Origin of the sequence: Mesorhizobium sp. BH1-1-5 (assembly GCF_020165615.1) — a bacterium.
GTDB lineage: Bacteria > Pseudomonadota > Alphaproteobacteria > Rhizobiales > Rhizobiaceae > Mesorhizobium.
The window spans coordinates 1-112875 of record NZ_JAIUIM010000006.1 but is presented as its reverse complement, the minus strand read 5'-3'; the positions used below and the strand labels follow the sequence as shown (position 1 = coordinate 112875).

The window sequence follows — 112875 nt, the reverse complement described above, 5'->3', positions numbered from 1 at the left end:
CGGTCGGGAAGCCCTGCAATGGCGAAAGGCCTGGATAGCGCAGCGCATTGCCCGTCAGCTCATCAAGCACGGGATGTTCGCGGATGCGGCCGGCATGATGCGCGCTGTCAAGACGCACAAGGAGCTCGGCCGGAGATGGAAAGCGCTGCAATATCGAGCCAGGATCGGTATCGGGCAATTGGCGAAGAGCAGGCCCTCCTTACCAGATCCGGCGGCGCCTCGGCGCACATTGATCATCAGCGTCGACCCGGCCTACCCGCCCGTCTCCGGCGCCGACCTCAGGACCTTCGGCAATGCGGCGGCGGCGGCGGAATTCGGACCCGTCTGCCTTGCCTCTGTGCGGCCTCCGGCAGGCCCGGAACGCCCGCACGGCATCCGCATGGCCTGCCTGACCACGGGCTCGGACAAGCGCTCGCGTTCACTGGGCTGGGGCAGGATCAAGGGCGAGGTCCGGATTCCGCGACTTGCGTTGGCGCGCCTCGAGGCCCTGGTGCGCGCGTTCCGCCCGGACACGATCGTGGTCGAAAGCATTCCATTGTTCAAACTGTTGCGGCCTTTGCGGCCGCTGACCGGACAGCTCATTCTCGACATGCAAAATGTCGAGTCCGATCTTGCCGTCCAGATGCTGCCTGGCAACGACCGGCTTGCCATCTCGCCGGACATAAGACGGCTGGAACGGAAGGCAGCTGAAATCGCCGACCGCATCTGGGTCTGTTCGAGGACGGACCGGGAGCGGTTCAAGACCATCGCTGCGAATACGGTGCGGGTCGATGTGGTGCCGAATGGCATTCCACGGGCCGAAGCTCTGCCCCGGACGCTTCCGGCGTCGCCCGGTCTGTCCGATGGATTTCCGGTGATCCTCTTTGTCGGCCATCTCGGCTACGGACCGAATGTCGACGCGGCCGAGCGGCTGGCCGGCGCCATCCTGCCGCGCATCCGGCACGCCCTGCCGAGGGCAAGGCTGATCCTGGCCGGGCGGTCGCCCAATGCGGCCGCGCGCGCCCTGCCGACGCGTGACGGCGTCACATTGGTTGCCGATCCGCACGATGTGGGCCTCCTGTTGTCGGCCGCCCATCTCTGCATCGTCCCACTGCGGATGGGGGGAGGCACGCGCGTCAAGATCCTCGAGGCGATGGCTTACGGCGTCCCGGTGATCGCGACACCGCTGGCGGCGGAGGGGCTCGACCTCACCGACGGCCAGGACTTGCTTTTGTCCGATACCGACGAGGGCCTTGCGGAACTTGCCATCGAACTTTGCTCCGATCCCGACCGCATGGCCGGCTTGCGCGCCTGCGCCCATGACACGGTCTGGTCCCGGTTCGGGCCGCAAGCGATCCGTGACGCGGTGCGCCATGGCCTGGGGCTGGACGCTACCGGCCGATGACGCCAGAGCTAGCCCGCGGCAATCAGCGTTCGTGAAACTTTCCAGACAAACGGCGTAACCGCGTCGACAGGAACCTCTTAAAGCCCAATGGCAAATAAGGCCGCCCCGTTGGCGGGCCGGCGCGGAGAGACAGGCGTTGCCGCACCAATTCGGCGAGACGGTTTTCTGGCCGGCTGGCGGTGAGTTCCAATTGTCTTGTCAGACGTTCCGGCAGCGGTTTCGAGCGCCAATCGAAATAGGCCTCATATGCTTGCGGCGTCTCGGCCAGATAGCGGAGATAAGCGGCGAGCTCGGCCGACGTACCGAAGGACGCGGCGTCGATATAGGAGCCGTCCGGGACGAACGCCGCGGCGTTGGGCGCGCCGAGATAGACGGGCACCGTGCCGGCGGCGAGCGGATCGAACATCTTCTCGGTGACGTAGTCCGGCGCGATGGAGTTCTCCAGCGCAAGGCAGAAAGGGTATCGGCCTATGGTTTCGAGCTTGGTCTGACGGCCGAGGTCGGGGCTCGCGATTTCGCGGTTGGGCCGATATCGGCCGTAGCAATCGACCGCGATGTGCCGGGACAGTTCGGTAATGAATGTGTCGCGACCGCTCTTGTTGAAGCTCGACGACTGGAAATGCACCGCCGGCGCGCTCTCGTACTTGAGCGGCATCGGCGCACGCCGCGCCGCTTCCCACCAGTCCGCATCCGGCAGATAAGGCGTCCAGATGTCCGTTCCCGTTTCATAGGTCATGGTGATGTCGAAGTGCCGCATGAAAGCCGCATCGGCCATCATAGGATAGTTGACGACGCTCTCCATCGACCAGGCGACCCAGAGCTGGCCGGGATATTTGCGAGCGTCGCCGATCTCGCGATAATTCGGCAGATGGAAAACCACCGCATCGGCCTCGGCAAGCCGGCGCCGGTCGTTGGTCCATTCGACTGGAACGGCGCATTGCGCTATGGCCGCGATGTCGACGGGTCGATTGAACCAGCGCGTCCAGAAGAGGATCAGCGGAGCATTTGACGGCATCGGGTCCTTCGGATCAGGCGACGCGCCGTCTTACGCCTTTCCCCGCAATTGCGAAAGAACAGCGCCTTTGCCGGGTTCAGTCGTGCAGGTCCCGTGAAATCGCCGGCCCGATCGTGAAGCCGGAAAATGTCACCTCAAAACCTTCGCGCTGCGGCGAGCAGCACATCATGCCGACATCGACCGATTTCGAGATCGGAAAGTAGGCCAGCCGCACCGGCTTCCAGTGGCCATCCGAGGCGTCCAGATACTGGATGCGGATCGCCTCGGCGTGACGGGTCAGGCGGATCCTGACGCCGTCCTTGCCGGCGGCGATGGCGACCAGCGACCAGTCGGAGGTGTCGTTGGTGACGACGACGGAGAAGTAAGCCAGGCCGTCGGTGTATTCGATGCCGGCCTTGATCCAGTGCGTTTCGCTGAGGCGAAGCATCAGCCCGGCCTGATCGTAGAGCACCTTGTAGTCGCCCTTGACGGTGACCTCGGCGCTGAAGTCACCTTCGACGGGACGGTAGAGGAAATGGCCGTTGTCGCGCCAGAAACCATAGAAGGTCTCGCGCCAAAAATCGGTCTCCTTGCCCGTCCGACAGGTGAGCGCGCCGTCGCCGACCGTGTGGTGCGGCGGCGGGTTGAGCCATATCATGTCGGCCACGCTCATCGATCTCCCCCGAACTTGATCAGCCGGCGAATGTATAGGCGGTCTTCACCGTGGTGTAGAACTCCATGGCGTAGCGGCCCTGCTCGCGCGGACCGTAGCTCGAGCCCTTGCGGCCACCGAACGGCACATGAAAATCGACGCCCGCAGTCGGCAGGTTGACCATGACCATGCCGGCTTCGGAATTGCGCTTGAAATGCGTCGCATGCTTCAGGCTGGTCGTGCAGATGCCGGAGGTGAGGCCGAACGGCGTGTCGTTGGCGACGCTGAGCGCCTCGTCATAGTCCTTGACGCGGATGACGTTGGCGACCGGGCCAAAGATCTCCTCGCGCGAAATGCGCATCGCATTGTTCGAGCCGACAAACAACGCCGGCTGCAGATAGAAGCCTGGCGTGCCGCGCTCCAGCCGGTCGCCGCCGAAGGCGAGCTCGGCGCCCTCCTGGCGGCCGATGGCGATATAGTCCTCGTCCTGCTTGAGCTGCGTCTGGTCGACGACCGGGCCGATCTGGGTCTTGGCGTCGAGCGCGTCGCCGATGACGAGCTTGTCCAGGCGCTCCTTCATGGCGTCGACGAAACGGTCGTGGATGCCGTCGGTGACGATGAGACGCGAGGACGCGGTGCAGCGCTGTCCGGTCGAGAAATAGGCGCCGTTGACGGCGCAATCGACGGCGACGGCCAGATCGGCGTCATCGAGCACGACGAGCGGGTTCTTGCCGCCCATTTCGAGCTGGAACTTGCGCATGTGCTCGACGCTGGCGGCGGCGACGCGCTTGCCCGTGCCGACCGAACCGGTGAAGGAGATGGCGTTGACGTCGGGGCTGTCGAGCATCGCCTGGCCGACCACCGAGCCCTTGCCCATGACGAGGTTGAGCACGCCCTTGGGCAGGCCGGCGCGGTGCAGGATATCGACGATGGTCCAGGCGCTTTCGGGAACGAGCTCGGCCGGCTTGAAGACGATGGTGTTGCCGTAAGCGAGCGCCGGCGCGATCTTCCAGGCGGGGATGGCGATCGGGAAATTCCACGGCGTGATGATGCCGACGACGCCGACGCCCTCGCGGGTCATCTCGACGCCGACGCCCGGCCGAACGCTCGGCACCATCTCGCCCGACAGGCGCAGCGTCTCGCCGGCGAAGAAATCGAAGAGCTGCGCGGCGCGGATCGTCTCGCCGACGCCCTCGGCCAGCGTCTTGCCTTCCTCGCGGGCGAGCGAGCGGCCGATCTCGTCCTTGCGCGCCATGATCTCGTCGGAGGTTTTCTTCAGCACCGCGTGGCGGGCCAGCGGCCCGGAGCGCGACCAGGCCGGAAAGGCCGCCTTGGCCGCCGCGATGGCCTGCTTGGCCTGCTCCGGCCCGGCCGAAGCATATTCGCCGACGACATCGTTGGTGTTCGACGGGTTGATGTTGCGCGAGCCGGCCTCGCCAAGCCACTCGCCATCGATCAGGTTCTTGCGGTGCACGGTCATCTTGGTTCCTTGAATTTTGGTCGCGGCGGCCATCGGCCGGGTCAATTGTCAGACAAATGATATAGTCATTGTCCGGGAGGAGGTCTACCCGCGATCTTAAACCTAGAGCGTTCACCGTTTCAGGGAAACGGCGAACCGCTCTATCTCCTTGTTTGACGCAATTCCGGACGGAAAACCGCCCACACTTTTCCTGGAATTGCTCTGAAGCCGGATCGCGTCAGGTCGAGAACGACCAGAACAGGCAGGCGAGCGTGACCGCGCCGAAGACGACGAAGAACAGGCTTCTGAGCAGGATATTGCGGCGAAGATCGTTCATGGTGAGGTGTGCCGCCACGATCGCCGCGACGAACAGGAAACGCCAGTTGAAAAGCGCCCAAAGCACCTCATGCTGGCCGAAGGCCCATCTGGCGAGCAGCGAGCCGACGATGGTCGAAAACAGCATGAGCGTCGCCCAGAAGATCGCGTCGGCGGCATGGGTCAGCACGATGCCGGCGGCGCGGATCGGCAGGATCATCATCAGCGTCGCGCCAAAGAAATACACGGCGGCGATCGCCAGGAAGGAGCCGGCGTCGGCGATGCCGTCGAGACGCTTCACGCCATACGCGCCATAGGGATAACCGTGCCTCGCCACGGCCAGTGACAGCGCCATCAGCAAGGCGCTCAAAACCGTGACCAGTGCGAATGTGCCGAGAGCCTTGCTCATGCGATTTCCTGTCGAGACGAATCAACAGGGACGATTTTAGCCTACGGTCCTCCGGCCTGCATCGACGCCCTAGCCGATCCGGTTTCCGCTCTTCGGATCGAAGAGATGCAGCGCCGCCGGATCGGCGGCGAGGCGGATGGTGTCGCCCGGCCTCACGTCACTGCGGCCCATGACGAAGACGCAGATCTGCTGGTTGGCCAGCCTGACATAGAACTGCGTCGACAGGCCGAGCGGCTCGACCACCTCGACCTTGGCCTTGAGCGCGCCATCGTCGACCAGCTTGATGTGCTCGGGCCTAAGACCGATGGTCAGCGCATCGCCATCGCTCAGTGGCAGGCCATCCGGCAATCGCAGCTTCTGGCCGTCGGCGAGCACGGCGTCGACCTTGCCGCCCTTGGCCACCTTAGCCGGCAAGAAATTCATGCCTGGCGAGCCGATGAAGCCGGCGACGAAGGTGTTGGCCGGCCGGTCGTAGAGTTCGAGCGGACGGCCGACCTGCTGCACGTAACCGTCATGCATGACGACGATGCGGTCGGCCATGGTCATCGCCTCGACCTGGTCGTGGGTGACATAGACCGAAGTGGTCTTGAGCTGCTGGTGCAGCGCCTTGATCTCGGCGCGCATATGGACGCGCAATTTGGCGTCGAGGTTGGAGAGCGGCTCGTCGAACAGGAACACCTTCGGGTCGCGCACGATGGCGCGGCCCATGGCGACGCGCTGGCGCTGGCCACCGGAAAGCTGGCGCGGCAGGCGGCCGAGATAGGGGTCGAGGCCGAGCCGCTTGGCGGCGGCGCCCACCCTGTCGTCGATCGCCGTCTTCTCGGCCTTCTTCAACAGCAGGCTGAAGCCCATGTTCGAGGAGACATCCATATGCGGGTAGAGCGCATAGGACTGGAACACCATGGCGATGTCGCGGTCCTTCGGCGCGACGTCGTTGACCAGGCGCTCGCCGATATGGATCTCGCCGCCGGTGACCTCTTCGAGGCCGGCGATCATGCGCAAGAGCGTGGACTTGCCGCAGCCCGAAGGGCCGACCAGCACGACGAATTCGCCGTCGGCGATTTCCAGATCGACGCCGTGCAGGATGCGCAGCGCGCCGTAATCCTTCTCGACGTTTTGCAGCGTGACGGAAGCCATCTTTTATCCTTTGACCGCGCCGGCGGTGAGGCCGGTGACGAGATAGCGTTGCAGGAAGGCGAAGAAGACGCAGACCGGGATCAGTGCCAGGATGGACGCTGCCATCATCTGCCCCCAGTCGACGGCGAACTTGCCAATGAAAGTGAGCAGGCCGACGGCAAAGGTCTTCTGCTCGTCGCTGGAGATCAGCATCAGCGCGAACAGCAATTCGCTCCAGGCGGCGGTGAAGACGAAGCCTAGCGTCGCGCCCATGCCGGGCAAGGTCAGCGGCACGATCACTCGACGCATCGCCTGCGCCCGCGTGCAGCCGTCGATCATCGCCGCCTCCTCCAGGTCCTTCGGGATGCCGTCGAAGAAGGACTGCATGAGAAAGGTGGCGAAGGCGGTGTTGAAGGCGGTGTAGATGATGATCAGCCCGATCAGGCTGTTGGTCAGGCCGAGATCGCCCATGATGCGGTAGATCGGCGGGATGACCATGACCAGCGGGAAGGTCTGGGTCAGCAGCAACAGGATCGCCAGCGTCGCCTTGCCGCGAAAGGTGAAGCGCGACATGGCGTAGCCGGCGAGCGTGGCGATGATCGTGACGAACGCCGCCGTCGACACCGAGACGATGACGCTGTTGAGGAAATAGCGCGGAAAGTCGGAGGCTTCGAGCACCGTGGCAAAATTCTTGAGCGTCGTCTGCGACGGCCAGAAGGTGATGCCTTCGGAGTAGAGGAGGCGCTCGGGCGTCACCGAGATCTTCAGGGTCCAGAAGATCGGGAACAGCGCGAAGATCACGTAAGCGGCTATTGCCGCGTAGAGGCCGATGCCGCCGAAAATGCGCGAGGAGTTGGAGCGACCGGCGATCATCAGACGTGCCTCACCAGCGTGCGGCGGATGGCGATCAGCCCGATGGCATAGGCGATGAGCAGCACCAGAAGCAGCACCGCCACCGCCGACGCATAGCCTTTGTCCAGCGATTTGAAGGCACTGACATAGATGTAGACCGGCACCGTGCTGGTCGAGCCGGCCGGCCCGCCCTCGGTCATGACGAAGATCAGGTCGGCGAAAGTGGCGATCCAGATGGTGCGCAGCATGACCGTGATGACAATGGTCGGTGCCAGGAAGGGCAGCGTCACCTTGGTGAAGCGCTGCCAGGGCGAGGCGCCGTCGATGGCCGCCGCCTCATGCAGTTCGGACGGGATCGACTTCAGCGCGGCGAGCAGCGTGATGGCGAAGAAGGGGATGCCGAACCAGATGTTGGCGACGATCGGTCCCCACATTGCGGTGGCGGGATCGGAAAGCACATTGGTCGGCTCAGCCTTCAGGCCCAGCGCGAACAGCCAGTGCGGCAGCGGCCCGATGATCGGGTTGAACAGCCAGGCCCAGGTGAGACCCGAGAGGAAGGACGGCACCGCCCAGGGCAGGAACACCACCGCCTGCACGACCTTGCGGCCGTAGAACGGCTTGTCGAGAAGCAGCGCAAGGCCGAGGCCAAGGAAGAACTGAAAGAACAGGCTGGCGACCGTCCACCACAGCGTGTTGATCAGCGCCTGGCCGAGCACCTGGTCCGAAAACATCGCCTGGTACTGGGCAAGGCCGACATATTGCGACTTGAAGGCCGAGAATTTGCGGAAGGAATAGCTGATGCCGATGATCAGCGGCACCAGAAGCACCAGGACCAGCAGGACGATAGCCGGCGAAAGATAGAGCCATGGCTCGATCGCGGCCTTTGTCAGCCGCTGCTTGCGCGGCCGGGCGACGGATCGGACTTCGGACACTGCGTAGGTCATACGGTGCTCGCGTTGGAGGGTTGGTGCCGGGGACGGCAGCCTCCTTCTCCCCGCTCACGGGGAGAGGATGCCGGCAGGCAGATGAGGGGCAGCGCTATGCTCGCAGAACTTGGCGCTGCCCCTCATCCGGGCATTTCCGTGCATGTCGTTGTCCCAAAACCGCTTCGCACTTTTGGCGACATGCATCGCGTGACACCTTCTCGCCGTCAAACGGGGAGAAGGAAAGAAGGTCACTTCTTGTTCTTGGCCAGCCAGTCCTGCTGTTCCTTGGTCAGGAACGCCGCCCATTCGTCGGCCACCTGCTTGGCCGGCTTCTGGCCGAGCAGAACTTCCTGGAAATTCTTGATCGCCACCTGGTCGACGAAGTTGCCGAGGTTTTCGAGATGGGTCGGCGGCGTCACCATTTCATATTTGGAGCTGTCGCTGAGCTCGGTGAACCAGCCCTTGAACTGCTCGGTCTTGAAATGGGCGTCCTGGTCTGCGCCGTTGTGGATCGGCACGACGCCGACTTCCTTGGCCCATTCCAGATTGTCCTTCGGCGACAGCAGCGTCGCCATCAGCTTCCAGGCCTCGTCCTTGTGCTGGGAGTTGGCGAACATCGCCCAGCCGGCATAGCCCAGCGTCGGATAGGATTTGCCACTCGGGCCGACCGGCAACGGCGCCACGGCGAAGTCGTCGGCGCTCATCTTGTCGGCGATGCCGAGCAGCGCGTCCGGATCCTGGTTGAGCATGGCGCAGGTGCCGGAATAGAAGCCGGTCACCGTTTCGTTGAAGCCCCAGCTCACGGCGTCCTTCGGCGCCAGGCCGTTCTTGTACATGTCGGCCAGCATCTGCAGGCCCTTGACCGAGCCTTCGTCGTTGATGGTCGAGGTGCCGTCTTCGTTGAAATAGCCACCCTTGCCGGCGGCGATGTTCATGAACATGTGCATGCCGTTGAAGGCGCCGGGCCCGCCGCGCAGGCAGTAGCCGTATTTGCCGGGAATGGCCGAGATCTTCTTGGAATCCGCGACAAACTCATCGAGGGTCGCCGGCGGGCCGTCGAGGCCGGCTTCCTTGAACAGCCTCTTGTTCCAGAACAGCGCGTTCACGTAGTAGCCGTAGGGGATCATGAACTGCGTGTTGTTGACGGTCGAGCCGAACTGCTTGGCGCGGTCGCCGAGCGTCTTGGCGTCGTCCCATTTGGCCATGAAGGGACCGAGATCCTCGAGCTGACCATTGTTGGCGTAGAGGCCCATCCAGCGTTCCGGCATCTCGACGACGTCGGGCGTGTCGCCGGCCTGCACCATGGTGAGGAACTTCTCGAAGGCCTGACCCCAGGGCAGCGAGACCACCTCCACCTTGATGCCCGGATTGGCGGTCTCGAATTCCGCGATCTGCTTCTTCAGGAATTCGGTGCGCGGCGGGCTGGTGATGACCTCGACCAGCTTGATGGTGGTGTCGGCCAGCGCGCCGCTGGCGGAAATCGCCAGGCCGGCGACGGCGGCGAGCATGAAGGTCAGTCTTTTCATGTTCAGGACTCCCATTTTCGATCCGTTATTTTTTTGACTTGTCGAAGGCCTGGGCTATGTCGGCCCAGAGGTCCTCGACATTTTCCAATCCGACATTGAAGCGGATGGTTCGGGGGCTGACGCCGAAGCGCGCCATCGAATTGATGCCCGGCGTCTGCTCGAGCGAGGCTTTTGCCGGCACGACCAGGCTTTCATGGCCGCCCCAGCTGACGCCGATGCGGAAGAATTTCAGTGCATCGACGAAAGCCGGAATGTCGACATCCTCGGTGACCTCGAAGGAGAACAGCCCGGCATAGCCGGCTAAAGTCTTCTTGCCGGGGTGGTTGGAATAGGCGGGGTGGTTGACCCGCTCGACCTTGCCATGCGCCTTGAGCCGCTCGGCGATGATGAGCCCGCTCTTCATGTGATGCGGCAGGCGCAGCGGTAGCGTGCGCAGGCCGCGCAGCAAGAGCCAGCCTTCGAAGGGCGACAGCTTGCCGCCAAGCTGGGAATAGGTCTGCTCGTTGATGTGCTTGATGTGGGCAGCCGAGCCCGCCACCACGCCAGCGACGGTGTCGCTGTGGCCGCTCAGATATTTGGAAGCCGAATGCAGCACTAGGTCGACGCCGTGCGAGATCGGCTTCTGGAAGACGGGGGTGGCCCAGGAATTGTCGATGGTGGTGACGATGCCCTGTTCCTTCGCCAGCCGCGTCAGATGCTCCAGGTCCTGCAACTCGAACATCATCGAGGTCGGGCTTTCGAGGTAGAGCAGCTTGGCGCCGGGAAGTGCCGCGGCGACCGCATCAGGATCGGCGCCGTCGACATAGTCGACCTTGATGTGCAACCGCGGGAACAGGCGCTCGAACAGCCGATAGGCGTCGCCATAGCAGTTGCGCACGGCGACCATGCGCTCGCCGGCGCCGACGAAGGCGAGCACGGTGGCGCTGATCGCCGCCATGCCGCTGGAGAAGCCGCGCGCGGCTTCGGCGCCTTCGAGCGCCGCCACACGCTTTTCGAATTCCATCACCGTCGGATTGTCGCCGCGCGAATAGATCGGCTGCTTTCTTCTGCCGGCAAAAGTGTCGGCCATGTCGGCGTAGTTGGTGAAGGTGAACAGCGACGTCTGGTAGATCGGCGGCACCACCGCGCCGCCGGGAAACGGCTCGTCATGCGCCAGAAGCGTCGCCGCCTCGCCGAGATAGTCGCTGGCCAGGGAGGCCGGATCGAAAGTGTTTGGCTGCTCGTTCATCTGCGGTCCGAAAGTTTGAGGTTGGCGGCACCGCGCTTCAGATCGTCCTCGACGGTGGCGATCAGCTTCAGCGCCTCGGCGCGAGCGCCGTCGGGGTCACGTGCTGCGATGCGGTCGAAGATGGTGCGGTGGTAGGGGAAGCTGGCGTGGCCGAAATCGCGCACGCCGAGCGGATGTTCCCAGAAGCGGTGGAACATCTCGTACATGGCGGCGATGATCTGCTCGAACAGCGGGTTGCCCGAGGCCCGGAAGACCGCCTGGTGGAATTCCCAATCCTCGTCCGAGGACATGCCGGCGCGGGTCCGGAAGGCCTCTTCCATGATGTCGAGCTTGCGCTCGATCTGGGCGATCTCGGCCTTGCCGGCACGAATGGCGCAAAGGGCCGCGGCCTCCGCCTCCAGCGCGCGGCGGATCTCCAGCGTGGACATCAGCCCGGCGAAGTCGTTGCCGCCGGCCAATGTCAGCGGCATGTGCAGCATGTCGGGCGAGACGGCGGCCTTGAGATAGGTGCCCGAGCCCTGCCGCCGCTCGACGAGGCCGAGCCCCTCCCAGCGGGTCAGGGCCTCGCGAACCGTGTTGCGGCTGACCTTGAGACGTTCGGCGAGGATGCGCTCGGTCGGCAGTTTTTCACCGGGGCCCAAGGCCTCTTGCCGAACGAACCCCGCCAACGCCTTCAGCACCGCGTCATCGCGGGCCGTCGTCTGGATGGGGGGCAGGAAATCGGTCACGCCGGTCGCGCCTAAAGTGGTTCAATGGTCCAACCAATTTCTGCACAGCACAGGGGACGTGTCAACAGTCGAAACGAGGCGGAGCCGAACTGCGTGGACAACTGCCATCCGGCTCTGTCGTTTCAGGCGCGGATGCGCGCCGGCGTGGCTGCGCCCTCCTGGCGCCAGCGCGCGAACATTTCCTCGCGCACCCGCCTCGAACTAGAAAGCCGCTGCTTTGCCTCCGCCAGGACAGAAGGCGAAGCCTCGGCGGGCGTGCCGGAGCGGAAGGGAGGCGCCGGCGCATATTCGAGCGAGAGCTGCACGATTTCCGCTTCGGCCTGGCCGAGCAGCCTTGCGACGAGCGCCAGGCCGAAATCGATGCCCGAGGTGACGCCGCCGGCGGTGATCAGCTTGCCATCCTCGACGACCCGCGCATCGACAGGGATCGCGCCGAACTCCTCCAAAAAATCATGCGCATACCAGTGCGTGGTCGCCCGCTTGCCCTTGAGCAGCCCGGCCGCGCCGAGCACCAAGGCGCCGCTGCACACCGAGGTGATGTAGCGTGCCTGTGCCGCACGCTCCCAGACGAAGTCGAGAACCGCCTTGTCCTCCAGCAGCGCGTTGACGCCGCCACCGCCTGGAATGCACAGCACGTCGAGAGGCGGACAATCGTCGAAGGTCGCTGTCGGCGTGAGGGAAAGACGCGTCGACGACGTCACCGGATTGCGATCCTTCCAGATCAATTCCACCTCGGCGCCCTTGACCGTTGCCATGACCTCATAAGGCCCGGTGAGGTCGAGCTGCTGGACGTTGGGAAATACGAGGATGCCGAAACGAAGCGACATGGGAATCTCCTTGGGTTGACTTCTGGCAGCCTACGCCATCATGCTTTGGCACGATTGCCATTCAGCCCTCGTTTCAGGCCAAACCCATGCGCCGTATCGAAATCCTCGCTTATCCCGACATCCAGCTCCTCGATGTCAGCGGACCGCTTCAGGTGTTCGCCAGCGCCAACGACTTCAGGACGCAGGCTGGCGAAGCGCCGGCCTATGAGGTCGTGGTCGTCGCCGCTTCGCCGCGTGTCAGGACATCGTCGGGTCTCGTGCTGGAGGCAGCAGCGCTGCCGGCGCACGGGCTCGCTATCGACACGCTGATCGTGCCTGGCGGATGGGGCGTCAACGCGGCCTGTGAAGACCCTGAGCTGGCGCAGTGGATCGTCGGCCGCTCGCGCGATGCCACGCGCACTGCCTCCGTCTGCAGCGGCGCCATGCTGCTGGCGCAGGCCGGCCTGCTCGACGGCCGCCGTGCGGTTACCCATTGGGGACGCTGCACGGAGTTCGCCAAGCGCTTCCCAGCGGTCCGGCTCGAACCCGACCCGATCTTCATTCGCGACGGCAATGTGTGGACCTCCGCGGGTGTGACGGCGGGCATCGACCTTGCTTTCCTTCGTCGAGGCCGACCTTGGCCGGCGCATGGCGCTGGCGGTGGCGCGCGAGCTGGTCGTCTTCCTGAAACGCCCCGGCGGCCAGGCGCAGTTCAGCCAGACCCTCAAGCTGCAGGAAGGCGACGGGCGCTTCGATCGGCTGCATGGCTGGATCCTGGACAATCTGAGCGGCGACCTTTCGCTGGAGCACTTGGCCGAGCACGCCAATATGAGCCGGCGCAGTTTCTCGCGGCACTATCAGGAGGCAACAGGGCGCACGCCTGCCCGCGCCATCGAGGAGATCCGGATCGAGGCGGCGCGGCGGATGCTGGAACGGGGGCAGACGGTCCGCCAGACGGCGCGACGCTGCGGCTTCGGCTCCGAGGAAACGATGCGGCGCGGCTTTCTACGCGTGCTCGGCACCAACCCGCGCGACTACCGCGAGCGCTTCTGATCCACAGACAGGTCGCCAATCGGGCGATCCGGCGCCGCCGGCATGCGATCGTTTGGACCCGTGTGCCGGGGCACTGATTCAGCGTGGGTAGTCGCCCAGACGGGACGCGAAGCGCTCCACCATCGCAAGGCCTGCCGCGCCCGGCCGCATCGCCGGCGCGCGGTCGTCTATCGCGATGCCGGCGCGGGCGCCGAACAGGCGCTTGCCGTAGCAGACCAGGTTCTCGATGCCCTGCATGACGAAGACGGCCGCCGGCAACATCTCCGCATAGGCTGCCTCGGCTTCATCCTCCCGGCCTGCATGGAACGCCTCATAGGCGCGAACGGCGAGATCGACGCAGTCGGGCGCCAGGATCATGCCGCGGCAGCCGATGCGGAGATTGTCGATCAGTTCCAGCCCGCCTCGCCCATTGAAAACCGGCACGCAGCCTTCCGTGTGCTCGATCAGGCCTGCAATGTCGACGACAGGGCCTTCGCCCTTGACCAGCCGGATGTTGGGGTGAAGCGAGACGAGGTCGCGTATCTCCTCCGACGTCAGGCCGCGACCGAAAAAGGCTGGCGCATTCTGGATTGCCACCGGCAGGTCCGTCGCCTCGGCGACACGGCCGAAGAAGCGGATATATTCGGGCGCGCCATAGGTTCCGGCCGGCGGCGGCTGCAGGATCACCCAATCCGCTCCGACGCTTTCGGCATGACGAAGCTGCGCCACCTGCTCGGCGACGGAGGAACCGGAGATGGTGAAGGCGAGCGGCACCTTGCCGGCGCAATCCTGCGCCGTCCAGTCCATCACCGTGCGGCGCTCAACCTCGGTCAATTTGGCGACTTCGGAGGCAAGGCCGAGCGCCGCCATGCCATGCACGCCGCAGGCCAGGCAGATCTCGACCTGCCTGCGCATGGCCGCGCGGTCGAGCTTTTCGTGGCCGTCGAACAGCGCGTAGAGAATGGCGTGGATGCCATGGATTTGATCCGGCGCGAATTTGGCCATCCGGCTCACCTTCAATGGCTTTCGCGCGGAATGGCGTGACCGCGGCTGCCGACGAGGAAATCGAGGTCGGCGCCACGGTCGGCCTGCAGGACATGATCGGCATAGAGGCCCTGATAGCCGCCGCGCATCGCCGGTTCAGGCGGCCGCCAGGATTGCCGCCGCCCCGCCAGTTCCTGTTCGGAGACATCGAGATGCAGCCTGCGTGCCTCGACGTCGAGCTCGATGACGTCGCCGCTTCTGACCAAGGCCAGCGGACCGCCGACAGCGGCTTCGGGAGCCGCATGCAGCACCACCGTGCCGAAAGCGGTGCCGGACATGCGGGCGTCGGAAATGCGGACCATGTCGCGGACGCCCTTTTGCAAGAGCTTCTGCGGCAAGGCCATGTTGCCGACCTCGGCCATGCCGGGATAACCCTTCGGACCGCAATTCTTCAGCACCATGACCGAGGTCTCGTCGATATCGAGCTCCGGGTCGTCGATGCGCGCCTTGTAGTCGTCGATATCCTCGAAAACGACGGCGCGGCCGCGATGCCTCATCAAGGCCGGCGAGGCGGCCGACGGTTTGATGATGGCGCCCGCCGGCGCCAGATTGCCGCGCAGCACCGCGATGCCGCCATGCGGCGTGAGCGCCTTGTCGCGCGGGCGGATCACCTCCGGATTGTAATTCCGGGCATCGGCTATGTTGTCGCGCACGCTTTTGCCGGTGACCGTCAGCGTATCGAGATCGAGCAGGTCGGCGATCTCCTTCATCACCGCCGGTATGCCGCCGGCATAGCAGAAATCCTCCATCAGGAAGCGGCCCGACGGCATCAGGTCGAGGATGGTCGGGACGTCGCGGCCATATCTGTCCCAATCGTCGAGGTTGAGTTCGGTGCCGACCCGGCCGGCGATGGCAAGCAGATGCACGACGGCGTTGGTCGAGCCGCCAATCGCGCCATTGACGCGTATGGCATTGGCTAAGGCCTGCTTGTTGAGGATCGCCGACGGCCGCAGATCCTCGTTGACCATCTCGACGATGCGCCGCCCCGTCATGCGGGCGATGCGGCTGCGGCGCGCGTCGACCGCCGGATAGGCCGCGTTGCCGGGCAGCGCCAGGCCAAGCGCCTCGACCATCGAAGCCATGGTCGAGGCCGTGCCCATGGTCATGCAATGGCCGGGCGAGCGCGACATGGCGCTCTCGGCGCTGGCGAAGTCCTGCGCGCTCATCACGCCGGCCCGCACATCCTCGGAGAATTTCCACACGTCGGTGCCGGAACCGATCTCACGGCCCTGGAACCGGCCGTTGAGCATCGGCCCGCCGGAGATGACGATGGCGGGCAGGTCGCAGGAGGCTGCGCCCATCACCAGCGACGGCGTGGTCTTGTCGCAACCCGCCATCAGCACGACGCCATCCATCGGATTGCCGCGGATCGCCTCCTCGACATCCATCGAGGCGAGGTTGCGGAACAGCATCGCCGTCGGCCGCAGATTGGATTCGCCGCAGGAGAATACCGGAAACTCCAGCGGCAGGCCGCCGGCTTCCAGAACACCAGCCTTGATGTGCTCGACCAGGCCGCGAAAATGCACATGGCAAGGCGTGAATTCGGAAAAGGTGTTGCAGATGCCGATCACCGGCCGGCCGTCGAACGCATCGTCGGGCAGGCCGTTGTTCTTCATCCAGCTGCGATGGATGAAGGCGTCCTTGCCGGACCCGCCGAACCAGTGCTGCGATCGTCTCTTGGTCATGTTCGGTCCTCGGCGATGCTCAGGCTGGATGCTGAAGCTGGCTCAGCCCGCCGTCGACGACGAGGCAGGCCGCGTTCATGAACGGGCACTCGTCGGAAATCATGAACAGCGCGGCGAGCGCGATCTCGCGTGCCGTGGCGATGCGGCCGCCGGGGTGCAGCGCCATCGTCCTGGCCCGCGCCGCGACCGGATCCGGGAAACTGTTCCAGTAATCGACGGCCTTCTGCGTTTCGACATAACCCGGCGCCAGCGCGTTCACGCGCACACCTTGCCCGGCATATTCGAGCGCCAGCGATCTGGTCAGGCCGAGCAGCGCGTGCTTGGCGACGGGATAGGGGAAGGTGTGCGGGATGATGGTGAAGCTGTGCGTCGAGGCGATATTGAGGATCGCACCGCCGCCGCTTGCCAGCATGCCCGGCAACACCGCCTTGCTGCAATTCCACGCGCCTTTGACGTTGACGTCGAAATTGCGGTTCCACTCCTCTTCGCTCGCGTCGAGCGGCGTCGAGAAGACATTCATCCCCGCATTGTTGATCAGCGCGTTGACCGGCCCGATTTCCTCGCTCGCGCGGCCGACGGCCGCCGCGATCGCAGCGGCATCGGTTATGTCGGCCTCGCAATGCCCGAGACGGCCGGGAGGCGCCGACAGGCCGGACGCGGCATTCCGCAACAGCCCGCCATCGCGATCGATCATGAACACGCCCGCTCCCTCGGCCAGGCAGGCTTCGGCGATGGCGAGGCCGATGCCCTGGGCGGCGCCGGTGAGAAAAATGCGTTTGCCTGAAAGGCGCTCAGTCATCGTCGTCACTCCAGTCGAAGACGGCCATGGCGATCCCCGCCCGTCAAGGTCCAGCCGGGAACGAGCCTGTTCAGCCCCATCGGTCCGACATCGGCATGCCGGTTCAGCGCCGCCCCAATGCCGAGGAGCGCAGATTGTCGAGCAGGACCGCCAGAAGCAGGATCACGCCGCGCACGATGTATTGGTAGAAGGCCGGGATATTGAGCAGGTTCATCGCATTCTCGGCGATACCCATGATCAGCACGCCGACGATGACGCCCGACATCGTAGCCCTGCCGCCGGCGAGCGAGACGCCGCCGAGCACGCATGCCGAGATCACCGACAGCTCCAATCCTACCGCTGCATTCGGCTGGCCGGAGGTGATGCGCGAGGCAAGCAGGATCCCGGCGATGCCGCAGACCACGCCCTGCAGCGTGAAGATCCAGATGCGCGTCCTGTCGACATTGACGCCGGCAAGACGCGAGGCCTCCGGATTGCCGCCGATGGCCAGCGTGTTCTTGCCGAAAACGGTGCTGTTCAACACAAAGCCGAAAATGGCGAAGAGCACCGCCAGCACCCAGATCGGCGTCGGGATGCCGAGCAGCTTCGACAGGGCAAGCTGGTAGAAATCCGGGCTATTGATGCCGACGGCGCGGCCGTCCGACGAGATCAACGCGAAACCGCGCACGATCTGCATTGTGGCCAAGGTGGTGATCAGGGCGTTGATGCGGAATTTGGCGATGACGACGCCGTTGACCCAGCCGACGACAGCGCCGCAGGCGATTGCCGCGAGAAGGCCAAGCAGGATCGAGCCGGTGGCGTTCGAGGCCATCACCGCGACCATGCCGGCAAAGGCGACGATGGAGCCGACCGACAGGTCGAAGTCTCGCGCCGCGAGGCAGAACATCATCGTGCAGGCGACAATGCCGACGGTGACCACGGACTGCAGCAGGCCGAGCATGTTGCGGTCGGTGAGGAAGTTCGGCACGAGCAGCGACACCAGCGCGAAAGCGACGATGAAGATGACGACGAGGCCTTGTTCGCCGAGCAGGACCTTCTTCAACTGATCGGTCATTGCAAATCCTCAGGATGCGATCGCGTCGGGGGTTTTCTTGTCGGGAAGCGCTGCTGCCAGGATCGCCTTTTCGGCGAACTGATCGCGCGCGAGCTCGGCGCTGATGCGCCCGCCGCACATCACCAGGATGCGGTCGCAGATGCCCATCACTTCCGGCAGCTCGGAGGAGACGACGACGATGGCCATGCCGTCCTCGGCGAGCTGGTAGAGCAGCTCGTAGATTTCCGATTTGGCGCCGACGTCGATGCCGCGCGTCGGCTCGTCGACGATCAGCACGCGTATGCCCTGCTCGGACAGCCAGCGGCCGAGGATGACCTTCTGCTGGTTGCCGCCGGAGAGGTTGACGATGTCCTGCTTGCGCGAAGGCGTGCGTACCTTGAGCTTCTTGATGAAGGTTTCGGCCGTCGCGATCTCGCTGGCTCTTCTGAGCACGCCGAAGCGCGTGTGATGGCGCCTGGAAGAGATGTTGATGTTCTCCTCGATCGAGCGGCCCTGGATGACGCCGTCATGCTTGCGGTCCTCCGAGCAGAGCACGATGCCGGCGCGGATCGCGTCATGCGGGCTGGCGGCGGCAATCGCCTTACCGTCGACCGTGATCGTGCCGCCCGAACGCGGATCGGCGCCGAAGACAAGCCGCATCAGCTCCGAGCGTCCGGCGCCGATCAGGCCGAAGAAGCCGACGATCTCGCCGGCGCGGGCTTCGAAGCTCGCCGGCGTCCGCAGCCTGGCGCCGCTCAAACCATCGACCTTCAACCGGACCTCGCCGGTCTTGCGCGGGCGAAAACCCCAGATGTCGGAAATCTCACGGCCGACCATTTCGGCGACGACCTGATCGCGCGTCACACCTTTGAGCGATGCGTGATGCGCGGCGAGCTTGCCATCGCGCAGCACCGTCAGGCTGTCACAGAGCCGGAACACCTCGTCGAGGCGATGCGAGACATAGATGATGACCTTGCCTTCGCCGCGCAGCCGGTCGATCAGCTTAAACAGGATCTCGCTTTCGCGCGAGGACAGCGACGAGGTCGGCTCGTCGAGCGCGATGACGCGGGCGTCGAGCATCACCGCCTTGGCGATCTCGACCATCTGGCGTTCGCCGATCGACAGCGTCTTGACCTTGCGACGCATGTCGATGTCGATGCCGGCCGCTTTCAGCTTGGCGCCGACATCGTCGAGCATGCGGCGGCGAGCGATGACGCCGGCGCTTGCCGGAAAGCGGCCGAGGCTCAGGTTTTCGGCGACGGTCAGCTCGGGGACCAGCTGCAATTCCTGATGGATGACGATGACGCCGTTGTCGAAGGCGTTCCTGGTCGAGGCATAGGCCTGGACCTTGCCGTCGATGCTTATTTCGCCGGCATCGGCATGCTGGTCGCCGGACAGGATCTTGATGAGGGTGGATTTGCCGGCGCCGTTCTCGCCCATCAGCCCGTGCACGGCGCCCTTCTCGACGCCGAACGACACATCCGACAAGGCTTTGACGCCTGGATAAGTCTTGGTGATGTTGGTGAATTCGAGAAAGGACACCAGCCTCGATCCTTCTTGAGCATGCCAAACAGGCGGCGGCGTCAACGCCGCCGCCTGTTTGTACAGGGAGGACTATTCGATGCCGAGGTCCTTGCGCACCTTCTGATAGTCGTCGCGCTTAGCCAGCGCGCCGGCGGTCAGCGTCAGCTTCGCCGGTTCCTTGTTGTTGGCGATCCAGTCATACATGTTGAGCGCCGTCTCGTAGCCGTGACGCTTGGGCGAGATGATCACCGTGCCGACGAAGCCGGTCGCGGCCGGCTTCTTGAACTCGTTGATCGCCGATTCCGCGCCGCCGATGCCGACCCCGATCATGCCGTCGGCCGGAATGCCGACGCTCTCGGAAGCGCGCACGGCGCCCAGCACCGCCTCGTCATTGAGGCCGAAGGCAATCCACTTCTTGATATCGGCATGGGCATTGAGCACCACGGTCGCGGCATTGAGCGCGGCTTCCGTGTCGGTCTTGGCCTGCGGTGCGTCGAAGATGTTTTCCGCCTTGAAGCCGGCGGCCTTCAGCACCGAGATTGCGCCCTCGACGCGGTCGACGGCGGTCGGCAGCTGGTCGTAGGAAACGCGGATCGCGCCGACCTCGTCCATCTTCCAGCCGCGTGCCTTCATCTCGTCGAGGATGGCCTGACCGACCGCCTCGCCGATCTTGGTGGCGGAGATGCCCATATGCGGCACGTCTTCCAGCGGCTTGCCGTCGGCGCCGACGAGACGGTCATCCACCGTCATCAGCTTCAGATTGTTGGCGGCCGCCTTGGCGACGATGCCGGGGCCGAGCTTCACATCCGGCGTGCAGACGACAAAGCCTTGCGCTCCTTGGGCGCCGAGATTGTCGATCGCCGACATCAGCTTCTCGCCGTCCTCGGCGCCGATCTTGACGAGGGTGAAACCCTTTTCCTTGGCAGCCTGGTCCGCGAATTTCCATTCGTCCTGGAACCAGGGCTCCTCGGGCTGTTTGACGATGAAGCCGATCTTGGTGTCCTGCGCATAGGCAGACGCGATTGTCGTGACCGACAAGACGGCGAGAGCGCCCGCGACGAGCGCGGTTTTCAAAAGTCGCATGTTTACCTCCCAGCGAACGGCCGGGCGCCGAGCCCGGGTCTCTCGTCTCTAATCAATTTCATCATACACGTCAATTGATCTGGTATGATAAATGATCTAAATAGTGTGAGCAGTAACGCTGGCGCAAATCACCGGTATCCGCTAAGGCCGGGCCGGGCGCGCGCAAACCAGGGTTCGCTGCCTTGGAGGAGGGGCTGAGGTGAACGAGACACCGAAGAAGGCTGACGAGGCGACGGACGAGCGCGAGACGGTGCGTCGCCCGCGCGTCATGCCGGATGTGACGAAGGCGCTCGCCTCCGACATCTTCTCCGGCCGCTATCCGGCCGGGTCGTCACTGCCGACCGAGAACGACCTTGGCGTCGAATATGGCGTCAGCCGCACCGTGATCCGCGAGGCGCTGAAAGTGCTGGCGGCCAAGGGCCTGGTGCTGTCCAGGCCGCGCATCGGCACGGTGGTCTGCGACCAGGACAACTGGAACATCATCGATCCGCAAGTGCTCGCCTGGCATGCGCCGCACGCCCTGGACGACAAGCTGTTCGACGCGATCCTCGAAACCCGTCGCGCCATCGAGCCGCTCGTCGCCGAGCTCGCCGCCGCGCGCGCCACGCTGCAGGAGATCGCCGACCTGGAAGCGGCATGGCGCGGTATGGCCGGCGCCGGCGAGGACCTCGTCACCTTCTCGCGCAGCGACATCGCCTTCCACCAGATCCTCTATGCCGCCAGCCACAACCCGATCTTCCGGCAGATCGGCAATCTGATCGACACCGGACTGAAATTCTCGCTGGAGGCGACGGCGACCATTTCGCTCGACCGGCGCATGGAAGCAGTGGCGGCGCACCGTGAAGTGGTGGAGGCGCTGCGCATGCGCGACACCGAAGCGGCGCGCGGCGCGGCAAACAGAATCCTCGACCTGGCGGCGCGCGACCTCGTCAGCGCCAAGAAACTCAAGAACAACTGAGACCGGCCGACCGCATGAAAATCACCGCTTTGACCACCTACATCGTTCCGCCGCGCTGGCTCTTCCTCAAGATCGAGACCGATGCCGGCATCAGCGGCTGGGGCGAGCCGGTCGTCGAAGGCAGAGCGCTGACGGTCGAAGCGGCGGTCAAGGAACTGGCCGATTATCTGATCGGCAAGGATCCGCGTCTGATCGAGGATCATTGGACGGTCATGCATCGCGGCGGCTTCTATCGCGGCGGGCCGATCCTGATGAGCGCGATCGCCGGCATCGACCAGGCGCTGTGGGACATCAAGGGCAAGGCGCTCGGCGTTCCCGTGCATGAACTGCTTGGCGGCAAGCTGCGCGAGACGATCAAGGTCTATTCCTGGATCGGCGGCGACCGGCCGGCGGAAGTCGCGGCCGGCGCCAGGGATATGGTTTCGCGCGGCTTCCTGGCGCTCAAGATGAACGGCACCGAGGAACTGCAGATCGTCGACAGCCATGACAGGATCGATGCCGCGGTCGAGCGGGTCGCCATGGTGCGGGAGGCGGTGGGCCCGAATATCGGCATCGCGGTGGATTTCCATGGCCGCGTGCACCGGCCGATGGCGCGCATCCTGGTCAAGGAGTTGGAACCCTACCGGCTGATGTTCATCGAGGAGCCGGTGCTCTCCGAAAACCGAGAGGCGCTGAAGGAGATCGCCGCGCTCGGCTCGACGCCGATCGCGCTCGGCGAGCGGCTCTACAGCCGCTGGGACTTCAAGCCGGTGTTCGAGGAAGCTGTCGTCGACATCATCCAGCCCGACCTGTCGCATGCCGGCGGTATCACCGAATGCCGCAAGATCGCGGCGATGGCGGAAGCCTATGACGTGGCGGTGGCGCCGCACTGTCCGCTCGGTCCGATCGCGCTGGCCGCGTGCCTGCAACTCGATGCCGTGAGCTACAATTGCTTCATCCAGGAACAGAGCCTGGGCATCCACTACAATGCCGCCAACGACCTGCTCGATTACGCCGCCAACAAGGATGTGTTCCGCTATGAGGATGGCTATGTCGCAATTCCCGACGGACCCGGCCTGGGCGTCGAGATCGACGAGGATTATGTGAAGGAGCGCGCCAGGGAAGGGCATCGCTGGCGCAACCCGGTCTGGCGCCACCAGGACGGCTCATTTGCCGAATGGTAACAGGCGCCAAGTGGTAAGCCGGCGAATTTTTCGCCACGCGATAGTTTATAGGGCCACCGCCGCGGGTGCGATCGCTGCGAGGCCGGCTTCGGTCAGCGCGTAGATGCCGCGCTCGGCCCGAGCGAACCAGCCGTAGTAATTATGTTGCAGGATGCTCGCCGCGCGCGGCGACAGGATCTTGAGGTCGCGCGGCCGCTTCGGGCCGTCGGCCATGGCCGCGGCGCAGGCAAGCGCCTCCTGGCGGTAGGCGGTCATGATCGGCTTCTTGCGCGTGCTGCCGCCGACGGACGGATCGCCCTTGCGGCGGTGATGCTCCTCGACCAGGCGCGAGCGCCGCCTGGGATCGCGGCGCGGCGGCAGGGCGGCGGGACTGAGCAGCAGCTCCACCTCGCCTTTCTTGCCGACGCCCAACAGGCCGAAGCCGAGACGGCGGCAGAGCGCGCGGAAGCGGCGGTCGTGCTCCCGACCCTTGCCGCGCGCCGACATATAGGCGGCCAGCCAGACCTCGTCACAGGCCGCCGCGCGGTCGACGGCCTGCAGGACGAGCTCGAGGTTGAATTGCAGCTTCAGCTCGCAGATGACGACCACCGGCGGTTCGCCGGCGCGCACACCGACCACATCGCAGCCGCCGATCTCGCCCTTGACGGCGAAATCCATGTTCTCGAGGAATCGCTTCACCGGCTCGTAGAGGGACGTTTCCTGCATCCGACAGGCATAGCCGATTCGCGGCCGGTCGGCCCAGCGGCGCCATTGCGGTCGCGGGCACCGATGTCAGGCGCGGTGCAGGTAGTCCTCGATCGATTGCGGCTTCATCTCGATCGAAAAGCCGGGTGCTGCCGGCGGCATATAGGCAGCGTCGCTTATTACGCAGGGTTCGATGAAATGCTCGTGCAGGTGGTCGACATATTCGATGACGCGGCCGTCCTTGCTGCCGGATACGGCGACATAGTCGATCATCGACAGATGCTGGACATATTCGCACAGGCCCACGCCGCCGGCATGCGGCCAGACCGGCAGGCCGAACTTGGCCGCGATCAGAAGCACCGCGAGCACTTCGTTCAGCCCGCCCATGCGACAGGAATCGATCTGCACGACGTCGATCGCGCCGCCGGCGATGAACTGCTTGAACATGATGCGGTTCTGGCACATCTCGCCGGTGGCGACCTTGATCGGCGCGACCGCCTTGCGGATCTTGGCGTGGCCGGCGACGTCGTCGGGGCTGGTCGGCTCCTCGATGAAGAAGGGCTTGGCGAAGGCAAGGTCCTTCAGCCAGTCGATCGCCTGGTCGACTTCCCAGACCTGGTTGGCGTCGATCATCAAATAGCGGTCCGGGCCGATGACCTCGCGCGCAATCCTAAGGCGGCGGATATCGTCTTCGCGGTCGCGGCCAACCTTCAGCTTGATGTGGTTGAAGCCGTCGTCGACCGCTTCCTGGCAAAGGCGCCGCAATTTGTCGTCGGGATAGCCAAGCCAGCCGGCCGAGGTGGTGTAGCAGGCATAGCCTTCGCGCTCGAGCGTGGCGATGCGCTCGGCCTTGCCGGCCTTCGCCTTCTTCAGGATCGCCAGCGCCTCGGCCGGCGTGATGGCGTCGGTGAGGTAGCGGAAGTCGACGATGCGCACGATCTCTTCCGGGCTCATCTCGGCGACCAGGCGCCAGACCGGTTTGCCGGCGTCCTTGGCCCAGAGATCCCAGACCGCGTTGACCACGGCGCCGACCGCAAGATGCATGGCGCCCTTGTCCGGGCCGATCCAGCGCAGCTGGCTGTCGCCGGTGACGTGATGCCAGAAGCGGCCGGGGTCCTCCTTCACCCAATCGAGATCGAGCCCGACGACGAGGTGGCGCAGCGCTTCGATCGCCGCGCAGCAGATCTCGTTGCCGCGGCCGATGGTGAAGGTGAGACCGTGGCCTTTCAGCGAGGGAATGTCGGTGTCGAGGATGACATAGGCGGCCGAATAATCCGGGTCCGGATTCATCGCGTCCGAGCCGTCGAGGCTTTGCGACGTCGGGAAACGCAGGTCGAAGGTTCTGAGGTCCGTGATTTTCGTCATTGCCTGCCTCTTAGCTGACCGCCCTTTATCTCATGCTGACGGCCGAAACCGCCTCAGATCGACCAGCCGCCGTCGATATTATAGGCCTGCCCGGTCGTGTAGGTGGCGCCGGCCAGATAGACGGCGAGATCGGCGATCTCTTCCGGCGTGCCGATCCTGCCCATCGGCTGGCGGGCGATGAAGGCCGCGCGGGCGGCCTCATAGTCGCCTTGCGCCTGCATGCGGCCCTGAAGCGAGGGGCTCTCGACGGTGCCCGGGCAAATGGCGTTGCAGCGTATGCCTTTGGCGACATAGTCGGCGGCAATCGACTTGGTCAGGCCGATAACCGCCGCCTTGGTCACGCCATAAGCAAAACGGTTCGGCACGCCCTTCGGGGCGCCCGCCACCGACGCCATGTTGATGATCGAGCCGTCGCCGCGCTCCAGCATGCCGGGCAGCACGGCGCGGATGGTGCGGATCATGGCGCGCACATTGAGATTGATGGCGAAGTCGAGATCCTCGTCCTTCATCTCCAGGATCGAGCCGGCATGGACGAAGCCTGCGCAGTTGAACAGCGCGTCGACGCGGCCGATCTCGGCGAAGGCGGCCTTCACCGCCTCGTCGTTCAGCACATCGAGTTTTCGCGTCTTGATGTCGGGTGTCTTCGCGAGATCGGCCAACGCCGCCTCGTTGATATCGGTGGCGTGGACGACGGCGCCAGCCTTGGCGAAAGCCAGCGCGCTTGCCCGCCCTATGCCTTGCGCGGCCGCCGTGACGACCACGACCTTGCCTGTGATGTCAGCCATTCTTCTGTCTCCGTCTTTCAGCCGGGCCGTCGCTCGACGATGTAAATGTGATCCGCGGCCAGCACGACCTCGTCGCGCTGGTTCAAAACTTCGACGCGCTCGATGACGCGGCCGGCATTTGGCCGTTTCGGGTCGTCTTCCCTGGTCGCGATCGTGGTGCGCGTGCGGATCGTGTCGCCGATGAAGACCGGCTTGATGAAGCGCAGCCGGTCGTAGCCATAGGAGAAGGCGGCGGGATTGATGACGCTCGCCGTCAAGCCGACGCCGACCGAGAAGACCAGCGTGCCATGCGCGATGCGCTGGCCGAAGGGCGTGGTCTTCATGAACTCGGCGTCCATATGATGCGGGAAGAAATCGCCGGTGTGGCCTGCATGGACGACGAAGTCCGTCTCGGTGATGGTGCGGCCGCTGGTGAGGCGCGACGAACCGATCTCGTAGTCCTCGAAATAGGTGGTCTGTTCCATATCCTGCCTACGGCTTTGCGGCCAGCGGCGTTGCCGGCGCGGCGCTCGATTTATAGGCGGCCTCGACCAGCGCCATGGTGTGCCAGGCGTCCTCGACGGAACTGACGAGTTCCGCATCTTCGCCGGACGCGAAACGCTGGACATTGGCCATGCGACCGACAAAGGCATCGGGGAACCATTCGCCAGCGAGGGGCACGCTGACCCAGTCCGACCCGCCCTTGGGATGGATTTCCAGGATGTCCGGCTCGCCGCGCGGATAGTCGAGGTTGAGCCCGAGCTTGACATAGGCAGCGCCCTCGGTGCCGCAGATGCGGAACTCGCAGGCCTGGTAGCGGCGCCCGAATTTGTGGTCGTGGTTGATCGAAAGCCCGCAACGCACCGTGTCGCCATAGTCGAGGATGGCGCTGGTGCGGGTCTGCGCGACCTTGTGATTGGGATGGCCGAGCGTCTTGGCGTGCACGCCCAGCGGATTGCCGAGAAGCTGGCGGATCAGGTCGAGATAGTGGATCGAATGCATGGCGATCTCGACGCGCGGCGCCTTGAGCAGGAACTCCCACAGCTGCCAGGGCGTGTCGAGCGCCAGCAGCGCGTCGAAATCGACGACCTCGCCCAGCCAGCCCTTGGCAATAGCATCCTTCAGCGCCAGCATCATCGGCGCGAAGCGGAGCTGGAAGTTCACGGCGGCCTTCAGTTGCTTGGCGCGGCAGATTTCGAGGATTTCCGTCGCCTCGCCGAGATAATTGCCCATAGGCTTCTGGATCAGCGCGACCGCGCCATCCGGCAGAGCCTTCAGCACCTCGGCGTGACGGCCGGGCGGCGTCGCAAGGTCGAAGATCGCGTCCTTCACCGCGGCCGCTTCCTCAACCGAACGGAACGCCGTCACGCCCCATGTCTCGGCGAGTTTTTGCGCCTTGGCCTGATCCGGATCGTAAAGACCGGCAACTGGAAAACCGCCCTTGCGGTAGGCGGGAAAATGCGCATCGCCGACGATCGAGCCGGCGCCGAAGGTGACGATCGGGCGCGGCTTCGAAGGTTTTGGCCAGGACTGCGCCAGCGATGCCGGATCGAAGGCATCAGTCATGATGGAAGACCTCGTCCATCGTCGCCCACCATTCGCCTTCCTTGCGGGTCGGCAGCGGCTCTTGGCAGGGCATGCAGACCGCCCACCATTCCTGGGTCTTCGGGTCGGCCGCCATCTTGGCCATGTCGGCTGCGTAGTCGGTGCCGTGATATTCGAAATAGGAAAAGAGCAGGTTCTCCGGCCGCTTCAGGTAGATCGAATAGTTCTTGATGTTGCAGGCCGAGATCATGGCGAGAACGTCCGGCCATACATCCGCATGAAGCCGGACATATTCCTCGACCTTCTCGGGTTTCAGCCCGAGCACCATTCCCATGCGCTGCATATCCGCCTCCCTATTTCGCGATCGCCGTCGTGAATTCGGCGATGCTTCTTGCCTTGACCGCATCCCAGTCCCAGTCGATGCCGATGCCGGGCTCGCTGGGCGCCAGCGCATGGCCATCCTCGATGCGCATCTTCTTACCAGTAAGCTCGTCGAGCTGCGGAATATACTCGACATATTTGCCGTTCTGGATGGCGCAGGTGAGGCTGACATGCAGTTCCATAAGGAAATGCGGGCAGACCGGCATGTCGAAGGCTTCAGCCGCATGCGCGACTTTCAGCCAGGGCGTGATGCCGCCGATGCGGCCGACATCGACCTGGATGATGTTGCAGCAGCCCTTTTGCATATACTCGCGGAAATGCCTGATCGAATAGAGCGACTCGCCAACGGCGATCGGCGTCGCGGTCGAATTCGACAGCCGCACATGGCCGTCGATGTCGTCGGCCGGCAATGGCTCCTCGATCCAGGCGAGGTCGAGCTCGCGCAGCCGCTCGGCGCGGCGGATCGCCTCGTCGACGGAAAAGCCCTGGTTGCAGTCGGTCATGATCTCGTAGCCGTCGCCGACCGCCTTGCGCACCGCCGACAGCCGCGCGACGTCCTCGGAGCCGTGCGGCTTGCCGATCTTGACCTTGGAACCGGTGAACCCTTTGGCCTTCGCGGCAAGCGCGTCATCGACCAGCGCCTGCGTCTCGATATGCAGCCAGCCGCCCTCGGTGGTGTAGAGCGGGCAGCGGTCCTTGGCGCCGCCGGCGAGCTTCCAGAGCGGCAGGTTCTGCTTTCTCGCCCGCAGATCCCACAGCGCCGTGTCGATCGCGGCCAGCGCGATCGCGGTGATGGCGCCGATAGTGGTGGCGTGGGTGGCGAATTCGAGGTCATGCCAGATCGCCTCGATCTGGTCGGCGTCGCGGCCGATCAGGCGCGGCGCGAGATGGTCGGCCAGAAGCCGCATCACCGACGAGCCGCCGGTGCCGATCGTATAGCTGTAGCCGGTGCCCGACGCGCCGTCGGAATCGGTGATGGTGACGATCGGGGTTTCCTGGCTGACGAAGCTCTGGATCGCGTCCGTGCGCTTGACCTTCGGCACGAGGTCGACCATGCGCAGTTCGATTTTCTCGATTTTTGCCATGTCAGTTCCTCAGCGATTTGCCGGTTTCGGCGGAGAACAGATGCGCGCGGCTCAGGTCGAAGCTCATGCCGATCCGGTCGCCGGCTTTCAGCGGCTTCGGATTGAGCATGCGCGACACCCAGTCGGTGCCGTTGAACTCGGCGAAGACCAGCGTTTCGTTGCCGAGCGGCTCGGTGATGCTGACCGGCAGCTCGACGCGGTGGACTTCCGTCTCGCCGCCGGAGCTCAGGCCGTGCCCGGTGGGATAGAAATCATCGGGACGGATGCCGAACACGACCTTGTCGCCGGCAGCCGTCTTCGACTTGAACTGTCCGGGCAGCGGCAGGCTGTCGCCGCCGCTGAAGACCAGCCTGCCGTCGCTCAACGTCGCCTCATGCAGGTTCATCGGCGGCGAGCCGATGAAGCCCGCGACGAAGTGTGTCGCCGGGCGGCTGAACACCTCGTCCGGCGTGCCGACCTGCTCGATATGGCCTGAGCGCATGATGACGATGCGGTCGGCGAGCGTCATCGCCTCGACCTGGTCGTGGGTGACGTAGATGACCGTCGACTTCACCTTGGCATGCAGCTTCTTGATCTCGGTGCGCATCTGCGTGCGCAGCTTGGCGTCGAGGTTGGACAGCGGCTCGTCGAACAGGAAGACATCCGGATCGCGCACGATGGCGCGGCCCATGGCGACGCGCTGGCGCTGGCCGCCGGAGAGCTGCGAGGGACGGCGCTCCAGCAGTTCGTCGAGGCCGAGGATGGCTGAGGCCTCAGCGACACGCCGGTCCATATCGCCCTTGGCGACGCCCGCGATCTTCAGCGAGAAGCCGAGATTCTCGCGCACCGTCATATGCGGGTAGAGCGCGTAGGACTGGAACACCATGGAGATGTTGCGCGAGCGCGGCGGCAGGTCGTTGACCATGCGGCCGCCGATATCGATGTTGCCGCCAGTGATATCCTCCAGCCCAGCGATCATGCGCAGCGTCGTCGACTTGCCGCAGCCGGACGGACCGACCAGCGCGATAAACTCGCGGTCGGCGATCTCGAGATCGATGCCGTGCACGATCTCCATATTGCCGTAGCGCTTGGAGAGCTTTTTCAGCGAAACCGTTGCCATGAAGTCAACCTTTCACCGCGCCGGAGGTGAGACCGCCGACGAGGTGTTTCTGGACGATGTAGGTGAGGGTCAGCGCCGGGATGATCATCACCACGGCCAGCGCGCACATGCCGCGCCAGTCGATGGTGAACTCGGCCGTGTAGTCGAGCAGCCCGACGGGCAGCGTCTTGGAATTGACGGAGCGGGTAAGCTGCGAGGCCAGCGCGAACTCGTTCCAGCAGGTGAGGAAGGCGAAGATCGCGGCCGATGCGATGCCGGGCCGCGCCAGCGGGAATTCGACCTGCCAGAAGGCCTGCCAGCGGGTGCAGCCGTCGATCTGCGCGGCTTCGGCCAAGTCCTTCGGCACCTGGCGGAAGAAGCCATCGATCAACCAGATGGTGAAGGGCACGTTGAGCGCGACATAGGCCAGGATCATGCCGATATGGGTGTCGATGATGCCCAGCCGCACATAGAGGAAGAACAAAGGCAGCGAGAGCGCGATGCCGGGCACGGTGCGCGTCAGCATCAGGCCGAGGAACATGCCCGATTTGCCGCGGAAGCGGTAACGGGCGAAGGCGTAGCCGCCGGCCATGCCGATGGCCACCGCGATCACCGTCGACGTGACCGAGATGATCAGCGAATTGCGGAAATAGTCGAGCACCGGAATGCCGCCTTTGCCGATACCGCTGAACATGGCGATGTAGGCGTCGAAGGACAGTTCCTGCGGGATCCAGACCGGCGGCTTGGCCATGATCTCGACCGTTGGCCGCAGCGAGGACAGCACGATCCAGATGCCCGGCAGGCAGATGAGGAGCATGGCAAGAAACAGGCCGACGCGATGCGCGACGGTCAGCGCGCGGCGGGTGAGGCGGGCGGAGGCGTTCTCGTCCATTGTCACCACTCCGCGCCGATCTGCGCGCGCGCCGCGGCGAGCTTGTTGTAGAAATAGACGGTGAAGGCGATCGACAACAGGATCGAGAAATAGGCCATGGCATTGGCGAGACCCATGCGGGCGTCGCTGTAGGCGGTGCGCCCGACCAGCGTCCACAAAAGCTCCGTGCGGCCGGCGGGGCCGCCATCGGTCATGATCTTGACGATGTCATAGGCACGCGCGACATCGAGCGAGCGGATGGTCATGGCGATGTAGGCGAAAGGCATGACGAAGGGCCAGACCACGTAGCGGAAGGTCTGCCAGGGCGTGCAGCCATCGACACGCGCCGCCTCTATCGGCTCCTTGGGCATGGCGAGCAGCCCGGCCAGGATCAGGATGGCGAAGATCGAGGTCGACGACCAGATCTCGGCGATCGAGATGGCGATGAAGGCGAGATGGCCCTCGATCAGCCACGGGATGGCATCCTGCGTGAGCCCTAGCGACTGCAGCGCATTGTTCACCAAGCCGATATTGTCGTTGAACATGAACTTGAACTGGAAGCCGACCAGGATCGGCGAGAACATCATCGGAAACATCATCAGCGTGCGCAGGATGCGCTGGCCGCGTGTCGCCTTCTCGACCAGCATCGCCAGGCCGAGGCCGAGCAGCATTTCGAGGTTGAGCGCGATGGTGAGCAACAAAACGGTACGGCCGAAGGCCCACCAGAAATCGGCATTGGACAGGATCGAGAGATAGTTCCTGAAGCCGACGAAGACGAAGAACGTCTCGGGCCGGGTCAGCCGGAACGGGGTGAAACTGGAATAGAGCGACAGGATCAACGGCAGCACCACGACCGCCGCCAGCACGATGATGGCCGGAAGCAGCAGCAGGAACGGCGCGGATGGCTTGAAGCCCTTCATCAGGATCCTGTGAGGTTTTTTCATTCAACTTCGGGCCGCCCACCGGCGAGGCCCCGACCGGAAACGGAAAGTCCGAACCGGCGACATACATCACCTCCCCCATTCGCGATGGGGGAGGTGATGTTGGCAGCAATGCTTACAACTTGCCGGCGTCCTGAAGGATCTGCGTCGCCTTGGCGGCCGCCTCGTCCAGGGCCTGCTTGGTCGTCTTGTCGCCAAGGATCGCCGCCTGCAGCTCGGGGTAGACGGCGTTGGATATCTCGATCCATTCAGGCGTCTGCGGCACGGCGAAGGCGTGCTTGGCTTCCTCCTGGAAGGCAGCGAGAACCTCCTTCTTGTACGGATCGTTCTCGGCCTGCTTCAGGTCCCAGTCCCAGACCGCGGTGCGGGTCGGCAGCGGGCCGGCGGCGGCTTCGAGCTTCTGGCTGTCCTCATTGGTCAGCCACCACACCAGCGAAGCGGCGGCTTCCTTGTTGGCGCAGTTCTCGGTCACCGAGAAGCCGTGGAAGCCCGACCAGCCGGTGCGCTTGCCGGAGGATCCCTTCGGCGCGACCTTGACGCCGACATTGCCGGCGACCTTCGAGGACTTCGGATCGTTGAAGAAACCGGCCCAGCCCGGCCAGTCGAGGTTGATCGCCACGGTGCCGGAGGCAAAGCCCTGGCCAAGATCGTCCCAGAGGTAGTTGGTGGTGCCGGCCGGCACGGCCTTGGCCTTGTAGAGGTTGACGAACCAGTCGAGCGCGCGGATGCCAGCCTCGGAGTTGAAGACGGGCTTGCCGTCCTTGTCGAGATATTCGCCGCCCTCGGCGACCACCATCTCGTAGAAGCGGCCGTTGATCGCCTCTTCCTTGCCGGCGAACTGGGTGCCGTAGAAATTGGGCGGGTTGGCGAAGAACTCGGCCTGGTCGGTGACCTCTTTCCAGGTGTCCGGCGGCGCAAGGTCGTAGCCGTATTTGGCCTTGAACTTAGTCTTGTTGTCGGCGTTCTCGTAGAGGCTCTTCTGGTAGTAGAGCGCCGAGACGTCGAACTGCGCGCGCGGCAGCATCTCAAGCTTGCCATCGATGGTCGCGGCCTTGATCGTCGAGGGCACGAAAGCGTCGATCTCTTCCTTCGGCAGGAGCTTGCTGAGATCGGTGTAGAGACCGGTATATTGCGGCGCGAAGGACGAATGGTTCCAGCCGACGCACCAGTTGGTGCTGCCCGAGGCGATGTCGGACTTCAATTCCTTGTCGATGTCGAAGCCGTTCTTCTTGGTCAGGATGTTGACCTTGGCGCCGGTCGCCTTCTCCCATTCGGGAATGCGCTCGTAGAGCTTCTCATATTGCTGGCCGCCGATCAGCTTCACGTCGATCGTCACGCCCGGAAATTTGCCAGGCAGATCGGCCGAAAACGCAGCATTGCTCAGCATCAGTCCGGCCAAAGCCGTCGAAGCGGCCAGAAGCAGTCTCGTCATGTTCTCCTCCCATGAGCCTGTGGCGACGGCCCCGCAGGATACGGAACCGCGCCGATCAGGTTTCATTCATATGCAAATAGCATTTTCATTCCCGGGTCAAGGCGATTATGCTTTCAGCCGAATGAAGTTCATGCATATATGCAGATCGAAATTCACTGGAGGGGCAGATGGCAGAGGAAGAAGATGGGGACCGCTACCGCGCGCCGGCGCTCGACAAGGGCCTCGACATTCTCGAGCTCTTGTCCAGCGTCGATGGCGGGCTGACGCAGGCGGAGATCGCCAAGCGGCTCGACCGCAGCCCGAACGAGTTCTACCGGATGCTCGATCGGCTGGTGCGGCGCGGCTATGTCACCAAGATCGACGGCGACCGCTATTCGCTGACGCTCAAGCTGTTCGGTCTCGCGCAATTGCATGCGCCGGTGCGACGGCTGGTTTCCTACGCAACGCCGATCATGCGGGAACTGGCCGAAACCTCATGGCAGGCCAACCAATTGGTGGTGTTCGACCGCGGCGCCGCCGTGGTCATCGCGCAGCAGGAAGCGCCGCGCTACTGGGGCATCTCGATCCGCGTCGGCTCGCATATCAGCCTGTTCGACACCGGGTCCGGCCATGTGCTGCTCGCCTTCCGCTCGCTGGAAGAGCGCAAGATGATGATTGCCGAGCATCTGCAGAGCACCGAACAGTTCAACCTGACGCCGGAGTTCTTCGCCCGGCTCGACCAGGTGCGGGATCGCGGTTACGAGATGATGGCGTCGCTGCAGACCGCCGGCGTCTACAATCTCTCGACGCCGGTGCTAGGCCCGGACGGCAGGGCTATCGCGGCGCTGACCATCCCCTATATCACGCTCGTCAACGCGCCCACGGCGCCGGACATCACGCTGACGATCAGGCATCTGCAAGGCGCCGCCTCCAGGCTGTCGCAGCTTGCCGGATCCGATGTTCCGCAATCGCAGTAATTTCTTATTTGAATAATGGATTTTTAGGCGGGATATTGTCTGGCACAACGGGAGGAGACGCTGCCATGATCATCGACACGCACCTGCATCTCATCGACCAGAGCGCGCTTCGCTATCCGTGGCTGGCCGGCGCGCCGGCGCTGAACCGCGATTTCTCCTATGAGGAATATGCCGCCGACGCCCGGCGCTCAGGCATTGAAGCGGTGCTGCATATGGAAGTCGATGTCGACCCCGCCGACATCGCCGCCGAGACCGACTATGTGAAGTCGGTCGCCGGCCGGGCTGGAAGCCTCCTCAAGGGCGCGATCGCTTCCTGCCGGCCGGAGGAGGCCGGTTTCGAGGCCTATCTGGAAACGGTCAAGGCCGACCCGTTCGTCAAGGGTTTCCGCCGCGTGCTGCATGTCGTGCCCGACGATCTGTCGGAAGGGGCGTTGTTTCGCCAGAACATCAAGCGGCTGGCCGGCACCGGCCTGACCTTCGACCTGGTGGTGTTGCCGCACCAGATCCCGAAGGCGATGGCGCTTGCCGACCTTGCGCCCGACGTCCAGTTCGTCCTCGACCATTGCGGCGTGCCCGATATCAAGGGCAATGCCGAGCATCCGTGGCGCGAGCATATGGAAGCCATCGCCAGGCGGCCCAACGTCACGGCCAAGATCTCCGGTGTCGTCGCCTATGCCGATCCGGCGACCTGGACGGTCGAGACGCTCAAGCCCTATGTCGAGCACACGATAAGCTCGTTCGGCTGGGACCGGGTGATCTGGGGCAGCGACTGGCCGGTCTGCACGCTGGGCGGCGGGCTGACGACCTGGATCGCCGCGACGCACGCGCTGCTCGCCGGCGCGAGCGAGTCGGAGCGGACGCGCCTGCTTTCGGGCAATGCGCGCCGGCTTTGGCGGCTTGGATAGTCGCTCGATCTAGATCGTCGTCCGGACGTGGCGCTCGCGGCCGTAGAGCGACACCAGCAGCAGGATGACAAGGCCGAGCGCGGCCTGCACCGTCGACGGCCGGAAGCCTAGCCCGATCAGCAGCGTGTTGATTTCGGTCAGCACCAGAACGCCGGCGATGGTGCCGAGATAGCTGCCGCGGCCGCCGACAAGCGCTGCGCCGCCGACCACGACGGCGGCGATCGTCTGGAAGAGATAGGGCTGGCCGACATCGCCATAGGCCGAGCCGGTGAAGCCGAGCAAAAGCACCCCCGCGACCGCGGCGAAGAAGGCGCTCGCCGCGTAGGTGACGATCCACATGCGGAGAGGATCGATCAGTGCCAGCGGCGCCGCCTCAGGATTACTGCCGACCGCATAGAGGCGGCGCCCATAGGGCGTGCGGGTAAGCACCAGCACGATCAACGCGGTCAGCATCACGAGGCAGGGCACCAGCAGGGGCATGGGCAAGGGACCGACCGAGCCGCCGATCGAGACGAAGCTGGAGACGGCCTCCGGCGCCGACCCGGACGGGAAGCCGCCGGTCCACAGCAGCACGGCGCCCTGGACGATCATGCCGATGCCGAGCGTCACGATGAGCGGATGGATGTTGAGCCCGCGCGAGATCAGACCGTTGAGCGCGCCGATCGCGATGGCAAGGATGCCGACGAGAACGCAGACAAGTGTGAAGTTCCAGCCCTGGCCGTAAAGCTGCGCCGCCACGACATTGGCGAAGCCGATGACGAAGGGAATGGAAAGGTCGATGCCGCCGAGGATGACGACCAGCGTCTGGCCGATCGAGGCGACCGCCAGCAGCGAGGCGATGACCAGCAGCGCGCGGATGGCAAAGGGTGCCGAATAGCCCGGGATGAGCAGCGTGCCGACGATCTGCAACAGCAACGCCATCGCGAAGGCGCCGGCGATGCGGGCATTGGTGGACTGGAACCAGTTGCTTGTCATCCCGGTCAGCCTTTCCGCCTCGACAGCCGTTCCTGCACCGCCGTCAGCACCACGGCGATAACGAGGATCAGGCCATACGCGATCTGCAGCACGTAGGTTGAGACGTTGAAGGTGGTGAGCAGGCTCTGCAGCAGGAAGATATCGATGGCGCCGATCGCGGCGCCGCCTAGCCCGCCGCGCCCGCCAGCGAGGCTGACGCCGCCGAGCGCTACGGCGGCAATCGCAATCAGCGTGTAGGTCGGACCGATATTGGGGTCGGCCGAACCGATCAGCGAGGTGAGCATCAGCCCGGCGCCGGCGGCGAAGATCCCGGTCAGGACATAGGCAATCAGCCGCACCTTGGTCACCGGCACGCCAGCCGTGTAGGCGGCGCGGTCGTCGCTGCCGACGGCCATCAGCAGGTCGTAATAGGGTGTGCGGCGTATGAGCAGCCAGCAGAGGCCGATCAGCGCCAGCGGCACGATCGAGAGCGGCCCCGCCATGGCCTTCAGCCAGTCCGGCGCCGGACCGATCGGGGCCGGCAGGATGGTGAGCGTGACGCCGGTGAGGATCAGATAGGTGCCGAGCGTCGCCACGATCGGCTGGATGCGAACGATCGTGGCAAGCACGCCGTTGGCGGCGCCGACCGCCGCACCTACCAGCAGTGCGGCCGGAACGATGACCAGCGGCGACGAGATGCCAAGATTGAGGAACAGCAGTTGGATGACCAGGGCGTTGACGAAGCCCATCAGCGGACCGACGGAGATGTCGATGCCGCCGCGTCCCGCCAGGATGACCGGCGCCGAGGCGACGGCCGCGCCGATCAGGGGTGCGGCCAGCCCGAGCAGCGTGCCCCAGGACGAGGGCTGAAAGCGCGCCGGATTGAGCGCGACGTTGAGCACGAGCAGGACGACCAGCATCACCACGGCAAAGCCGACGCCGCGCAATTTGCGAAGGACCGGGCTCATGCGGCGCGTCCGAACATGGCCGCGATCACCGTGTCGGTGGTCATCTGCGCGCCCGAGAACTCAGCCGACACGCGCTGCTCGCGGAACACCAGCACCCGGTGGCAGAGAAGCAGTATCTCCTCGATCTCGCTGGACAGGATCACCAGGGCCATGCCCTCGGCGGCGAGGTCGCGGAAGACGTCGTAGAGCACGTGCCGGGTCGCGACGTCGACACCGCGCGTCGGATCGTTGAGCAGGAGAAAATTCGGCTCCAGCGCAAGGGCCCGTGCGAGCAGCACCTTCTGCTGATTGCCGCCGGACAATGTCGTTATGGCCGCGTCGGGACGCGGCGCGACGATACTGAGCCTTTGCCGGTAAGCCTCGTAGCGACGACGCCGCGCAGCGAAGCTCAAGAGGCCAAAACGGCGGTCATTCGACACGGTGGAGATGGCGAAATTGTCGAGCACCGACTGCGTCGGGAAAATGCCTGTCGAGCGACGGTCGCGCGGCAGATAGGCGATGCCGCCGGCGACGGCCTTGCGGAAGCTGGTGATCGATCCTGCCTTGCCGTCGACGGCGATCTCGCCCGCGACCGGCCGCTCCAGCCCGGCCAGAGCGCGCAGGAAGCGTTCCTGGCCATGGCCGTCGAGGCCGGCAAGACCGACGATCTCGCCTGGCGCGATGGCCTGGCTGATCGGATCGACGCCGGGCGCGATGACAAGCTCACGCACACGAAGGGCCTTTGCCTCAGCCATGCGCCAGCTCCGCTGCCGTCTGCGGCGCCATCGCCGCCAGAAGCTCGACCGGGGTCGATACGCCGCGCTCTTCTGTCTTAACGACGCGGCCGGCGCGCAGGATCGATATGCGGTCGGACAAAGCCATCACCTCGTCCATGCGGTGCGTGATGAACAGGATCAGCGTGCCCGACCCGGCCATGGCGCGCATCAGCGCGAACACCGACTCGCGGTCGGCGAAATCGAGCGCCGCCGTCACCTCGTCGAGGATCAGGACACGCGGGTTGCGGATGACGGCGCGGGCGAGCACGACAAGCTGCCTTGCGGCAAGCGGCAGCTCGCCGCATGGCCGGTCGAGATCGATCGGCGTCACCGCGAAGCGGCCGAGCGCCGCCTGCGCCCGGGCCTGTCGCTCGCCGCGCGGGACGCCTCGGCGCCAAAGCCCGTCGAGGCCAAGCAGGATGTTGTCGGCCACCGAGCGGTCGGGCGCGACCAGCACCTCCTGGAAAACCGTGGCGAAGCCGGCGGCCTGAAAGGCGGCGGGCTGCGCGCCGGGGAACGCCTTGCCGTCGAGCAGGATTGCGCCGCCATCCGGCTGCACGATGCCGGACAACAGCTTCACCAGCGTGCTCTTGCCCGAGCCGTTCTCGCCGAGGATCGTATGGATCGTGCCGGGACGGAAGGCGATTGATCCCTCGGCCAGCGCGACGGTTTCGCCATAGCGTTTGGAGACGCCTTGGACTTCGAGCATGTGTCTTTCCAAAAAGAGAGAAGCCGGCGCTCTCAAGGAGAGCCGGCTTCACGTGACATCACTTGGCGCAGGCGTCCGGCACCTTGGAATAGTCCCAGCCCTTGGTCGGCGCGGGATTGGCGAAATAGGCGTCGAGCACGTCCTCGGGCATCGGGTCCGTCGGCGGCACCGGGAAGACCGAAACGGCGTCCGGCGTCATGCAGTCCTTGTACCACTTGTCGAGCTCGGCGGCATGCACCGGCGGGATCGGGATCAGCAGCGTGTTGAGCTTCGGCTTCTGGCCGTCGAGCATGCGCTCGCCGACGCGAAACAGCGTCTGCGCCGTCCAGCCCGGCAGCACCGCATGACCCTCGAAGCGGTATTTGTCGGGATTGGCTTTCCAGTAGCCGAGCGCATCGCCGGTGATCGAGCCGGTGATCAGCGGCGCCGGCCGACCGGCTTGGGCGAAGGCCTCGGCGACGACGCGGCTTTCGCTGCCGGTGGTCCACACCGCGTCGATCGGCGCCGGATTGGTGGCGATGGCCTGCAGCACCACCGTCTTGGTGACGTTGGCCGTCCAGTTGCCGTTGACCGTGCGCGCGACCTTGAGGCCCTTGTTCTCGGCCAGCGCCTTGTCGGCTCCCTGCTTCTCCTGGACCACGATCGGATGGCCGGCGATGCCTTCGACCACCAGCACGCTGGCGTCGGGCTTGGCCTTGCCGATCGCCGTCATCATGTCATAGCCCCAGCGGGCATAGTTGGAATCGACATTGATGGCGTTGGGGCTGGTGATCGAGCCGGCCGCCGTGATGAAGGGAATGCCCGCCTTGGCCGCTGCATCCACGGCGTCGTCGAGCGCCGTCGCCGAGCCTGGGATCGAGGTGATGATCGAGCACTTCTTGTCGATGAAGGCGCGGATCTGGTTGATCTGCTGACTCGGGTCGTTGTTCGAATCCGAGACCTCGAAGCTCGACACCGTGCCGTCTGCGATGAGCCCGTCGACCAGCCGCTTCAGCTCCTTGGTGACCGACACGCGCCACGGATTGCCCTGGTAGCTCTCCGAGTGGCACCACTTCCACGGCTTGGGCGGCGGCGTGAAATTCTCCCAGGCCGAGGGCAGAACTTTCTGCGGGGCGCCGTCATACTGCGCCTTGAGATCGGCGGGCAGGCCGTCAATCACCGACTTCACGTCGGCGGCATGGGCCGCGAGCGGGATCGAGACTATGGCAGTTGCGGCGAGCATGCCGCGTATCAGGCTGGTCATTTTTTCCTCCCTTGGTGCACTGGAACTAACCGGCGATGGCCGGCGCGAAACTCTCCCGGAACAGGCGATTGATGTCGGCGACGACGCGGCGGGCGCCCTGCCGGCCGGCAAGACCTTCATTGATGCGGTCCGAGGCCCGCTGCTGGAACGCCATGTAGCCGTCATGGCGCGGGCGGACCCAGGCGCCTTCCAGCGTCGCGCGCGTGTCGCGATAGAAGTCGCCGGTCGCGGCGTTGACGGCATCGTCCTCCCAGGCCGCGGCATGGCCGGGTTGGCCGCCGGCAGTGGCGTAGGACCCGCGCTGCACGTCGCCGCTGGCGATCCAGTAGGCGAAGTCGATCGCCGCCTCGCGCGCGGCGGAAAAGGCGGAGACGGCGATGCCAGTGCCGCCGAGCGCGGAGCCGACCGGACCGTTGCCGCCGGCGACCGGCATGTCGGCGAAGGCGAGGCGATGCGGCCGGAAGCCCGCTACCGCGTAAGGAACATAACCGTAGATCAGCGGCGCGCAGGCGATGCGCGAACCGGGCTCGGCCATTTTTTCGAAGACGGCGATCGGGTCCATCGTCAGGCATGCGGGATCGACGAGCGCCGCGATCTCGCGCAGCATCTCGAAGGCGGTTTCGCCGGTCTCGCCGTCGGCAAGGTCGGCCGAGCCGTCGACCGTGCAGGGCCGGCCGAGATCGGCCGCCAAAGTGTAGAAACACATCAGCGAATGCGGGGGCCGGAGCGGCAGGAGCACGCGCCCCTGCTCGGCGAGCGCCAGCACTTCCGTCCAGATCGCCGGCGCGGTCCCGATCAGGTCGGGCCGCCAGGCCTGCACCTGGGTCGCGGCATCGATCGGGAAAGCCCATTGCCGGCCCTGCCAGGTGTAGCTCGGATAGGATCGGCCGACGCTTCCCCTGGCCAGCGCCTCGCGTTCCGCTTCGCGTCCCGGCACATCGAGCGGCGCCAGGCATTTCTCGGCAGTGATCTGACCGACATGTGGATGGTCGATGACTATCAGATCATAGGCGCGGGCGAGTTCTTCCACCGGGAAGGACTCGAAGTCCTGCAGCGAGCGCTTTTCCCATTCGATCGAGACGCCGGTCTTTTGCTGCCAAAGCGCCGAGCACGCCACCATCGGGTCGTAGCCGCGCGGATGGCTCCAGGTCATGCCCTTCAACGAAACGCCGCTCACAGGCCGAACTCCGCGCGGATCTTTTCGCTGTGCTCGCCGATGCGCGGGGCGGCGCGGTCGACCTTGGCGCGCGCGCCGTCGACGCGCAGCGGCGTGCGGGTGGTGAGGATCGAGACATTGTCCTCGCGCGTCACGGTCTGCAGCATGTCGAGCGTCTTGAAGCCGTCGCTTTGCATCAGTTCCGGCCAGGTCAGCACCTTGGCGCACCAGACATCTGCTGGCTCGAGTATGGCCAGCCATTCGTCGATGGTCTTTTCGGCGATGCGCCTGGCGATGATCGCCTTGATCTCATCGCGGGCGGTGAACCAGGTCGCGGGCTTGTCGCGGAACGGATCGAGCCCGGGCAATTCGAGCAGATCGGCAATCTTCGGGATCGGCGTCATGGCGATCGCCAGATAGCCGTCCTTGGCCGGATAGACGCCGTAAGGCGCCGAGAGATAGGCATGCGCGCTGCGGAAGGACGAACGCTTCGGCAGGCGGCGGCCGTCGTTGAGATGCGTGGTCAGCACCTCGAACTGGAAATCGATCAGCGCCTCGAGCAGGCTGGTCTCGACGTGACCGCCCTCGCCGGTGATGCCGCGCCGCACCAGCTTGGCGAGGATGCCTTGGGCGCAGGCCGCGCCCGCCAGCATGTCGGCGATGGCCAGGCCGAACGGCACCGGCCCCTGCTCCTCGTCGCCGTTCAGCCACATCACGCCCGAACGAGCCTGGGCGAGCAGGTCCTGCCCCGGGCGCTTCACCCAGGGACCGTCCTCGCCATAGCCGCTGATCGAGGCGTAGACGAGCCGGGGGTTGATCGTCCTCACATGCTCATAGTCGAGGCCGAGCCGCTCGATGACACCCGGCCGAAAATTCTGGATGAGCACATCGGCCCTGGCGATCAGCGTCCGCAGCATGGCGAGATCGGCCTCGTTCTTGAGGTCGACGGCCAGGCTCTCCTTGCCGCGGTTGATGGCGTGGAAAATGGTGGAATCGCCGCCGATCTCGGTGTCGCTGAGATAAAGCCGGCGCGACAGGTCGCCGCCGTCGGGCCGCTCGATCTTGATGACGCGCGCACCGAGGTCGAGCAGGCGCAGCGAGCAGTAAGGTCCCGACAGGAACTGGCTCATGTCGACGACGACGAGGCCGGTCAGCGGAAGTTCGGTGTCAGCGGCCACGGTTCACTTCTCTGTCTTGCCGACGAAATCGGCCGGGTTCTTGTATTTCACCGTCTGCAGATGCTCGCAGTAGAGCACCAGCTCTCCTTCACCCTTGAAGACTTCGTAGCTGGCGCGGATCAGGCCCATGTCCTGGTAGCGCGGCTTTTTGTCGAGGTTGGTGCGGATCGAATAGATGGTGTCGCCGATGAAGACCGGCTTGATGAAGCGCAGCTTATCGTAGCCGTAGGAAAAGGCGTTGATGCAGTTGGTGGCGACGAGGCCGAGCCCGGCCGAGAAGACGAAGGCGCCGGCCACCAGCCGCCGACCGAAGATGCCTTCCTTCCCGGCGAACATCTGGTCCTGCACGTAGGGATGGATATCCAGCACCAGCGTATTGAACATATGGCTTTCGCCCTCGGCGATGGTGCGGCGGAGCGAGCGGATTTTGTGGCCGGGCTGCCAGTCCTCGTAGAACCAGTTTTCCGAATTCCAGACCGGGATTTCGGCATGCGCCTCAGGCATGTCGGCCGGATGCGTCGAGGCGACACCGACGGTCGGCGAGAATGCGCTCATGATCCTCTCCGGGAGCTTCCGGCGCGGCCTGCAGAGCGGTTCCGGGCACGATGCCGAATGGCGAGATGCATGATCGCTTTCCTCCCGTGAGTTTTCTTTTGTGAATAATATTTTCACATATGGGATTGCCTTGCAAGCGATGATCGGCGAAATTTTTGGAAAGCCGGCACGGGCGGACGAGCCCCCGGCCGTGAGCAGGAAGTCGCGGGCAAGCCCACGAATGCCTGCTCAGGGATTGTTGTTTTTCGCAGGGTTCTCTTCGCAAAACCGTGGGACACTTTGCGGAACCTGCTAGGAGGAAGATCGATGCAAAGCGCCTGTCTTGTCTTTGTCGGCAGCCTCAACCGCGAGGCGCCCTATTTCCAGGGCGCGCGCGGCATCGGCCTCGGCGTCTATGCCTTCGACGAGGCGACGCTTGCCGTGCAGAAACTCGCCGAGACCAACGATGTCGACAATCCGACCTTCCTGTCGGTGACGCCGGATGGCTCCCGCATCTATGCCAATTCGGAAGTCTTTGCCTGGCGCGAGGGAACGGTCTCGGCCTATCGCTTCGAGCGCGCCACCAACTCACTCGCCTATATCAACAAGCAGCCGTCGCTTGGCAGCATCACGGCGCACAACACGATCACGCGCGACGGCAGCAAGCTTCTGGTCGCGAATTACGGCATGGGCAGCGGCGGCCCCGACAAGGCGGTCGCCGTGTTCGGCTTTGCGGCCGACGGTGGCCTGACCGCGCCGCTGGCGAGCGTGGCGCATTCCGGCACCGGCCCCAATGCCGAGCGGCAGGAGCGGCCGCATGCCCACAGCGTCACCGAAACCATCCAGGGCGGCGTCGCCATCGTCGCCGATCTCGGCATCGACCAGTTGGTTTCCTACCGGATCGAGCCGGACGGCGCGCTGGTGAAGCTCGCTTCCTCGGCGCTAGCGCCCGGCGCCGGGCCGCGTCATGTGGCGCTGCACCCGAACGGCCGCTTCGTCTTCGTCATGAACGAGTTGGACTCGACGGTCGTCTCCTTGGCGCTCGACCCATCCTCGGGGCGGCTCGAGACAATCGACACCAAGCCGGCGGTTCCCGGAGAGGCTCGCGCGCATAATCACTGCGCCGACATCCAGATCTCGCCCGATGGGCGCTTCCTCTACGGCTCCAACAGAGGCCATGACAGCGTCGCCATCTTCGCCGTAGACCAGCAATCGGGGAAACTGGAGCTCGTCGACTTCGCGCCTTGCGGTGGCGCGACACCGCGCAACCTCGCGCTGACGCCGTCGGGCAAGCATCTGTTTTCGGCCAACCAGAACGCCGACCGCATCTCGATCTTCGCCCGCGACGGGCAGAGCGGCCGGCTGACCGACACCGGCCACGCCATCGAGATCGGAACGCCGATGTGCGTGCGGATCACGCAGGACCCGCTTCAATCTTAGCGACGGGCTTTTCTCACTGGCTGACCCGGGCGAACGAGCCGGCATAGGTCTGGCCGGCAAGCGCATAGGTAACGCTGAGCGTTCCCGGCGACGGCATCGTGGCGGTGATATCCGCGCCGTTCGGCAGGCGTCCGAGCTTCAACGTGGCACCGGAAATCCTGCCAGAGCCATCGGCGACGCCCGGCTTATTGTCGGCCAGGTCGCCCCATGCATAGCTGGCCGTCACTTGCCCGCCCGAGGACACGGTCAGGACCGCCAGCTTGCCGTCATACATGCCGTTGAGCTGCCCTGCCCATATGCCGGAGAATGCGGCATATTTGGCCGGAACGCCCTTGCCGGGCGGAACGACCGCCACCGTCTGGTCCAGCATAGCCGAATTCGACGAGGCCGGAGCGGGAGCGGCGGCTGGAGCGGGTTGCGGGTGGGCAACAAGCCGTGTGTCTGGGGTCGATTGGCAGGCAAGAAGCGCGAATGCCGAAAACCCAAGCATCGCGAGGAGACTGTTTGATCGCGCACCCAGTCCGGATCGAACCCGTCTCCGCACCTGATTCCCATCCAGAATCGGAATATTCATAAGCATCCCTCTGACAGGAAGCCCTTAGCCTAGTTGCCGCCACCGGCATAGGGCTTTCCTCGGGCGCTTTCCTTTGCACCCGGCGCGAACAATCGAACGAGCAAGTTGTCGTCGCCAAACCCGCCGGATTTCGAGACGATCGCCGTTCCGTCCCACGTGCCCGCGACCATCCGGCTCATCGCAACGCCCGGCTCGTACAGTCCCTCGCAAAGAAGATGGGAGGCGGCGCAAATGCGGAGCAGCAACCGCAAGGTCCATCCGCCCGTCACCAGCACGGCTCGCGGACGCGGCGCGGTGGCCACGAGCCGCGCGAGCGAACGCTCGATCATGGCGCGCGCTTCAGGAACCGAGACCGCATTCGAGGGAGAAACCAGCATGACTGGCGGCTCGGGCTGCATAGTGCTGCCGTCCATCATGAGCGACCGCAACCCCGGAACAGCCGCGATCTGACGCAGGGTCACCGGATGGTTCGTTCCGCAAATCGCCAGATCGAGCGTCGGCGGCGACAGGCTGGCAGATGCGCGCCCGGCAAGCACCGATGCCAGCCCTCCGGCGCCGATATAGAGATCGTCGTCGCCTTCCCCGAACGCCGCGACGGCATCCGCAAGCTCCGCGTCGCTGGAAGCGTCGGCGACGACAAATCCGCCCGGCACAGCATCTTTGCCCAGCATCGCCGCCGGGATGCCATGGCTTGACAGTGCATCGACCAAGGCCGGCCCGACCTGCAACTTGCCGTCCTGCGAGATCACAAGCTGCCGCCCGTCGACCGTCACCCTGCCCATCGCCGGAAAAGCAGGGGCAAAAAGCGCCCGCCGGAACCGCCCGGCGCGAAAGACGGCGACTGCCTCCGCGATCGGGTGGCCGCGCATGACGCTGTCGATCTTCTTGAATGAGAGCACGCCCCGCTCGCGGCCGGCAAAAATCTCGGCGACGCGCCCGCAAGCCGTTGTCTCGTCGAGATCACGCGTGTCGAGGTCGATCGCATTGCCGCCGGAAATGGCGGGCGGCCGATCGAGCCAGACTTGGATCGGGTTTTCGGGCGTGGCGAAATAGCCGGCCGTGTCGAGCGCGCCGGTAATGTCGTCGGCGACGATCAGGACATCCTGCTTGCCAGCGCCGCGCCCGGTCGGGCCAAGCTTCACGCAGCCTTCTCCGCGGTGAGCGACAAGGCGTAGTCGATCGCCTCGATGAGGCTGCTTTCCCGGGCGATGCCGCGGCCGGCTATGTCGAAGGCGGTGCCGTGATCTACGGAGGTTCGCACGATCGGCAGGCCGAGCGTGATGTTGACCCCGCTCAGGCCAAGCCATTCGCCGGTCCGCGGGTCGATCTGGAAGCCGAGCAGCTTCACCGGGATATGGCCCTGGTCGTGATACATGGCCACGACCGCGTCATAGGCGCCGCCGCGCATCTTGACGAAGACGGTGTCGCCCGGGACGGGTCCATGGATATCGTGGCCGCGCGCCCTGTAATCAGCGACGATCGGCTCCGTGACGCGGATATCGTGGGTGCCGAAAATGCCGCCTTCGCCGGCATGCGGATTGAGCGCGGCGATCGCGACGCGGGGGGCGGCGATCCCCAGATGCCTCAAGGCTTCGATCGTCAGGTCGAGAACCCGGCGCATGCGTGGCTCCGTCGCCCGCTTCGGCACATCCTCCAGGGCAATGTGCGTCGTGACATGGCTGACGCGGAAGGCTCCGTGCGCGAGCATCATCGCGCTGTCGCGCGCCCCGGTCAGCGCCGCCAGCAGTTCGGTGTGACCGGGGAACCGATGACCCGCCAGGTGCAGCGATTCCTTGTTGAGCGGCGCGGTGACGATGGCCGAGGCCTCGCCCGCCATCGTGCGGCGCACGCCCTCGGCCACGGCCTCGTAGGCCTGCCTGCCGCCTTCCGCGGAGACCTGGCCGATTGCGACAGCGGAACCCTCGATCGGCCAGATGCCGAGCGGCTCGTCAGCTTGCGCGACGGCGGGCAACGGCAGACCGAGCGACCGCGCCGCCTCGCCCAGCACCGACAGCGACCCGATTATGCGCAGCCGAAACGCGCCGGTTTCGAGTTGCGGCGCGAAATGCCGGCCGGCCTTGAGCGCGATCTCTGGCCCGACGCCCGCCGGATCGCCGACGGTGATGGCAATCGTTGCGGTCATTCAGCTCTCTCCAGGGGCCGTGCGGGCGTTGAAGACACAATCACGCCAAAGGCCGCCCGCCGTCGACCGGAATGACAACACCCGTCGCGAAGCGAAGCTGCGCCGCGGCCGCCAGGACCGCCTCGGCGACATCGTCGGGCGTGCCCAATCGCCCGAGCGGCGTCCGGCTCGCCTGTTCATCGCGCCAGGATTCGTCGCGGCCTTTGATGAAATCGGTGTCGACGACGCCGGGCGAGACCGACACGACCCTGATTTTCGGCGCGAGCGCGCGCGCCAGCGACTTGGTCAGGTTGTCGACCGCGGCCTTGGACGCGCAATAGGCGATGTTGCTGCCCATGGCGGTTACGCCCGCGATCGACGAGATGTTGACGACGACGCCGTCGCCAGTGCGGTCGAGCAATGGTCGCATCGCCCTTGTCGTGGCGATGACGCCACGCACGTTGACGCTGAGGATGCGGTCGATCAACGCGTCGTCCAGGCTGTCGAGGTCCGGATGCGGGACGAAGCGGGTTATACCGGCGCAATTGACCAGGATATCCAGCCGCCCGAACCTCTTGTCGATCTGGCCGGCCAGCCGCGCCAGGCAACCGCTCTCGGTGACGGCCGCCTCCGCGGCCATGTGATCGCCGGGCGCCAGCGTCGAGACCAGCGCTTCGGCCGCCTGGCGCGAGCTGTTGTAGCCGATGACGACCGAGGTCCCTTCCTGCGCCAGCCTGGATACGATCCGCGCCCCGATACCGCCGGTCCCTCCGGTCACCAGGGCGACCTTGTCTTGCAGCATTGCCGCCATGGCCGTCTCCGTGTCAGACGCCGGTGCGTCGCTTGTGGGCGACCAGCGCCATGAGATTGCGGTCGCGCCAGGTGCTGCGTTCGCCAAGCTGGGATAGCTCTAGCTTTTCGCGACGCTCGGCTTCGGCCTTGGCGATAAGCGCTTCGGACCACGGCGCCGGATCGCGCCTTGCCAGCGCGATCGCGTGGTAGAGCGGTCCCAGGCGTCGCGCATAATCCGCGATGCCGCCCGGCGCGTTGAGGTCGATCGTCTCGAACGGTCCCATGAAGGACCAGCGGTAGCCGAGCCCGTGCGACACGGTCAGGTCGATGTCGGCGGCACTTGCGACGCCTTCCTCCAACAAGGCCCAGGCCTCGTTGAGCAAGGCCCCCTGCAGCCGGTTGAGGACAAAACCGTCGACCTCCTTGCGCACGACGATGGCGGCCTGGCCCGCCTGTTCCATCTGCGCCCGCAGCCAGGGCAGGACGTCGGCGTCCGTCCAAGGCGCCGGAACAAGCTCGACCAGCGGGATAAGGTGCGGAGGGTTGACGGGATGCGCCACGAGGAAGCGGGCCCGATTGATGCATTGTTCCGTGAAGGCCGAGGCGGGAATGCCCGAGCTCGAACTGCCCACGACCGCGTTCGGCCGCATGGCCCGGTCGATCTCGAGGCAGACGGCCTGCTTGACGTTGCGCCGTTCGAGCACGGATTCCTGGATATAGTCGGCGTCGGCGACCGCGGCCTCCAGCGTGTCGGCCACGCACAGCCGCCGCATGACGGGATCGATGGCTTCGACCAGCCCGGCCTCCTGCATGTCGGCAAGACTGGCGCGGATCCTGTCGATCACCGCAGCACGGATCTCGGCGCTGCCATCGTAGATGACCACGTCATGCCCCGCCCGGGCGAAGACGATCGCCCAGCCGCGGCCGACAAGCCCTGCCCCGACGATAGCGACCTTGCGGATTGCCTCCATTACTGCACCCGCGATTTCTCGCCGTCCGCGAGGCAAATTTCGGTGATGCGCAGCCCATCCTTGGTGATGCGCGACGGGAAACGGTCCTTCAGCCGCTCTTCATGGATGGGAATGACGCGGCGCGCCTCGTAGTTCACCTGCTTCATCATCTCTTCTGTCGCCAGCACGAGATTGGTCTGGCTGCCGACCGCAAGCCCCACCGGGACATAAAGCGTCTCGACATCGACGGCCGCGCCCGAGCCCTCGATATTGTCGAAGACATAGACCAGATCGCCCGCCAGCACCCAGGTGTCTTCCTTGCCGTTGCGCACGGTGACCCACATCGAGCCATAGGTGTGGCTGTCGAAGGCGGGATTGAGGTCTACATTCGGCAGCACGTCCTGCCTGGCGCCATCGAGCGTCACCAGCCGCTTCTGGCGGGCAAGATCGACGCCGCGCACGATATCGCCCGGGTCGACGGCGACGTTCATCCAGCGCATGCGGTCAGGCAGCGACATCGCCCAGACCCATTTCGCGATCTCCTTCTCCTGGATGTAGAAGGTCGCCTTGGGGAAGTCCTCGACATTGCCGAAATGGTCGAAATGGGCGTGGGTGATGAAGACCGTGTCGACATCCTTCGGCGCCAGGCCGATTTCGCCGAGGACGATCTCGGGCGAGCGCCAGTTCTCGACGCCGAACTTGTCGCCGAGATGCTTGCCGTAGTCCTTGTTGTTGTAGCCGACATCGACCATGGCGACGTGGCCGTTGCCCTTGATCAGCGCATAGCAATAGGGAAGCTTGACGTAGCCCTGGTTGTGGGCGCCGTAGAGCACGCCGCTCTTGTGGTAGTTGGTGACGTAGCTGTACTCAAGCACCCAGATCGAATATTGGCCCATCGTTTCCTCCCTGATGTCGCCAGCGCTGCGCGCAACTGCAGCAGGCATGATTGAAATCGACCGGCGTCATGGCGGCGCGCGGTTCCGACGCCGCCTGCAGCCAGGCATAGGCGTGCTTGATCCTGTCTCCTGCACGGTCGAGGTGCTGCTGCCAGTCGCGGCGCAGCCGGGCCAGACCGAAATCGTCGAGCACTTCGCCGAGCGTGGCGTGGGCGGTCTCCAGGCGGGCGAGGTGGCCCTCCAGGCCGCCCGGCGCCTGCAGGGCGCCCAGGCGCTGCTCGACCTCCGCCCAGCGCTCGCGTGCCGCCGGGATATCCGGCAGGTCGAGCACATCGCGGCGGCCGCCGGCCTCGGCCAGGACCAGCAGGCCGGCGACCTGCCCGATCAGCCGGCGCAGCCCGTCATAGATGGGGCGGGCGGCGACCACATAGCGGACGACGGCCTCGTTGGCCGCAGGATCGTTCTCGATCGCCTGCTTGGTTTCGCCGCTTTCGGCATCCGACGGCGGCGCCGCGATCAGCTCGCAGTCGTAGCGGTGGATGGTGACGGCGCGCTCGAAGAAACGCTTGGCGGACATGTCAGCCATGATGCCTCCGGCGCGTCGTCGCCCGCTCGATCACGGAACCTGGCGGTATCATCTGCACCACCGGCTCCTTGCCGGCATTCGTGCCAAGCTCCCTGGCCAGCGAGACCGTCGCCTCCAGCATCTTTTCGATGGGCTGCTGGACGGTCGTCAGCCCGTGCGAGGGCCAATGAGCCATCTCGATGTCATCGAAGCCGACGATCGAGATGTCTTCGGGCACGCCGAGGCCAAGCTCCCGCCGCACCCCGTCGAGGAAGCCGATGGCGAGAATGTCGTTGGCGCAGAACACGCCGTCTGGCATCTCCTTGAGATCGCGCAGCTTGCGAGCGGCCTCATAGCCGGCGTGGTAGCTGAACTGCCCCGCCTCGATGACGACGGGCGCGGCAAGCCCCCGTTCGACCGCGCGCTCGCTGAAGCCGCGGTGACGGGCGACATTGGTCGAGGCGTCAGCCAGCGCGGCGATGTAGGCCAGGCGCCGGTGACCGGTGTCGACCAGATAATCGGCAATGCTGCGGCCGCCGAGGATGTTGTCGCAGGAGATGCCGAAGGCGTGGTCGTCAGCCGACAGCCGGTTGAAGAAGATCACCGGCGTGCCGGCCTTGCGGCATTCCTGCGCGGCTTCCGAGGACAAGGTCGCCGCGAGGATGATGGCGAGGTCGGGCTGGTAGTTGAGGAGCAAGCGCAGCGCCTGGTCGACCTCGCCCGACTGGTCGGCCGCGACCAGCATCACGTTCATGTCGATGGCGCGCAGCTCGGTGGTGAGCCGGGTCAGCACTTCCGGATAGAACGGGTTGGTGATGTCGGCGACGACCACGCCGACGATGCGCGTCTTCTTGGTGATGAGGCTGCGCGCGAAGGGGTTTGGCGAATAGCCGATCTCCCGCGCGCGGTTCAGCACCACGTCCCGGGTGTCCTTGGCGATTACGGCATCGGCGTGGAAAGCCCTGGAGACGGTCGAAACAGACATGCCCAGATCGCGCGCCAGATCCTTTACGGTCACGCGGGGCTTGCTGTTCTTGTTGCGGGCGACGATCGACATGAAAACTCCGTTGGCGCGCTGCCTTAGGCCTCGTTGCGACCCCCGTAGCGGCGGACCCGGATGTTGGCCTGCTCCGCATGCCCGTAGAAACCCTCGAGGGCACACAGGCGCGAACAGTATTCGCCGATCATGGCGCTCGCTTCGTCGGTCAAGACGCGCTGATAGGTGCAGGTCTTGATGAACTTGCCAACCCACAAACCGCCGGTGTAGCGGGCCGCCTTCCTGGTCGGCAGCGTATGGTTGGTGCCGATGACCTTGTCGCCATAGGCGACATTGGTGCGCGGCCCCAGGAACAGCGCGCCGTAGTTGCGCATGTTGTTCAGGAAGTAGTCGGGATCGCGCGTCATCACCTGCACGTGCTCGGAGGCGATCCGGTCGGCTTCCGCGACCATCTCCTCGTAGGAATCGCACACGATCACCTCGCCATAGTCGGCCCAGGCCTTGGCGGCGATCTCGGCCGTCGGCAGCACCTTCAGCTGGCGCTCGATCTCCGCCATGGTGTCGCGCGCCAGCTTTTCCGAATTGGTCAGAAGCACCGCCGGGCTCGTCGGGCCGTGCTCGGCCTGGCCGAGCAGGTCGGTCGCGCAGATCTCGCCATCGACGCTGTCGTCGGCGATCACCAGCGTCTCGGTCGGGCCGGCGAACAGGTCGATGCCAATGCGGCCGTAGAGCTGGCGCTTGGCCTCGGCGACGAAGGCGTTGCCGGGACCGACAAGCATGTCGACACGGCCGATGGTCTCGGTGCCGAGCGCCATGGCGCCGACGGCCTGGATGCCGCCCAGAACGTAGATCTCGTCGGCGCCGCCCATGTGCATGGCGGCGACGATGGCCGGATGTGGCCCGCCCTGGAACGGCGGCGCGCAGGCGATGATCTTCTTCACGCCAGCGACCCTTGCGGTGACCACGCTCATATGCGCGGAAGCGACCATCGGATATTTGCCGCCCGGCACGTAGCAGCCGACCGTCTCGACGGGGATGTTCTTATGGCCAAGCACGACACCCGGCAGGGTTTCGACCTCGAGATCCTGCAGGCAGGCGCGCTGCTTCTCGGCGAAATTGCGGACCTGCGCCTGGGCGAAGCGGATGTCCTCCAGATCCCTCGCCGAGACTTTGGAGATGGCCTCTTGTATATCGCTGTCGCTCAGCCGGAAGCTCTGCGGCGACCATTTGTCGAAACGCTCCGACAGTTCCCGGACGGCGGCGTCGCCCCGTTTCTCGATATCGGCGAGGATCGTCTCGACGGTCGTGCGAACAACCGCGTCGCCCTGGGCGACAGCCTCGGGATCCCTGCCCCGCTTCAGAAAGGTCGGCATTTTCTCATCCTTGTCTTGGGTGGGATGGACGGCAGGATGCCGTCCATCTGTCGCATTGCGATCGTCAGGGCTTAACCGTCGGCTCGATCTTGGTGAGCTTGTATTCGTCGGCCGGGGCCTTGCAGGACGAGCAGTTGATGCCGGGCGCGTCGGGCGCCTGCTTCACATCGGCCGGCAGCGGCTGGATCGTCGCACCCGGCGTCGGCTTGCCTTCCAGCGCCGACTGCAGCGACAGTTCCGGCAGGAGCTCTGGATTGAAGACCTCGGTGACGAAGGAAGAGGGCACCTTGTCGGACGGAAAGACGTTGCAGCCATCGGCGAAAGTATCGCCCTTGCAGGGCTTGACCTGATCGGCCGGCACCCACGGCAGCGGGTACTCGATGTTCATCGGCTTCAGCTCGCGCTTCTTGGTCAGGATCTCCATCATCAGCTTGAAGGCATAGCCGGAGGTCGCGGGCGGCGAGCCGGCCGAGACGCCCTTGAGGCCCATGCCCTGCATCTTCGGATCGGCCAGACCAAGGCGGAAGCCGTCGGAGTTCTCGCCGGTCATCGGCACGAGCTTGTTGCCCTTGTCGAGCTGCGCCTGGATCGCGCCGTATTCGCCGGCCTGGGCCCAGATGCCGTCGACGTCCGGATGCGCGGCGAGCGCCTTGGCCGTCTCCTGCTGCGTGGTGCGGTCGTCCCAGTAGGAATAGTATTCCGCGACAACCTTGATGCCGGGATATTGCTTGAAGATGTGCATGGCGCCGTCGGTGTGACGCTTGTCGACCGAGTTGCCCGGAACGCCGCGGCTCAAGAAGATGTTGCCTTTGCCGCCGAGGATGTTGACCAGCGCCTGGGCAGAGTTCTCGCCGAAACCAGCGGTGATGTAGCTGACATTGTAGGCGCAGGGCTCGGTCACCGTCGCGTCGTACATGAAGAAGAGCACGCCCTTCTGGCAGCCGCGATGGATGGTGCGGTTCAGCGCCGTCGACGAGATCGGGAAGCTGATGATGCCGTCGGCGCCATCCTGGATCATGCTTTCATAGGCGGAGATCTGCGCCTGCGGATCGGTGCCGGAGATGACCTCCTTCAGCTCCACCGTCTTGTCGTAGGGCGGCGTCTGCGCCAGCGCCTTGACGATGTTGGCGGCCTCCGACTGCCACGAGTTGCCGCTGTAGCTCAGCGACAGATAGACCTTGAGCTTCTTGTCCTGCGCTTCGGCATGGTCGACGACCGTCGCCACGCCCGCGGTTGTGGCAAGCGTCAGCGACGCGGCCAGTCCCAGTCTTTTCAACAGCTTCATTTCCATTAACCTCCCTTTGGAATTTGGCCCTTTCAGGTGCCGGACCAGAGCTTGTGAGAACGTTCTCACAATTGGACAAAAAGCATTGGCATGCGGGCGCATGGTCATTTCCTTCGCGTCAGCATCCGATTTCCGATGTGGGTCAGGAACTCGCCCCGCAGCAGCAGCAGCGCCCCGACGATGATCGCGCCCTCGATGATGGTGCGCCATCCTTCACTCAGCCCGATGGCCGAGATCATCGTGCCGAGCGTCGTGAGAAGGATCGCGCCGCCGACCGTCCCGATGAAGGTTCCGCTGCCGCCGAGGATCGAGGAGCCGCCGATCACGACGGCGGCGATCGACGGCAGCATGTAGCTGTCGCCCATCCTGAGCGTCGCGCCGTTCGAGTAGCCGACCAGCATCATGCCGACGAAGCCGGCGCAGGCGGCGCTGATGGCATAGGGAACGAGCTCGAGCCGGTTGACGCTGACGCCGGCGATGAGCGCGGCGTTCCTGTTGGTGCCGAGCGCGCGCAGCCGGCGGCCGAGCGCGGTGAAGTTCTGCAACAGCCAGCCGAGCACGATGAAGGCGAGGGTGAAGTAGATGACCACCGGCACGCCGAGGAACCACGCCTTCATCAGCCACAGGAGAGCCGATGGCGAACCGCCGCGCGGCGTGCCGCTGGTATAGCCGAGCGCCACTGAGGCGACGACGATCGACGTCGCCATCGTCATGATGAAGGGCGGCACCTTGAGCCAGACGATACCGATGCCGCTGACCGCGCCGACCATGGCGCAGATGACCAGGATGGCGGGCAGCATGTACCAGATGCCGGCGTCGCCCGTGCCGATCCAGGTCGTCGTCAGCACGCCGCCGAGCGTGATCAGGGCGGGGATGGAGAGATCCAGTCCGCCGATCAGAATAACGAGGCCTTGGCCGAAGGACAGGATGATCAGGAACGAGGCGAGGATCAGCACCGTGAGCACCTGGCTCCAGGAGCCGAGCGCTGGGCTGATGAATCGGGAGCACACCACGAGCACGATGCTCAGGCCGAACACGACAAGCGTGTTCACCGTTTCCCGGTCGAGCTTCTGCCTGCCGCGCTGGTCGGAGGAGGCGTCGAAAGGCATCGCTATGTCCTTGTGCGCGTTCACCGGGCTTCGTCCTTCTTGAGCAGGCGCGCCACCGTGTTGCCGAAGACGATCGCAAGCACCAGCACGAAGCCCTGGAAGATGCCGGTGTAGAAAGACGACACGCCGCCCGAGAACAGCACCTTCTGCAGAAGCATGAGCGTGCCGGCGCCGAGGATGGAGCCGACGAGGCTGCCGCGGCCGCCGCTGAGCGGCGTGCCGCCGAGCGCCACGGCGGCGAAGGTGAGCATCAGGAACGGCGTGCCCGCCGTCGGATTGCCGGTGGCGGTCTGGGCGCTCAGCATGAAGCCGGCGACGCCGTAGAGGATGCCGGCGCCGACGAAGGCGGTGATGCGAACGCCGGAGACGGCGACGCCGGAGAAACGGGCCGACTGCTCGTCGGCGCCGATCGCATAGAGGCCGATACCGGTGTTGGTTCGCCGGAAGGCCAGCCACAGCACGACGGCGGCGACCAGGAACAGGCCGGCGATCGGAACGACGCCGAAGAGCGTATCGGTCAAGGTGTAGGTGACGAAGTCGGCGACCATACCGCCGGGCGCGTCGAGAATGACCAGCGCCAGTCCCTGGCAGACGATCATGGTGCCGAGCGTCGCCGCGATGGTCTGAAGTCCGAGCCTGGCGACCAGGATGCCGTTGATCATGCCGACGAAGGCGCCAATGGCGCAGCACATCAAGAGGCTGACCAGCGCCCCGCCCGGACCGTCGAGCGGATAGACGGCCATCAGCACGTTGGTGAGCGAGACGACGCCCGCGACGGACAGGTCGAAGCCGCGGCTGATGACGACCAGCGTCTCGCCCGCCGCCGCGAGCGCCAGCGGCGTCGAATTGTTGACGAGGTCGGTGAATGTGTAGACCGAGAGCGCATCGGGCTGCCAGAACGCATAGAGCGCGTAGAGCAGCACATAGATAAGCGCGACGATGCCGGTGCCGCTGATGACGGCGCGCCAGAAGGGCGAGCGGCGGGGTGCCGTATTTGCCGCTATCGCGCTCATGCCGCCACTCCCGTCTTCGTGCCCCGGGCATGGCCGATCAGCGCGCCGACGATCGTCTGCTCGTCGATCGCGTCGCCCTGGTATTCGGCGAAGATGCGGCCGCCATAGAGCACGATGCAGCGATGGGCGAGATGGACGAGTTCCGGCAGCTCGGACGAATAGAAGAGCACGGAACCGCCATCGGCGGCGAATTTGCGGATCGCCTCGTAGATCGACTGCTTGGTTCCGACATCGACGCCTCGCGTCGGATCGAAGAGCAGCAGCGTGCGCGCGCCGGTCATGATGACGCGCGCCAAAAGCGCCTTCTGCTGGTTGCCGCCGGACAACTCGTCGATCTTGAAATGCAGGTAGCGCTCCTGCAGGTCGACCGCCGCGGCGGTTTCGCGCGCGACGCGACGCTCACCGGCGGGCCAGACGATGCCGCCCCGCGCGATGCGGGAGATGATCGGCAGCACCATGTTGCTGGCCGTGGTGAGGCCGGCGAGGATACCTTCCGATTTGCGATCCTCGGGCAGATAGGCGAGGCCGTTGCCGAAATGGAGCGCGGCGCCCGGGCTGGCGATCTGGGCGCGCACGCCGTCGATCTCGACACTTCCGCCCTTGGCCTTGGTAAGTCCGATCAGCGTCCTGAACAGGTCGCGCTGGCCCTGCCCTTCGAGCGCGGCGATGCCGACGATCTCGCCCTGCCTGACATTGAACGACACGTCGCTCAGGATGCCGCCCGAGAGGCCTTTGACGCCGAGCGCTATGGGCGCGGCATCGCCCGTCGCCGGCAACGCGTTGACGGCCTCACGCGCGCTGCGGCCAACCATCATCTCGAAGATGTTTGCGTCGGAGGCGCCCGAAAGCTCGACGGTGCCGATGCTGCGGCCGTTGCGCAAGATGGTGGCGCGCGAGCACAAGGTGCGCACTTCGCCGAGGCGATGGGAGATATAGAGGATGGCGGTCTGCAGGGCCTTTTGCCGGCGCACGAGCTCGAACAGCCATTCCACGTCGGCCAGCGCCGCCGTCGGCTCGTCGAGGATCAGCAGTTTCGCGGCATGGGTGAAGGCGCGGACGATTTCGAGCCGCTGACGGTCCGACAGCGAAAGCACGCCCACCGGCGTGTCGGGATCGAAATGCGCGAGACCATAATCCTGGAGGATCCTGCCGGCGGAAGCCATGGCCGTGCGGTGCGAGGCGAGGCCGAGCATGCCCCTCGGCATTTTCGGCAGCATCAGATTCTCGGCGATGCTGAGGTTGGGCAGCAGGCTGAGTTCCTGGAAAGCGGTCGCCACGCCTTGCGTGCGCGCATCGACGATGCCGTGCGGCGTATAGGGTGAGCCTAAGATCGACATCGATCCGCTGTCCGGCCTCACCACACCGCTGAGGATCTTCACGAGCGTCGACTTGCCGGCGCCGTTCTCGCCCAGCAGCGCATGGACTTCGCCCGGACGCAGGTCGATGGAGACGGAATCGAGCGCGACGGTCGGCCCGTAGGATTTCGCAATCTTGGCGATGCGGACGGCTAGCCGCGTCTCGTCGGTGCTCATACCTCCTCCCAAGGTAAGGTCGCAGCTGCGGTGAGAACGTTCTCTGAGAACGTTCTCACCGTTTCACAAAGCGATGTTCGTTGTCAACGGGGATTCCATCACAGCTGCGAGATGATCGCTTCGATTGCTGACGAAGGACCGCGAATCTCCCGCGCGTCGTTCAGGCGTTTCGCGAAACGATGGTCCAGGCTTGTAAAGGGCAGCGGACTATTTTCGGCCGCCGGAAAACTCGTGGTCGGAGAAGGACTGTTTGGTGGAGCCAATCTCCGCAAAAAAATCAAATCCGGAGAGTTATCTATGGTGAGCTTGAACACGCTCCCGCTCTTAGGACTTTCTGGCTAGGTCCCGGTCGAACTCCCGCCATGCACCTGAACCAGCATGGCGGCTCGATGCCGAAAGATTAGCCAGCCCAAGGCACACGCCAGCCCGACATTCAGCAGCGCCAAGCCAACCAGAGCAGCAAGCGTGCCGTGAGCGCCGACATGCTCCAACAACAACGCCCCGACCGACGGCGCTGCTGCCTGAGCAATCAAGCTGGGCATGGCGAGACGTCCCATCATCCTCGCGTATCCCGCAGCGCCAAACAGGGCGAGCGGCAGCGTGCCTCGCGCTATCGTTTCGAGACCGATGCCGGCACCGTAGAACGCCAGCGCCACAGGCACCATCGGAACCCCGACCCAGAGCGCACCAATGCCGATGGCCACGAAGCTCACCGACGCGAACTTGGTCCAGATTGGATGATGGTAGCGGGCGATGACCATCTCGACGGCACGCGCCGACACCTGAGCCGGGCCGACCAGTGCCCCCAGCCCAACGGCGGCGGCGAGCGCCATGCCGCTGGCCTGCAAGATGGTGAGTAGATGAACTGACACCGTCGACGAAATGACCGCCGCCAAGGTCAGCGTGGCAGCCAGGACGACCATGATCGGAACTGAGGCCGGCTGAACGGGAGTGCCAACCTGCGCCTTCCCCGGTCGGTCTGGGACGCCGGGCAGCGGCACCCCACGCGGCAACATTCCGAGATAGAGGGGCAGGGCGAACAACAACTGGACCGAAGCATAGACGAGGCATGTGCCGCGCCAGCCCGTCTCGCCCATCAGGCAGGCCGAGATCGGCCAACAGATCGTGCTGGCGAAGCCGCCGAACAGCGAAAGGGTTGTGATAGCCGAGCGCGCGCTATGCCCGTAGAGCCGGCCGAGGGTCGCGAAGGCGGCATCGTACAAGCCTGCCCCCATCCCAAGTCCAACAACGAGCCAAGCAGCGATGTAGGCGAAGAGGTTCGGCGAGGCAGCGAGCCCTATCTGGCCGACGCCGATGCAGCCGGCGCTGAACGCAAGGACATTCCGGCCGCCGTGGCGCTCAATGGATGAGCCGACGCGAGGTGAAATCAGCCCGGCGACGAGCAGGCCGAGCGACAATCCACCGACGACCCAAGGCAGTGGCCAGCCGGTGTCGGCGGCGACCCTCGGTGCAATGACCGCCGGCAGATAATAGGTCGACCCCCAGGCCATGATCTGGGTCAGTCCGAGGACGGTGATGATCGTTCGGCGGCTGCGTTCCATCGGGGCGTGATGCGATTAGGCTGCCACCCCGCACCCGCAGCCACCCTTGCCTGCGGCCTTCGCTTCAGCATCGGCGACACAACAGGCGTCAGTCTTGGAAGGAGCGGGGCCACCACAGCATCCGCCAGCGGTCGCGCGTATGGTCGATTGGGGAACCGTACAGACGCCTGTTTCGGGTAGCACCAGTTGCACCGCATCCGCAGCCGCCATGTCGCCAGCGAGGGCCGCCGCGACGGACCGCACCTGTTCATACCCGGTCAGCAGCAAGAAGGTTGGAGCACGGCCGTAGCTCTTAACGCCGACAGTGTAGAAGTCGGGCTCGGGATGGCCGAGTTCGCGATGGCCGTGCGGGGGCACGTCGCCGCAGGAGTGTTCGTTGGGGTCGATCAGAGGCCCCAGCGCCTTGACCCCCTCAAGCCACGGATCGAGGTCAAGCCTGAGCTCACGGGTGAGGGACAGATCGGGCCGCTGGCCCGTCGCTGCGATGATGCGGTCGAAAGGCCCGAGCGTTTGTAGGCCGTCCTTCGTTTGGCCTTCGACTGCCAGGCGGCCGTTTGCGCTTCGGATGACCAGTGTCGCGAAGCCAGTAACGAGCTTTGTGCGCCCGCTCTCCGCCAGTTCGCGAACGTCGGAACCAAGCTCGCCGCGCGCCGGCAGTTGATCCAAGTCTCCACCGCTGTAGATGCGAACCAGATCGGTCCGGCGTGTCGCCCAGACGAAAGCGGTTCCAGGCTCAAGGGCAGCCAGCCTATCGAGATCGAGCAGGGCATTGGCGGCCGAATGGCCCGAGCCGACAACAAGCGTGGCGCGGCCGGCATAGACGGTTCGATCACGGCCGAGAATGTCGGGAATGCCATAGGCGATCTTGTCTGCGCACTCCGCTTCGCCCTCCGCTGGGATACCACCGGCCCCAAGTGGATTTGGCGTCTGCCACGTGCCTGAGGCGTCGATGACGGCCCGCGCCCTGTCGCGTCTGACGCCTTCCCCGGTTTCGACCACCAGCATGAACGGTCGCGCCCTTCGATCTTTGCTCAGAACCTTGTCTGCGCCCCAACGGGAAACACCAACCACGCGCGCGCTGGTTTCGATGGATGAGGAGAGTTCAGGGAGCTTTGCGAGCGGCTCAAGGTAGCGGGCGATCAGTTCATCAGCGGTGGGGAAAGCCTCGGGCTCGGGCATCGTCCAGCCGCTCTCCTCAAGACGCTTTCGGGCTGCCTGATCAACGCAGTAGCGCCAAGGCGTGAACACGCGAACATGACCCCAGTCCTTGAGATTGGTGGCGATAACGGCGCCGGCCTCATAGACCTTCACCGGGAGCCCCCTTTGAATAAGCTGGACGGCAGCCGCCAGGCCGACCGGGCCAGCTCCGATGACGGCGACAGGGAGGGCGTCATGGTCATTCATTGACATTTTTTCCATCCTTCCGGGATCATGGAAATACGATGCAAAAAAAGAGACTATGCCGCCGCGTCGCTCTCCGTCGCGCTGCAAGCGGCGTCTGCACAGCACTCGTCAGCCAGGAAGCCGATCAAGTCGCGCATGATGGGATAGTTGGCCCGACAGATCAGGGTCGTCGCCTGCCGCTCCTGCGTCACGAGGCCGCTCAGAATGAGGCGATGCAGGTGATGGGACAGCGTCGAGGCCGCGATGCCAAGGGTGTCCTGCAAGTACCCCACCGGCCGGCCTGCTTCGCCGGCTCTGACCAGTGTGCGATAGAGCTTGAGCCGTGTCGGGTTGCCGATGGCTTCGAGCTGTTTGGCGGCTTGTTCGAGTTTCATGGAAATAGACTGCACCCGCCGCCAACGCAGGTCAACACCTATTTCGACAATGATCGAAATATGATCAGACGACCCGTTTGCCGCTCTCGTCGATCACCACCTCGCCGTCCTCCTTGGTGAAGGGGCCGATGTCGGGATTGGGCAGGATCGGCAGCACCGCCTCGGATGGTCGCGCTAAGACCGCACCCAACGGCGTCACGACGATTGGACGGTTGATAAGGATCGGATGCTTGAGCATGGCGTCGATCAGATCATCGTCCGACCACTTCGGGTCGGCAAGCCCAAGCTCGTCAAAGGGCGTTCCCTTCTCCCGCAGCAGGGCACGCGGAGTGATACCCATGGCTGCGATCAGCTCAACCAGCTTGGCACGCGAGGGGGGCGTCTTGAGATATTCGATGATCTCGGGCTCTTCGCCGCTCTGCCTGATCATGGCGAGCGTGTTCCGCGAAGTGCCGCATTGGGGGTTGTGATAGATCGTGATGGTCATTCGGCAGGCTCCACTTTCGTGAGGGCTTGGGGTTCCGCAAGTAGCCAGCTGGCGAGCGTCATTGCCAGCAGTGCCCCAGCGAGTTGAGCGGCGACGAAGGCGGGGACGTCGAGCGGCCGGATGCCCGCGAAGGTATTGGAGAGGGCACGGGCCACGGCCACCGCTGGGTTCGCGAACGATGTCGAGGCTGTGAACCAGTAGGCGGCCACGATGTAGAGACCAACCAGCCACGGGATGGCATCCGCGCGGAAGCGAAGACCAGCAAGGATGGTGAAGACGAGCCCGAAGGTCGCGACGGCCTCGGCGATCCACAGGCCAGACCCCGAGCGTATCGTGGTCGAGAGACTGAAGAGCGGCATGTCGAACATGGCATGAGCCACCAGCGTTCCGAGAATGCCTCCAGCAAGCTGGGCTGCCACGTAGGTGAAAGCGACGTCGCGGCCGATCTGGTGCTTCAAGCCGAACACGAGCGTGACCGCAGGGTTGAAGTGCGCACCGGAAATCGGGCCGAGTATGGTGATCAATACGACGAGTATCGCGCCGGTCGGCAGGGTGTTGCAAAGCAAGGCGAGCGCCATATCATGGGTCAGCCGATCAGCCATGATGCCGGACCCGATCACAGCCGCGACCAGCATGGCAGTTCCAAGTGCTTCGGCAGCGAGCCGTCGCGGCAGGTCAGCGGACACTGTGGCGGGGCTCCGGTGAGATTGAGGTGGTCAGCATTTGCAGGTCGCCGCTTGGATGACCGGCTGGCAAAGCTCTGGTGCGCCCCCGCAGCAGTCTTCCATCAGGTAGGCCAGCAGATCGCGAAAGACGTTCATGTCGACGAGATACCGGATGATCCGCCCGTCGCGTTCGGCGCGAACCAGCCCCGCGCGGTCGAGGACCTTCAGATGTGCTGACATGGTGTTCTGCACTGTTCCGAGCTGGGATGCGATCTCGCCGGCTGGGACGCCTTCTGAACCCGCTCGCACAAGCAGCCGGAAAGCCTCTAACCTTGTGTCCTGGCCAAGCGCGGCCAGCGCGAGCAGAGCAGCAGCCTTGTCCATGCATCCATCCATCTAGATTTGTGGATGTTAAGCCAACAGCATGACGGTTGGATGACCGGCGACAATGTCCCTGCTTGATGACTTTCGCCATCCTGGCGAATAGACGGCGTAGGTCATTCCTCCACAACGCCTTCAAACTCCCGCTTTACGTCATCGCGAGAACCGGAGTTTGGCTTGGTCACGCGGAGGCTCCCATCGCTGACAGAAACCGTCCAAGTTAGGGTCTTGGTGAGGGTTGGCCGCGCCCATTCCCAAAAAAATTTGTTCTACCAACTAGATAAGAAGGACTGTTTGGTGGAGCCAATCGGGATCGAACCGACGACCTCTTGAATGCCATTCAAGCGCTCTCCCAACTGAGCTATGGCCCCACTCCCGGCAGTCAGCCGGCGCCGTTTCCGGCGAAGAGATCCGGCGCGGTTGGGAACCGCGCCGTCGTTTAGTGCTGGCGGCTTCTAGCGCCGCCTTCGGTCAAGATCAAGCCTTGAAAAGCCGCTTTTTCGTCACAGGCCAAAATGGCCGGCAAACGATCAAATCAAACCTCGTCCTCGTCGTCGCCGACGCCGATCATGTCGGAGACGTCGTCGTCCTCTTCTTCTTCGTCGGCAAGGAAGGTGTCGTCGTCATCGTCGCCGAGATCGACATCTTCATCCTCATCGTCGCCGAGATCGGGAAGATCGTCACCGCCGCCCTTGGCCTCGTCATCGGCTTCCTCGAGCGAAACGACTTCGGCGCTTTCTTCCTCGTCGCCGTCCACTTCCTTGTCAGCGACCTCCTCTTCTTCCTCGATGGCGGAAATCTTGCCTTCGTCGAAATAGGAGCGCGGATAGCTCTTGCCCGTATAGGGCGAGACGATCGGGTCCTTGTTGAGATCGTAGAATTTCCGACCCGTTTCGGGGTCGACACGCTTGGTGCCAAGTTCAGTTTTTGCCACAGCAGGCCTCGTCAACAAAAGAGTGGTCCCCTTAACCGCAGTTTCGGGCGCTGTCAAAGCCAAAAGCCGGCGTCGTAAAAGCCCGCGTTCGAACGGCCGCGCCAAGGGGATGACCATTGCAGCGCGCCGTGATACGAGACCGCCGCAACATGACGAACCGAGCCGGCCAGCCGGCATTTCATTTGGAAGACGAGGATGTCTCACTCCGCCGGCGCTAAGCCAGCCACGGCCCGCAAATCCCCTGCCCTTTCCGGCACCGCGCGCGTGCCGGGCGACAAATCGATCTCGCACCGCTCCTTCATGTTCGGCGGCCTGGCCTCCGGCGAAACCCGCATCACCGGTTTGCTCGAAGGCGAGGACGTGATGCGCACGGGCGCGGCCATGCAGGCAATGGGCGCGCATGTCGAGAAGAAGGGCGCCGAATGGGTGATCCGCGGCACCGGCAACGGCGCATTGCTGCAGCCCGAAGGCCCGCTCGATTTCGGCAATGCCGGCACCGGCTCGCGGCTCACCATGGGCCTGGTCGGCACCTATGACATGGAGACGACCTTCATCGGCGACGCCTCGCTTTCGGGCCGGCCGATGGGCCGCGTGCTCGACCCGTTGCGCCAGATGGGCGTGCAGGTGCTGAAGGCGGCACCCGGCGACCGCATGCCGATCACGCTGCGCGGCCCGAAACATGCCGCGCCCATCACCTATCGCGTGCCGATGGCGTCCGCCCAGGTGAAATCGGCGGTGCTGCTTGCCGGCCTCAACACGCCGGGCATCACCACGGTGATCGAGCCGGTGATGACGCGCGACCATACCGAGAAGATGCTGAAAGGCTTCGGCGCCAATTTGACCGTCGAGACCGACGAGCGCGGCGTGCGCCACATCTTCATCGAAGGCCAGGGCAAGCTCACCGGGCAGACGATCGCCGTGCCCGGCGACCCGTCCTCGGCCGGCTTCCCGCTGGTGGCGGCGCTGATCGTACCGGGCTCGGACATTACAATCGAGAACGTGCTGATGAACCCGACCCGCACCGGGCTGCTTCTGACGCTGCAGGAGATGGGCGGCCGCATCGACATCCTCAACCCGCGCAATGCCGGCGGCGAGGACGTGGCGGACCTGCGGGTCCGTTCCTCCGATCTCAAGGGTGTCGTGGTGCCGGCCGAGCGCGCGCCGTCGATGATCGATGAGTACCCGGTGCTGGCCGTCGCCGCGAGCTTTGCCGAAGGCGAGACTCTGATGCAGGGCCTGGAGGAATTGCGTGTCAAGGAATCCGACCGTCTGGCGGCGGTGGCCAACGGGCTGAAGCTCAACGGCGTCGACTGCAGCGAGGGCGAGGCTTCGCTCGCCGTGCGCGGCACGCCGGGCGGCAAGGGGCTTGGCGGGCATCCGAACGGACAGGACACGAAGGTGAAAACACATCTCGACCACCGCATCGCCATGAGCTTTCTTGTGATGGGTCTGGCGACAGAAAAGCCGGTGACGATCGACGACGCCAACATGATCGCGACGAGCTTTCCCGAGTTCATGGGGCTGATGACGGGCCTGGGCGCGGAGATCGAGTGAGATACGTCCACGTCCATTGGAAGCATGACAAACAGGAAGAGCCATCTCATCTCTGGTATGAAATTGCTGACGATTGCTTCCAGAACCGAACTATAGAGTTCTATGCCGATGGGTCTGTGGGCTTTGCCATCCGGGGCAAGCTTGTCGACGGATCGGATGATACCGAGGTTGGTGGAACAAGAAATTCCACCGAAGCTTTCCCCGATCTCGATGAGATCAATTCGGACAGGCAGTTCGAGGCCTCCGAGACCACGGCGGCTGAATTCGAGCGCCGGTGGAATGAAGCGCTTGCAGCGAGGGTTCGAATGACGACCGGCTTCACCATCGCCATCGACGGCCCCGCCGGTGCCGGCAAGGGCACGCTGGCCCGGCGGCTTTCCGACCACTACCGGCTGAACCTGCTCGACACCGGCCTTACCTATCGCGCGGTGGCCCACAAGCTGCTCGAGCTCGGCCTGCCGCTCGACAATGTCTCGGCCGCGGAAACCGCGGCGCGGCAGGTGAACCTCTCGAACCTCGATCGTACCGTGCTGTCGGCGCATGCGGTGGGCGAGGCGGCCTCCAAGGTCGCGGTCATCCCCACGGTGCGGCGCATCCTGGTCGAGAAGCAGCGGGCCTTCGCCACGGCGCCGCCGGGCGCGGTGCTCGACGGCCGCGACATCGGCACGGTGGTGTGCCCGGATGCCGACATCAAGCTCTATGTGACGGCAAGTGCCGCGGTGCGGGCGCGGCGCCGGCTGGCCGAGATCGAGAGCATGGGCGGCAGCGCCGACTTCGCCACCATCCTCGCCGATATCGAGCGCCGCGACGAGCGCGACATGGGCCGCGCGGACTCGCCATTGAAGCCGGCGGCGGACGCGCACTTGCTTGATACCAGCGAAATGGCTATAGAGGCCGCGTTTCTGGCGGCGATGGCGATCGTAGACGAGGTCCTTGCCAAGAGAAACAAGGCCTGATTCGGGTTTTCCTTGGGCTTCCGTTGCCGGAGGCAGAGAAAATACCCATATCGGGCACGAACCAGCCTGCCAGCATTCTCATGCGCCGGACTTGCCGCCTGAAAAAGCGGCCAAGGGCTTTCAGCCCGGAACGCCGGCAGGCTCAACGCAACGCTAACCCACGGCGCCCGCCCCGCTCGAGATGCGGGGTATTCCAGGAGAAACAATGTCAGTAGCTAATCCGTCTCGCGACGATTTCGCGAGCATGCTCGAAGAATCATTCACCGCCGGCCATTCCGGCGAGGGCCAGGTTGTCCGGGGCACGATCACCGCGATCGAAAAGGACATGGCCATCATCGACGTCGGCCTCAAGGTCGAGGGCCGCGTGCCGCTGAAGGAATTCGGCGCCAAGGGCAAGGAATCCGTTCTCAAGGTCGGCGACACCGTCGAAGTCTATGTCGAGCGCATCGAGAACGCGCTTGGCGAAGCCATGCTGTCGCGCGAAAAGGCTCGCCGCGAAGAGAGCTGGGTCCGTCTCGAAGAGAAGTTCACCAAGGGCGAGCGCGTCGAAGGCGTCATCTTCAACCAGGTCAAGGGCGGCTTCACCGTCGACCTCGACGGCGCCGTGGCGTTCCTGCCGCGCAGCCAGGTCGATATCCGCCCGATCCGCGACGTCACCCCGCTGATGCACAACCCGCAGCCCTTCGAGATCCTCAAGATGGATCGCCGCCGCGGCAACATCGTGGTGTCGCGCCGCACCGTGCTCGAGGAGAGCCGCGCCGAACAGCGTTCGGAAATCGTGCAAAACCTCGAGGAAGGCCAGGTGGTCGAAGGCGTGGTCAAGAACATCACCGACTACGGTGCGTTCGTCGACCTCGGCGGCATCGACGGCCTGCTGCATGTCACCGACATGGCATGGCGCCGCGTCAACCATCCGACCGAGATCCTCAACATCGGCCAGACGGTCAAGGTGCAGATCATCCGCATCAACCAGGAAACCCACCGCATCTCGCTCGGCATGAAGCAGCTCGAGTCGGATCCGTGGTCGGATATCGGCACCAAGTTCCCGATCGGCAAGAAGATCAAGGGCACCGTCACCAACATCACCGACTACGGCGCATTCGTCGAGCTGGAGCCGGGCATCGAGGGCCTCATCCACGTCTCTGAAATGTCGTGGACGAAGAAGAACGTGCACCCCGGCAAGATCCTGTCGACGACGCAGGAAGTCGACGTGGTGGTGCTCGAAGTCGATCCGGCCAAGCGCCGCATCTCGCTCGGCCTCAAGCAGACGCTCGAGAATCCGTGGCAGGCTTTCGCCTCGAGCCATCCGGTCGGCAGCCAGGTCGAGGGCGAGGTCAAGAACAAGACCGAGTTCGGCCTGTTCATCGGCCTGGAAGGCGACGTGGATGGCATGGTCCACCTCTCCGACCTCGACTGGACCCGTCCGGGCGAGCAGGTCATCGAAGAGTACAATCGCGGCGACATGGTCAAGGCGCAGGTGCTCGACGTCGACATCGAGAAGGAGCGCATCTCGCTCGGCATCAAGCAGCTGGCCCGTGACACGGTCGGCGAAGCGGCCAACAGCGGCGAGCTGCGCAAGAACGCCGTCGTCACCTGCGAGGTCATCGGCGTGAAGGATGGCGGTCTGGACGTGCGGCTGGTCGACAGCGGCATCGAGACCTTCATCAAGCGCTCCGACCTTTCGCGCGACCGCGACGAGCAGCGCCCCGAGCGCTTCACCGTCGGCCAGAAGGTCGATGCCCGCGTCATCGCCTTCGACAAGAAGACCCGCAAGCTGCAGGTCTCGATCAAGGCGCTGGAAATCGCCGAGGAGAAGGAAGCGGTCGCCCAGTACGGCTCGACCGACTCCGGCGCCTCGCTAGGCGATATCCTGGGCGCGGCGCTGAAGAAGCAGGGCAACTAAGCCCTTTCGCATACCAAACAAGAAACCCCGCCGGATCGCTCCGGCGGGGTTTCTTTTGTCCGGGGGCTTTCCGCGTCAGGCCCTGCCGTAGAGCGGGACCAGCGTGCCGCTCATCGCCTGGTTGGCGGGTGAGGCGAGATAGGCAATGGCCTCGGCGGCCGCTTCCAGGCTGACCCATTTGGCGAAATCGGCATCGGGCATGTCGGCGCGGTTGGCGGGCGTGTCGAGCGTCGAGGGCGCCACGGCGTTGACCAGAATGCCCTTGTGCTTCAGCTCCTCGGCCATGGCCATCGTCATCGCCGCGACCGCCGCCTTGCTGGCCGTATAGGCGACCATGCCGGAGCCGCGCCTGGGATCGAGGCCGGCGCGCGCGGTGACATTGACGATGCGGCCTGCCGTATTGGACGCCAGCATCGAGCGCACCGCGGCGCGGCTGCATAGGAAGGCCGTGCGGGCGTTGGTGTCCATCATCTCGGCGAACGAGGCCGACTCGATCTTTTCAACCGGCGCCATGGTGAAACCGCCGGCAAGGTGGATCGAGGCCCAGAGCGCGGGCACCTGATGGTAGAAGGCTTCGACCTTGGCCGAATCCGACAGGTCGACATTGTGCGCTAGGTGCACGCTGGCATGGGCTGCGTAGGGAAAATGCGGCGGGGCCGCCGCGTGGGCGTTCGGCACGTGGCAGATCGCGCCTTGCTCCAGCAACCTGCCGACAACCGCGCCGCCGAGCGCCCCAGTGCCGCCCGTCACCACGATATGCCTGCCATTCAGCGTTTCCGTCATACTTAGACCGCTCCTGTCATTTTTTATGATTATTTCTTTTGGTTATGCCGCCTCAGATTGGAACGTCGCGCCTTTCACGTCGTCACTCAATTGAAATATCGACATGGCAGGCGCAGCGTCTTTGCATGTGTCGGACCGCGGCCGGCGGCATCGAACTGCCGGCGCCGCGATGGCCCGACCGGCAGACGCGACAGTCTTCAGTCGACGGTGATTTCGATGACGCGCGGGCTGCCGGCCGCCCGCGCGCGCTTCAGTGCCTCGGCAAGACCGCCGACCCCGGCCAGCCGCTCGGCCTCGATGCCATAGGCCTCGGCAAGCTTGCAGAAATCCGGCGGCGCCGGCGACACGCCGACCGGCTCGACGCCGACATCGAGCATCGAGGTCTCGATCTCGCGATAGCCGCGGTTGTTCCAGACGACGAAGATCACCGGCGTTTCGGCGTCGAGCGCGGCGCCGATTTCCGGCAAGGTGAACTGGAAGCCGCCATCGCCGGTGAGGCACACCACGGGCGCTTGCGGAACGGCAAGCGCTGCGCCGATCGCCGCCGGCGGACCGTAGCCCAGCGCGCCGAAACCAGTCGCGGCGTTGAACCAGCCGCCGGGACGGTCGTGGTCGTAATAGAGGTTGGCGGCGTAGATCGGCTGGGTCGAATCGCCGACGATGATGGCGCCCGGCAGCGCGTCGCGGATTGTTTCCACGGCGCGCACCTGCGCCAGGTACTCAGGCTTCAGTTCGGCCTGCGCTGCCTTCCGCGCGACGGCCGCGCGAGCCTCGCCGTTGGCTGCCGCGGGGTGACCAGGTCCGATCGCCGCGAACAGAGCCTCGATGCCTTCGGCGCAATCCGCCTGGATGCCGACCGTCACCGGCCGGCGCGCGATCTGGTCGGCGCCGATATCGATGCGGATCAGGTTCTTGGGCAGCACGAAACCGCCGTCGCCATAGCCGTCATAGTCGGTCGGGCCGAACTCGGTGCCGGCCGCGATCACCAGATCGGCATCCGCCATCAGCGCGCGCACTGCCTTCAGACTTGGGCTGGCCGGCACGCACAGCGGATGGCCATGCAGCAGGCCGCGCGCATTGGCGGTCTCGACGACGGGCGCGCCAAGCGTCTTGGCCAGTCGGCGCAGCGCAGCGTCGGCCTTCCTTGCGCCGCCACCGGCGAGGATCAGCGGCCGGCGCGCGGCCTTGATGAGCTTTGCCGCTTCGGCAATCGCCGCAGGGTCCGGAGCGGGTGGCGCGGCATTGCTCAGCGCGGCCGCGATATCATCGGCGGGCTTCACCATGACGTCGGTGGGGATCTCGATATGGACCGGACCCGGGCGCGAGGAGGAGAAAACGGCGAAGGCGCGGGCAAGCGCGCCCGGCAATTCATGGGCCTCGGTGACACGTTCGGAAGACAGCGCGACCTTTTCCATCATGCCGCGCTGGTCGGGCAGTTCATGCAGGAAGCCCAGCCCCTTGCCCAGCGTGTCGGTGGCATTGACGCCGGAGATGACCAGCATCGGCACCGAATCGGCGCGCGCCTGGCCCATGGCGGTGATGGTGTTGGTCAGCCCCGGCCCGGTGATGACGAAGGCGACGCCCGGCCGCCCGCCGGCGCGCGCATAGCCGTCGGCCATGAAGCCGGCGCCCTGTTCGTGGCGCGGCGTGACATGGCGGATCTTCGAGCGCGCCAGGCCGCGATAGAGCTCGACCGTATGCACGCCCGGAATGCCGAAGACTGTGTCGACGCCATGCGCTTCGAGCAGGGTGATCAGCGCTTCGCCGATGGTGGTCATTGGTTTTTTCCCCTTAGAGCTTTGTTTCTTACGCAATTCCGGACGGAAAGTTACGGCGAAGTGGCCGAACCTAACCGCTTCTCACTTTTCCTGGAATTGCTCTGGCGGCACGAGGCCGAGTTCGGCCTCGACAGTCTTGATGCCAATTGCCGCCAGTTCGCCGGGCGAGAACATCTCGCCGGCCAGGCAGCCTTCGATCCAGAGCCCGTCGATGATCGCGTTGATCGCGATGGCATGGCGGCGCAGCTCGGCTGCGTCCGGCTTGCGCCGTTCGGCGGCGAGCACTTCGGCTACGACTGCTTCCACCTCGTTGCGGAAGCCGAGATAGCCTTCGCGATGGGCGCGGGCGAGCGACGGATCCGCGCCGGCGCGGCCTATGAAAGTCGCCCAGAGCGAAAACACCCGCTGGTCGATGATCGGCGCGTTGAGGTTGGCCGTGACGAAAGCCGCAAGCCGTTGGCGCGGCGAGGCGTCTTCCATGACCAAGGCCGCTTTCGCCTGCTCGGTCATGCGGCCCATCAACGCCGCATAGGCTTCCTGCAGCAAATCTTCCTTGCCGGGGAAATAGTGGCGGATCAGCCCGGCGGTGACGCCGGCTCGCAAGGCGATGGTGCGGACAGTGGCGCCCTCGAGGCCATGCTCGGCCACGCTGTCCAGGGTCGCATCGATCAGATCCTGCCGCCGCCGCTCCTCGCCCTCACGGCGGAACTTGCGGCGCGCATTCATTGGCGCAGGATCGGCCGCGTCAGGCATGTCGGCCCGCCCTCACAAGCGATGCAGAGCGCATCCGCCTCGAAAATCTCGACCGTGCAACCGGCGGCTTCCATCGCGGCCTTGGTCTTGGGAAAGCCCGCCACGGCAATGACCTTGAGCGGGCTGGTCGGAAGCACGTTAAGGCTGAGGCCGTTGGAAGCGGCGAACTCTTGCGGGTCGCCTTCGACCAGCCGGATGCCGCGCGCCTTCAGCATCTGATAGAACGGGGCCGGCAGAAGCGGCGAATAGACCAGCGCGAGGTCGTCGGCCAGCGGGCTGATCACCGACATCAGATGCAGGCATGCTTCTTCGCCCTGCCACAGCGGCAGGTCGAAGCCGTAGACGGAAATGCCCAGCGGCGCCAGCAGGTTTGAAAGCTGCTGGATGCCTTCCTGGTTGGAGCGCACACCGCGCCCGATCGCCAGCGTGCGGGCATCCAGCCACACGCAATCGCCGCCTTCGACCTGGCCGGGGGCTTCGACACGGCCGAGGATCGGAATGCCCAGCCTCTTATAGGTTTCCTCATGCAGCGAGGGCTCGCCGGCGCGCAAGGGCTTGCCCATGGACAGGATCAGCGCGCCGCGACCGGTCATCAGCGACGGGTCATGCGTGAACACCGAATCCGCGAGACCGTCGGCCGTGTCCTCGATCCATTCGATTTCGGCGCCGGAGGCCGCCACCAGTTCGGCAAGGACCGCATGCTGCTCGGCTGCTTTCGCCGGGTTGAAGCCGGCGCCATAGTGCCAGGCAGCCCTGTCGGCGCCACGCATGGCATTGACCGCCGAACGCATCAGCACACGCCGCAGCGGCGCCGCCATGGACTGTGATCCGAAAGCGCTCATCGATGCCCTTTTATGCTGAAAAAAATCGAAAAAATTTCATGAGAGGCTATTTATACACTTGCACAACAACGCCGCAAGTGCCGTAATGAGCGGGATTGACGGGCTCGCGCTGTCGGGTCCATGCTGAAGTCTGGAGTGGGCATCACAGCGTATGTTGATTAGCCGGATAGACGTTCGACGACCTCCCTTCGAGGTCGCCCGGTGAGCGCGGCGGAAGCTGCCGCAGTCCAATCCGGCAAGGCGCAAAGCGGCGCCGCCGAAGCCATCCATGTCGAAAACCTGCATAAGAAATTCGGCCAGCTGCACGTGCTGAAGGGCGTTTCGCTGTCGGCGCGCGACGGCGAGGTGGTCGCCATCATAGGCGGCTCCGGCTCCGGCAAGTCGACGCTGTTGCGCTGCATCAACTGCCTGGAAAACCCGACCAGCGGCATCATCCGGGTCAATGGCGAGGAGATCAAGCTCAAGGCCGACAGCCACGGCCACACCGTTCCGGCCGACCGCAGGCAGATCGAGCGCATCCGCTCGAGGCTCGGAATGGTGTTCCAGAATTTCAACCTGTGGAGCCACATGACGCTGATCGAGAACGTCATCGAGGTTCCGGTGCACGTGCTCGGCGTCAAGCGCGACGAAGCGATCGCCCAGGCCGAGAAGCTGCTCGCCCGCGTCGGGCTGGCGGAGAAGCGCGACGTCTATCCGGCCTTCCTGTCCGGCGGCCAGCAGCAGCGCGCCGCGATCGCCCGGGCGCTGGCGATCAATCCGCGCGTCATGCTGTTCGACGAGCCGACGTCGGCGCTCGATCCGGAACTGGTCGGCGAAGTGCTGAAGGTGATCGGCGACCTGGCGCGCGAGGGGCGCACCATGGTGCTGGTGACGCATGAAATGAAGTTCGCCCGCGAGGTCGCGACGCATGTCGTCTATCTCTACAACGGGCTGGTCGAGGAAGAAGGTTCGCCGGAGCAATTGTTCGGCGCGCCCAAATCCGAAAGGCTCAAGCAATTCCTCCGCAATGTCGGCTAGGAGCCGGCATCAAGCGGAGCGAAAAACCGGGAACAACAACAAACTGGGAGTCCTGAAATGAAGACTGTTCTCAAGACATTCGCCGCCGCGCTGCTTCTCGGTGTCGCGGCGATGGGTGGCGTGGCCAAGGCCGAGCAGGTCAAGATCGGCGTCGCCGCCGAGCCATACCCGCCCTTCACCTCGCCCGATGCCAGCGGCAAATGGGTGGGCTGGGAGATCGACTTCGTCGACGCCGTCTGCGCCGAGGAGAAGCTCGATTGCGTGGTCACCCCCGTCGCCTGGGACGGCATCATCCCGGCGCTGACGACGAAGAAGATCGACGCCATCGTCTCCTCGATGTCGATCACCGCCGAGCGCGAGAAGACGATCGACTTCTCCGACAAGTACTATAACACCCCGACCGCCATCATCGGACCGAAGGACCAGAAGTTCGGCGCCACGCCGGACGATCTCAAGGGCAAGGTGATCGGCGTCCAGGTCTCGACCGTGCATGCCGTCTACGCCAAGAAGCACTTCACCGGCGCGCAGGAAATCAAGGAATACCAGACGCAGGACGAAGCCAACAACGATCTGGCCGCCGGCCGCATCGACGCGGTGCAGGCCGACTCGATCGCACTCGGCGAATTCCTGAAAACCGACCAGGGCAAGGCCTGCTGCGACCTGAAGGGCATGGTGGCTCCGGACGACGAAGTGCTTGGACCGGGCGTCGGCGCCGGCATCCGCAAGGAAGACACCGCGCTCAAGGAAAAGTTCAACGCCGGCATCAAGGCGATCCGCGCCAACGGCAAATATGACGAGATCTCGAAGAAGTATTTCGACTTCGACATCTATGGCGGCGCCACGCAGTCGAACTGAGCCCTCTCGCACATGAGTGAGGGCATGGTGTCCGCGCCATGCCCAACCTTGCCACGCATGCCTGCCGCCGACCTTGCCGTCGGCGGCTTGCCAGCAATCCGGGGGCGAAGCTGATCGACGCCTTTCTTCCGGCCTCCGCGGCCGGCATCATGGAACTCCTGTCACCCGTGGCGCCCGGCTGGGGCGGCACGCTGCTGGTCGGGCTGCTGCATTCGATCGAGATCGCCTTGGGCGCGACCTGCCTCGGCCTCATGATCGGCACCGCCGGCGCCTTCGGCAAGCTCTATGGCGGCCCGGTGACGCGCGACCTGCTCGCGGTCTACACTACTGTGGTCCGCGCGGTGCCGGAACTGGTGCTGATCCTGCTGCTCTATTATGCCGGCACCGACCTCATCAACCAGGTGCTGACGGGGATGGGCTACAGCCGTGTCGACATCAGCGGGCTCGCGGCCGGCATCTTCGTGCTGGGGTTCGTCCAGGGCGCCTATTCGACAGAAGTCATCCGCGGCGCCATCCTCGCCATCCCGCAAGGCCAGATCGAGGCCGCACGCGCCTACGGCATGTCGCCGGGCCTGATGCTGCGGCGCATCACGTTGCCGGCGATGCTGCCCTTCGCCATTCCCGGCCTTGCCAATCTGTGGCTGATCGCCACCAAGGACACCGCGCTGCTTGCCGTCGTCGGCTTCTTCGAATTGACGCTGGCGACGCGCCAGGCGGCCGGCGTCACCAAGGCCTATCTTCTGTTCTATCTCGCGGCGGGCGCGCTCTATCTCACGCTGTCGCTGTTCTCCAACGTGATCATCGGCCGTGTCGAGGCCTGGTCGCGGCGCGGCATGCCTTCCGTCAAGGAGGCGCGCTGATGTCGGCGGAAGCGAGCGCGATCAATCTGGCGGCGCGCGCCTCGATCTGGCTCAAGCCGCACCGCATCGTGCTGATCCTGATCGCGCTGGCGCTGGTCTTCTGCGCCGCCTTCTTCATGCGCTGGGACTGGCTGCCGCAGTATTGGGAAATGGGCCTGATGGGCATATGGCGGGCGCTCTGGATCCTCGCCGTCACCTGCGCGCTGGGCTTTGCGCTGGCGGTGCCGCTAGGGCTTGCCCAGGCCGGCGGGCCGTTCTGGTTCGCTGTGCCCGCGAAAATCTTCTGCACCATCATCCGGGGAACGCCGCTGCTCCTGCAGCTCTGGCTGCTCTATTACGGCCTCGGCTCGATCTTCCCGCAATATCCGTGGATCCGCGAATCCTGGCTGTGGCCGTATCTCAGGCAGGCCTGGCCATACGCTGTGGTGGCGCTGACCTTTTCCTTCGCCGGCTACGAAGGCGAGGTGATGCGCGGCGCCTTTGCCGGCGTGCCGCGCGGACAGTTGGAGGCCGCCCGCGCCTTCGGCATGAGCCGCTGGAAAATCTTCCGCCGCATCTGGCTGCCGCAGGCCTTCTACCGGGCGCTGCCGACCTTGACCGGCGAAACCGTCCTGCAGTTGAAGTCGACCCCGCTGGTGGCGACGATCAGCGTCATCGATATCTTCGCCGTCTCCTCCAAGGTGCGCCAGGACACTTACCTGACCTACGAGCCTTTGCTGCTGCTGGCGCTGATCTATATGACGATCACCGGCATCCTGGTCTTCGTCTTCAGCCGGATCGAGGCTCGGATCCCGGTCAAGATCGGGTAAGTGAGTAGTGAATAGTGAGTGGTGAGCAGTGTGCTGCTTGCTGGTTTTCCCCTACTGACTACTCCCTACTTTCCAACTCACTCAGGAGCAGCCCTGATGCAACTCAGTCTCGATCAGGCAACAGGCCTATGCCGGATGGCGGCGCTCGGCGCAGGCGCCAATGAGGAAGCGGCGCAGTCGCTCACCGCCTCGATCATCGCCGCGGAGGCCGAAGGCCTGTCGACGGTGGGGCTGTCGCATTTCATCGACTATCTGGAAGCGTTCGAAGCCGGCCGCATCGACGGCAATGCCGATCCGGCAATCACCCGGCCGGCGCTCGCCGTCTATCTTTCGGATGCGCGCGGCGGGCTTGCCCATACCGGCTTCGACCGAACGATCGACGATTTGGTCAAGGCGGCAAAGCTGTTCGGCGTCGCTATCTTCTCGCAAAAGAACGCCTATACATGCGGCGCGCTCGGCTATTTCACCGGGCGGCTGGCGGAACAAGGGCTGGTTTCCTTCGCCGCCACCAACGGGCCGGCGGTGCTGGCCGGCTCAGGTTCGGTCAAGCCGGTCTATTGCACCAATCCGATGTCCTTTGCGTCGCCCGCCGCCGACGGGCCGCCGCTGGTGATCGACCAGTCGTCGAGCGCCACCGCCTTCGTCAACATCCGAAAAGCGGCCGAGGACGGCAAGAAAATCCCCGAAGGCTGGGCGCTGGACGCCAGCGGCAATCCGACCACCGATCCGGCGGCGGCGATGAAGGGGGCGATGCTTGCCTTTGGCGGCCAGCGCGGCGCCAACATCGCGTTGATGGTCGAGGTGCTGGCCGCCGGCATTTCCGGCGCCAACTGGTCGCTCGACGCGCCCTGGTTCACCGGCGGGCCGGACAGCCCCGGCACCGGTCTCTTCGTTCTCGCCATCGCGCCAAAACTGCTCGACCCGGATTTCGAGCAGCGTATGAGGGACCAGCTCGACCGGCTGCGGCGGCGCTATGGCGTGCATATTCCCGGCCGCTCCCGCGCCGAAGCAGCGGAGAAGGCCAAGGCGCGCGGCATCACCACGTCCAGGGCGGTCGTGCAGCGCATTTCGGAATTCGCCGAGCGCTATTCGGCCTGATTTTTCCTGCGCTGCCTGAACCTTTTCCTGACCTGACACGACACATCCGCGGCACCCCACGCCGCGAGCCGCCTTGGTTGGCTTCGTCCGGCTCGCGGTTGGCGGCGCCGCGCCGGGCGTTCAGGGCGGGCGGGCGTGCTTGCTTCACGCCACCTTGATACCGTCTCAGGTCAGGCCGCCTCATTGGACCCTGTTTCGGCGCGGACACTGCCCGGAAAACCCCGCTTCGGCGGGGTTTTCTGTTTTCCGTCGCCACGCACAAAACATGATTATGGAAGTTAACTTTTGTTAACTTGACTTGGGCGGGAGCGTCGGGCGGTTTGCGGGTATCGTCACAAAACAGGAGCTACGATGTCCGCCACCACCGACCCCTCCCGCGCAAAGCTGATCATCCCGGCGCTTGGCCGGCTGTATTCCTCGCTGCATGATGCCGGCGAAACCCTGCTGCGCATTGTGGCCGGCGGTTTCCTGGCCATCCATGGCTCGCAAAAGATCGTCAATCCGTTCGGGGCCACGGAAATGGTCGAGGGGCTGGGCTTTTATCCCGGCGTCTTCTGGTCGCCGCTGCTTGCCTGCACCGAATTCTTCGGCGGCATCCTGATCGCCTTCGGCCTCTTCACCCGCCCGGCCGCCTTCGCCGGCCTGATCGTGCTTCTGGTCACCGTGTGGTTCCACTGGGTAACGATGGGCCAAGGGTTTTCGGGCGCGGAAAAGTCGCTGCTGTGGGCCGCGATCCTCGCCTTCTTCGTCATCCGCGGCGGCAACCGGCAGTCGGTCGACGCGCGCATCGGCAAGGCTTTCTGAGCGGTTCTTGCCTGGACGCAATTCCGGCAATGGCGACCTCCGGTCGCTCTTTGCCTTTGGCGAGAAACGGATTAAGAAACGGCTTCAGCCAAGCACTCGCGCGGAGCCAGTCATGACCGAAATCCTGCAGACCCCCAAGCTCGTCGTCGTCTTCGGCGGTTCGGGTTTCGTCGGTCGCCATGTCGTGCGGGCGCTGGCCAAGCGCGGCTACCGCATCCGGGTCGCCTGCCGGCGGCCCGACCTTGCCGGCCATGTGCAGCCGCTCGGCAATGTCGGCCAGATCCAGCCGGTGCAGGCCAATGTGCGCGTGCGCTGGTCGGTCGACCGCGCCGTGCAGGGCGCCGACCATGTCGTCAACCTCGTCGCCATCCTGCATGAGACCGGCCGACAGAAATTCGGCGCCGTGCATGATTTCGGGGCGCGCGCCGTCGCCGAGGCCGCGCGCTCGGTCGGCGCCGGCCTCACCCACATCTCGGCGCTCGGCGCCGATCTGAATTCCCCATCCGACTATGCCCGCACCAAGGCGCTCGGCGAGAAAGCCGTGTTCGACACGATCAGCGATGCCGTCATCTTGCGGCCGTCGATCAATTTCGGGCCGGAAGACGGCTTCTTCAACCGCTTCGCCAACATGGCGCGCTATTCGCCGGTGCTGCCGCTGATCGGCGGCGGGCAGAACAAGTTCCAGCCGGTCTATGTCGGCGACGTCGCCGAAGCGGTCGCGCGCTCGGTCGACGGCAAGATCAAGGGCGGCCAGACCTATGAGCTCGGTGGCCCGCAGGTGCTGACCTTCAAGCAATGCATGGAAGAGCTGCTGATGGTCATCGAGCGCCGCCGCCTCCTGGTGCCGGTGCCGTTCTGGGTGGCGAACATCCAAGCCTCGATCCTCCAGCTGCTGCCCAACCCGCTGTTGACCAAGGACCAGGTCATGCAGCTGCGCGAGCACAACATCGTCTCGGACGAAGCCGCCAAGGCCGCCAGGACGCTGACAGGCCTCGGCATCCAGCCGCAGGCGATCGCCACCATCCTGCCCAGCTATCTCTGGCGCTTCCGCGCCGCCGGCCAGTTTCAGCAGCGCCGGCCGGTCGCCGACCGGTAATCAAGAAACCACTATTTGCTTTACGCAATTCCGGACGGAAAACCGCTTCACACTTTCCCTGGAATTGCTTTAGCGACGCGAGACCTGCATCGGCAGGCCACCCTGCGGCTGCGTGGTCAGCTTCTGCACCGGCCATGGCCGCGTCTCGGGCGTCGCGTCGAAGCGGAAACGCGACAACAGGATCGCCAGCGCGATGATCGCCTCCTGCATGGCAAAGCTGGCGCCGATGCAGACGCGCGGGCCGGCGCCGAAGGGCAGGTACTGGAAGCGGTCGATCCGGTCGCGGTTTTCCGGGTGGAAACGCTCCGGCATGAAGGCGTCCGGCCTGTCCCACAGCTTGCGGTGGCGGTGCACGACCCAAGGCATCACCAGCACAGCGGCGTATTTCGGGATATAGAGGCCATTCCAGGTCTCCGGCTCGATCGGCTCGCGGTTGATCGAGGGCGCCGGCGGATAGAGCCTCAGCGCCTCCTCGAAAGCGGCGCGGGTGAGCGGCATGGCATCCAGCCACTTGGTCGGATCGGGCTCGCGCGCCAGCACCGCGTCGATCTCCTGTTCCACCTTGTCGCGTTCCCAGGGCGCCTCGGCGAGGCAATAGATCGTCCAGCCGAGCGCCCGCGCGGTCGTCTCATGGCCGGCGCCGATGAAGGTGATGATGTTGTCCTCGACTTCGGCGCGCGTCAGCCCATCCGGCCCTTCGGCCCGAAGCAGAAGCGTGAGGAAATCCTGCGGCACGCCGCCGGGATCGCGCTTCATCCGCTCCTCGCGCATCCTCACCGTGCCGGCGACGATGTTGCGGAAATAGGCCATGGTCTTGCGGCCGCGGATGCGTGTGAAGCGCGGCAGCCATTCCGGCGCGCGCAGCAGGTCGAGCGGATCGACGCGGCCCATGGTCTCGAACAGGCGATCGATCTCCCTGGCGAAGCTGCCCGGCTCGCCAGCGATCTCGCCGGAAAACAGCGTCTCGGCCAGGATGTCATAGGTGAGCAGCGTCATGTCGTGGGCGACATCGGTCTCCCCGCCGGCCTCGTAGCGGGTTACGAACTCAAGCGTGCGCTTCAGCATCGGCCCGGCGAAACCGAAGATGTGGCGTGGCGTGAAGACCGGCGCCATGGCCTTGCGGGAACGCTTCCAGACCTCACCCTCGGCGGTCAGCAGCCCGTCGCGCAGGATCGGCCGCAGCACCAGCTGGCGCACGGTCGCCATCTTGTAGTTCTTGGCATTGTCGATCAGCACGTGGCGGATGAGGCCCGGATCGTTGGCGACCACCAGCGGCCCGCCCACGCCGGTCACCGAAACCCAGGGCTCGTTGTAGGTGTGCTCGCCCCACAATTCGAGCGGGTTGCGGTAGATGATGCGCATCATCTCCAGCGTCGAAGGCGGCTTTGTGCGCGGCGTCGGCGCCGGTGGCACGAAGGGGGCGGGCTTGGTGTCCATGAAGCATGCTCCGCTGACAGTGCCGAATGTAGTGTCGGACGAAGCGGGCGTCCATGTGGCCGGGCGGCGGACCGGGAGTTTTGCTTTCCGCATACTACGCCTCGCCAGAATGTGACCGGAACCTGCGAATGCCGGCTTGTTGCAGGGGGAAGCTTACGTTAGTCACCAACGGATACCGTCAAGCCAGGAGCCGCAAATGAAGCACCGTCTGGACATCATCATCGGCAGCACGCGGCCGGGACGCGCCGGCCCGATCTTCGGCGAGTGGCTGGAGGGCTTCGCGCGCCAACATGGCAAGTTCGAGCCGGTGCTGACCGATATCGCCGCGTTCAACCTGCCGATGCTCGACGAACCGCACCATCCGCGCTTGCGCAAATACGAGAACGACCACACCAAGGCCTGGTCGAAGGCGATCGATGCCGCCGACGCCTTCGTGTTCGTCGCGCCGGAGTATAACTATTTCGTCGCGCCGGCGATCGTGAACGCCATCGACTACCTGGTCCATGAATGGCGCTACAAGCCGGCTGCGATCTTCAGCTATGGCGGCGTGTCCGGCGGCCTGCGCGCGGCGCAGGCCTTGAAGCCGCTGCTCACCTCCGTCGGCGTCATGCCGATCCCGGAAGGCGTGGCGCTGCCGGCCTATGCGACGCTGCTCGACCAGGAGCGCGCCTTTCATCCGAGCGAGCAGGTGCTGGGTGGCGCGAAGACGATGCTCAACGAACTGTCGCGCTGGAGCGAGGCGCTGAAGACGCTGCGCGCCGCCGGATAGGCGCGAAACTCCCCCACGAAGGCAGGTTGCGAGGCCGCGCTTCGGCGCAGCTTCCCCAGCCGGACGCCCCCATGCCGCGGACCGTCATATCGCGCGGACGTGAAGAGGGCGCCCGCCAAGCCGGCAAAATGCCCGCAAACCTTGGAAAAGCAGCCGTTTGCGCCTATATCTAGGACATCAAAACGGCGCGATTCGGGGCCATTTTTCCGCGCCTGACCATCGACATCAATCAGACAGGTTTTCATGAGCGATCAGACCGAAAGCGCCAATGGCGCGGAAGCCGAGTACGGCGCCGATTCCATCAAGGTTTTGAAGGGGTTGGATGCCGTGCGCAAGCGGCCGGGCATGTATATCGGCGACACCGATGACGGCTCGGGCCTGCATCACATGGTCTACGAGGTGGTGGACAACGCCATCGACGAGGCGCTGGCCGGCCACGCCGACCTCGTCTCGGTGACGCTCAACCCCGACGGTTCGGTGACGGTGATCGACAACGGTCGTGGCATTCCGACCGATATCCACCCTTCGGAGGGCGTTTCAGCGGCCGAAGTGATCATGACGCAGCTGCATGCCGGCGGCAAGTTCGACCAGAACTCCTACAAGGTTTCCGGCGGCCTGCATGGCGTCGGCGTCTCGGTGGTCAACGCGCTTTCGGCCTGGCTCAAGCTCAAGATCCGCCGCAACGGCGAAATCTTCGAGATGGGCTTCACGCATGGCAATGCCGACGCACCGCTGAAAGTCACCGGCAGCTATGTGCAGGACAAGCAGCCTGGCACCAATGAAGGCCGCAGCGGCAGCGAAATCTCCTTCTTCCCCTCGTCCGAGACCTTCACCATGGTCGAGTTCGATTTCGGCACGCTGGAGCACCGCCTGCGCGAGCTTGCCTTCCTCAATTCCGGCGTGCGCATCATCCTGACCGATGCGCGGCATGCCGACCTGGTTCGCCATGAGCTGCATTATGACGGCGGCCTGGAAGAGTTCGTCAGATATCTCGACCGGGTGAAGAAGCCGCTGATCGAGGCGCCGATCGCCATCCGCGCCGAACGCGACGGCATCACCGTCGAGGTCGCGATGTGGTGGAACGACAGCTACCACGAGAATGTGCTGGCCTTCACCAACAACATCCCGCAGCGCGACGGCGGCACGCATCTGGCGGGCTTCCGCGCGGCGCTGACCCGGCAGATCACCGGCTATGGCGAATCGTCCGGCCAGACCAAGAAGGAAAAGGTCTCGCTCACCGGCGACGATTGCCGCGAGGGCCTGACCGCGGTGCTTTCGGTCAAGGTGCCGGACCCGAAATTCTCCTCGCAGACCAAAGACAAGCTGGTCTCGTCCGAGGTTCGCCCGGTGGTGGAGAGCCTGGTCAACGAGGCGCTCGGCACCTGGCTGGAAGAGCATCCGAGCGAAGGCAGGGTGGTGGTCGAGAAGGTGATCCAGGCGGCCGCGGCGCGCGAAGCCGCGCGCAAGGCGCGCGACATCACGCGCAAGAGCACGCTCGGCGTCACCTCGCTGCCGGGCAAGCTCGCCGACTGCCAGGAACGCGATCCGGCCAAGTCCGAAATCTTCATCGTCGAGGGCGACTCGGCCGGCGGCTCGGCCAAGGGCGGGCGCTCGCGGCAGAACCAGGCGATCCTGCCGCTGCGCGGCAAGATCCTCAATGTCGAGCGCGCGCGCTTCGACCGCATGCTCTCCTCCGACATGATCGGCACGCTGATCACCGCGCTCGGCACCTCGATCGGCAAGGACGAGTTCAACGCCGACAAGCTGCGCTACCACAAGATCATCCTGATGACGGACGCCGACGTCGACGGCGCCCACATCCGCACACTGCTGCTCACCTTCTTCTTCCGGCAGATGCCGGAGCTGATCGAGCGCGGCCATCTCTACATCGCCCAGCCCCCGCTCTACAAAGTGACGCGGGGCAAGAGCTCGCAATATCTCAAGGACGAAAGCGCCTATGAGGAATATCTGATCGAATCCGGCCTCGACGAGGCGTTGCTGACGCTCGCCTCGGGTGAGGTGCGGACCGGCCAGGATCTGCGTGGCGCCATTGACGACGCGCTGGCGGTGCGCCAGCTGATCAACGGCCTGCACACGCGTTACAACCGCAGCGTCGTCGAGCAGGCGGCGATCGCCGGCGCGCTCAACGCCGACGTGCTTGCCGATCTCGGCCGCGCCAACGCCATGGCCGAGCGCGTCGCCCGGCGGCTCGACATCATCGCCGAGGAGACCGAACGCGGCTGGACCGGCCGGCTCTCGACCTCCAATGACGGCTCGGGCGGCTATGTCTTCGAGCGCACCGTGCGCGGCGTCAAGGATGTTGCCCAGCTCGATGCCGGACTGATCCACTCGGCCGATGCCCGTCAGCTCGACCGCTATGCCCCGCGCCTTGCCGAGATTTATGGCGAGCCGCCGGTGCTGCGGCGCAAGGAGACCTCCGAGACCATTTCTGGCCCGCTGGCGCTGCTCAACGCGGTGTTTGCGACCGGCCGCAAGGGGCTCACCATGCAGCGCTACAAGGGCCTTGGCGAGATGAATGCCGAGCAGCTCTGGGAAACCACGCTCGACCCGAATGTGCGCTCGCTGCTGCAGGTCAAGGTCAACGACGCAACCGATGCCGACTCGCTGTTCTCCCGCCTGATGGGCGACGAAGTGGAGCCGCGGCGCGAGTTCATCCAGGACAACGCGCTGTCGGTGGCCAACCTGGATATTTGAGCGTTCGTTCGAAGAAACTCGCCAGCGCCGTGTTCAGGCGCTGGTGAAACGCCGCCCGGTCGAAGCCGGGCGCGTAGATGGATCTGCCGGGGCGCGATGGCGCGTAACCGGGCGCCGCATGGCGGCAGGAACCCATAGTGGCCCGCCACGGGTTCGACACGATATTCCGGCGGATGCGGCAGCGCTGGACGGACGTGCTCCTCGTACCAGGGGTCGGGTTGATGCCGGTCGTCGGCCGCGCGCCACAGCAGCACCGGTATCTGCACCGAAGCGAGGTCCGTGCGGTCGAAGACGAAGCCGAACGCTGGCGCGGCGGCCGCGATGGCGCGTATACGTCGATCGGGCTTCCAGGCCTCCGGCGGTGGCTGGGGCGCCTGCGCTACCGAATGGATGCCCGCCGCCGCCAACGCGGTACAAAGATCGTGCCCGGGGTTTGCCGCGCAATATGGGTCGATCCTGTCGAGGTGCGGTATTCCGCCCGCTTCGACGAGCACGGTGAAGCCGCCATTCGAGAATCCGAAGGCCCCGATGCGCTGCGGATCGATTTCGCCGCGACCTCGCCAGTCTCCCAGCATGAAATCGATCAGCCGGCTCAACTGGGCGGGCCGGCGCCACAGCATCAGCACCTTGCTCTGATCATCGTAAGTATCGCCGGCGTGGCTGACCGCGGCGACAATGAAGCCGGCTCTCGCCAATGCGAGCGCCGTATCATAATGCGCAGCGTAGGATCCGCCGCCGCCGTGCGAGATCACGATGAGCGGCAGCGCATGGCCGCGACCGGGCCGGATGGCGCAACGCGTTGTTTGAAGCCCTCCAGGGGCACCTCATGCGGCTCGCCGGTGGTCGGATACCAGACACCGGCAATCAGCGGCGGTTCGCCGCCGTTGGGAATATGAACGACTTCAAAGCCTACCGGGGAAAGACCGGCATTATCCCTGGTCGCCACACTGGTCGACGTCGCACCGGTTTGCGGAACATTCGCGGCCAGGCTCTCGCCCTGGGCGAACAAGCCCGAGAGCATGATTAGGCCGATGGCTACGGCTTTCCGCATCTCCGAGACTTTCCTTCAGAACGATTTTGTCCGTCCAACCCGGCAAGGAAAAATGGCGCTTCCAAGGAATTGATGCGGGCAGCGGAAGCGGCCTTGTTGACGATTTGTTGAACTCCCTGGGCTGCCGTTCAAAAGCAAAAGCCCGGCGCGAAGCCGGGCTTTCTGGAATCCGATGGCTGGCCAGGCCGACAACCTTCCTGCGGAAGGTTGCGGCTTGTCAGTGATCCATGGCCTTGACGATTTCCTCGGTCATCTTCTTGGCGTCGCCGAGCAGCATCATGGTGCCGTCCTTGTAGAACAGCGTGTTGTCGATGCCGGCATAGCCGGAGCCGAGGGAGCGCTTGACGAACAGGCAGGTGCGGGCCTTGTCGACGTCGAGGATCGGCATGCCGTAGATCGGCGAGGACTTGTCGTCGCGCGCGGACGGGTTGGTGACGTCGTTGGCGCCGATGACATAGGCGACGTCGGCCTGCGCGAACTCGGAGTTGATGTCCTCGAGCTCGAACACCTCGTCATAGGGCACGTTGGCTTCGGCGAGCAGCACGTTCATGTGGCCGGGCATGCGGCCGGCGACCGGGTGGATGGCGTATTTGACGTCGACGCCATTGGCCTTGAGCTTGTCGGCCATTTCGCGCAACGCGTGCTGGGCCTGGGCGACCGCCATTCCGTAGCCGGGCACGATGATCACCTTCTGCGCGTTCATCATCAGGTAGGCGGCATCCTCGGCCGAGCCCTGCTTGACCGTGCGCTCGATGCCGTCGTCGGCGGCCGCGGCCGTCTCGCCGCCGAAACCGCCGAGGATGACGGAGATGAAGGAGCGGTTCATGCCCTTGCACATGATGTAGGACAGGATCGCACCGCTAGAGCCGACCAGCGCGCCGGTGATGATCAGCGCCAGATTGCCGAGCGTGAAGCCGAGCGCCGCCGCCGCCCAGCCGGAATAGGAATTCAGCATCGACACCACGACCGGCATGTCGGCGCCGCCGATCGGGATGATCAGGAGCACGCCGAGCACCAGCGAGGCCGCCACGATCAGCCAGAAGACGAGCTTGGACTCGGTGGTGACCAGAAGCACGATCAGCACCACCAGGGCGATGCCGAGGGCGATGTTGATGAGGTGGCGGCCGCCGATCATGATCGGCTTGCCGGACATGCGGCCGTCGAGCTTCAGGAAGGCGATGACCGAGCCGGTGAAGGTGATGGCGCCGATGGCGACGCCCAGGCTCATCTCGACCAGCGCCTGGGCATGGATGTCGCCCGCCGTGCCGATGCCGAAGCTTTCAGGCGCATAGATGGCGGCAGCGGCCACCATGACGGCGGCGAAGCCGACGAGCGAGTGGAAAGCGGCGACCAGCTGCGGCATCGAGGTCATGGCGATGCGGCGCGCGGTGACGGCCCCGACCGAGCCACCGATGGCGAGGCCGAGCACGATCAGGCCGAAGCCGCCGGCCGAAGGGACTGCCAGCGCCAGGGTGGTGGCGATGGCGATGCCCATGCCGATCATGCCGTAGAGATTGCCCTGACGGCTGGTGGTCGGATGCGACAGGCCGCGCAGCGCCAGGATGAACAGGATGCCGGAAACAAGGTATAGGAAAGAGGCGAAGTTGGCGTTCACTTCACTTGTCCTTCTTCTTGTACATGGCCAGCATGCGTTGGGTGACCAGGAAGCCGCCGAAGATATTGACCGAGACCAGCACCAGGGCGACGAAGCCGAAGCCCGCGGCGAGGCCGGAAGCAGCGATGCCTACGGCGAGCAAAGCGCCGACGACGATCACGGAAGAGATGGCGTTGGTGACGGCCATCAGCGGCGTGTGCAGCGCCGGAGTGACGGACCAGACGACATAGTAGCCGACGAAGATCGCCAGCACGAAGATGGCGAAGCGGAAGACGAAAGGATCGATGGCGCCACCCGAAAACGCGTGCGCGGCATTGCCGGCCGCCTCGCCGGCGGGCGCGTTGGCGAGATCCTGCACCGCCAGCCTTACGGCGGCGCTCGCCTGATCGAGCTGATCGAGAGCTTTCTGCAAGGCGTCCATCACGCGGTCCCCTTAGGCTTGGCTGCGGACTTCTTCTTTGCCGCCGGCTTTGCGTCGGCGGCATCGGCAACCATGGTCGTCGCCGGAATGGCCGCCGGCTCGGTGCGCGGCTCTTGCGCCGCCTTGGCGAAGTTCGGATGCACCACCTTGCCGCCGTCGGTCAGCATGGTCGCCTTGACCAGCTCGTCGTCGCGCTTGATGGCAAGCTGTTTCGCCGCCTTGTCGACCATCGTCTCGAGGAAGGCGTAGAGGTTCTTGGCGTAGAGCAGCGAGGCCGACGCCGCGACACGGCCCGGCACGTTGAGGTGGCCGACGATCTTGACGCCGTTCTCGGTCGTCACGACCTTGCCCGGCACCGCACCCTCGACATTGCCGCCGCGCTCGACCGCAAGATCGACGATCACCGAACCCGGCTTCATCGAGGCGACCATGGCCGCCGACACCAGCTTGGGCGCCGGGCGTCCGGGGATCAGCGCCGTGGTGATGACGATGTCCTGCTTGGCGATGTGCTCGGCGGTCAGCGCCGCCTGCTTGGCCTGGTATTCCTTCGACATTTCCTTGGCGTAGCCGCCGGCCGTTTCGGCCGCCTTGAACTCCTCGTCCTCGACCGCCAGGAACTTGGCGCCGAGCGACTGCACCTGCTCCTTCACCGCCGGACGCACGTCGGTGGCGGTGACAACGGCGCCGAGACGGCGCGCGGTGGCGATGGCTTGCAGGCCGGCGACGCCGACGCCCATGATGAAGGTTTTCGCCGCCGGCACGGTGCCGGCCGCCGTCATCATCATCGGCAGCGCGCGGTCATATTCGGCGGCCGCGTCGATCACCGCCTGGTAGCCGGCAAGATTGGCCTGCGAGGAGAGCACGTCCATGACCTGCGCGCGAGTGATGCGCGGCATGAACTCCATGGAGAAGGCGGTGATGCCGGCCTTGGCCATCGCGGCCACCGCGGCATCGTTGCCATAGGGATCCATGATGGCGATGACGGCGGCGCCCGACTTGTAGCCCTTCAGCTCCGCATCCGTCGGCCGGCGCACTTTCAGCACGACATCGGCCTTCTTGGCGTCGGCCGCCGTGCCGATCGCGCCGCCGGTAGCAGCGAAATCCTGGTCAGGGATGCGCGAGCCGAGGCCAGCGCCCTTCTCGACGATCACGTCGAAGCCAAGACCCACCAGGCGCTTGACCGTATCCGGCGAGGCCGCGACGCGCGGCTCGTTCGGGTCAACCTCACGAGGTATGAATACTATTTGTCCCACCGGATGATCCTTTCGGCTGGAACCTTGATTGCGCAAGGCGTCGGCCGGGACGTCCGGTGACGTCGAGTGCAATTGGCTTGGGAAAGCTACCGCAGAATGAGGGTGCCGACGGCCATGATCAGGATGAACAGGATCGTCGCCGAAAAGAAGCCGCCGACGAAGAAGCCGAAGGCCATAGCGATAAGGATGGCGGCACAGAACAACGAGCCGTATTTGGCAAGACCGAGGAAGCCCTTGTAGGTACGGTCGTGCTCGGCATAGTCCATCTGCGCGCCAAGCTCGACAGGACCTGCGGGCGAGTGATCAGCCATGGAAGTACCCCTTCGAAAATGCCTTTGAGGCACATAGCGAAAAGCCGCACCAAGAGCAATGGCGCTATTGCCGCACAACCTGTGACAACAGCGTCAAAGGAAAGTTGAAATTGAACGGCGTGGCTGCGTCCGCGCGGCCGAGGCGGTTCCTTCAGCTGGCGAGATGCGGGAACAGGCCAAGCAGGCCGACCACGATCAGGTAAAGCGCGACGATGTAGTTGAGGAGCCGCGGCATCACCAGGATCAGCACGCCGGCAATCAGCGAGATCAGCGGCGTCAGCGCAAGCGAATGGATGGTCATGGCGGAATCCTTTCCTTTGACAGGCGATCGCCCGTCACACGGGCTGCGGATTGGAGCTTGTTGACGCAATTCCGGACGGAAAACCGCTCACACTTTTCCTGGAATTGCTCTGACAACGCCGCAGCCGACGAAAGGTTCAGGGCCAGCGTTCAGGCAGCGGCGCGATAGTACTTCGCCGTCGGCACGATGGAGAGGGGCGTCAGCCGGTTGATGGCCGGATTGCCGAACATCAGCCGCTGCTCCATCGCCGTCGACTTGAAGAATGGCAGCCGTTCGAGCGTCAGGCGCATGTTTTCGCCGGCAGGAATTTCGAACAGCGCGATCGGGGCAAGAACGCCCGGGAACTGCTTGGCCTCGCTCCGCTGCACGGCATTGAAGAAGCGCGCGTAGAAGGCGGAATGCTCGAGCTTGACGGGCGTGAGCACCGAGTCCTGGCCGAAGTAACAGGAGGCGACCATGGCGATCCTGAGCGTCAGGAAAGGCAGCACTCCGGGCGCCGGCGCGCAGTCGGGATCGGTTGCGAAGCGGGTTCCGTCGATGAAGGTTTCGCCGCGGGCGAGCCGGGGAAGCAAGACTTCGGGATAGGCATCGATGGAAGGCGAGTATGGCTGCTCGCTGGAAATATAGTGGAAGCGCAGCGTGCTGACCAATTCACCGTAACAATAGACGCCGAACCGGTAGGAATTGGGCAGATTATCCCAACGGTCCTCGAACATGCCGCTGGCGATCGGGCCACACATACCTGAGCGCAGATAGGAATTGTAGCGAAGCCGGTAGATCGCCTCCAGATCTTCACCCCCGGTGATGAGACGATATTCGACGTGGTCCAGTAATTGCATCATGGATCGGTTGAGCGCGGAGTCCATCCTCGCGCTGGCGCTAGCCGACGCACTCTTCCTCGCAGCATCCATTGTCAGTCCTCGAATTCCGCCTGCAATTAGGCTATTCGAGTTGAAATGAGACACAAGCTGAAAATTCGATATTGCTGATTTACCGCTTGTTAACGTTAATGGCCGGGCAGATTTTCGTCGATCCTGCACAGGAAAAAGCAAAACTCGGCGCCGACGGCTGTCGGACGCGACCTACCGGCGATCACCGAGATCATTTCAAATTCAGAGCTTGAAAAGCGGCAAGGCGCGGCGGGTTTAAACTTGCGCCAGGGCAAGCGTCATTTTCCGTGAGCTGGAAGTCCGGATCATGCCACTCTCGAAGCGAGAGCGTTGCCCCGAAACCCGGTCAGCTGGCTGTCCGTTTGCCGGCGATATGCAGGTCCGCTGCAAATGGCCATGTGACGCTCGACATCGTCTCGATGCCCGACGCGCTGAGCGCGGCGCCGAAGAGGAAGCCCTGCACGAAGTCCGGCTTGACCAGATGGACTAGCGTCTTCAGCTGCTCGAAGGTCTCGACCCCTTCGATGGTGACGGAAAGACCCAGCGTCCGGGACAGGCTGACGATGCCCTTGAGAAGATCGAGCGACTGCCGGTTCTGGTTGACGTCGACCAGGAAGGAGCGGTCGATCTTGATCTTGTCGAGCGGCAGCTTGTGGAGATAGCTCAGGCTGGAGTAGCCGGTGCCGAAATCGTCAAGCGCGATGCGCGCGCCGAGCGCCTTCAGTTCCTCGATCGACTCGCGCGTCAGCGACTTGTCGTCCAGCAGCGCGGTCTCGGTGACCTCGATTTCGAGCCGGTGCGCCGCCAGGCCCGACTTGGCCAGGGCGTCCCTGACCTTCTGGACGATATCGCGATTGCGGAAATCCTTGGCCGAGAGGTTGACCGACACGCTGGTCTGGGCCGGCCATTTGGCGCATTCGGTGCAGGCGGCCTCCAGCACGAACGTGCTGATGTCGGAAACGATGCCCATCTCCTCGGCGAGCGGGATGAAGACGCTGGGCGAGATCGGGCCGAGATCGGGATGGTCCCAGCGGCAGAGCGCCTCGCAGCTGGCGATGCGCATGGTGCTGACGGCCACGATCGGCTGGTAGACGACGCGCAACTCCCTGGCCTGCACGGCATTGCGCAGGTCGGCCTTCATCAGCTGGCGATTGCGGAAGGCGGCATCCATGGCAGCCTCGAACAGCCGCCAGCTGTTCTTGCCGAGCTCCTTGGCCTTGTAGAGGGCAAGATCGGCCTTGACGATCATGGCGTCCGCGTCGGTGTCCTTGACCTTGGAAAGCACGGCGCCGCCGCTGGTCTGGATGCGCAGGCCGTGGCCGGCGACGTCCACCTCGCCCTGCAGGTCCGCGAAAATCTGGTCGAGCAGCGTGCTGAGGTGGCTTTCGTCCTCGACACGGTCGAAGAAGATCATGAACTCGTCGCCGCCGAAGCGGCTGACGGTGATGCCCGGCCCGGCGATCGCCGCGAGGCGCTCGGCCACGGCATAGATCAGCCCGTCGCCGACCGGATGGCCGAGCGTGTCGTTGACGCTCTTGAAGTCGTCGAGATCGAGCACCGCGAGGCCGCAGAGCCGGTCCTGGTCGCCGGAGGCCATAGCCTCGCCGACCAGCTCGTGGAAATAGGCGCGGTTCGGCAGTCCGGTCAGGTTGTCGTAACGCGCCATGAAGCGGATCTTTTCCTCCGCCTCGACGCGCGCCGTCACATCCTCGAAGGTGATGACGCCCAACTCCTGGCTGCCTTCGCGGGCGGAGAATTCATAGTGCTGGCCGTTGGCTAAGGAGACCAGCACCTTGCGGTCGCGGCCTTCGCGCAAGGCGCGTGTCAGCTGCGCTTCGATGTAGCGGCAGTCTTTCGGCGCCAGCATGCCGCCGGCGACGCCGCGCATCAAAAGACCGTGGATCGAACGTCCAAGCAAGGCATCGCCCGATCTCAGCGACATCAGGCGGGCGGCTTCGGCATTGGCCACCGCGACGCGGCCGTCCGGCCCCAGCATGACCAGGCCGTGCGACATGGTGTTGAGCGCGCGATCGAACCGGCGCGTCAGGTTCCTGGCCTGCTTGTGGCCGATGACGGCGGAGAAGAGCACGTTGCGGACGTGGTCGGCGCTGTTGATGGTGATGAAGGTCAGCGGGATGATCATCAGGCCGAGCAGGACCGACGGGAAATCCATGCGCAGCAGGAGTCCCAGCGCCGCCGGACCGATGAAGGTGACGGAGAAAATCCGCACCATCTGCGGGGAACCGTAGTTGCGGCCGACAACCGTGACCAGGGTCGCGATCGTCAGCGACGTCGCGGCCAGCTCGGCGAAGGGATCGGGATAGACGTAGATCGATATGAAGCAGAGCGAACCCAGGCCCAGGCCCTGCAGGCTGCCCTTGAGGATATAGTTGCGCTCCCACCGCCTCGCCTCTTCGACATTGGCTATGGTGCCGCCTGTCTTCAGGAAGGTGCGAATGCCGAAGTAACGGAAAAGGCTGATGGAGAGCAGACCGAAGGAAAAGGCCAGAAACAGCGGATTGTGCGTCCGCCAATAGATCATGAATCCGAGGATCCAGTAGCAAACGCCACCGATCACCAGCATGTGGGCGTTGTCGAACAACGACCGCACAAACTGGATATAAACATCCGCCGGGATGTTCTCGGTCTTTGTTCTACCCATGCCGTTGGCCCAACACTACGCCTTGTCATGCCACACCCGCCTTAAAAAAGGCTTAGAACGGCACTCGGCCACGGTTGCAGAGGGTTGCGACACGCGGAACAGACCGGGAAATTAAGGAGGCTTGGCGCAGCGTCAGCGCGCCGGCGCGATCATTCCGCTGCCCGAAGGGCCAGCTCCGCGGGAGCCTGCGCCAAACGCTCGACCAAGCGCGTCCGCTCGCCCGCCGCCTTCTCGGCGCTGGCCTGCCGGACATGGCCGTAGCCGCGGATAAGCGCCGGCACGGAGGCCAGGGCCGTCGCGGCCTCCACCCTGCCCGGCGCCAGCGCGCCGGCAATCAAGTCGAGATCGGCTTCGTACGCCCTCAACGACTGCCGCTCGATGCGCCGCTCGGCGGTGTAGCCGAAAAGGTCGAAGGCGGTTCCGCGCAGGCCCTTCATCGCCGCCAGCAGCCGAAAACCCTTCATCATCCACGGGCCGAAGCTCGATTTCCGGGGCTTGCCGTCATTGCCGCGCCGGCCGAGGATCGGCGGCGCGAGGTGGAATTCGAGCTTCTCGTAGCTCTGGAACTGCTTGGCGAGGTCGGCGGCGAAGGTGCCGTCGGTGTAGAGCCGCGCCACCTCGTACTCGTCCTTGATCGCCATCAGCTTGAAGAGGTTCCTGGCGGCGGCCTCGGTCACCGCGGTCGAGCCGGGCACAGCCTTGGCTTCGGCGGCGCGCAGCGTCGCCACGCGGTCGGCGTAGCGCCTGGCGTAGGCGGCGTTCTGATAGGCGGTGAGGAAGGCGACGCGTCGGGCGATGACATCGTCCAGCGTCTCGGCGGGTTTTGACGCCGGCTTGCCGGTTTGGGCGACCAGGCCGCGCACGAATTCGGGCTGATGCGCGGCACGACGGCCCCAGCGGAAGGCGGCGACATTCATCGCCACCGCTTCGCCGTTCAATTCTATCGCCTTTTCAACGGCTTCGGCCGAAAGCGGCAGGCCGCCGTGCTGGAAAGCGAAGCCGAGCATGAACATGTTGGCGCCGAGCGAATTGCCGAACAGAGCGGTCGCCGTGCGGGTGGCGTCGAAGAAGTGGGCCTTGTCGTCGCCGGCAGCCGCCCGGATCGCCTTCTTCAGCCGCTCGACCGGAAGCGAGAAATCGGCGGAACGGGTGAATTCGCCGGGCATGATCTCGGCGGTGTTGGCGAGGAAGATCGTGTGGCCCTCGCGCACCGCGCCCAGCACCTTCTTGGCGCCGGAGACGACGAGATCGCAGCCGAGCACGAGGTCGGCCTTGCCGGCCGAAACGCGAATGGCGTGGATGTCCTCGGGCGTCGGGGCGATGCGGACATGGGTGAAAACCGAGCCGCCCTTCTGGGCGAGGCCGGCCATGTCGATCATGCCGCAGCCCTTGCCTTCCAGATGCGCCGCCATGCCCAGCATGGCGCCGACGGTGACGACGCCGGTACCGCCGACCCCGTCGATGATCGCCGCCCAGCCCTGGCTGCCCATGCGGAATTCCGCCGGCGCCGGCACGCCGTCGAGAGGATCGGCCCTGCCGGCAATGCCTTCGGCCTTCCTGATCTTGCCGCCATGCACGGTGACGAAGGACGGGCAGAAACCGTTGACGCAGGAAAAATCCTTGTTGCAGCTCGACTGGTCGATCCGGCGCTTGCGGCCGAATTCGGTCTCGACCGGCTGAATGGAGACGCAGTTGGACTGCACGCCGCAATCGCCGCAGCCTTCGCAGACCAGTTCGTTGATGAAGACGCGCTTGTCCGGATCGGGGAAGGTGCCGCGCTTGCGGCGCCGGCGCTTCTCGGCGGCGCAGGTCTGGTCGTAGATCAGCACCGAGACGCCCTTCACATCGCGCAATTCGCGCTGGACGAGATCGAGGTCGTCACGGTGATGGATGCTGATGCCGGCCGGGAAATCGGCCTTGCCGGCATATTTGTCCGGCTCGTCGGTGACGACGGCGATGCGGTCGACGCCCTCGGCGCGAACCTGTCTCGCGATCATGTCGACGGTCAGGCCGCCCTCATGCGGCTGGCCGCCGGTCATCGCCACCGCGTCGTTGTAGAGGATCTTGTAGGTGATGTTGGCACCGGAGGACAGCGCGAAGCGGATCGCCAGCGCGCCGGAATGGTTGTAGGTGCCATCGCCGAGATTCTGGAAGATATGGTCGCGCTTCGAGAACGGCGCCTGGCCGACCCATTGCGCACCCTCGCCGCCCATGGCGGTGAAGCCGACGGTGTTCCTGTCCATCCACAGCGCCATGAAATGGCAGCCTATGCCGGCGGCGGCCAACGAGCCGTCCGGCACCTTGGTCGAGGAGTTGTGCGGGCAGCCGGAGCAAAAGAAGGGCGTGCGCGAGCCGATATCGACGGTGTCGGCGAGCATCGCCTGGAACTGGCGCAGCTTCGCCACCCGCGCGGCGATCTCTTCAGACGGGCCGATGGTGCGCAGGATCCTTTCGCCGAGCGCGATGGCGATCTCGTTCGGGTCGAGCGCGCCCTTGGCCGGAAACAGCCAGTCGCCGCGCTCGTCCTTCTTGCCGACGATCACCGGCTGCGTGGCGGTGCCGTAGAGGTTCTCGCGCAGCTGCACCTCGATCAGCGAGCGCTTTTCCTCGACGACGACGATGGTGTCGAGGCCGCGCGCGAACTCGGCGATGTGCTGCAAGTCGAGCGGCCATGGGCAGCCGACCTTGAACAGGCGGATGCCGATGCGGTTGGCGGCCTCCTCGTCGACGCCGATATCCTCCAGCGCCTGGCGGACGTCGAGATAGCTCTTGCCGATGGTGATGACGCCGAGCTTGGGATTGCGGCCGCCGGAATACACGATGCGGTTCAGGCCGTTGGCGTGAATGAAGGCCGACGCCGCGGCGCGTTTATGCTCATGCAGCCGCTCTTCCTGACCGAGCATGTCGATCTCGTGGCGGATGTTCAGGCCGCCCGGCGGCATGTCGAATTCGGGAATGACGATGCCCAGACGCTCGATCGAGGCGTCGACCGAAGCCGTCGATTCGATGTTGTCCTTGACGCATTTGATCGCCGCCCAGGTGCCGGCGAAGCGCGACATGGCAAAGCCATAGAGGCCGTAATCGATGATTTCCTGGACGCCGGCCGGATTGAGGATCGGCACCATGGTGTCTACGAAGAGGAATTCGGTGGCATGCGCATTGGTCGAGGATTCGGCCATATGGTCGTCGCCCATCAAGGCGAGCACGCCGCCATGCTTCGACGAGCCGGCAAGGTTGGCGTGACGGAAGACATCGCCGGAACGGTCGACGCCCGGCCCCTTGCCGTACCAGACGGAAAAGACGCCGTCATGCGTGCCCTCGCCCAGCAATTCGGTCTGCTGCGAGCCCCAGCAGGCGGTCGCGGCGAGTTCCTCGTTGAGGCCGGGCTGGAAGACGATATCGGCTTGCGCGAGCTGCTTCTTGGCCCGCCACAGCTGCATGTCGAGGCCGCCCAGCGGCGAGCCGCGATAGCCGGAGACGAAGCCCGCCGTGTTGAGGCCGGCACGGCGGTCGCGCTCGCGCTGCATGAGAAGCATGCGCACGACCGCCTGTGCCCCGGACAGGAAGATGCGCTCCTTGCCAAGGTCGAACTTGTCGTCGAGCGCGACGTCGTGCAGCGTCATCAGGTATTTCCTCTGCGGAGGCAGCCCCAAATCAGGCAGCCAACGTCGGAGTGGGACGCCGCAGTCTTTCTTCCCTTGCGGGAGAGGTCAAACAAAATCGCAGAGGCCAAATAACACGCAACAATCGGTCTGGCGAGTGGCCGACGGCGCATACAAGATCATGCTAACCGCTTCGTGAGGAACAAAAATTTCGCGCGAGCCCCTCCGTTTCAGGTCGCTTTCGAGCAATCCGGCTTCGGTTCGCCCGGCAGCTTGCCGTCGGGATGGCCGGCCAGATCGGCATTGAGCTCGTAGTTCGGCCCGATCACCAGCGGCCGATCCGGCAGCATCGTCTGATCCTCGGACGACGTCATGGTGGTGTCGATAGCTTGCAGCAACGCGCCGCTCGCGTCCTCGATGCGGATCGAGACGGAATAGGGTTTGTCCTTGACCACGCAAGTGAGCGGCGGACTGGTGAGCGTGATGTGGGGCAGCTTCGGCCAGATCTTCTGGTTGACGATGAGCGGATCGCCGCCGGCCGGGTTCTGGAAGCTCACGACCGCCACCTGGCCGTCGACCATCGGGCGCAGCGGCTTCAGCGTGATGACATAGGTGGCGATGGCGAGCCGGTAGTTGAACTCGAACAGCTTGCCGGAGATGGCGAAGAGCTGGTCCTTGCCGGTATCGCGGCAGGCGCCGAGCGCGATCGCGGCGATCAAGGCGGCGCCGACCAAAGCCGAGCGCGACAATTTCCTAAGCATTGCTGACCTCCCTCGCCGCTGTACGGCGGCGGTAATAGCGGTTTGCCTTCTGGCGATTGCCGCAGACGGCCATATCGCACCACAAGCGGCTGGCGTTGCGGCTGCGGTCGACGAACAGCCAGCTGCAGTTGGGACAGATCCTCAGCCTCGCCACCGTCTCGTCGCGCAGCAGCGACAGCGCCGAAACGGCCAAGGCCGCTTCGAAGGCAATCGGTGTCTGTGGATCGCCGAAAGGCTGGCCCGGCGTCCCGATCTCGGTCGCGCTGCCCGCCAACCCGTCAGCGCAGGCCGTAAGGAAGCCCGGCAGGTGGCTGGTCGCGACCGCGCCGTTCGATACGGCATGGCGAAACAGGCGATCGGTCGCCTCGCGAATAGAGACGACGGTTGGTTTTATCTCGCCCGGCTCCGGCGCCCTCAGCCGCCGGCCGCCGAGCTCGGTGGCGCGAAAGCCGCTCGCCGCCTCGGCGAAGCGGGCGATCTCGGCCGGATCGTCGAAACGGTCGAAGGACTTTTGCGGATCGTTGCGCAGCACGACGGTGTTCGCCGTGTCGAGCGCAAGGATGCCGCCGGTGAAGCGGTGCGGGGTCCAGGATACCGTCATGAGAGAAATCTAACCGATAAAACGTATTTGACAAGTTAGATTCCGAGTGCAACGCTTCGAGTGCGGCCAAGGGGACGCGACGGCCTAGGGATGCCGCATGCTCTATTTCTTCCAGCAGGTGCTGAACGGGCTGCATTCGGGGGCGCTCTATGCGCTGCTCGCCTTCGGCTATGTGCTGACCAACGGCATCCTGCACCGCACGAACCTGGCTTACGGCGCGCTGTTCGCCTTCTGCGGCCAGACGATGATCCTGACCGCCGCCTTCGGCTACCAGGCGCTGTGGCTGACGCTCGCCGCCGCGGTGGCCCTCGGCGTGGTCGCGGCCATTCTCTACGCGGCGCTGATCAGCCACGTGCTATCGCGCAGCGTTTTCGAGAGGCTCGCCGACCGCTCGCCCAACGCCATCGTGGTGACGACGCTCGGCATCCTGCTCTTCCTGTCGGAGGCGAGCCGCATTGCCGCCGACACGCATGATCTTTGGCTGCCGCCAATGCTCGCCACCCCGGTCATCTTCGCTGAGGGTGACGGCTTCAAGGTCACGCTCACCGTCATCCAGCTGCTCGACTGCGCTTGTGTCATCGCGGTGGTGGCGCTGGCGGCCTGGCTGTTTTCGCATTCGCGCTTCGGCCGCGCCTGGCGCGCCGTCTCCGACGACCCGAAGGCGGCGGCGATGTGCGGCATCGACGTCACCGCCGTGTTCCGCCGCGCCGTGCTGTTCGGCGGCTTCTGCGCCGCCTTGGCCGGCGTGCTTGCCGGCCTCTATTACGGCAATGTCTCCTTCGGCACCGGGCTGATCTACGGCCTCAAGATCCTGTTCGTGACGGCGGTCGGCGGCTATCTGTCGCCGCTCAAGGCGGCGCTTGGCGCCGCGGCCTTCGGCATGGCGGAATCGCTCTGGGCCGGCTATTTCCCGCTCGAATGGCGCGACGCCTGGATCTATCTCTTCCTCGTCGCCATGCTGGTGCTGATCGGCGCCGGGCGAGACCAGGCCAAGATCGCCTAAGCTCCCAGACTTTCGTTGCATGACGTACCGTCATGCGGCGGCATTCCGGCCCTGCGCGGCTTGCCGATCCGTTTGCCGCGGCTTTGTCATGTTGACCTGCCGGACCACGCACTGCATATCGTTGGGCCAAGCGACGCGACACCGGAGGGGGAATCGGGCGCGCCGCTGGCACTTTTGAGTCTACGCATCGTGCTTTCCGAAAATCGAACATGGTTTTCGGGTCGATGCGCGAGGGAGGATATGCATGGCAGGGCTGCTCGCTCTATCCAGGACAATCGACCGCATCAACGAGTTCATCGGCCGCTGGGTGTCCTGGCTGATCCTGCTCGCGATCCTGGTGAGCGCCGGCAATGCCGTCATCCGCAAGGTGTTCGACACCTCCTCCAACGCGTGGCTCGAGCTGCAGTGGTATCTGTTCGGCGCCGCCTTCATGCTCGCCGCCGCCTACACGCTGAAGCAGAACGACCATATCCGCATCGACATCGTCTACGGCATGTTCTCGCGGCGCGTGCAGCACTGGATCGACCTGCTCGGCCACCTGTTCTTCCTGATGCCCTTCGTGGTGCTGATGGTGATCTATTTCGTGCCCTATGTGTCGCTCTCCGTCCGCAGCGGCGAGATGTCGACCAATGCCGGCGGGCTGATCGTGTGGCCGGCCAAGGCCATCCTGCTCGTCGGTTTCTTCCTGCTCGCGCTGCAAGGGGTTTCCGAGATCATCAAGAAGATCGCCATCATACGTGGCGACATGGAGGACCCCAATCCCTTCGTCTCGGCGCATGACCAGGCCAAGCTCGAGGCCGAGGCGCTGGCCGAAGAGGCCAAGTCGATCGCGGGCGAGGTGCGCCCGTGATCGAATTCATCGCGCAGAACATGGCGCCGATCATGTTCGCCTCGCTGATCGTCTTCCTGTTGATCGGCTATCCCGTCGCCTTCTCGCTCGCTGCCAACGGCCTGCTGTTCTTCTTCATCGGCGTGGTGCTGTCGCCTTATTCCGGGGGGTCGATCAACCTTGCGTGGCCGCTGCTGCACGCGCTGCCGGACAATTTCTACGGCACCAGGGTGATGTCCAACGACACGCTCCTGGCGATACCCTTCTTCACCTTCATGGGCATCGTGCTCGAACGCTCCGGCATGGCCGAGGACCTGCTCGACACGATCGGGCAGCTGTTCGGGCCGATCCGCGGCGGCCTTGCCTATGCGGTGATCTTCGTCGGCGCGCTGCTTGCGGCAACGACCGGCGTGGTCGCGGCCTCAGTCATCGCCATGGGCCTGATCTCGCTGCCGATCATGCTGCGCTACGGCTATGACCGCAGGGTTGCCTCCGGCGTCATTGCCGCCTCCGGCACGCTCGCCCAGATCATTCCGCCGTCGCTGGTGCTGATCGTGCTTGCCGACCAGCTCGGACGTTCGGTCGGCGACATGTATGCCGGCGCCTTGATCCCCGGTCTCGTGCTGACCGGCCTCTACATGCTCTACATCCTGATCATGTCGATCGTCCGGCCGAACTCGATGCCGGCGCTGCCGCCCGAGGCGCGTACACTCGGCCATGGCGTGCTGTCGCTGATCGTGGCGCTGCTGGTCACCGGCGCCATCGCCTACGGCGCCTATCGCTATCTTGCGCCGACGCAGGGCGACAATGCCGACATCCTCGGCTTCGCCGTCGGCGTCATCGTCATCTATGTGGTCGCGGTGCTCGACCAGCGCCTGCGCATCAACATGATGTCGAAGCTGGCGCAGCAGGTGGTGATCGTGCTGATCCCGCCGCTGGCGCTGATCTTCCTGGTGCTGGGCACGATCTTCCTCGGCATCGCCACGCCGACCGAAGGCGGCGCCATGGGCGCCGTCGGCGCGCTCATCATGGCTGCGATGAAAGGCCGCCTGACGAGGGACGTCGTCAACCAGGCGCTGGCCTCGACGACCAGGCTTTCCTCCTTCGTGCTGTTCATCCTGATCGGCGCGCGCGTCTTTTCGCTCACCTTCTACGGCGTCAACGGCCATATCTGGGTCGAGCACCTGCTGATCTCGCTGCCCGGCGGCGAGACCGGCTTCCTGATCGGCGTCAACATCCTGGTCTTCGTGCTCGCCTTCTTCCTCGATTTCTTCGAGCTCGCCTTCATCATCGTGCCGCTCTTGGCGCCGGCCGCGGACAAGCTCGGCATCGACCTGATCTGGTTCGGCGTGCTGCTCGGCGTCAACATGCAGACGAGCTTCATGCATCCGCCCTTCGGCTTCGCGCTGTTCTACCTGCGTTCGGTCGCGGCCCGCGTGCCTTACCTCGACAGGATCACCGGCAAGCAGATCGCGCCGGTCAGCACGGGCCAGATCTATTGGGGCGCCGTGCCGTTCGTCCTGATCCAGGTGATCATGATCGGGCTCACCATCGCCTTCCCGCAGATGGTCATGCGCTACAAGGGTCCGGCGGTGGAGCCCAGCACCATCGACATCAAGCTGCCGGACATGCCTTCGCTGTCGCCGCTCGGCACGCCGCCGGCGGACAATGGCGCGGCCCCGGCCAATGGCGGCGCGCCGGCGGCGCCCGGCACGCCCGACCTGTCGCAGCCACCGAATTTCGGCGATGCGCCGGCCAAGCCGGCCCCCGCGCCTGATCTCTCGCAGCCGCCCAAATTCAACTGAGGTGAAAGCCATGAGAGCCGTGCGGTTGGAAGAGGTGGGCAAGATCGGGTTGTGCGAGGTCCCCAAACCCGTTCCCGGGCCTGGGGATGTTCTGGTCAAGATCGAGGCCTGCGGCGTCTGCGGCACCGACCGGCACCTTTTCCATGGCGAGTTTCCGTGCACGCCGGCGGTGACGCTCGGCCATGAATTCTCCGGCATCGTGGAGGCCGTGGGCGAAGCGGTGTCCGGCATTGCCATCGGCGACCGCGTCACCGGCGATCCCAACATCGCCTGCGGGCGCTGCGCCCACTGCCATGCCGGCCGCGTCAATCTGTGCAGCAATCTCAGGGCCATCGGCATCCACCGCGACGGCGGCTTCGCCGACTATGTGCTGATGCCGCACAAGCAGGCCTTTCGGCTGCCGGCGGAGCTCAAGCCGACGCAAGGCGCCTTCTGCGAGCCGCTCGCCTGCTGCCTGCACGGCGTCGACCTTGCCGCGATCCGGCCGGGCGCGTCGGTCGTGGTGCTCGGCGGCGGCGTCATCGGCCTGCTCGTGGTGCAACTGGCGAAGCTCGCGGGCGCGGCGACCATCATCCTGTCGACCCGGCAGGCCTCGCGCCGCGCGCTTGCCGAGGAGCTCGGCGCGACCGCGACGATCGACCCGAGCGCCGGCGACCCAATCGCGGCCATCGCCGGGCCAAACGGCCTGGTGCCCGGCGGCGTCGACGTGGTGCTGGAATGCGCCGGCGTGCGCGACACGGTCGAGCAGTCGCTGCGGGTGGCAAAGGCAGGCGGCACGATCGTCATCGTCGGCGTGGTGCCGCAAGGCATGAAGGTGGAGATCGAGCCGTTCGATCTATTGTTCCGGGAGTTGAAGGTGCTCGGTTCCTTCCTCAACCCGTACACGCATGGAAGGGCGGCGCAGTTGATCGCCTCCGGCGCGATCGTGATCGACAAGCTGATTTCGAAACAGGTCAGCCTGGAAGAAGCATCGGGCGTGATCGCCAACCCGCCAGCGCCGGGCGAGGTCAAGGTGCTGGTGGTGCCGGGCAGAGGCTAGGCGCGGATGGCATCGATGATGCACTAGTCGACAGGCTGCTCCAAGACAACGTCGAGAATGATCATCGCGGGGTTGAGCTCGGTGGCAGCAGTATGGATCACGCGCTTCACGCGGTACAAATCCTGACTCAATACGCCCCGGTCGTCGCGCTTGCCGTCGCGTGAAAAACCAATAAATTCACCCGCCCTCGGCACTTCACCAAAGGGAACACAGGCAGCACGCCAGCTCCCACCCTGGGGTCGTCGCCAATGATCTTGATGTAGCAGCTTATCGCCATAGCGTCCCATGCCGGCCGGGGTCGTAGGACAGATAAGAAAAAGGACCTCGGACGCAGACCGAGGTCCTTGAACGAACTTGTGATGGACGGCCTACAGCTTGCCGTTGCGCTGCTGCACCATCATGAAGGTGTCGTAATTGTATTCGGCGACCTGGGCCCAGAGATAGTGCTCCTTGCGGAAGGCCTTGATCGATTCCCAGATCTTCTTGAACGGCGCGTTGTTGGATTCCATCTCGGCATAGACCTCGTTGGCCTTCTCGAAACAGGCCGCCATGATCTCCTGGCTGAACGGCCTGAGCTTGGCGCCGCCGGCCACCAGCCGCCGCACCGCCGGTGGATTCACATAGTCGTATTTCTGCAGCATGTTGGCGTCCGCCGCCTGCGCCGCGGTGCGCAGCAGCGATTTGTAAGTCGGCGAAAGTTCTTCGTATTTCGCCTTGTTGAACAGGAGATGCACGGTCGGGCCGCCTTCCCACCAGCCGGGATAATAGTAATAGGGCGCGACCTTGTAGAAGCCGAGCTTCTCGTCGTCATAGGGGCCGACCCATTCGGCGGCGTCGATGGTGCCCTTTTCCAGCGCCGGGTAAATGTCGCCGCCGGCGATCTGCTGCGGCACCACACCGAGCTTCTCGACGACCTTGCCGGCAAAGCCGCCGATGCGCATCTTGAGGCCCGACAGGTCGGCGGCACTGTTGATTTCCTTGCGGAACCAGCCGCCCATCTGGACGCCGGTGTTACCGCCCGGCAGGCCGAACAACCCTTGCGCCCCAAGGAATTCGTTGAACAGGTCGATGCCGCCGCCATGATAGTGCCAGGCGTTCATGCCGCGCGCGTTGAGCGAGAACGGCACGGCGGCGCCCAGCGCCCAGGTGGGATCCTTGCCCCAGTAATAATAAGCCACGGTGTGGGCCGCTTCGACGGTGCCGGCGGCGGTGGCATCGGCCGCCTGCAGGCCGGGCACCAGCTCGCCCGACGCGAAGACCTGGATCTGGAAATTGCCGTCGGTCGCTTCCGACAGCATCTTGGAGAAGACTTCGGCGCCGCCATAGATCGTGTCGAGTGACTTAGGGAAGGATGACGCAAGCCGCCAGGTCACTTTCGGATTGGACTGGGCTATCGCCGGCGTGGCAAGCGCGGCGGCCGCTGCCGCGGCGCCCACGCCGGACGCTCCGGCCTTGCGGATGAATGAACGACGATCCATTAAGTTTCCTCCCTTGCGGATCAGCTGACCGAAGCCGGGACATCCTCGGTGTCCGGACCGGTTGGGTGAGAAACATACACAGGCAAGAAGTCGAGTCCAGCGCCGCGGCCAAGCTTGCGGCCATTCAGCGGCCCGCTGCAACTATAGTCTAACATTCTCTTGTCTGGCCTATGCGAGGCGGCGAAACTTGCCATGGAAAAGCCGCGGCGGATCGCTTATTTTATAGGCAGAACAGTTCCTTGGCCTGATGGAAACCAAACCCAAAATGCAGCAGCCGCTCGTCGCAGTCTCGTCCGACGTCCGCCAGTTCGACAACTACACCTGGCACGCAGCGCCCCAGCAATATCTGGAAGCCGCGGTCGCCGGCGCCGGCGTGTTCCCGCTGCTGGTGCCGTCCTTCGGCGACCGGCTCGATCTCGACGAATTGCTGTCGTCGGTCGATGGCGTGATGGTCACCGGGTCGAAGTCCAATGTACATCCTTCGCTCTATGGCGGCGATCCGAGCGAGGCCAACGGCCCTTACGATCCGGCACGCGATGCCACCACGCTGCCGCTGATCCGCAAGGCGATCGAGCGCGGCGTGCCGCTGCTTGCCATCTGCCGCGGCATCCAGGAACTGAACGTTGCGCTCGGCGGCACGCTGGGCACCGAAATCCAGGAGCGCGAGGGCTCGCTCGACCACCGCGCGCCGGTGAGCGACAATCAGGACGAGCGCTTCGGCATCCACCAGACGATTTCGATCAAGCCCGGAAGCTGCCTCGCCGGCGTGTTCGGCGCCGGCGAGATGAAGGTGAATTCGCTGCATCGCCAGGCGATCGACCGGCTGGGCTCCAAGCTTCAGGTCGAGGCTCTGGCCACCGACGGCACGGTCGAGGCGGTCTCCGTCAAGGACGCCCGCGCCTTCGCGGTCGGCGTGCAATGGCACCCCGAATACTGGGTGAAGTCGGACAACAATTCCGCCAAGATCTTCAGGGCTTTCGGCGATGCCGTGCGCCTGCACGCGGCGGCGAAGACCGGCGCCCGCGCAGCGGCGGAATAGAAATAGCGGCGCTTCAAGCGCCGCCTTTCGCCACTCAGATCAGAACTTGTAGCTGAAGCCGACGCGCACGGCGTTTGTAGTCACATGCGTCGGGTATAGGTAGCCGCTATCGGTCGCCGGATTGTCGGTGAATTTGCCGAAGTCGCTGTAGCGATACTCGACGCGCGTCGTCCAGTTCGGCGCGAACGCATATTCGATACCTGCGCCCACCGTCCACCCGGCCTTAGTGTTGGATGAGCTATCAGTCGTTACGCCATTATCGTACTTGGTGTCGAAATGAGCAACCGCCAGACCGCCCGTGGCGTAAAGGAGGGCCGGCCCCATCGTATAACCAAGGCGCGCCCGCAGCGAACCCTGCACGTCGATCTTGGTCTTGATGTTCCCGGCAAATGCCGAATCCACTGAACCGCTCATCCCCGAGGCTTCAATGTCGGCTTCGGCACCAAGGACGAATTGATCGTAAGCCTGGTTGTAGCCGATATGAATACCGCCAAGAACTCCATCGCTGTTCCAAGAATCGGCCCAGTCGGAAGCGCCACTGCCTATCTCAGAATCGTGACTGTCGACTTTTCCCCAACCGTAGCCGAGCTGGGCACCGGCATAGAAGCCACTCCACTCATAAGTCGCCGGAGCAGCAGCAGAGAGCGCGTCGGCGGCGAACGCGCCGGCCGGAAACAAGGCGAGAATGGTTGAAGCAAGAAGCAAGGACTTCATTTAAGCACCCCAAAGTTAAGCCAAATTTATTCGGCTTTGGTTGCGTTGCAAAGACAGGCGAGCACATCAGAGATGTTTTCCTATCCGAAGTTGCAAAAAGACCACGCCTTGACGGTTTACTGACTGTCGCTGTTCAGCGCCAGAAGCGGCGCGGCCGGTGCATAGGATTCGTAGCCATCGCCATCGGCAATGCCGAAGGTGACGATCGGGTCGACGCCGTTCTCGCTGAACGCGACCGAGCCGTCCGCCTGCTCGCGCCAGAATCTCACCCGCTCGATGCCTGGCATCAGCTTGCGGCAATCCGGAGCAATTTCGAGCCGCGACAGGCCGTCGGAGACCGGGGCTCCCCGCTGCACCGCGCAAGCGGCTTCGTCGCCATTGGCCGTCAATCGATAGGTGCTCGAGGAGGCGGTCTCGACAGCCGTGCTTGGGCTCTTGCCGTCATACAGGACATGCGCGCCCCCGAACAACGCAACCGACACAACCAACCCGGCAACGAGCTTCACGCCGCGTCTCCACAACTCAACCAGTGTGGAAAATGATTTCAAAGCGTTAAGCGGGCGTTAATGGCGATACGAAAGCATTAACAAATGTGGCGAAGGCGTCGGATGCGATCCGACATCCTGGGCGGAAAGCCGCTTCCCTGGGACTGCTCTAGCCGCGCGCCTTGACGTTGATGGTCTCCGGCACGGGCGTCAGCGGCCGGCGCTCGGTGAACCAGGCGACGAGATTGTCGACGCAGAGATCGGCCATGGCGCGGCGGGTGTGGTCCGACGCCGAACCGACATGCGGCAGAAGCGAGGTGTTGGGCGCGTCGAGCAGGGCCTGCGGCACGTTCGGCTCGTCGGCAAAGACATCGAGCCCGGCGGCCGCGATGGCGCCGCTCTCGAGGGCGCCGGCAAGGGCTGCCTCGTCCACCGTCGAGCCGCGGCCGATGTTGACCAAGACGCCGTTCGACCCCAGCGCCGACAGGATCCCGGCATTGATCGCCTTCTCCGTGGCAGCGCCGCCCGGGGCAATGCAGATCAGCGTGTCGACAGCTTCGGCTAGGCCTTTCAGCGTGGCATGATAGTCGTAAGCCAGGCCTTCGACCTTGCGGCGGTTGTGATAGGCGATCGGCAGGCCGAAGGCTTCGAGGCGACGGGCGACGGCACGGCCGATGCGGCCCATGCCGAAAATGCCGACGCTACGGCCGCGCAAGGTGAGCCGGCTCAAACGATAATTGCCCTTTTCCACCCAGTCGCCGTCGCGCAGCCATTTCTCGGCGGCGTAGAGCTCGCGCACGGTGTTGATCAAAAGGCCGATGGCGGTGTCGGCGACCTCCTCGGTCAGGACGTCCGGCGTGTTGGTGACCATGACGCCGCGCTTCGCCGCGTGATTGGCGTCGACGGAATCGTAACCGACACCGAAGCTGGCGATGATCTCGAGGTTGGGCAGCGCATCGATCATCGCCGCGCTGATGCCTGCGTAGGAGGCGATGCCACGCACCGTGGCGCGCATCTCATCCGTCACCAGCGCCGGGTCGGCGCGTTCGATCCGTACAAGCTTGAACGCCTTGTCGATGCGGCCGACGGCATGATCGTTGAAATCGGCGGGCACCAGGATGGCGACCGGCAAATTTCCTCCGGCGCTGGTCATGCACGCTCCACCGGCTTGCCGGTCGACTGCCGCACATGCAGCTCCGGCTTGATCAGCTCCTGCGAGGGCCGCACCGCCTGACCGTTCAATTTGTCGAGCAAGGCGCTCGCCGCGCGGCGGCCGACCTCGCGCTGACCGTTCCAGACCGTGGTCAGGGCCGGTGTCGCGATTGCCGCCTCCTCGAGATCGTCGTAGCCGGTGACCGAGATATCGACGCCCGGCACGAGGCCGGCGCGCGCGATGCCGTTCATCAGCCCGATCGCGACCAGGTCGTTCCAGCAGCAAGCGGCGGTGGGCTTGTCCTTCAGCGCCAGAAACTGCCCCGCGGCCTCGAACCCCGCCTGCTTGGTGCGCGGCCCGGGAATGCGCCAGGACGGCTTCACCTCCAGGCCAGCCGCCTCCATGGCGTTGAGATAGCCCTGGTAGCGGTCGCGGCCGGTCGAAGTCTGGTCGGTGCCGCCGACCATGGCGATGCGCTTGTGGCCGAGCGAGATCAGGTGATTGGTGGCAAGCGCGGTGCCATAGGCATCGTCGCCGCGGAACACCGGCACGTCGGCGCCGGCGACGGTGCGCGCGATCAGCACCGCCGGCAGGCCGTTTTCCTCGGCCATGATGATGTCCTCGGCCGGCGTGCCGATGGCCGGCGACATGATGACGCCGTCGGCACCGAGCTGCAGCAGCGTGTCGATGAAGGTGCGCTGCTTTTCCAGCTGGTCGTAATGATTGGACAGGATGAAGGTCTGGCGGCTGCGGTCGAGCTCGCTTTCGATCGAGCGCAGGATCTCGGCGAAGAACGGGTTCATGATGTCGTGCACGACGACGCCGACAATGCCGGAGCGCGAGGTGCGCAGCGAGGCGGCGCGGCGGTTGTAGATATAGCCGATGGCGCGGGCATGCTCCTTGATACGCTCGCGCGTGGAGCCTGCGACCAGCGGGCTGTCGCGGAGCGCCAGCGATACCGTTGCCGTGGAGACGCCGAGCGCATCCGCGATCGTCGAAAGCTTGATCTTCTGTGCCAGTGCCCTTCGCTCCCCAGGGTCTTTAAATTGTTTAAATTCGGCCTTATGCCATCGATCGGGAGCAAATCAAAGTTTTTTTGCCAGCGCCTCGGCCTCGGTATCGAGCGAGGCGGAGTTGCGCACGCGAAGCCGGTGCTCGCGGTGGATGATGTAGAGGCCGCTGCCGACGATGATGGCGGCTCCGAGCAAGGTCCAGCGATCCGGGAACTGGTGGAAGACCAGCCAGCCGGAGATGATCATCCACACCATCTGCGAATAGGGATAGGGCGCCAACTGCGTCGTGGTAGCCAGACGATAGGCCCGGACCAGCAAATAGTGGCCGCCGGCGCCGAAGACACCCAGCATCAGCACGACGAACCATTGAAAGCCGCCCTGCGGCAGGGTGTGCGAGAAGGCGAGCATTGGGGCCAGCAGCACCGACGGCGCCAGCGCCGAGAACAATATCAGACTCTCGGAGGTTTCGGTCGCCGACATGCGCCGCGTCATGATGACGTAAAAGCTGTTCGACAGCATCGAGCAGAGCGCGAAGAGATGGCCGATGCCGAACACGCCGACGCCGGGCCGGGTGATGATCAGGACACCGACAAAGCCGGTGAGGATCGCCAGCCACCGCCGCCAGCCGGCCCATTCGCCGAGCAGCGGGCCGGCAAGGGCGGTGATGACCATCGGGCCGAAGAAATAGATCGACGTGGTCTCGGCCAGCTGCAGCGTCTTCAGCGCCAGGATGTTGAACATGGTCGAGCCGAAAAGCATGCAGCCGCGCAAAATATGCGCCGGCAGATTGTTGGCGCGAAAACGCGCCGGCTCGCGCCAGCCGCGCAGGAAGAGGCCGACCAGCAGCACGTGCACGGTGAAGCGGGTCCAGGCGACGATCAGCGCCGAGACGCCGGCCAGCACCAGATATTTGCTGGAGGTGTCGAGAAAGGTGAAGCAGACATAGACGCAAAGCATCAGAAGCATCGCCGCGGGCGGCGTTGCGCTGTCGTCGTTGTTTTTGGGAATGCTCAAGGTCGGGCCGAAGGAAAATAGACACTACCCTTCTGCGGCAATCGCCGCTTGCCAGCAAGCCAAAAGCGACTGGCCCAACAAGCGCTTTGGACAGGCTTAGGGATGCACAGCCGTCGGCGATTGGCCTGAGCGCCCCTCGACGTCATAGGCGTTCAGGCTAATCCTCGAGGGATTGGCCGAAGCCTCCGCGACGTCGTCATCCACGAGCGGAGCGACGCGAAGCGGAGCGAAGACCCGAGGATCCATTCCGTGACCTTCCGCGTGGAGTGCAGCGAAGCAGAATTCTGCATCGTGGCAAGGCTTTGAAGTCAGGGAATGGATTCTATGGTTCTGCGCCGCGTCGCTTCGCTCCGTGCTCCGCCATAGTATGACGACGTGATGGGCGTTCAGGCCAACCCCAAACGTTCGCAATGGCCCTTCGGGCGAAGGAGCATGACACCCATTTCAGCCATGCATGCGGGCGCCCTTGGTGATCTTGTCGACGAGCTTTTTGTCGCCGCGCAAGGCAATGCCGACGACCTTGGCGTCGTCCGGCGCGAATTCGGCGAAGACGGCGCGGTTGGCGAGGTCGTGGCCGGTCGAAAACATCTCCTCGATATAAGCGGACATCGTCACGCCGCGCTCCAAGGCACGTCGATGGATCGTGCCCAGCGTCGCCGCATCGGCCGACAGGACGATGACCGGCTGGATCGACATCGGGTTGTAGAGGTTGCCGGCACGGTCGCGATAGGGCTCGCCGATGATTTCGGGGAACTGCGCAACGATGCCGCTGGTCAGGAACGCGGTGACGTTGAGTTTCTGCCACACCGGCAGATCCTCTCTCAGGACAATTGCAATTTTCGTATCGAACACCAAGATGGAGACTCCGAGAGGGCCCATGATGGGCGGGAAAGGGCGATGGCGCAGGCTCTAGGCGCAGAAGCGAAAGAAGGTCTTGAACGTTCGTGCGCGGATGCGGTCAACGGCGACCGCATCGTTTCGGCGCCGGGCGGCTCGGGCCTCGAACGCATCGAGGCGCGCTTCCACGGCAACGCCTTCGAGCTGCACCGGCACGACACCTACGCGATCGGCGTGACGTTGCAGGGGGTGCAGCGCTTCCATTATCGCGGCGCGCTGCAACACAGCCTGCCCGGCCAGGCGATCGTGCTGCACCCGGACGAATTGCATGATGGCGGCGCCGGAACGGAAGACGGGCTGCGCTACCGGATCCTCTACCTGGAGCCGTCCCTGCTGCTCGACTGCCTCGACGGCGAGCCGCTGCCTTTCGTCCGTGACGCCGTGGTCGACGATCCCCGCTTGCGCGACACGCTATTGTCGGCGCTGGCGCCGCTGGACGAAGAACTCGGCGAGCTGTTCGTGGCTGATTTCGTTGCGCAGCTGGCGCGGCATCTTCGGCGCCACGCCGGAAAGCCGGCAAAGTCGGCGGGCAAGACCGCATGGCGCGCCGCCGCACTTGCCCGCGACTATCTTGAGGAAAATGCCGAGCGGCCGGTGCGCTCGGATGAGCTGGAAGCCGTTACCGGCCTCGACCGCTATGCGCTATCGCGCCATTTCCGCGCCACCTATTCGACCAGCCCGCATCGCTTCCTGCTGATGCGGAGGCTGCAGCGCGCGCGCCGCATGATTGCCGAGGGCGAACCGCTGGCGGAAATCGCCGCCGCCGCCGGCTTCAGCGACCAGAGCCATTTCAACCGGCATTTCAAGAAGACGTTCGGATTGACGCCGGGACGCTGGGCGGCGCTGGTGAAGGGATCCCGGGTGGCGGCCTAGCGGGAAGGGCGACGACGCTGCGCGTCGCGCTTACAGCACAACGCCAACGTGGGTGCGTGGAGCGACGACGCTGCGCGTCGCGCGCATGTCACCAACGCCTCGCGGTTGAGCGACGATGCTGCGCATCGCGCTTACGCTTCATCCAACTCCGCGTCGTCGTCCATCAGGACCAGGTCTTCGTTCGACAAATTGGCCTCGATGCGGGCGAGCAGCTTGAACAGCGCCTTCTGGTCCTTCTTGTCGAGGCCCCTCAGCGCCTGCTTCTCGGTCTTCTTGACCGACTTCTCGATGGCGCGGATGGTTTCGCGGCCGGACTCGGTGAGGAAGATGTGGGCCTGGCGGGCATCGGCGTTGGAGGCGCGTTTTTCGAGGAAGCCCTGCGCCTGCAGCCGGTTGATGGTCTTGGTGATGGTCGGCGGGCGCACGCCGAGCCGGCCGGCGAGGTTGCCGGGGGTCTGGCCGTCCTCGCGGTCGAGCGCCAGCATGATCTGGTCCTGGCCGGCGTAGAAGCCGTGCGCCAGAAGCCGCGCGGCGAGCGCCGTGCGCGCCAATCTCGCCGCCGAATGCAGCCGGCTCATTGTCGCTGTCTTGTCCGCCTTGGCCATGGTCGTTCCCTCTTCGGCCGAACCGGCGCAGGCAAGCATAGAGGCTGTCCGACGGCTGGCAAATGACGATTTCAAGAGACCGGCTTGCAGAACGCTTTGCCGGCAAGCATTGCGGTGCCCGCGCAGGTGATGCCAGATGTTTATTTCAGTTAGATGACAAACGACTTTTGCGGCGACGAGATTCACGACGGAAGCCGGCGGGAGCCAGTGGGCGCTCATCCGGAACCTCCGTTTGACCCGCCTCGGTCGCCGCCGATCCGTCCTCGGCGCCGTCCCGGCCGGAGGAGCCGCCTGGTTCCATTGGTTTGGCGCGTGCAAAAGCGCGGCACCCATCCTATATGAGGCGACAAATCCAGATTTTCGAGGCAAGCCATGAGCGATGCACAGACGCAAATCCCCGTAACCGTTCTCACCGGCTATCTCGGCGCGGGCAAGACGACGCTACTCAACCGCATCCTGTCGGAAAACCACGGCAAGCGCTACGCCGTCATCGTCAACGAGTTCGGCGAGATCGGCATCGACAACGACCTGATCGTCGAATCCGACGAGGAAATCTACGAAATGAACAATGGGTGCGTGTGCTGCACGGTGCGCGGCGACCTGATCCGCGTCGTCGAGGGCCTGATGAAACGCCCCGGCCGCTTCGACGCCATCGTCGTCGAGACCACCGGCCTCGCCGACCCAGTGCCGGTGGCGCAGACCTTCTTCATGGATGACGACGTGCGCAGCAAGACCAAGCTCGACGCCGTCGTGGCGCTGGTCGATGCAAAGCACCTGCCGCTGCGCTTGAAGGATTCCAAGGAAGCCGAGGACCAGATCGCCTTCGCCGACGTGGTGGTGCTGAACAAGACCGACCTCGTGACGCCGGAAGAGCTGGAAAAAGTCGAGGCGACGATCCGCGCCATCAACCCTGCGGCAAAGATCCACCGCACGCAGCGGTCCGGCGTGGCGCTCAACGAAGTGCTCGACCGCGGCGCCTTCGACCTGTCGCGCGCGCTGGAGAACGATCCGCACTTCCTCGAGGCGCATGATCACGATCACGACCACCATCATCACGATCACGACGGCCACGATCATCATCATCACCACCATGCTTCCGACATCCATGACGTGACGGTGAAGTCGGTGTCGCTGCGCGGCGGCGAGATGGACCCGAAGAAGTTCTTCCCCTGGATCGAGAAAGTGACCCAGATGGAAGGGCCGAACATCCTGCGGCTGAAGGGCATCATCGCGCTCAAAGGCGACGAGGACCGCTATGTGCTGCAAGGCGTGCACATGATCCTCGAGGGCGACCACCAGCGCGCCTGGAAGGATGGTGAAAAGCACGAGAGCCGACTGGTCTTCATCGGCCGCGATCTTGACGCCGAGCGCTTGCGCAAGAGCTTTGAGGCCTGCCAGGCGGCTTGATTTTAGCGCCCTTCTTCCTTCTCCCCTTGTGGGAGAAGGTGGATCGGCGCGCAGCGCCGAGACGGTTGAGGGGTGTTCCAGCGGAGTGAGACGCTGGCTTTCCCTGGAGCACCCCTCATCCGTCGCCTTCGGCGACACCTTCTCCCACAAGGGGAGAAGGAAGAGCCCCAACGCCGGGGCCCCTTTCCCTATAGCTATTCCAAGCATGGGTTGAGACCTGCCGCTCGACCCCTTATGGGAAGGGCATTGATCTCGAATGGACCGCCCCACATGCCCACAGTCGCCCCGCTTGATCTCGAAGGCCATTGCCTCGCCGCCGTTTTCCTGAACGACGTGCCGCATTTTGCTTTGGCCGACGGCGCGATCCACCGCTTGGACAACGGGCAAAAGACGGTGCAAGCCAATGACGGGTTGCTCGCCGCCTTCCATGACGCGGCCAACGACCGGCTGATCACCGGCGGCGAGGACGGCAAGGTGTTTGCCGTCAAGGCTGGTGGCGCGGTGAGCGAGCTGGCCAGCGCCGGCAAAAAGTGGGTCACCAGCGTCACCGCCGGACCGCAAGGCGCGATCGCCTATGCCTCGGGCAAGACCGCCTTCGTGCGTTTCGCCGACGGCAAGATCAAGGAATTCGCCCATCCGCGCTCGGTGGAGGGGCTGGCGTTCTCGCCCAAGGGCATGCGTTTCGGCGTCGCCCGCTACAATGGCGCGACGCTGCATTTCCCGGCGGCCGAGGGCAAGCCGGTGGAGCTCGAATGGGCCGGCGCCCATACCGGCATCACCTTTTCGCCCGACGGCGCCTTCCTCGTCACCACCATGCAGGAGAATGCCCTGCATGGCTGGAAGCTCGCCGACGGCAAGCACATGCGCATGAGCGGCTATCCCGGCAAGGTGAAGAGCCTGTCCTGGAGCGTGAAGGGCAAATGGCTGGCAAGCTCCGGCGCGCCGGCGGCGATCGTCTGGCCGTTCTCAGCCAAGGATGGCCCAATGGGCAAGGCGCCGCTGGAACTCGGCACACGCGGCAACACGATGGTGACCTGCGTCGCCTGCCATCCGAGCCAGGATGTCGTGGCGATCGGCTATGAGGACGGCATGGTGATCGCGGCGCGCTTCGCCGACGCCAAGGAAGTCTTGCTGCGCCGCCCCGGCAAGGGCGCCATCACCGCCATGATGTGGGACAAGGAAGAGCGCCGCATCGTCTTCGGCAGCGCCGCCGGCGATTGCGGCGTCATCGATATCACGGGGTGAGGCAGTAGGCAGTAGGCAGTAGGCAGTTGGACTGCACCCCTGTTGTGAGACAGGGAATAGGTGACAGCGTTAGCGTTAGGCCGCACGGGGCTGCTGCGCAGCAG

General features: G+C 64.8%; 108 protein-coding genes, 1 tRNA gene and 2 pseudogenes (1 of these 111 only partly in view). 29 read left to right on the top strand and 82 right to left on the bottom strand.

Annotated elements, in window-relative coordinates:
* On the top strand, positions 1–1384 hold the 3' portion of the coding sequence (locus tag LB572_RS10085; protein ID WP_224667620.1) for a glycosyltransferase. It extends 722 nt beyond the left edge of the window; 1384 of the gene's 2106 nt are visible here — the last part of the coding sequence; its start codon lies off the left edge, out of view; the stop codon is at positions 1382–1384.
* Between the two features lie 22 nt (positions 1385–1406).
* On the opposite strand, the gene LB572_RS10080 is transcribed toward LB572_RS10085, so the two are convergent.
* The 11 genes from LB572_RS10080 to LB572_RS10030 all read right to left on the bottom strand — a co-directional run bounded on the left by LB572_RS10080 (position 1407) and on the right by LB572_RS10030 (position 12416).
* Positions 1407–2399, bottom strand: coding sequence for a glycosyltransferase family 10 fucosyltransferase (locus LB572_RS10080; RefSeq protein WP_224667619.1), 993 nt, complete (start codon positions 2397–2399; stop codon positions 1407–1409).
* Between the two features lie 76 nt (positions 2400–2475).
* Positions 2476–3051, bottom strand: coding sequence for a DUF1349 domain-containing protein (locus tag LB572_RS10075; protein WP_140802375.1), 576 nt, complete (start codon positions 3049–3051; stop codon positions 2476–2478).
* Between the two features lie 19 nt (positions 3052–3070).
* Entirely contained in the window at positions 3071–4510 is a 1440-nt protein-coding gene (locus LB572_RS10070; protein WP_140802374.1) for an aldehyde dehydrogenase family protein, read from the bottom strand.
* A gap of 217 nt (positions 4511–4727) precedes the next feature.
* On the bottom strand, positions 4728–5213 hold the full coding sequence (locus LB572_RS10065) for a hypothetical protein (RefSeq protein ID WP_140802373.1): 486 nt from the start codon (positions 5211–5213) through the stop codon (positions 4728–4730).
* A 69-nt stretch (positions 5214–5282) separates the two neighbouring features.
* The gene (locus LB572_RS10060) at positions 5283–6350 is read right to left on the bottom strand and encodes an ABC transporter ATP-binding protein (protein WP_140802372.1); all 1068 of its coding nucleotides are present in this window, start codon (positions 6348–6350) and stop codon (positions 5283–5285) included.
* Between the two features lie 3 nt (positions 6351–6353).
* Positions 6354–7202, bottom strand: a complete 849-nt coding sequence (locus LB572_RS10055) for a carbohydrate ABC transporter permease (RefSeq protein WP_140802371.1) — start codon at positions 7200–7202, stop codon at positions 6354–6356.
* Positions 7202–8125, bottom strand: a complete 924-nt coding sequence (locus tag LB572_RS10050) for a carbohydrate ABC transporter permease (protein ID WP_140802370.1) — start codon at positions 8123–8125, stop codon at positions 7202–7204. The genes LB572_RS10055 and LB572_RS10050 overlap by 1 nt, the downstream gene beginning before the upstream one ends.
* Positions 8126–8355: 230 nt before the next feature.
* Complete coding sequence (locus LB572_RS10045; RefSeq protein WP_224667618.1) at positions 8356–9633, bottom strand: ABC transporter substrate-binding protein; 1278 nt, start codon at positions 9631–9633, stop codon at positions 8356–8358.
* 25 nt (positions 9634–9658) lie between these two features.
* Positions 9659–10861 carry a PLP-dependent transferase gene (locus tag LB572_RS10040; RefSeq protein WP_224667617.1) on the bottom strand — a complete coding sequence of 401 codons (1203 nt, stop codon included), beginning with the start codon at positions 10859–10861 and terminating at the stop codon, positions 9659–9661.
* Complete coding sequence (locus tag LB572_RS10035) at positions 10858–11589, bottom strand: FadR/GntR family transcriptional regulator (protein ID WP_140802367.1); 732 nt, start codon at positions 11587–11589, stop codon at positions 10858–10860. The genes LB572_RS10040 and LB572_RS10035 overlap by 4 nt, the downstream gene beginning before the upstream one ends.
* Before the next feature lie 122 nt (positions 11590–11711).
* Complete coding sequence (locus tag LB572_RS10030; RefSeq protein WP_224667616.1) at positions 11712–12416, bottom strand: DJ-1/PfpI family protein; 705 nt, start codon at positions 12414–12416, stop codon at positions 11712–11714.
* Between the two features lie 86 nt (positions 12417–12502).
* Here LB572_RS10030 and LB572_RS10025 point away from each other — a divergent pair.
* Positions 12503–13448 (top strand): annotated as a pseudogene (locus tag LB572_RS10025) (GlxA family transcriptional regulator).
* Between the two features lie 78 nt (positions 13449–13526).
* Here LB572_RS10025 and LB572_RS10020 read toward each other — a convergent pair.
* From LB572_RS10020 to LB572_RS09995, 6 genes are all read right to left on the bottom strand, one after another.
* Complete coding sequence (locus LB572_RS10020) at positions 13527–14432, bottom strand: dihydrodipicolinate synthase family protein (protein ID WP_224667615.1); 906 nt, start codon at positions 14430–14432, stop codon at positions 13527–13529.
* An 11-nt stretch (positions 14433–14443) separates the two neighbouring features.
* Positions 14444–16156 carry an L-arabinonate dehydratase gene (araD, locus tag LB572_RS10015; protein ID WP_224667614.1) on the bottom strand — a complete coding sequence of 571 codons (1713 nt, stop codon included), beginning with the start codon at positions 16154–16156 and terminating at the stop codon, positions 14444–14446.
* Positions 16157–16175: 19 nt separating this feature from the next.
* A complete protein-coding gene (locus LB572_RS10010) occupies positions 16176–16955 on the bottom strand; it encodes an SDR family oxidoreductase (RefSeq protein WP_140802362.1) in 780 nt (259 codons plus the stop codon).
* 103 nt (positions 16956–17058) lie between these two features.
* Complete coding sequence (gene araH, locus LB572_RS10005) at positions 17059–18009, bottom strand: L-arabinose ABC transporter permease AraH (protein WP_140802361.1); 951 nt, start codon at positions 18007–18009, stop codon at positions 17059–17061.
* Between the two features lie 9 nt (positions 18010–18018).
* Positions 18019–19533 (bottom strand): L-arabinose ABC transporter ATP-binding protein AraG, encoded by a 1515-nt coding sequence (gene araG, locus LB572_RS10000; protein WP_181179210.1) that lies wholly within the window; start codon positions 19531–19533, stop codon positions 18019–18021.
* A gap of 69 nt (positions 19534–19602) precedes the next feature.
* The gene (locus LB572_RS09995) at positions 19603–20595 is read right to left on the bottom strand and encodes an arabinose ABC transporter substrate-binding protein (RefSeq protein ID WP_224667613.1); all 993 of its coding nucleotides are present in this window, start codon (positions 20593–20595) and stop codon (positions 19603–19605) included.
* 268 nt (positions 20596–20863) lie between these two features.
* Here LB572_RS09995 and LB572_RS09990 point away from each other — a divergent pair, with 268 nt between their 5' ends.
* Both LB572_RS09990 and dgoD read left to right on the top strand, forming a co-directional pair.
* Positions 20864–21553 (top strand): FadR/GntR family transcriptional regulator, encoded by a 690-nt coding sequence (locus LB572_RS09990; protein WP_224667732.1) that lies wholly within the window; start codon positions 20864–20866, stop codon positions 21551–21553.
* Positions 21554–21567: 14 nt separating this feature from the next.
* Complete coding sequence (gene dgoD / locus LB572_RS09985) at positions 21568–22716, top strand: galactonate dehydratase (RefSeq protein ID WP_224667612.1); 1149 nt, start codon at positions 21568–21570, stop codon at positions 22714–22716.
* Positions 22717–22761: 45 nt separating this feature from the next.
* On the opposite strand, the gene LB572_RS09980 is transcribed toward dgoD, so the two are convergent.
* From LB572_RS09980 to LB572_RS09930, 11 genes are all read right to left on the bottom strand, one after another.
* Positions 22762–23421, bottom strand: coding sequence for a DUF2161 family putative PD-(D/E)XK-type phosphodiesterase (locus LB572_RS09980; protein ID WP_140802357.1), 660 nt, complete (start codon positions 23419–23421; stop codon positions 22762–22764).
* A gap of 66 nt (positions 23422–23487) precedes the next feature.
* Entirely contained in the window at positions 23488–24765 is a 1278-nt protein-coding gene (locus LB572_RS09975) for an L-fuconate dehydratase (RefSeq protein WP_224667611.1), read from the bottom strand.
* Between the two features lie 53 nt (positions 24766–24818).
* Positions 24819–25550 (bottom strand): SDR family oxidoreductase, encoded by a 732-nt coding sequence (locus tag LB572_RS09970; RefSeq protein ID WP_224667610.1) that lies wholly within the window; start codon positions 25548–25550, stop codon positions 24819–24821.
* 17 nt (positions 25551–25567) lie between these two features.
* Positions 25568–26014, bottom strand: a complete 447-nt coding sequence (locus LB572_RS09965; RefSeq protein WP_224667609.1) for a MaoC/PaaZ C-terminal domain-containing protein — start codon at positions 26012–26014, stop codon at positions 25568–25570.
* A gap of 7 nt (positions 26015–26021) precedes the next feature.
* Positions 26022–27095, bottom strand: coding sequence for a Gfo/Idh/MocA family protein (locus LB572_RS09960; RefSeq protein ID WP_224667608.1), 1074 nt, complete (start codon positions 27093–27095; stop codon positions 26022–26024).
* On the bottom strand, positions 27088–27417 hold the full coding sequence (locus LB572_RS09955; protein ID WP_224667607.1) for an L-rhamnose mutarotase: 330 nt from the start codon (positions 27415–27417) through the stop codon (positions 27088–27090). The genes LB572_RS09960 and LB572_RS09955 overlap by 8 nt, the downstream gene beginning before the upstream one ends.
* Positions 27418–27427: 10 nt before the next feature.
* The gene (locus LB572_RS09950; RefSeq protein ID WP_224667606.1) at positions 27428–28540 is read right to left on the bottom strand and encodes a mandelate racemase/muconate lactonizing enzyme family protein; all 1113 of its coding nucleotides are present in this window, start codon (positions 28538–28540) and stop codon (positions 27428–27430) included.
* Position 28541: 1 nt separating this feature from the next.
* Positions 28542–29639 carry an ABC transporter ATP-binding protein gene (locus LB572_RS09945; protein WP_224667605.1) on the bottom strand — a complete coding sequence of 366 codons (1098 nt, stop codon included), beginning with the start codon at positions 29637–29639 and terminating at the stop codon, positions 28542–28544.
* 4 nt (positions 29640–29643) lie between these two features.
* Complete coding sequence (locus tag LB572_RS09940) at positions 29644–30510, bottom strand: carbohydrate ABC transporter permease (protein WP_224667604.1); 867 nt, start codon at positions 30508–30510, stop codon at positions 29644–29646.
* Between the two features lie 2 nt (positions 30511–30512).
* Entirely contained in the window at positions 30513–31409 is an 897-nt protein-coding gene (locus tag LB572_RS09935; protein WP_140802384.1) for a carbohydrate ABC transporter permease, read from the bottom strand.
* A gap of 136 nt (positions 31410–31545) precedes the next feature.
* The gene (locus LB572_RS09930; protein ID WP_412033549.1) at positions 31546–32862 is read right to left on the bottom strand and encodes an ABC transporter substrate-binding protein; all 1317 of its coding nucleotides are present in this window, start codon (positions 32860–32862) and stop codon (positions 31546–31548) included.
* A 167-nt stretch (positions 32863–33029) separates the two neighbouring features.
* On the opposite strand from LB572_RS09930, the gene LB572_RS09925 reads away from it, so the two are divergent.
* Both LB572_RS09925 and LB572_RS09920 read left to right on the top strand, forming a co-directional pair.
* Entirely contained in the window at positions 33030–33818 is a 789-nt protein-coding gene (locus tag LB572_RS09925; RefSeq protein ID WP_140802347.1) for an IclR family transcriptional regulator, read from the top strand.
* Between the two features lie 65 nt (positions 33819–33883).
* Entirely contained in the window at positions 33884–34723 is an 840-nt protein-coding gene (locus LB572_RS09920; RefSeq protein WP_224667603.1) for an amidohydrolase family protein, read from the top strand.
* Positions 34724–34732: 9 nt separating this feature from the next.
* Here LB572_RS09920 and LB572_RS09915 read toward each other — a convergent pair whose 3' ends face one another.
* The 8 genes from LB572_RS09915 to LB572_RS09880 are packed head-to-tail and all read right to left on the bottom strand — an operon-like array spanning position 34733 to position 42241.
* Positions 34733–35698, bottom strand: coding sequence for an ABC transporter permease (locus LB572_RS09915; protein WP_224667602.1), 966 nt, complete (start codon positions 35696–35698; stop codon positions 34733–34735).
* Positions 35699–35703: 5 nt separating this feature from the next.
* The gene (locus LB572_RS09910; protein ID WP_140802344.1) at positions 35704–36645 is read right to left on the bottom strand and encodes an ABC transporter permease; all 942 of its coding nucleotides are present in this window, start codon (positions 36643–36645) and stop codon (positions 35704–35706) included.
* Positions 36642–37379, bottom strand: a complete 738-nt coding sequence (locus LB572_RS09905) for an ATP-binding cassette domain-containing protein (RefSeq protein WP_140802343.1) — start codon at positions 37377–37379, stop codon at positions 36642–36644. The genes LB572_RS09910 and LB572_RS09905 overlap by 4 nt, the downstream gene beginning before the upstream one ends.
* On the bottom strand, positions 37372–38109 hold the full coding sequence (locus LB572_RS09900) for an ATP-binding cassette domain-containing protein (protein ID WP_140802342.1): 738 nt from the start codon (positions 38107–38109) through the stop codon (positions 37372–37374). Before LB572_RS09900 ends, LB572_RS09905 begins: the two co-directional genes overlap by 8 nt.
* Positions 38110–38167: 58 nt before the next feature.
* Entirely contained in the window at positions 38168–39352 is a 1185-nt protein-coding gene (locus LB572_RS09895; RefSeq protein ID WP_224667601.1) for a substrate-binding domain-containing protein, read from the bottom strand.
* Between the two features lie 25 nt (positions 39353–39377).
* Entirely contained in the window at positions 39378–40505 is a 1128-nt protein-coding gene (locus tag LB572_RS09890; protein WP_224667730.1) for an extracellular solute-binding protein, read from the bottom strand.
* Positions 40506–40525: 20 nt separating this feature from the next.
* Positions 40526–41686: a CaiB/BaiF CoA transferase family protein gene (locus LB572_RS09885; protein ID WP_224667600.1), complete on the bottom strand. Its 1161-nt coding sequence runs from the start codon at positions 41684–41686 to the stop codon at positions 40526–40528.
* Between the two features lie 3 nt (positions 41687–41689).
* Entirely contained in the window at positions 41690–42241 is a 552-nt protein-coding gene (locus LB572_RS09880) for a MaoC family dehydratase (protein ID WP_224667599.1), read from the bottom strand.
* 306 nt (positions 42242–42547) lie between these two features.
* On the opposite strand from LB572_RS09880, the gene LB572_RS09875 reads away from it, so the two are divergent.
* The gene (locus LB572_RS09875) at positions 42548–43660 is read left to right on the top strand and encodes a lactonase family protein (RefSeq protein ID WP_224667598.1); all 1113 of its coding nucleotides are present in this window, start codon (positions 42548–42550) and stop codon (positions 43658–43660) included.
* 13 nt (positions 43661–43673) lie between these two features.
* On the opposite strand, the gene LB572_RS09870 is transcribed toward LB572_RS09875, so the two are convergent.
* The 22 genes from LB572_RS09870 to LB572_RS09765 all read right to left on the bottom strand — a co-directional run bounded on the left by LB572_RS09870 (position 43674) and on the right by LB572_RS09765 (position 62675).
* Complete coding sequence (locus tag LB572_RS09870) at positions 43674–44030, bottom strand: hypothetical protein (RefSeq protein WP_224667597.1); 357 nt, start codon at positions 44028–44030, stop codon at positions 43674–43676.
* A gap of 233 nt (positions 44031–44263) precedes the next feature.
* Positions 44264–45376, bottom strand: coding sequence for a four-carbon acid sugar kinase family protein (locus LB572_RS09865; RefSeq protein WP_224667596.1), 1113 nt, complete (start codon positions 45374–45376; stop codon positions 44264–44266).
* The gene (gene pdxA / locus LB572_RS09860; RefSeq protein ID WP_224667595.1) at positions 45373–46377 is read right to left on the bottom strand and encodes a 4-hydroxythreonine-4-phosphate dehydrogenase PdxA; all 1005 of its coding nucleotides are present in this window, start codon (positions 46375–46377) and stop codon (positions 45373–45375) included. Before pdxA ends, LB572_RS09865 begins: the two co-directional genes overlap by 4 nt.
* A 40-nt stretch (positions 46378–46417) precedes the next feature.
* On the bottom strand, positions 46418–47167 hold the full coding sequence (locus LB572_RS09855) for an SDR family NAD(P)-dependent oxidoreductase (protein ID WP_224667594.1): 750 nt from the start codon (positions 47165–47167) through the stop codon (positions 46418–46420).
* Between the two features lie 13 nt (positions 47168–47180).
* Positions 47181–48119: a 3-hydroxyacyl-CoA dehydrogenase gene (locus LB572_RS09850; protein ID WP_224667593.1), complete on the bottom strand. Its 939-nt coding sequence runs from the start codon at positions 48117–48119 to the stop codon at positions 47181–47183.
* Complete coding sequence (locus LB572_RS09845) at positions 48119–48994, bottom strand: N-acyl homoserine lactonase family protein (protein WP_140802320.1); 876 nt, start codon at positions 48992–48994, stop codon at positions 48119–48121. The genes LB572_RS09850 and LB572_RS09845 overlap by 1 nt, the downstream gene beginning before the upstream one ends.
* Entirely contained in the window at positions 48966–49580 is a 615-nt protein-coding gene (locus LB572_RS09840) for a hypothetical protein (protein WP_224667592.1), read from the bottom strand. Before LB572_RS09840 ends, LB572_RS09845 begins: the two co-directional genes overlap by 29 nt.
* Positions 49573–50616, bottom strand: a complete 1044-nt coding sequence (locus tag LB572_RS09835) for a LacI family DNA-binding transcriptional regulator (protein ID WP_224667591.1) — start codon at positions 50614–50616, stop codon at positions 49573–49575. Before LB572_RS09835 ends, LB572_RS09840 begins: the two co-directional genes overlap by 8 nt.
* A gap of 23 nt (positions 50617–50639) precedes the next feature.
* Entirely contained in the window at positions 50640–51929 is a 1290-nt protein-coding gene (gene hisD / locus LB572_RS09830) for a histidinol dehydrogenase (protein ID WP_140802315.1), read from the bottom strand.
* A gap of 64 nt (positions 51930–51993) precedes the next feature.
* Positions 51994–53214 (bottom strand): sugar ABC transporter substrate-binding protein, encoded by a 1221-nt coding sequence (locus tag LB572_RS09825; protein ID WP_224667590.1) that lies wholly within the window; start codon positions 53212–53214, stop codon positions 51994–51996.
* Positions 53215–53318: 104 nt separating this feature from the next.
* Positions 53319–54347 carry an ABC transporter permease gene (locus LB572_RS09820; RefSeq protein ID WP_224667589.1) on the bottom strand — a complete coding sequence of 343 codons (1029 nt, stop codon included), beginning with the start codon at positions 54345–54347 and terminating at the stop codon, positions 53319–53321.
* The gene (locus LB572_RS09815) at positions 54344–55336 is read right to left on the bottom strand and encodes an ABC transporter permease (RefSeq protein ID WP_224667588.1); all 993 of its coding nucleotides are present in this window, start codon (positions 55334–55336) and stop codon (positions 54344–54346) included. Before LB572_RS09815 ends, LB572_RS09820 begins: the two co-directional genes overlap by 4 nt.
* Entirely contained in the window at positions 55333–56868 is a 1536-nt protein-coding gene (locus LB572_RS09810; RefSeq protein ID WP_224667587.1) for a sugar ABC transporter ATP-binding protein, read from the bottom strand. The genes LB572_RS09815 and LB572_RS09810 overlap by 4 nt, the downstream gene beginning before the upstream one ends.
* A gap of 98 nt (positions 56869–56966) precedes the next feature.
* The gene (locus LB572_RS09805) at positions 56967–57182 is read right to left on the bottom strand and encodes a hypothetical protein (RefSeq protein ID WP_224667586.1); all 216 of its coding nucleotides are present in this window, start codon (positions 57180–57182) and stop codon (positions 56967–56969) included.
* 24 nt (positions 57183–57206) lie between these two features.
* Complete coding sequence (locus LB572_RS09800) at positions 57207–58430, bottom strand: MFS transporter (protein ID WP_224667585.1); 1224 nt, start codon at positions 58428–58430, stop codon at positions 57207–57209.
* 15 nt (positions 58431–58445) lie between these two features.
* Positions 58446–59834: an NAD(P)-binding protein gene (locus LB572_RS09795; RefSeq protein ID WP_224667584.1), complete on the bottom strand. Its 1389-nt coding sequence runs from the start codon at positions 59832–59834 to the stop codon at positions 58446–58448.
* A 53-nt stretch (positions 59835–59887) separates the two neighbouring features.
* Positions 59888–60208 carry an ArsR/SmtB family transcription factor gene (locus LB572_RS09790; protein WP_140802308.1) on the bottom strand — a complete coding sequence of 107 codons (321 nt, stop codon included), beginning with the start codon at positions 60206–60208 and terminating at the stop codon, positions 59888–59890.
* Positions 60209–60272: 64 nt separating this feature from the next.
* Positions 60273–60695: an arsenate reductase (glutaredoxin) gene (gene arsC, locus LB572_RS09785; RefSeq protein ID WP_224667583.1), complete on the bottom strand. Its 423-nt coding sequence runs from the start codon at positions 60693–60695 to the stop codon at positions 60273–60275.
* On the bottom strand, positions 60692–61381 hold the full coding sequence (locus LB572_RS09780; protein WP_140802306.1) for an aquaporin: 690 nt from the start codon (positions 61379–61381) through the stop codon (positions 60692–60694). Before LB572_RS09780 ends, arsC begins: the two co-directional genes overlap by 4 nt.
* Before the next feature lie 30 nt (positions 61382–61411).
* A complete protein-coding gene (locus tag LB572_RS09775) occupies positions 61412–61744 on the bottom strand; it encodes an ArsR/SmtB family transcription factor (protein WP_224667582.1) in 333 nt (110 codons plus the stop codon).
* Between the two features lie 292 nt (positions 61745–62036).
* Positions 62037–62112 (bottom strand) — tRNA-Ala (locus tag LB572_RS09770).
* 164 nt (positions 62113–62276) lie between these two features.
* Entirely contained in the window at positions 62277–62675 is a 399-nt protein-coding gene (locus tag LB572_RS09765; protein ID WP_140802304.1) for a TIGR02300 family protein, read from the bottom strand.
* Positions 62676–62870: 195 nt separating this feature from the next.
* On the opposite strand from LB572_RS09765, the gene aroA reads away from it, so the two are divergent.
* From aroA to rpsA, 4 genes and pseudogenes are all read left to right on the top strand, one after another.
* Positions 62871–64229, top strand: a complete 1359-nt coding sequence (aroA, locus tag LB572_RS09760) for a 3-phosphoshikimate 1-carboxyvinyltransferase (RefSeq protein ID WP_224667581.1) — start codon at positions 62871–62873, stop codon at positions 64227–64229.
* A pseudogene (locus LB572_RS34690) lies at positions 64226–64504 on the top strand (DUF6881 domain-containing protein); the annotation flags it as partial. The gene aroA and the pseudogene LB572_RS34690, both read left to right, overlap by 4 nt.
* A 30-nt stretch (positions 64505–64534) precedes the next feature.
* Positions 64535–65185, top strand: a complete 651-nt coding sequence (gene cmk, locus LB572_RS09755; RefSeq protein ID WP_140802381.1) for a (d)CMP kinase — start codon at positions 64535–64537, stop codon at positions 65183–65185.
* Positions 65186–65390: 205 nt separating this feature from the next.
* Entirely contained in the window at positions 65391–67088 is a 1698-nt protein-coding gene (gene rpsA, locus LB572_RS09750) for a 30S ribosomal protein S1 (RefSeq protein WP_224667580.1), read from the top strand.
* 75 nt (positions 67089–67163) lie between these two features.
* On the opposite strand, the gene LB572_RS09745 is transcribed toward rpsA, so the two are convergent.
* The 4 genes from LB572_RS09745 to LB572_RS09730 all read right to left on the bottom strand — a co-directional run bounded on the left by LB572_RS09745 (position 67164) and on the right by LB572_RS09730 (position 71244).
* Positions 67164–67871 (bottom strand): SDR family NAD(P)-dependent oxidoreductase, encoded by a 708-nt coding sequence (locus LB572_RS09745; protein WP_224667579.1) that lies wholly within the window; start codon positions 67869–67871, stop codon positions 67164–67166.
* Between the two features lie 197 nt (positions 67872–68068).
* Positions 68069–69649, bottom strand: a complete 1581-nt coding sequence (locus LB572_RS09740; protein WP_224667578.1) for a 5-guanidino-2-oxopentanoate decarboxylase — start codon at positions 69647–69649, stop codon at positions 68069–68071.
* Between the two features lie 81 nt (positions 69650–69730).
* Positions 69731–70402, bottom strand: coding sequence for a TetR family transcriptional regulator C-terminal domain-containing protein (locus LB572_RS09735; protein WP_224667577.1), 672 nt, complete (start codon positions 70400–70402; stop codon positions 69731–69733).
* Positions 70372–71244 (bottom strand): dimethylarginine dimethylaminohydrolase family protein, encoded by an 873-nt coding sequence (locus LB572_RS09730; protein ID WP_224667576.1) that lies wholly within the window; start codon positions 71242–71244, stop codon positions 70372–70374. The genes LB572_RS09735 and LB572_RS09730 overlap by 31 nt, the downstream gene beginning before the upstream one ends.
* Before the next feature lie 201 nt (positions 71245–71445).
* Here LB572_RS09730 and LB572_RS09725 point away from each other — a divergent pair, with 201 nt between their 5' ends.
* The 7 genes from LB572_RS09725 to LB572_RS09695 all read left to right on the top strand — a co-directional run bounded on the left by LB572_RS09725 (position 71446) and on the right by LB572_RS09695 (position 77783).
* Positions 71446–72261, top strand: coding sequence for an ABC transporter ATP-binding protein (locus LB572_RS09725; RefSeq protein WP_140802295.1), 816 nt, complete (start codon positions 71446–71448; stop codon positions 72259–72261).
* A gap of 57 nt (positions 72262–72318) precedes the next feature.
* On the top strand, positions 72319–73116 hold the full coding sequence (locus tag LB572_RS09720) for a transporter substrate-binding domain-containing protein (protein WP_224667575.1): 798 nt from the start codon (positions 72319–72321) through the stop codon (positions 73114–73116).
* Between the two features lie 149 nt (positions 73117–73265).
* Positions 73266–73976, top strand: a complete 711-nt coding sequence (locus LB572_RS09715; RefSeq protein ID WP_181179204.1) for an ABC transporter permease — start codon at positions 73266–73268, stop codon at positions 73974–73976.
* Positions 73976–74785, top strand: a complete 810-nt coding sequence (locus LB572_RS09710) for an ABC transporter permease (protein WP_224667574.1) — start codon at positions 73976–73978, stop codon at positions 74783–74785. The genes LB572_RS09715 and LB572_RS09710 overlap by 1 nt, the downstream gene beginning before the upstream one ends.
* Before the next feature lie 96 nt (positions 74786–74881).
* Positions 74882–75883, top strand: a complete 1002-nt coding sequence (locus tag LB572_RS09705) for an Ldh family oxidoreductase (protein WP_181179200.1) — start codon at positions 74882–74884, stop codon at positions 75881–75883.
* A 351-nt stretch (positions 75884–76234) separates the two neighbouring features.
* Positions 76235–76687 carry a DoxX family protein gene (locus tag LB572_RS09700; protein ID WP_140802291.1) on the top strand — a complete coding sequence of 151 codons (453 nt, stop codon included), beginning with the start codon at positions 76235–76237 and terminating at the stop codon, positions 76685–76687.
* A 112-nt stretch (positions 76688–76799) separates the two neighbouring features.
* Positions 76800–77783: a complex I NDUFA9 subunit family protein gene (locus LB572_RS09695; RefSeq protein ID WP_140802290.1), complete on the top strand. Its 984-nt coding sequence runs from the start codon at positions 76800–76802 to the stop codon at positions 77781–77783.
* A gap of 69 nt (positions 77784–77852) precedes the next feature.
* Here LB572_RS09695 and LB572_RS09690 read toward each other — a convergent pair whose 3' ends face one another.
* A complete protein-coding gene (locus LB572_RS09690; RefSeq protein ID WP_224667573.1) occupies positions 77853–79220 on the bottom strand; it encodes a cytochrome P450 in 1368 nt (455 codons plus the stop codon).
* A 196-nt stretch (positions 79221–79416) separates the two neighbouring features.
* On the opposite strand from LB572_RS09690, the gene LB572_RS09685 reads away from it, so the two are divergent.
* The 3 genes from LB572_RS09685 (at position 79417) to LB572_RS09675 (ending at position 83600) form a co-directional block, all read left to right on the top strand.
* Positions 79417–79989, top strand: coding sequence for an NADPH-dependent FMN reductase (locus LB572_RS09685; protein ID WP_224667572.1), 573 nt, complete (start codon positions 79417–79419; stop codon positions 79987–79989).
* Positions 79990–80232: 243 nt separating this feature from the next.
* Positions 80233–82704 (top strand): DNA topoisomerase (ATP-hydrolyzing) subunit B, encoded by a 2472-nt coding sequence (gene gyrB / locus LB572_RS09680; RefSeq protein WP_140802287.1) that lies wholly within the window; start codon positions 80233–80235, stop codon positions 82702–82704.
* Positions 82705–82925: 221 nt separating this feature from the next.
* Complete coding sequence (locus tag LB572_RS09675) at positions 82926–83600, top strand: hypothetical protein (protein ID WP_224667571.1); 675 nt, start codon at positions 82926–82928, stop codon at positions 83598–83600.
* Positions 83601–83972: 372 nt separating this feature from the next.
* On the opposite strand, the gene LB572_RS09670 is transcribed toward LB572_RS09675, so the two are convergent.
* The 10 genes from LB572_RS09670 to LB572_RS09625 all read right to left on the bottom strand — a co-directional run bounded on the left by LB572_RS09670 (position 83973) and on the right by LB572_RS09625 (position 96172).
* On the bottom strand, positions 83973–85370 hold the full coding sequence (locus LB572_RS09670) for an NAD(P)(+) transhydrogenase (Re/Si-specific) subunit beta (protein WP_224667570.1): 1398 nt from the start codon (positions 85368–85370) through the stop codon (positions 83973–83975).
* Position 85371: 1 nt separating this feature from the next.
* A complete protein-coding gene (locus tag LB572_RS09665; protein ID WP_224667569.1) occupies positions 85372–85791 on the bottom strand; it encodes an NAD(P) transhydrogenase subunit alpha in 420 nt (139 codons plus the stop codon).
* Positions 85791–87044: a Re/Si-specific NAD(P)(+) transhydrogenase subunit alpha gene (locus LB572_RS09660; RefSeq protein ID WP_224667568.1), complete on the bottom strand. Its 1254-nt coding sequence runs from the start codon at positions 87042–87044 to the stop codon at positions 85791–85793. The genes LB572_RS09665 and LB572_RS09660 overlap by 1 nt, the downstream gene beginning before the upstream one ends.
* 86 nt (positions 87045–87130) lie before the next feature.
* Complete coding sequence (locus LB572_RS09655; RefSeq protein WP_140802283.1) at positions 87131–87355, bottom strand: aa3-type cytochrome c oxidase subunit IV; 225 nt, start codon at positions 87353–87355, stop codon at positions 87131–87133.
* Positions 87356–87506: 151 nt separating this feature from the next.
* Positions 87507–87656 carry a DUF3096 domain-containing protein gene (locus LB572_RS09650; protein ID WP_127866594.1) on the bottom strand — a complete coding sequence of 50 codons (150 nt, stop codon included), beginning with the start codon at positions 87654–87656 and terminating at the stop codon, positions 87507–87509.
* Positions 87657–87805: 149 nt separating this feature from the next.
* Positions 87806–88498, bottom strand: a complete 693-nt coding sequence (locus LB572_RS09645) for an N-acyl amino acid synthase FeeM domain-containing protein (protein WP_224667567.1) — start codon at positions 88496–88498, stop codon at positions 87806–87808.
* Between the two features lie 394 nt (positions 88499–88892).
* Positions 88893–91208, bottom strand: a complete 2316-nt coding sequence (locus tag LB572_RS09640) for a putative bifunctional diguanylate cyclase/phosphodiesterase (protein ID WP_140802281.1) — start codon at positions 91206–91208, stop codon at positions 88893–88895.
* Between the two features lie 149 nt (positions 91209–91357).
* The gene (locus LB572_RS09635; protein ID WP_224667566.1) at positions 91358–94831 is read right to left on the bottom strand and encodes an indolepyruvate ferredoxin oxidoreductase family protein; all 3474 of its coding nucleotides are present in this window, start codon (positions 94829–94831) and stop codon (positions 91358–91360) included.
* Positions 94832–95040: 209 nt separating this feature from the next.
* Positions 95041–95571, bottom strand: a complete 531-nt coding sequence (locus LB572_RS09630; RefSeq protein WP_224667565.1) for a hypothetical protein — start codon at positions 95569–95571, stop codon at positions 95041–95043.
* Positions 95564–96172 carry a CGNR zinc finger domain-containing protein gene (locus LB572_RS09625; RefSeq protein WP_224667564.1) on the bottom strand — a complete coding sequence of 203 codons (609 nt, stop codon included), beginning with the start codon at positions 96170–96172 and terminating at the stop codon, positions 95564–95566. Before LB572_RS09625 ends, LB572_RS09630 begins: the two co-directional genes overlap by 8 nt.
* Before the next feature lie 97 nt (positions 96173–96269).
* Between LB572_RS09625 and LB572_RS09620 the strand changes: the two genes are divergently transcribed.
* From LB572_RS09620 to LB572_RS09605, 4 genes are all read left to right on the top strand, one after another.
* A complete protein-coding gene (locus tag LB572_RS09620) occupies positions 96270–97175 on the top strand; it encodes a branched-chain amino acid ABC transporter permease (protein WP_140802277.1) in 906 nt (301 codons plus the stop codon).
* Between the two features lie 244 nt (positions 97176–97419).
* The gene (locus tag LB572_RS09615) at positions 97420–98025 is read left to right on the top strand and encodes a TRAP transporter small permease subunit (protein ID WP_224667563.1); all 606 of its coding nucleotides are present in this window, start codon (positions 97420–97422) and stop codon (positions 98023–98025) included.
* A complete protein-coding gene (locus LB572_RS09610; protein WP_224667729.1) occupies positions 98025–99809 on the top strand; it encodes a TRAP transporter large permease in 1785 nt (594 codons plus the stop codon). The genes LB572_RS09615 and LB572_RS09610 overlap by 1 nt, the downstream gene beginning before the upstream one ends.
* 10 nt (positions 99810–99819) lie before the next feature.
* Entirely contained in the window at positions 99820–100848 is a 1029-nt protein-coding gene (locus LB572_RS09605) for a zinc-dependent alcohol dehydrogenase family protein (protein ID WP_224667562.1), read from the top strand.
* A 23-nt stretch (positions 100849–100871) separates the two neighbouring features.
* Here LB572_RS09605 and LB572_RS09600 read toward each other — a convergent pair whose 3' ends face one another.
* Both LB572_RS09600 and LB572_RS09595 read right to left on the bottom strand, forming a co-directional pair.
* A complete protein-coding gene (locus LB572_RS09600; RefSeq protein ID WP_224667561.1) occupies positions 100872–101135 on the bottom strand; it encodes a hypothetical protein in 264 nt (87 codons plus the stop codon).
* Between the two features lie 81 nt (positions 101136–101216).
* Positions 101217–102326 (bottom strand): TRAP transporter substrate-binding protein, encoded by a 1110-nt coding sequence (locus LB572_RS09595; RefSeq protein ID WP_224667560.1) that lies wholly within the window; start codon positions 102324–102326, stop codon positions 101217–101219.
* Between the two features lie 265 nt (positions 102327–102591).
* Between LB572_RS09595 and LB572_RS09590 the strand changes: the two genes are divergently transcribed.
* Positions 102592–103365 (top strand): gamma-glutamyl-gamma-aminobutyrate hydrolase family protein, encoded by a 774-nt coding sequence (locus tag LB572_RS09590; protein ID WP_224667559.1) that lies wholly within the window; start codon positions 102592–102594, stop codon positions 103363–103365.
* A 39-nt stretch (positions 103366–103404) separates the two neighbouring features.
* Here the strand turns inward: LB572_RS09590 and LB572_RS09585 are convergent, their stop codons facing one another.
* From LB572_RS09585 to LB572_RS09560, 6 genes are all read right to left on the bottom strand, one after another.
* A complete protein-coding gene (locus LB572_RS09585; RefSeq protein WP_140802271.1) occupies positions 103405–104079 on the bottom strand; it encodes an outer membrane protein in 675 nt (224 codons plus the stop codon).
* Positions 104080–104195: 116 nt separating this feature from the next.
* Positions 104196–104585, bottom strand: coding sequence for a hypothetical protein (locus LB572_RS09580; RefSeq protein WP_140802270.1), 390 nt, complete (start codon positions 104583–104585; stop codon positions 104196–104198).
* Positions 104586–104733: 148 nt separating this feature from the next.
* On the bottom strand, positions 104734–105717 hold the full coding sequence (locus LB572_RS09575) for a 2-hydroxyacid dehydrogenase (protein ID WP_224667558.1): 984 nt from the start codon (positions 105715–105717) through the stop codon (positions 104734–104736).
* Positions 105714–106736: a LacI family DNA-binding transcriptional regulator gene (locus LB572_RS09570; protein ID WP_140811547.1), complete on the bottom strand. Its 1023-nt coding sequence runs from the start codon at positions 106734–106736 to the stop codon at positions 105714–105716. The genes LB572_RS09575 and LB572_RS09570 overlap by 4 nt, the downstream gene beginning before the upstream one ends.
* 66 nt (positions 106737–106802) lie before the next feature.
* Positions 106803–107687, bottom strand: coding sequence for a DMT family transporter (locus LB572_RS09565; RefSeq protein ID WP_224667728.1), 885 nt, complete (start codon positions 107685–107687; stop codon positions 106803–106805).
* A gap of 501 nt (positions 107688–108188) precedes the next feature.
* Positions 108189–108596: a DUF2000 family protein gene (locus LB572_RS09560; RefSeq protein WP_140803650.1), complete on the bottom strand. Its 408-nt coding sequence runs from the start codon at positions 108594–108596 to the stop codon at positions 108189–108191.
* 45 nt (positions 108597–108641) lie between these two features.
* On the opposite strand from LB572_RS09560, the gene LB572_RS09555 reads away from it, so the two are divergent.
* A complete protein-coding gene (locus LB572_RS09555) occupies positions 108642–109514 on the top strand; it encodes an AraC family transcriptional regulator (protein WP_224667557.1) in 873 nt (290 codons plus the stop codon).
* Between the two features lie 131 nt (positions 109515–109645).
* On the opposite strand, the gene LB572_RS09550 is transcribed toward LB572_RS09555, so the two are convergent.
* Positions 109646–110119, bottom strand: coding sequence for a MarR family winged helix-turn-helix transcriptional regulator (locus LB572_RS09550; protein ID WP_140803654.1), 474 nt, complete (start codon positions 110117–110119; stop codon positions 109646–109648).
* 372 nt (positions 110120–110491) lie between these two features.
* Here LB572_RS09550 and LB572_RS09545 point away from each other — a divergent pair, with 372 nt between their 5' ends.
* Entirely contained in the window at positions 110492–111526 is a 1035-nt protein-coding gene (locus LB572_RS09545; RefSeq protein ID WP_224667556.1) for a CobW family GTP-binding protein, read from the top strand.
* 270 nt (positions 111527–111796) lie between these two features.
* Positions 111797–112771, top strand: coding sequence for a WD40 repeat domain-containing protein (locus LB572_RS09540; RefSeq protein ID WP_140807165.1), 975 nt, complete (start codon positions 111797–111799; stop codon positions 112769–112771).
* The last annotated feature ends 104 nt before the right edge of the window (positions 112772–112875 follow it).

Excerpts from the sequence above, each read along its gene's own strand:
- LB572_RS10080 (WP_224667619.1), bottom strand. The coding sequence starts at position 2,399 with ATGCCGTCAAATGCTCCGCTGATCCTCTTCTGGACGCGCTGGTTCAAT.
- LB572_RS10075 (WP_140802375.1), bottom strand. The coding sequence starts at position 3,051 with ATGAGCGTGGCCGACATGATATGGCTCAACCCGCCGCCGCACCACACG.
- LB572_RS10070 (WP_140802374.1), bottom strand. The coding sequence starts at position 4,510 with ATGACCGTGCACCGCAAGAACCTGATCGATGGCGAGTGGCTTGGCGAG.
- LB572_RS10065 (WP_140802373.1), bottom strand. The coding sequence starts at position 5,213 with ATGAGCAAGGCTCTCGGCACATTCGCACTGGTCACGGTTTTGAGCGCC.
- LB572_RS10060 (WP_140802372.1), bottom strand. The coding sequence starts at position 6,350 with ATGGCTTCCGTCACGCTGCAAAACGTCGAGAAGGATTACGGCGCGCTG.
- LB572_RS10055 (WP_140802371.1), bottom strand. The coding sequence starts at position 7,202 with ATGATCGCCGGTCGCTCCAACTCCTCGCGCATTTTCGGCGGCATCGGC.
- LB572_RS10050 (WP_140802370.1), bottom strand. The coding sequence starts at position 8,125 with ATGACCTACGCAGTGTCCGAAGTCCGATCCGTCGCCCGGCCGCGCAAG.
- LB572_RS10045 (WP_224667618.1), bottom strand. The coding sequence starts at position 9,633 with ATGAAAAGACTGACCTTCATGCTCGCCGCCGTCGCCGGCCTGGCGATT.
- LB572_RS10040 (WP_224667617.1), bottom strand. The coding sequence starts at position 10,861 with ATGAACGAGCAGCCAAACACTTTCGATCCGGCCTCCCTGGCCAGCGAC.
- LB572_RS10030 (WP_224667616.1), bottom strand. The coding sequence starts at position 12,416 with ATGTCGCTTCGTTTCGGCATCCTCGTATTTCCCAACGTCCAGCAGCTC.
- LB572_RS10020 (WP_224667615.1), bottom strand. The coding sequence starts at position 14,432 with ATGGCCAAATTCGCGCCGGATCAAATCCATGGCATCCACGCCATTCTC.
- araD (WP_224667614.1), bottom strand. The coding sequence starts at position 16,156 with ATGACCAAGAGACGATCGCAGCACTGGTTCGGCGGGTCCGGCAAGGAC.
- LB572_RS10010 (WP_140802362.1), bottom strand. The coding sequence starts at position 16,955 with ATGACTGAGCGCCTTTCAGGCAAACGCATTTTTCTCACCGGCGCCGCC.
- araH (WP_140802361.1), bottom strand. The coding sequence starts at position 18,009 with ATGACCGATCAGTTGAAGAAGGTCCTGCTCGGCGAACAAGGCCTCGTC.
- LB572_RS09995 (WP_224667613.1), bottom strand. The coding sequence starts at position 20,595 with ATGCGACTTTTGAAAACCGCGCTCGTCGCGGGCGCTCTCGCCGTCTTG.
- LB572_RS09990 (WP_224667732.1), top strand. The coding sequence starts at position 20,864 with ATGCCGGATGTGACGAAGGCGCTCGCCTCCGACATCTTCTCCGGCCGC.
- dgoD (WP_224667612.1), top strand. The coding sequence starts at position 21,568 with ATGAAAATCACCGCTTTGACCACCTACATCGTTCCGCCGCGCTGGCTC.
- LB572_RS09980 (WP_140802357.1), bottom strand. The coding sequence starts at position 23,421 with ATGCAGGAAACGTCCCTCTACGAGCCGGTGAAGCGATTCCTCGAGAAC.
- LB572_RS09975 (WP_224667611.1), bottom strand. The coding sequence starts at position 24,765 with ATGACGAAAATCACGGACCTCAGAACCTTCGACCTGCGTTTCCCGACG.
- LB572_RS09970 (WP_224667610.1), bottom strand. The coding sequence starts at position 25,550 with ATGGCTGACATCACAGGCAAGGTCGTGGTCGTCACGGCGGCCGCGCAA.
- LB572_RS09965 (WP_224667609.1), bottom strand. The coding sequence starts at position 26,014 with ATGGAACAGACCACCTATTTCGAGGACTACGAGATCGGTTCGTCGCGC.
- LB572_RS09960 (WP_224667608.1), bottom strand. The coding sequence starts at position 27,095 with ATGACTGATGCCTTCGATCCGGCATCGCTGGCGCAGTCCTGGCCAAAA.
- LB572_RS09955 (WP_224667607.1), bottom strand. The coding sequence starts at position 27,417 with ATGCAGCGCATGGGAATGGTGCTCGGGCTGAAACCCGAGAAGGTCGAG.
- LB572_RS09950 (WP_224667606.1), bottom strand. The coding sequence starts at position 28,540 with ATGGCAAAAATCGAGAAAATCGAACTGCGCATGGTCGACCTCGTGCCG.
- LB572_RS09945 (WP_224667605.1), bottom strand. The coding sequence starts at position 29,639 with ATGGCAACGGTTTCGCTGAAAAAGCTCTCCAAGCGCTACGGCAATATG.
- LB572_RS09940 (WP_224667604.1), bottom strand. The coding sequence starts at position 30,510 with ATGGACGAGAACGCCTCCGCCCGCCTCACCCGCCGCGCGCTGACCGTC.
- LB572_RS09935 (WP_140802384.1), bottom strand. The coding sequence starts at position 31,409 with ATGAAGGGCTTCAAGCCATCCGCGCCGTTCCTGCTGCTGCTTCCGGCC.
- LB572_RS09930 (WP_412033549.1), bottom strand. The coding sequence starts at position 32,862 with ATGACGAGACTGCTTCTGGCCGCTTCGACGGCTTTGGCCGGACTGATG.
- LB572_RS09925 (WP_140802347.1), top strand. The coding sequence starts at position 33,030 with ATGGCAGAGGAAGAAGATGGGGACCGCTACCGCGCGCCGGCGCTCGAC.
- LB572_RS09920 (WP_224667603.1), top strand. The coding sequence starts at position 33,884 with ATGATCATCGACACGCACCTGCATCTCATCGACCAGAGCGCGCTTCGC.
- LB572_RS09915 (WP_224667602.1), bottom strand. The coding sequence starts at position 35,698 with ATGACAAGCAACTGGTTCCAGTCCACCAATGCCCGCATCGCCGGCGCC.
- LB572_RS09910 (WP_140802344.1), bottom strand. The coding sequence starts at position 36,645 with ATGAGCCCGGTCCTTCGCAAATTGCGCGGCGTCGGCTTTGCCGTGGTG.
- LB572_RS09905 (WP_140802343.1), bottom strand. The coding sequence starts at position 37,379 with ATGGCTGAGGCAAAGGCCCTTCGTGTGCGTGAGCTTGTCATCGCGCCC.
- LB572_RS09900 (WP_140802342.1), bottom strand. The coding sequence starts at position 38,109 with ATGCTCGAAGTCCAAGGCGTCTCCAAACGCTATGGCGAAACCGTCGCG.
- LB572_RS09895 (WP_224667601.1), bottom strand. The coding sequence starts at position 39,352 with ATGACCAGCCTGATACGCGGCATGCTCGCCGCAACTGCCATAGTCTCG.
- LB572_RS09890 (WP_224667730.1), bottom strand. The coding sequence starts at position 40,505 with ATGACCTGGAGCCATCCGCGCGGCTACGACCCGATGGTGGCGTGCTCG.
- LB572_RS09880 (WP_224667599.1), bottom strand. The coding sequence starts at position 42,241 with ATGAGCGCATTCTCGCCGACCGTCGGTGTCGCCTCGACGCATCCGGCC.
- LB572_RS09875 (WP_224667598.1), top strand. The coding sequence starts at position 42,548 with ATGCAAAGCGCCTGTCTTGTCTTTGTCGGCAGCCTCAACCGCGAGGCG.
- LB572_RS09870 (WP_224667597.1), bottom strand. The coding sequence starts at position 44,030 with ATGCTGGACCAGACGGTGGCGGTCGTTCCGCCCGGCAAGGGCGTTCCG.
- pdxA (WP_224667595.1), bottom strand. The coding sequence starts at position 46,377 with ATGACCGCAACGATTGCCATCACCGTCGGCGATCCGGCGGGCGTCGGG.
- LB572_RS09855 (WP_224667594.1), bottom strand. The coding sequence starts at position 47,167 with ATGGCGGCAATGCTGCAAGACAAGGTCGCCCTGGTGACCGGAGGGACC.
- LB572_RS09850 (WP_224667593.1), bottom strand. The coding sequence starts at position 48,119 with ATGGAGGCAATCCGCAAGGTCGCTATCGTCGGGGCAGGGCTTGTCGGC.
- LB572_RS09845 (WP_140802320.1), bottom strand. The coding sequence starts at position 48,994 with ATGGGCCAATATTCGATCTGGGTGCTTGAGTACAGCTACGTCACCAAC.
- LB572_RS09840 (WP_224667592.1), bottom strand. The coding sequence starts at position 49,580 with ATGGCTGACATGTCCGCCAAGCGTTTCTTCGAGCGCGCCGTCACCATC.
- LB572_RS09835 (WP_224667591.1), bottom strand. The coding sequence starts at position 50,616 with ATGTCGATCGTCGCCCGCAACAAGAACAGCAAGCCCCGCGTGACCGTA.
- hisD (WP_140802315.1), bottom strand. The coding sequence starts at position 51,929 with ATGCCGACCTTTCTGAAGCGGGGCAGGGATCCCGAGGCTGTCGCCCAG.
- LB572_RS09825 (WP_224667590.1), bottom strand. The coding sequence starts at position 53,214 with ATGAAGCTGTTGAAAAGACTGGGACTGGCCGCGTCGCTGACGCTTGCC.
- LB572_RS09815 (WP_224667588.1), bottom strand. The coding sequence starts at position 55,336 with ATGAGCGCGATAGCGGCAAATACGGCACCCCGCCGCTCGCCCTTCTGG.
- LB572_RS09810 (WP_224667587.1), bottom strand. The coding sequence starts at position 56,868 with ATGAGCACCGACGAGACGCGGCTAGCCGTCCGCATCGCCAAGATTGCG.
- LB572_RS09800 (WP_224667585.1), bottom strand. The coding sequence starts at position 58,430 with ATGGAACGCAGCCGCCGAACGATCATCACCGTCCTCGGACTGACCCAG.
- LB572_RS09795 (WP_224667584.1), bottom strand. The coding sequence starts at position 59,834 with ATGAATGACCATGACGCCCTCCCTGTCGCCGTCATCGGAGCTGGCCCG.
- LB572_RS09790 (WP_140802308.1), bottom strand. The coding sequence starts at position 60,208 with ATGAAACTCGAACAAGCCGCCAAACAGCTCGAAGCCATCGGCAACCCG.
- arsC (WP_224667583.1), bottom strand. The coding sequence starts at position 60,695 with ATGACCATCACGATCTATCACAACCCCCAATGCGGCACTTCGCGGAAC.
- LB572_RS09775 (WP_224667582.1), bottom strand. The coding sequence starts at position 61,744 with ATGGACAAGGCTGCTGCTCTGCTCGCGCTGGCCGCGCTTGGCCAGGAC.
- aroA (WP_224667581.1), top strand. The coding sequence starts at position 62,871 with ATGTCTCACTCCGCCGGCGCTAAGCCAGCCACGGCCCGCAAATCCCCT.
- cmk (WP_140802381.1), top strand. The coding sequence starts at position 64,535 with ATGACGACCGGCTTCACCATCGCCATCGACGGCCCCGCCGGTGCCGGC.
- rpsA (WP_224667580.1), top strand. The coding sequence starts at position 65,391 with ATGTCAGTAGCTAATCCGTCTCGCGACGATTTCGCGAGCATGCTCGAA.
- LB572_RS09745 (WP_224667579.1), bottom strand. The coding sequence starts at position 67,871 with ATGACGGAAACGCTGAATGGCAGGCATATCGTGGTGACGGGCGGCACT.
- LB572_RS09740 (WP_224667578.1), bottom strand. The coding sequence starts at position 69,649 with ATGACCACCATCGGCGAAGCGCTGATCACCCTGCTCGAAGCGCATGGC.
- LB572_RS09735 (WP_224667577.1), bottom strand. The coding sequence starts at position 70,402 with ATGCCTGACGCGGCCGATCCTGCGCCAATGAATGCGCGCCGCAAGTTC.
- LB572_RS09730 (WP_224667576.1), bottom strand. The coding sequence starts at position 71,244 with ATGAGCGCTTTCGGATCACAGTCCATGGCGGCGCCGCTGCGGCGTGTG.
- LB572_RS09720 (WP_224667575.1), top strand. The coding sequence starts at position 72,319 with ATGAAGACTGTTCTCAAGACATTCGCCGCCGCGCTGCTTCTCGGTGTC.
- LB572_RS09715 (WP_181179204.1), top strand. The coding sequence starts at position 73,266 with ATGGAACTCCTGTCACCCGTGGCGCCCGGCTGGGGCGGCACGCTGCTG.
- LB572_RS09710 (WP_224667574.1), top strand. The coding sequence starts at position 73,976 with ATGTCGGCGGAAGCGAGCGCGATCAATCTGGCGGCGCGCGCCTCGATC.
- LB572_RS09705 (WP_181179200.1), top strand. The coding sequence starts at position 74,882 with ATGCAACTCAGTCTCGATCAGGCAACAGGCCTATGCCGGATGGCGGCG.
- LB572_RS09700 (WP_140802291.1), top strand. The coding sequence starts at position 76,235 with ATGTCCGCCACCACCGACCCCTCCCGCGCAAAGCTGATCATCCCGGCG.
- LB572_RS09695 (WP_140802290.1), top strand. The coding sequence starts at position 76,800 with ATGACCGAAATCCTGCAGACCCCCAAGCTCGTCGTCGTCTTCGGCGGT.
- LB572_RS09690 (WP_224667573.1), bottom strand. The coding sequence starts at position 79,220 with ATGGACACCAAGCCCGCCCCCTTCGTGCCACCGGCGCCGACGCCGCGC.
- LB572_RS09685 (WP_224667572.1), top strand. The coding sequence starts at position 79,417 with ATGAAGCACCGTCTGGACATCATCATCGGCAGCACGCGGCCGGGACGC.
- gyrB (WP_140802287.1), top strand. The coding sequence starts at position 80,233 with ATGAGCGATCAGACCGAAAGCGCCAATGGCGCGGAAGCCGAGTACGGC.
- LB572_RS09675 (WP_224667571.1), top strand. The coding sequence starts at position 82,926 with ATGCCGGTCGTCGGCCGCGCGCCACAGCAGCACCGGTATCTGCACCGA.
- LB572_RS09665 (WP_224667569.1), bottom strand. The coding sequence starts at position 85,791 with ATGGACGCCTTGCAGAAAGCTCTCGATCAGCTCGATCAGGCGAGCGCC.
- LB572_RS09655 (WP_140802283.1), bottom strand. The coding sequence starts at position 87,355 with ATGGCTGATCACTCGCCCGCAGGTCCTGTCGAGCTTGGCGCGCAGATG.
- LB572_RS09650 (WP_127866594.1), bottom strand. The coding sequence starts at position 87,656 with ATGACCATCCATTCGCTTGCGCTGACGCCGCTGATCTCGCTGATTGCC.
- LB572_RS09645 (WP_224667567.1), bottom strand. The coding sequence starts at position 88,498 with ATGATGCAATTACTGGACCACGTCGAATATCGTCTCATCACCGGGGGT.
- LB572_RS09640 (WP_140802281.1), bottom strand. The coding sequence starts at position 91,208 with ATGGGTAGAACAAAGACCGAGAACATCCCGGCGGATGTTTATATCCAG.
- LB572_RS09635 (WP_224667566.1), bottom strand. The coding sequence starts at position 94,831 with ATGACGCTGCACGACGTCGCGCTCGACGACAAGTTCGACCTTGGCAAG.
- LB572_RS09630 (WP_224667565.1), bottom strand. The coding sequence starts at position 95,571 with ATGCTTAGGAAATTGTCGCGCTCGGCTTTGGTCGGCGCCGCCTTGATC.
- LB572_RS09625 (WP_224667564.1), bottom strand. The coding sequence starts at position 96,172 with ATGACGGTATCCTGGACCCCGCACCGCTTCACCGGCGGCATCCTTGCG.
- LB572_RS09620 (WP_140802277.1), top strand. The coding sequence starts at position 96,270 with ATGCTCTATTTCTTCCAGCAGGTGCTGAACGGGCTGCATTCGGGGGCG.
- LB572_RS09615 (WP_224667563.1), top strand. The coding sequence starts at position 97,420 with ATGGCAGGGCTGCTCGCTCTATCCAGGACAATCGACCGCATCAACGAG.
- LB572_RS09605 (WP_224667562.1), top strand. The coding sequence starts at position 99,820 with ATGAGAGCCGTGCGGTTGGAAGAGGTGGGCAAGATCGGGTTGTGCGAG.
- LB572_RS09600 (WP_224667561.1), bottom strand. The coding sequence starts at position 101,135 with ATGGGACGCTATGGCGATAAGCTGCTACATCAAGATCATTGGCGACGA.
- LB572_RS09595 (WP_224667560.1), bottom strand. The coding sequence starts at position 102,326 with ATGGATCGTCGTTCATTCATCCGCAAGGCCGGAGCGTCCGGCGTGGGC.
- LB572_RS09590 (WP_224667559.1), top strand. The coding sequence starts at position 102,592 with ATGCAGCAGCCGCTCGTCGCAGTCTCGTCCGACGTCCGCCAGTTCGAC.
- LB572_RS09585 (WP_140802271.1), bottom strand. The coding sequence starts at position 104,079 with ATGAAGTCCTTGCTTCTTGCTTCAACCATTCTCGCCTTGTTTCCGGCC.
- LB572_RS09575 (WP_224667558.1), bottom strand. The coding sequence starts at position 105,717 with ATGACCAGCGCCGGAGGAAATTTGCCGGTCGCCATCCTGGTGCCCGCC.
- LB572_RS09565 (WP_224667728.1), bottom strand. The coding sequence starts at position 107,687 with ATGCTTTGCGTCTATGTCTGCTTCACCTTTCTCGACACCTCCAGCAAA.
- LB572_RS09555 (WP_224667557.1), top strand. The coding sequence starts at position 108,642 with ATGGCGCAGGCTCTAGGCGCAGAAGCGAAAGAAGGTCTTGAACGTTCG.
- LB572_RS09550 (WP_140803654.1), bottom strand. The coding sequence starts at position 110,119 with ATGGCCAAGGCGGACAAGACAGCGACAATGAGCCGGCTGCATTCGGCG.
- LB572_RS09545 (WP_224667556.1), top strand. The coding sequence starts at position 110,492 with ATGAGCGATGCACAGACGCAAATCCCCGTAACCGTTCTCACCGGCTAT.
- LB572_RS09540 (WP_140807165.1), top strand. The coding sequence starts at position 111,797 with ATGCCCACAGTCGCCCCGCTTGATCTCGAAGGCCATTGCCTCGCCGCC.